The 115,343-nt window shown below is 49.9% G+C and carries 83 protein-coding genes and 1 pseudogene (1 of these 84 only partly in view); 38 read left to right on the top strand and 46 right to left on the bottom strand.

What is annotated here, in order from left to right; translation table 11 throughout:
* The first annotated feature begins 309 nt into the window (after positions 1 to 309).
* Positions 310 to 1,668 (top strand): exodeoxyribonuclease VII large subunit, encoded by a 1,359-nt coding sequence (gene xseA, locus KOI40_RS10395; RefSeq protein ID WP_216097444.1) that lies wholly within the window; start codon positions 310 to 312, stop codon positions 1,666 to 1,668.
* Between the two features lie 33 nt (positions 1,669 to 1,701).
* Here xseA and KOI40_RS10390 read toward each other — a convergent pair whose 3' ends face one another.
* The 11 genes from KOI40_RS10390 to tilS form a co-directional block, all read right to left on the bottom strand.
* A complete protein-coding gene (locus KOI40_RS10390) occupies positions 1,702 to 2,397 on the bottom strand; it encodes an MBL fold metallo-hydrolase (RefSeq protein ID WP_216097443.1) in 696 nt (231 codons plus the stop codon).
* A 39-nt stretch (positions 2,398 to 2,436) separates the two neighbouring features.
* A complete protein-coding gene (locus KOI40_RS10385) occupies positions 2,437 to 2,976 on the bottom strand; it encodes a rhodanese-like domain-containing protein (RefSeq protein ID WP_216097442.1) in 540 nt (179 codons plus the stop codon).
* A gap of 5 nt (positions 2,977 to 2,981) precedes the next feature.
* Positions 2,982 to 3,281, bottom strand: a complete 300-nt coding sequence (locus KOI40_RS10380) for an ArsR/SmtB family transcription factor (protein ID WP_216097441.1) — start codon at positions 3,279 to 3,281, stop codon at positions 2,982 to 2,984.
* 221 nt (positions 3,282 to 3,502) lie between these two features.
* Positions 3,503 to 5,377 (bottom strand): methyl-accepting chemotaxis protein, encoded by a 1,875-nt coding sequence (locus KOI40_RS10375; RefSeq protein WP_216097440.1) that lies wholly within the window; start codon positions 5,375 to 5,377, stop codon positions 3,503 to 3,505.
* A 261-nt stretch (positions 5,378 to 5,638) separates the two neighbouring features.
* Positions 5,639 to 6,112, bottom strand: coding sequence for a 2-C-methyl-D-erythritol 2,4-cyclodiphosphate synthase (gene ispF, locus KOI40_RS10370; protein WP_216097439.1), 474 nt, complete (start codon positions 6,110 to 6,112; stop codon positions 5,639 to 5,641).
* Positions 6,113 to 6,174: 62 nt separating this feature from the next.
* Positions 6,175 to 6,909 carry a 2-C-methyl-D-erythritol 4-phosphate cytidylyltransferase gene (gene ispD / locus KOI40_RS10365; protein ID WP_216097438.1) on the bottom strand — a complete coding sequence of 245 codons (735 nt, stop codon included), beginning with the start codon at positions 6,907 to 6,909 and terminating at the stop codon, positions 6,175 to 6,177.
* Between the two features lie 17 nt (positions 6,910 to 6,926).
* On the bottom strand, positions 6,927 to 7,211 hold the full coding sequence (gene ftsB, locus KOI40_RS10360) for a cell division protein FtsB (protein WP_216097437.1): 285 nt from the start codon (positions 7,209 to 7,211) through the stop codon (positions 6,927 to 6,929).
* A 160-nt stretch (positions 7,212 to 7,371) separates the two neighbouring features.
* Positions 7,372 to 8,658 (bottom strand): phosphopyruvate hydratase, encoded by a 1,287-nt coding sequence (gene eno / locus KOI40_RS10355; RefSeq protein WP_216097436.1) that lies wholly within the window; start codon positions 8,656 to 8,658, stop codon positions 7,372 to 7,374.
* Positions 8,659 to 8,832: 174 nt separating this feature from the next.
* Entirely contained in the window at positions 8,833 to 9,684 is an 852-nt protein-coding gene (gene kdsA / locus KOI40_RS10350) for a 3-deoxy-8-phosphooctulonate synthase (protein WP_216097435.1), read from the bottom strand.
* Positions 9,685 to 9,692: 8 nt separating this feature from the next.
* Positions 9,693 to 11,318, bottom strand: coding sequence for a CTP synthase (gene pyrG, locus KOI40_RS10345; protein ID WP_216097434.1), 1,626 nt, complete (start codon positions 11,316 to 11,318; stop codon positions 9,693 to 9,695).
* Between the two features lie 276 nt (positions 11,319 to 11,594).
* Positions 11,595 to 12,920, bottom strand: a complete 1,326-nt coding sequence (gene tilS, locus KOI40_RS10340) for a tRNA lysidine(34) synthetase TilS (protein ID WP_216097433.1) — start codon at positions 12,918 to 12,920, stop codon at positions 11,595 to 11,597.
* A gap of 182 nt (positions 12,921 to 13,102) precedes the next feature.
* Here tilS and KOI40_RS10335 point away from each other — a divergent pair, with 182 nt between their 5' ends.
* A complete protein-coding gene (locus tag KOI40_RS10335; protein WP_216097432.1) occupies positions 13,103 to 15,112 on the top strand; it encodes a S9 family peptidase in 2,010 nt (669 codons plus the stop codon).
* Positions 15,112 to 15,279 (top strand): annotated as a pseudogene (locus tag KOI40_RS10330) (transcription elongation factor GreB); the annotation flags it as partial. The gene KOI40_RS10335 and the pseudogene KOI40_RS10330, both read left to right, overlap by 1 nt.
* A gap of 235 nt (positions 15,280 to 15,514) precedes the next feature.
* Here KOI40_RS10330 and KOI40_RS10325 read toward each other — a convergent pair.
* Genes KOI40_RS10325 through KOI40_RS10315 form a run of 3 tightly spaced genes read right to left on the bottom strand, consistent with a single transcriptional unit; the run spans position 15,515 to position 22,818 of the window.
* Positions 15,515 to 16,969, bottom strand: coding sequence for a hypothetical protein (locus KOI40_RS10325; protein ID WP_216097430.1), 1,455 nt, complete (start codon positions 16,967 to 16,969; stop codon positions 15,515 to 15,517).
* Positions 16,969 to 21,966, bottom strand: coding sequence for an AAA domain-containing protein (locus KOI40_RS10320; protein WP_216097429.1), 4,998 nt, complete (start codon positions 21,964 to 21,966; stop codon positions 16,969 to 16,971). Before KOI40_RS10320 ends, KOI40_RS10325 begins: the two co-directional genes overlap by 1 nt.
* Before the next feature lie 6 nt (positions 21,967 to 21,972).
* Entirely contained in the window at positions 21,973 to 22,818 is an 846-nt protein-coding gene (locus tag KOI40_RS10315; RefSeq protein WP_216097428.1) for a WYL domain-containing protein, read from the bottom strand.
* Positions 22,819 to 22,925: 107 nt separating this feature from the next.
* Between KOI40_RS10315 and KOI40_RS10310 the strand changes: the two genes are divergently transcribed.
* The 4 genes from KOI40_RS10310 to KOI40_RS10295 are packed head-to-tail and all read left to right on the top strand — an operon-like array spanning position 22,926 to position 29,707.
* Positions 22,926 to 24,383, top strand: a complete 1,458-nt coding sequence (locus tag KOI40_RS10310; RefSeq protein ID WP_216097427.1) for a Wadjet anti-phage system protein JetA family protein — start codon at positions 22,926 to 22,928, stop codon at positions 24,381 to 24,383.
* Complete coding sequence (locus KOI40_RS10305) at positions 24,384 to 25,043, top strand: DUF4194 domain-containing protein (RefSeq protein WP_216097426.1); 660 nt, start codon at positions 24,384 to 24,386, stop codon at positions 25,041 to 25,043.
* Complete coding sequence (locus KOI40_RS10300; RefSeq protein ID WP_216097425.1) at positions 25,027 to 28,506, top strand: SbcC/MukB-like Walker B domain-containing protein; 3,480 nt, start codon at positions 25,027 to 25,029, stop codon at positions 28,504 to 28,506. The genes KOI40_RS10305 and KOI40_RS10300 overlap by 17 nt, the downstream gene beginning before the upstream one ends.
* Positions 28,493 to 29,707, top strand: coding sequence for a Wadjet anti-phage system protein JetD domain-containing protein (locus tag KOI40_RS10295; RefSeq protein WP_216097424.1), 1,215 nt, complete (start codon positions 28,493 to 28,495; stop codon positions 29,705 to 29,707). Before KOI40_RS10300 ends, KOI40_RS10295 begins: the two co-directional genes overlap by 14 nt.
* A gap of 185 nt (positions 29,708 to 29,892) precedes the next feature.
* Here the strand turns inward: KOI40_RS10295 and KOI40_RS10290 are convergent, their stop codons facing one another.
* From KOI40_RS10290 to gmtY, 9 genes are all read right to left on the bottom strand, one after another.
* Positions 29,893 to 31,002: a UvrD-helicase domain-containing protein gene (locus tag KOI40_RS10290; RefSeq protein WP_216097423.1), complete on the bottom strand. Its 1,110-nt coding sequence runs from the start codon at positions 31,000 to 31,002 to the stop codon at positions 29,893 to 29,895.
* A complete protein-coding gene (locus KOI40_RS10285; protein WP_216097422.1) occupies positions 30,999 to 32,639 on the bottom strand; it encodes an ATP-dependent nuclease in 1,641 nt (546 codons plus the stop codon). Before KOI40_RS10285 ends, KOI40_RS10290 begins: the two co-directional genes overlap by 4 nt.
* Before the next feature lie 96 nt (positions 32,640 to 32,735).
* Entirely contained in the window at positions 32,736 to 34,238 is a 1,503-nt protein-coding gene (locus tag KOI40_RS10280; protein ID WP_216097421.1) for a hypothetical protein, read from the bottom strand.
* Positions 34,239 to 34,739: 501 nt separating this feature from the next.
* Positions 34,740 to 35,060 (bottom strand): MbcA/ParS/Xre antitoxin family protein, encoded by a 321-nt coding sequence (locus tag KOI40_RS10275; protein WP_216097420.1) that lies wholly within the window; start codon positions 35,058 to 35,060, stop codon positions 34,740 to 34,742.
* Between the two features lie 9 nt (positions 35,061 to 35,069).
* Positions 35,070 to 35,561: a 3'-5' exonuclease family protein gene (locus KOI40_RS10270; RefSeq protein WP_216097419.1), complete on the bottom strand. Its 492-nt coding sequence runs from the start codon at positions 35,559 to 35,561 to the stop codon at positions 35,070 to 35,072.
* A 273-nt stretch (positions 35,562 to 35,834) separates the two neighbouring features.
* On the bottom strand, positions 35,835 to 36,311 hold the full coding sequence (gene greB, locus KOI40_RS10265) for a transcription elongation factor GreB (RefSeq protein WP_216097418.1): 477 nt from the start codon (positions 36,309 to 36,311) through the stop codon (positions 35,835 to 35,837).
* 72 nt (positions 36,312 to 36,383) lie between these two features.
* Positions 36,384 to 36,983 carry a gamma-mobile-trio protein GmtX gene (gmtX, locus tag KOI40_RS10260; protein WP_216097417.1) on the bottom strand — a complete coding sequence of 200 codons (600 nt, stop codon included), beginning with the start codon at positions 36,981 to 36,983 and terminating at the stop codon, positions 36,384 to 36,386.
* A complete protein-coding gene (gene gmtZ, locus KOI40_RS10255; RefSeq protein WP_216097416.1) occupies positions 36,980 to 40,771 on the bottom strand; it encodes a gamma-mobile-trio integrase GmtZ in 3,792 nt (1,263 codons plus the stop codon). The genes gmtX and gmtZ overlap by 4 nt, the downstream gene beginning before the upstream one ends.
* Positions 40,764 to 42,128 (bottom strand): gamma-mobile-trio recombinase GmtY, encoded by a 1,365-nt coding sequence (gene gmtY / locus KOI40_RS18655; RefSeq protein ID WP_216097415.1) that lies wholly within the window; start codon positions 42,126 to 42,128, stop codon positions 40,764 to 40,766. The genes gmtZ and gmtY overlap by 8 nt, the downstream gene beginning before the upstream one ends.
* A 291-nt stretch (positions 42,129 to 42,419) precedes the next feature.
* On the opposite strand from gmtY, the gene KOI40_RS18420 reads away from it, so the two are divergent.
* The 7 genes from KOI40_RS18420 (at position 42,420) to KOI40_RS10215 (ending at position 55,239) form a co-directional block, all read left to right on the top strand.
* Positions 42,420 to 42,713 (top strand): GreA/GreB family elongation factor, encoded by a 294-nt coding sequence (locus tag KOI40_RS18420; RefSeq protein WP_439653240.1) that lies wholly within the window; start codon positions 42,420 to 42,422, stop codon positions 42,711 to 42,713.
* Between the two features lie 293 nt (positions 42,714 to 43,006).
* Positions 43,007 to 44,062 (top strand): efflux RND transporter periplasmic adaptor subunit, encoded by a 1,056-nt coding sequence (locus tag KOI40_RS10240; RefSeq protein ID WP_216097414.1) that lies wholly within the window; start codon positions 43,007 to 43,009, stop codon positions 44,060 to 44,062.
* An 81-nt stretch (positions 44,063 to 44,143) separates the two neighbouring features.
* Positions 44,144 to 47,257 (top strand): efflux RND transporter permease subunit, encoded by a 3,114-nt coding sequence (locus tag KOI40_RS10235; protein ID WP_216097413.1) that lies wholly within the window; start codon positions 44,144 to 44,146, stop codon positions 47,255 to 47,257.
* 244 nt (positions 47,258 to 47,501) lie between these two features.
* A complete protein-coding gene (locus KOI40_RS10230; RefSeq protein WP_216097412.1) occupies positions 47,502 to 50,060 on the top strand; it encodes a putative bifunctional diguanylate cyclase/phosphodiesterase in 2,559 nt (852 codons plus the stop codon).
* Positions 50,061 to 50,500: 440 nt separating this feature from the next.
* The gene (locus KOI40_RS10225) at positions 50,501 to 52,714 is read left to right on the top strand and encodes a molybdopterin oxidoreductase family protein (RefSeq protein WP_216097411.1); all 2,214 of its coding nucleotides are present in this window, start codon (positions 50,501 to 50,503) and stop codon (positions 52,712 to 52,714) included.
* Between the two features lie 15 nt (positions 52,715 to 52,729).
* Positions 52,730 to 54,739: a DmsC/YnfH family molybdoenzyme membrane anchor subunit gene (locus KOI40_RS10220; RefSeq protein ID WP_304504203.1), complete on the top strand. Its 2,010-nt coding sequence runs from the start codon at positions 52,730 to 52,732 to the stop codon at positions 54,737 to 54,739.
* Positions 54,740 to 54,846: 107 nt separating this feature from the next.
* Positions 54,847 to 55,239, top strand: coding sequence for a hypothetical protein (locus KOI40_RS10215; protein WP_216097410.1), 393 nt, complete (start codon positions 54,847 to 54,849; stop codon positions 55,237 to 55,239).
* Positions 55,240 to 55,350: 111 nt separating this feature from the next.
* On the opposite strand, the gene KOI40_RS10210 is transcribed toward KOI40_RS10215, so the two are convergent.
* Positions 55,351 to 56,526: an amino acid aminotransferase gene (locus KOI40_RS10210; protein WP_216097409.1), complete on the bottom strand. Its 1,176-nt coding sequence runs from the start codon at positions 56,524 to 56,526 to the stop codon at positions 55,351 to 55,353.
* A gap of 188 nt (positions 56,527 to 56,714) precedes the next feature.
* Between KOI40_RS10210 and KOI40_RS10205 the strand changes: the two genes are divergently transcribed.
* A complete protein-coding gene (locus KOI40_RS10205; protein WP_216097408.1) occupies positions 56,715 to 57,200 on the top strand; it encodes an Lrp/AsnC family transcriptional regulator in 486 nt (161 codons plus the stop codon).
* Here the strand turns inward: KOI40_RS10205 and KOI40_RS10200 are convergent.
* On the bottom strand, positions 57,191 to 57,727 hold the full coding sequence (locus tag KOI40_RS10200) for a shikimate kinase (RefSeq protein ID WP_216097407.1): 537 nt from the start codon (positions 57,725 to 57,727) through the stop codon (positions 57,191 to 57,193). The two genes, KOI40_RS10205 and KOI40_RS10200, sit on opposite strands and share 10 nt — an antisense overlap.
* A 449-nt stretch (positions 57,728 to 58,176) precedes the next feature.
* On the opposite strand from KOI40_RS10200, the gene KOI40_RS10195 reads away from it, so the two are divergent.
* Entirely contained in the window at positions 58,177 to 58,386 is a 210-nt protein-coding gene (locus tag KOI40_RS10195; RefSeq protein WP_216097406.1) for a cold-shock protein, read from the top strand.
* Between the two features lie 261 nt (positions 58,387 to 58,647).
* Here the strand turns inward: KOI40_RS10195 and KOI40_RS10190 are convergent, their stop codons facing one another.
* The 4 genes from KOI40_RS10190 to KOI40_RS10175 all read right to left on the bottom strand — a co-directional run bounded on the left by KOI40_RS10190 (position 58,648) and on the right by KOI40_RS10175 (position 63,258).
* On the bottom strand, positions 58,648 to 59,454 hold the full coding sequence (locus KOI40_RS10190) for an enoyl-CoA hydratase-related protein (protein WP_216097405.1): 807 nt from the start codon (positions 59,452 to 59,454) through the stop codon (positions 58,648 to 58,650).
* 145 nt (positions 59,455 to 59,599) lie between these two features.
* A complete protein-coding gene (gene bktB / locus KOI40_RS10185) occupies positions 59,600 to 60,787 on the bottom strand; it encodes a beta-ketothiolase BktB (protein ID WP_216097404.1) in 1,188 nt (395 codons plus the stop codon).
* Positions 60,788 to 61,033: 246 nt separating this feature from the next.
* Positions 61,034 to 62,266, bottom strand: a complete 1,233-nt coding sequence (locus tag KOI40_RS10180) for a CaiB/BaiF CoA transferase family protein (RefSeq protein WP_216097403.1) — start codon at positions 62,264 to 62,266, stop codon at positions 61,034 to 61,036.
* Positions 62,263 to 63,258: an NAD(P)H-quinone oxidoreductase gene (locus KOI40_RS10175; RefSeq protein ID WP_216097402.1), complete on the bottom strand. Its 996-nt coding sequence runs from the start codon at positions 63,256 to 63,258 to the stop codon at positions 62,263 to 62,265. Before KOI40_RS10175 ends, KOI40_RS10180 begins: the two co-directional genes overlap by 4 nt.
* A 286-nt stretch (positions 63,259 to 63,544) precedes the next feature.
* Between KOI40_RS10175 and KOI40_RS10170 the strand changes: the two genes are divergently transcribed.
* A complete protein-coding gene (locus KOI40_RS10170) occupies positions 63,545 to 64,318 on the top strand; it encodes an SDR family NAD(P)-dependent oxidoreductase (RefSeq protein WP_216097401.1) in 774 nt (257 codons plus the stop codon).
* On the opposite strand, the gene pdxH is transcribed toward KOI40_RS10170, so the two are convergent.
* Positions 64,315 to 64,962, bottom strand: a complete 648-nt coding sequence (pdxH, locus tag KOI40_RS10165) for a pyridoxamine 5'-phosphate oxidase (RefSeq protein ID WP_216097567.1) — start codon at positions 64,960 to 64,962, stop codon at positions 64,315 to 64,317. The two genes, KOI40_RS10170 and pdxH, sit on opposite strands and share 4 nt — an antisense overlap.
* 137 nt (positions 64,963 to 65,099) lie before the next feature.
* Here pdxH and mobA point away from each other — a divergent pair, with 137 nt between their 5' ends.
* A complete protein-coding gene (gene mobA, locus KOI40_RS10160) occupies positions 65,100 to 65,714 on the top strand; it encodes a molybdenum cofactor guanylyltransferase MobA (RefSeq protein WP_216097400.1) in 615 nt (204 codons plus the stop codon).
* A 31-nt stretch (positions 65,715 to 65,745) separates the two neighbouring features.
* The gene (locus KOI40_RS10155; RefSeq protein ID WP_216097399.1) at positions 65,746 to 66,501 is read left to right on the top strand and encodes a GGDEF domain-containing protein; all 756 of its coding nucleotides are present in this window, start codon (positions 65,746 to 65,748) and stop codon (positions 66,499 to 66,501) included.
* 12 nt (positions 66,502 to 66,513) lie between these two features.
* On the opposite strand, the gene KOI40_RS10150 is transcribed toward KOI40_RS10155, so the two are convergent.
* The 5 genes from KOI40_RS10150 to cobA all read right to left on the bottom strand — a co-directional run bounded on the left by KOI40_RS10150 (position 66,514) and on the right by cobA (position 74,162).
* On the bottom strand, positions 66,514 to 68,283 hold the full coding sequence (locus KOI40_RS10150) for a bifunctional protein-serine/threonine kinase/phosphatase (protein ID WP_369413177.1): 1,770 nt from the start codon (positions 68,281 to 68,283) through the stop codon (positions 66,514 to 66,516).
* 229 nt (positions 68,284 to 68,512) lie between these two features.
* The gene (locus KOI40_RS10145) at positions 68,513 to 69,988 is read right to left on the bottom strand and encodes a NarK family nitrate/nitrite MFS transporter (protein ID WP_216097398.1); all 1,476 of its coding nucleotides are present in this window, start codon (positions 69,986 to 69,988) and stop codon (positions 68,513 to 68,515) included.
* A gap of 369 nt (positions 69,989 to 70,357) precedes the next feature.
* Positions 70,358 to 70,687 (bottom strand): nitrite reductase small subunit NirD, encoded by a 330-nt coding sequence (nirD, locus tag KOI40_RS10140; RefSeq protein WP_216097397.1) that lies wholly within the window; start codon positions 70,685 to 70,687, stop codon positions 70,358 to 70,360.
* A 22-nt stretch (positions 70,688 to 70,709) separates the two neighbouring features.
* A complete protein-coding gene (nirB, locus tag KOI40_RS10135) occupies positions 70,710 to 73,244 on the bottom strand; it encodes a nitrite reductase large subunit NirB (protein WP_216097396.1) in 2,535 nt (844 codons plus the stop codon).
* Positions 73,245 to 73,259: 15 nt separating this feature from the next.
* Positions 73,260 to 74,162, bottom strand: a complete 903-nt coding sequence (gene cobA, locus KOI40_RS10130) for a uroporphyrinogen-III C-methyltransferase (RefSeq protein ID WP_216097565.1) — start codon at positions 74,160 to 74,162, stop codon at positions 73,260 to 73,262.
* 630 nt (positions 74,163 to 74,792) lie between these two features.
* Here cobA and KOI40_RS10125 point away from each other — a divergent pair.
* The 4 genes from KOI40_RS10125 (at position 74,793) to moaB (ending at position 79,832) form a co-directional block, all read left to right on the top strand.
* The gene (locus KOI40_RS10125) at positions 74,793 to 77,633 is read left to right on the top strand and encodes a molybdopterin-dependent oxidoreductase (RefSeq protein ID WP_369413176.1); all 2,841 of its coding nucleotides are present in this window, start codon (positions 74,793 to 74,795) and stop codon (positions 77,631 to 77,633) included.
* Between the two features lie 80 nt (positions 77,634 to 77,713).
* Entirely contained in the window at positions 77,714 to 78,700 is a 987-nt protein-coding gene (moaA, locus tag KOI40_RS10120) for a GTP 3',8-cyclase MoaA (protein WP_216097395.1), read from the top strand.
* Between the two features lie 69 nt (positions 78,701 to 78,769).
* A complete protein-coding gene (gene mobB, locus KOI40_RS10115) occupies positions 78,770 to 79,309 on the top strand; it encodes a molybdopterin-guanine dinucleotide biosynthesis protein B (protein ID WP_216097394.1) in 540 nt (179 codons plus the stop codon).
* Positions 79,310 to 79,322: 13 nt separating this feature from the next.
* Positions 79,323 to 79,832: a molybdenum cofactor biosynthesis protein B gene (gene moaB, locus KOI40_RS10110; protein WP_216097393.1), complete on the top strand. Its 510-nt coding sequence runs from the start codon at positions 79,323 to 79,325 to the stop codon at positions 79,830 to 79,832.
* A gap of 145 nt (positions 79,833 to 79,977) precedes the next feature.
* On the opposite strand, the gene KOI40_RS10105 is transcribed toward moaB, so the two are convergent.
* The 4 genes from KOI40_RS10105 to KOI40_RS10090 all read right to left on the bottom strand — a co-directional run bounded on the left by KOI40_RS10105 (position 79,978) and on the right by KOI40_RS10090 (position 84,430).
* Positions 79,978 to 80,784, bottom strand: a complete 807-nt coding sequence (locus KOI40_RS10105) for a transporter (protein WP_233710177.1) — start codon at positions 80,782 to 80,784, stop codon at positions 79,978 to 79,980.
* Between the two features lie 284 nt (positions 80,785 to 81,068).
* Positions 81,069 to 82,778: an amidohydrolase gene (locus tag KOI40_RS10100; RefSeq protein ID WP_216097392.1), complete on the bottom strand. Its 1,710-nt coding sequence runs from the start codon at positions 82,776 to 82,778 to the stop codon at positions 81,069 to 81,071.
* A 219-nt stretch (positions 82,779 to 82,997) separates the two neighbouring features.
* The gene (locus KOI40_RS10095; RefSeq protein WP_216097391.1) at positions 82,998 to 83,204 is read right to left on the bottom strand and encodes a hypothetical protein; all 207 of its coding nucleotides are present in this window, start codon (positions 83,202 to 83,204) and stop codon (positions 82,998 to 83,000) included.
* A gap of 197 nt (positions 83,205 to 83,401) precedes the next feature.
* Positions 83,402 to 84,430: an AraC family transcriptional regulator gene (locus KOI40_RS10090; RefSeq protein WP_216097390.1), complete on the bottom strand. Its 1,029-nt coding sequence runs from the start codon at positions 84,428 to 84,430 to the stop codon at positions 83,402 to 83,404.
* A gap of 160 nt (positions 84,431 to 84,590) precedes the next feature.
* Here KOI40_RS10090 and KOI40_RS10085 point away from each other — a divergent pair, with 160 nt between their 5' ends.
* On the top strand, positions 84,591 to 88,406 hold the full coding sequence (locus KOI40_RS10085; protein WP_216097389.1) for a molybdopterin-dependent oxidoreductase: 3,816 nt from the start codon (positions 84,591 to 84,593) through the stop codon (positions 88,404 to 88,406).
* A gap of 41 nt (positions 88,407 to 88,447) precedes the next feature.
* Positions 88,448 to 89,542 (top strand): glutathione S-transferase, encoded by a 1,095-nt coding sequence (locus KOI40_RS10080; protein ID WP_216097388.1) that lies wholly within the window; start codon positions 88,448 to 88,450, stop codon positions 89,540 to 89,542.
* A gap of 28 nt (positions 89,543 to 89,570) precedes the next feature.
* Here KOI40_RS10080 and KOI40_RS10075 read toward each other — a convergent pair whose 3' ends face one another.
* From KOI40_RS10075 to KOI40_RS10055, 5 genes are all read right to left on the bottom strand, one after another.
* The gene (locus tag KOI40_RS10075) at positions 89,571 to 90,536 is read right to left on the bottom strand and encodes an MBL fold metallo-hydrolase (protein WP_216097387.1); all 966 of its coding nucleotides are present in this window, start codon (positions 90,534 to 90,536) and stop codon (positions 89,571 to 89,573) included.
* Between the two features lie 43 nt (positions 90,537 to 90,579).
* Complete coding sequence (locus KOI40_RS10070) at positions 90,580 to 91,482, bottom strand: bile acid:sodium symporter family protein (protein ID WP_216097386.1); 903 nt, start codon at positions 91,480 to 91,482, stop codon at positions 90,580 to 90,582.
* A gap of 186 nt (positions 91,483 to 91,668) precedes the next feature.
* Positions 91,669 to 92,796, bottom strand: coding sequence for an acyl-CoA dehydrogenase family protein (locus KOI40_RS10065; protein WP_216097385.1), 1,128 nt, complete (start codon positions 92,794 to 92,796; stop codon positions 91,669 to 91,671).
* A 14-nt stretch (positions 92,797 to 92,810) separates the two neighbouring features.
* Positions 92,811 to 94,010 (bottom strand): acyl-CoA dehydrogenase family protein, encoded by a 1,200-nt coding sequence (locus KOI40_RS10060; RefSeq protein ID WP_216097384.1) that lies wholly within the window; start codon positions 94,008 to 94,010, stop codon positions 92,811 to 92,813.
* A 53-nt stretch (positions 94,011 to 94,063) separates the two neighbouring features.
* Positions 94,064 to 95,215, bottom strand: a complete 1,152-nt coding sequence (locus KOI40_RS10055) for an acyl-CoA dehydrogenase family protein (protein WP_216097383.1) — start codon at positions 95,213 to 95,215, stop codon at positions 94,064 to 94,066.
* Between the two features lie 408 nt (positions 95,216 to 95,623).
* Here KOI40_RS10055 and KOI40_RS10050 point away from each other — a divergent pair, with 408 nt between their 5' ends.
* From KOI40_RS10050 to KOI40_RS10040, 3 genes are read left to right on the top strand one after another with little or no spacing between them, the layout of a single operon-like run.
* The gene (locus tag KOI40_RS10050; protein ID WP_216097382.1) at positions 95,624 to 97,510 is read left to right on the top strand and encodes an acyl-CoA synthetase; all 1,887 of its coding nucleotides are present in this window, start codon (positions 95,624 to 95,626) and stop codon (positions 97,508 to 97,510) included.
* Positions 97,511 to 97,536: 26 nt separating this feature from the next.
* Positions 97,537 to 98,739 carry a 3-oxoadipyl-CoA thiolase gene (locus KOI40_RS10045; protein WP_216097381.1) on the top strand — a complete coding sequence of 401 codons (1,203 nt, stop codon included), beginning with the start codon at positions 97,537 to 97,539 and terminating at the stop codon, positions 98,737 to 98,739.
* A gap of 58 nt (positions 98,740 to 98,797) precedes the next feature.
* A complete protein-coding gene (locus tag KOI40_RS10040; RefSeq protein WP_216097380.1) occupies positions 98,798 to 100,900 on the top strand; it encodes a 3-hydroxyacyl-CoA dehydrogenase NAD-binding domain-containing protein in 2,103 nt (700 codons plus the stop codon).
* 327 nt (positions 100,901 to 101,227) lie between these two features.
* Here KOI40_RS10040 and KOI40_RS10035 read toward each other — a convergent pair whose 3' ends face one another.
* Positions 101,228 to 101,533, bottom strand: a complete 306-nt coding sequence (locus tag KOI40_RS10035; protein WP_216097379.1) for a hypothetical protein — start codon at positions 101,531 to 101,533, stop codon at positions 101,228 to 101,230.
* Positions 101,534 to 101,589: 56 nt separating this feature from the next.
* On the opposite strand from KOI40_RS10035, the gene KOI40_RS10030 reads away from it, so the two are divergent.
* Positions 101,590 to 102,444, top strand: coding sequence for a DUF4126 family protein (locus tag KOI40_RS10030; RefSeq protein ID WP_216097378.1), 855 nt, complete (start codon positions 101,590 to 101,592; stop codon positions 102,442 to 102,444).
* Positions 102,445 to 102,546: 102 nt separating this feature from the next.
* Here the strand turns inward: KOI40_RS10030 and KOI40_RS10025 are convergent, their stop codons facing one another.
* Complete coding sequence (locus KOI40_RS10025) at positions 102,547 to 103,311, bottom strand: alpha/beta hydrolase (protein ID WP_255568329.1); 765 nt, start codon at positions 103,309 to 103,311, stop codon at positions 102,547 to 102,549.
* Between the two features lie 640 nt (positions 103,312 to 103,951).
* Between KOI40_RS10025 and KOI40_RS10020 the strand changes: the two genes are divergently transcribed.
* The 9 genes from KOI40_RS10020 to KOI40_RS09980 all read left to right on the top strand — a co-directional run.
* The gene (locus tag KOI40_RS10020) at positions 103,952 to 105,391 is read left to right on the top strand and encodes a hypothetical protein (protein ID WP_216097376.1); all 1,440 of its coding nucleotides are present in this window, start codon (positions 103,952 to 103,954) and stop codon (positions 105,389 to 105,391) included.
* 295 nt (positions 105,392 to 105,686) lie between these two features.
* A complete protein-coding gene (locus KOI40_RS10015; RefSeq protein ID WP_216097375.1) occupies positions 105,687 to 106,835 on the top strand; it encodes a hypothetical protein in 1,149 nt (382 codons plus the stop codon).
* Positions 106,836 to 106,843: 8 nt separating this feature from the next.
* Positions 106,844 to 108,043 carry a hypothetical protein gene (locus tag KOI40_RS10010; RefSeq protein WP_216097374.1) on the top strand — a complete coding sequence of 400 codons (1,200 nt, stop codon included), beginning with the start codon at positions 106,844 to 106,846 and terminating at the stop codon, positions 108,041 to 108,043.
* 149 nt (positions 108,044 to 108,192) lie between these two features.
* Positions 108,193 to 109,749, top strand: coding sequence for a tetratricopeptide repeat protein (locus KOI40_RS10005; protein ID WP_216097373.1), 1,557 nt, complete (start codon positions 108,193 to 108,195; stop codon positions 109,747 to 109,749).
* A gap of 91 nt (positions 109,750 to 109,840) precedes the next feature.
* The gene (locus KOI40_RS10000; RefSeq protein WP_216097372.1) at positions 109,841 to 111,946 is read left to right on the top strand and encodes a PEGA domain-containing protein; all 2,106 of its coding nucleotides are present in this window, start codon (positions 109,841 to 109,843) and stop codon (positions 111,944 to 111,946) included.
* Complete coding sequence (locus KOI40_RS09995; RefSeq protein ID WP_216097371.1) at positions 111,943 to 112,200, top strand: hypothetical protein; 258 nt, start codon at positions 111,943 to 111,945, stop codon at positions 112,198 to 112,200. The genes KOI40_RS10000 and KOI40_RS09995 overlap by 4 nt, the downstream gene beginning before the upstream one ends.
* Before the next feature lie 54 nt (positions 112,201 to 112,254).
* On the top strand, positions 112,255 to 113,052 hold the full coding sequence (locus KOI40_RS09990; protein WP_216097370.1) for a MotA/TolQ/ExbB proton channel family protein: 798 nt from the start codon (positions 112,255 to 112,257) through the stop codon (positions 113,050 to 113,052).
* A 74-nt stretch (positions 113,053 to 113,126) separates the two neighbouring features.
* Entirely contained in the window at positions 113,127 to 114,488 is a 1,362-nt protein-coding gene (locus KOI40_RS09985; RefSeq protein ID WP_216097369.1) for a hypothetical protein, read from the top strand.
* Positions 114,489 to 115,343 carry the 5' portion of a vWA domain-containing protein gene (locus tag KOI40_RS09980; protein ID WP_216097368.1) on the top strand. The gene runs 225 nt beyond the window's last position, so 855 of the gene's 1,080 nt are visible here — the first part of the coding sequence; the start codon lies at positions 114,489 to 114,491; its stop codon lies off the right edge, out of view. It abuts the gene before it with no gap.

Here is a 115,343-nt window from a genome sequence, read left to right as displayed (position 1 = left end):
GGTTAACTCATTTCTGAGGCCTCTGAAAGTCATTGCTATAGCGGTTCCGAGATAAACGCGGAATTATAGGCTAAATCTGTTAGAGAAGAAACTGATAAAAGCCTTGCCAAACCGCATTCCGGGTGATTCTAAGCTCACTCCAGTGACAGACCTGTGAACACGGGTCGAAAACACAATCATTGGACTGGCGCCATATACCTTTTGACCCCTTGATACACCTCTTGCCCCCCCCTTATGGCCCCACTCTATCAATTCATAACAGTCAATTGAGAGATTGAGCACACAGCCATTGGATGACACAATGCCGCCATGCAGACACCCAATACTTTTCCGCCACAGCAAGCCCAACGAGACGTCATTAGCGTCTCTCAGCTCAATCGTCGCGCGCGCCAGCTGCTCGAAACCCACATGTCACTGCTGTGGGTTGAGGGTGAAATATCCAACTTCGCCTGCCCCTCGTCAGGCCATTGGTACTTCACCCTGAAGGACGCCAACGCCCAGGTGAAATGCGCCATGTTCCGCAACCGGAACCAGCGGGTAAGAACCATGCCGCAACACGGTCAACAGGTCTTGCTACGAGCCCGAGTCAGCCTTTATGAGGGGCGTGGTGATTATCAGCTGATCGTCGAGCATATGGAGGATGCCGGTGAAGGGGCACTGCAAAGGGCCTTTGAAGCACTCAAGGCGCAACTTCATCAGGAAGGCCTGTTTGATCCGGCTCACAAGAAAGCGCTACCCACCCTGCCAGAACACATCGGGGTAATCACCTCCCCGACAGGCGCGGCAATTCGCGACATCCTGCATGTCATGGCCAGACGCTTCCCCTCCATCCCCATCTCCATCTTTCCGGTGGCCGTTCAGGGGGCAGAAGCCGCGGGCCAGATTGCCAGAGCTCTACACAATGCCAATCAGTACAGTAACTGCGACCTGCTGATTGTCGGACGAGGTGGAGGTTCATTAGAGGATCTCTGGCCATTTAATGAAGAAGCTGTCGCCAGAAGCATCTTTGCCAGCCGCATCCCTGTCATTAGCGCGGTTGGGCACGAAGTGGATATCACCATTTCGGATTATGTGGCTGATATGAGAGCCCCCACCCCCTCCGCTGCGGCTGAAATTTGCACGCCAGACGGACAGGAGATGTTACGGCAGTTTTACGGCTATGAAGTGCTGCTCGAAGAGGCTATGGCGCGACGCTTATCCCGCTCCCACGAGCGATTGGCAGCCCTCTCTTCCAGACTGCAACACCCGCGCCAGAGACTGCAATCCCAGGCTCAACATCTGGACAATCTGGAAATACGCCTGCGCCAGAACATCCAAAGAAAGCTGCAACAACAGGACCACCAGCTGCGCAACCTGATTTTGCGTCATGAGACCCTGAACCCGGTTAAGACATTGACCCAGCATCGCAAACAGCTGGACCATCTGGAGCAGCGCCTCAAAACAGGTATGCAGCACCAATTACAACAGGCCCGGCAAGCGCTCAGCAAAAACTCAGCCCTGCTCAACAGTGTCAGCCCACTGAACATTTTACAGAGGGGGTACAGTGTTACCACCGACAGCAACGGGCAAGTGGTCCGTTCCAGCGAAACACTCCAGCCAGGAGATACCCTTTTGACGCGTCTGGCCAAGGGCAATGTAAAGTCAACAGTCACACACACGGATGCCTGAGCCGGTTTCAGGCATCCGCCCGCTCTACAGTTATTATGTGACCTTGCCACACTGAAGGTTTGCCGGCACCGCCACATCCATCTGCGCAGGATTAGGAAGATTCAAATTTGCCATTAACGACACATACTCATCCACATCGCTGACCTGCAACCGGGGATTAAAACGTTTCTCTTCACCAATGGTGCTGACAGTCCAGCCTTTGTAATCGTGCCCCGGGTAAACCCGGGTCGCATCAGGCAGGGTTAACAAGTGGGCATGCAGACTTTGGTATTGTGCTGCCGCATCGCCATTTTGAAAATCGGTTCGCCCTGTTCCCCTGATCAACAGGGTATCCCCTGTAAACACACGATCGCCTTCCGGAGTTTTAAAATACAGACAGTACGAATCATCGGTATGACCCGGGGTATAAAGCACCGTCAATGACAACTCATCGACGCTAATAACATCCCCATGACGAAAGGTCTCAGAGACACAGGCCGCGCCAGTTTGCTCACCCATCATGGTCACACAACCGGTCTCATCCCGCAGCCCCCCCAGAGCGGTAACATGATCTGCATGCACATGAGTATCGACAGCGATACTGAGCTTCAGATTTAATTCCTCCAGCAACTGAAGGTACAGCGGAATCTGTTCTTTCACCGGATCGATGAGCAGCGCGTTACCTTCTTTGCCGCCTAACAGATAGGTGTAAGTCGAGCTTTCACGATCGAATAATTGTCGAAAAATCATAGGGACCTCCTTATTACACTGGCACTTGTCTCAAAGGCTTCAAGCGGCCTTATTCCAGGGCATACGCGCCAATATCATGGCCATAGCACACGTATCGGTGATTCCCGCAAACATCAGCCCGGCACCGACAAAACCCGATACTGCGTAAGCCCAGGGAGTTACCAGCGCACCGAGCACTACCCCCAGCAACACCAGAGCCCCCGCGGCGATTCTCACCTGACGCTCCAGTGAAATAACACTTTGCTCACCACGCTCCTGAACATCCGCAGGAAGTGCCTGCACCCCACCAGCCACAACACACACCGGATTATCCAACCCGGCAAACGTTTTATCTGCGGCCATTTCGCTGCGCTTACCTGACTGACAAATCAGATAGACGGTGTCATCTGCAGCCAGATTCTGCTGTTCTGCAACCCTTTTAAGCTGATCTGACGTCAAATCCTGCAAAGGCAGATTGACCGTTCCCTGACAACGCAGACCAGCAAACTCACCGCCAGTTCGTACATCAACACACAGGGGGATTTCTCCACTCTGAACACGCTTGGCAAACTCAGCTGCCGATATAGTTTGGTAGCTCATAATCATTACTCTTCTGGACAAAACAATTCTTTCAACAAAGCGACCACACGGACTGCTCGCTCACCTTTGATTCGATAAAAAACCGACTGACCTTCACGGCGGGTTTCCACCAATCCAGCGTTACGCAAATTGGCCAGATGCTGGGACAACGCGGATTGACTCAAGGCCACCCTCTCATTCAACTCGCCAACCGACATCTCGCCCTCAATTAAGGTGCACACAATCATCAGACGATTTTGATTGGCCAATTGCTGTAAGAGCGATGCCGCCTCACCGGCATGGACTTGTAATCTGGAGAGATCCATAAACTGGCACCATCAATATTAGACATCTCTAATATATGCCGATATATTAGAAATATCTAATATTTAAAAGGAGCAAAGAAGGCTTAAAACCGACACTATGAGAATAACCAAACCTTAAAGAGCTTCACATCCCGCAGCGGCAACTTACCGCTACTTGATAAATTACGGCTCCAAAACAAAAAAGAGGCCCGCAGGCCTCTTTTGATGTCGCTTAACAGCTTTTAATGCCTGAACTCATTAACCACTTCGTTGAGAGAATTGCCCATCACCAACAGCTCTTTGCCCGCCGCAGATGTATTATCACTCTGCTCAGTTAAAGTGTGAGAGATTTCTGCTACACGGTTAACGTTACGATTGATTTCCTCTGCCGCATGACTTTGCTCTTCTGCTGCAGTAGCTATCTGGGTATTCATGTCGTTGATCTGGTGCATCATGTTATGAATATTGCCCAGAATTTCAGCTGATCGGCTCACTAGGCTAATGCCTGTTTCTGCCCTCTCGTTGGAGCGAGTTACTTTTCCGACCACCTCATGGGTGCCGGTCTGGAATTCTGCAATGGTTTCACGAATGGTCACTGTGGATTCCTGAGTTCGCTGAGCCAGTGTACGAACTTCATCTGCGACCACCGCAAAGCCGCGCCCTTGCTCACCAGCACGAGCGGCCTCAATAGCTGCATTCAGTGCTAGCAAGTTGGTTTGCTCGGCAATCCCCTGGATGGTATCGAGAACAGTCTCGATGTTTTTACTGTTTTCCTCCAGAGTCAGCATGGCTGCCGCTGCGGCCTGCACCTCTTCGGTTAACAGCTGAATTTCTCCTCTGGCCTCTTCTCCTGCCCGGGTGCCACTCATGACCTCATCAAGAGTTTGAGTAACCGTACCTGCCGCCTCAGAGGCATTTCTGGCAATTTCCTGGATGGTGCTGTTCATTTCATTCACAGCGACAGAGGCCTGCTCAACTTCACGATTTTGGGATGCGGAAAGGTCCTGAAGCTCGACACTTGAACCCGACATTTGATGCGCTGCTGCACCAACCTGAGTGGCGGTATCCTGGATTTGCTTCATCAGCTCTTGCAGTACATCCAGCATACGATCGAAGGCAGCCCCCATTTGACCCAGCTCATCGTTCTGAGTGTGATTTAAACGCACACTCAGATTTTTGGTTTCGACAATATTCACCATATTGTCTTTAAATCGACCGATGGGCACAAAGATAGAACGGGCCACCCAGTAGCTGAACGTCGCAACAACAAGTATTACCAGCACAATCCCCATTAACAGCTTGTTTTCACCTGATTCCAGCTCATCCAAAATGCTGCTGTCCAGCTCATCCTGCATGGTTTCAAACTGTTCTTCCATGGCGTGAATGGCCGAGCGCATGTTACCTCTGACACCATCATTCTTGGTAAGACCAATTTCTTTTTCAGCGTCAACCAGACGCTCGAAATCATCTGAGTAACGACTCATCAAGGTCTGAACCTTACTCGCAATATCCGACCCTATACGAGACTCCGCAACTGTTTTTTCCAGCTCAGATATAAACGATTGAACACCCTCTTCAAAACGAGTCACGTATTTCACATCCCGACGCAACATGAAGTCTTTCTCATGACGGCGCAGCATTAACATTGCGACTTTAAGCTCAGGGTTATCGGACAAGTTTTGCTCTACTTCGTGTACAGCCTTCCTTAACTGGCCGTACAAGCCACTTTGACTATCCAGACCGATACGTTGCTGGATATCGACCAACTGATTAAAAGTATCGGCGTATTTGGTGATGTAATTCTCCATTACCGTCAAACTTGACGTATCCACACCGGAGCCTTGCAATAGCTGTTCAACGGTTTTGAGCTGCCGACCAGCCTGGGCGAAGTCCTGCTGAAAGACTTCAACATAGGACAATTCCCTTCGAGCTATAAAGTCCTTTTCCGATCGGCGCAGTTTCAACATGGTGATTTGAGCATTTAGCAGAACCTGCTCCGAAGCTTCCAGCTTCTTCTGTGAAGTGGCATTGATTGCAACCAATCCCCAAACAAGCAAGAGGCCAAGCACAGCGATCGCTGCCACCATCAGCAGTTTACGTTTAATCGTTAAGGTCATTCCAAATGTGTCCTGTGAGTCTTCGGAGTAATCAATACTCATATATCGACTGCACAGAGGCTAAACTTTAGTCAGACTGAGATTTAACGTACAAAATTGATTTTTTTGCAAAGAATCATTTGAAAGAAAGGATATGGCGCAAGCCACGCACTACAAAACCGGGCTTTAGCCCGCTTTGTATTTTCATGAGCGAGAGAGGAAAAAGAAATTTGATATCGCCATCTGAGCAGCATGTAGAATGAGGCGACAGAGACACAAAAGTTAGAAGGACTCGAGCAACACAACCGCGTGGGCTTCGATGCCCTCTTTTCGACCGGTAAACCCCAGCTTTTCTGTGGTAGTGGCTTTCACATTGACCTGGTCGGCATCAGCCTCCAGATCCCGGGCAATATTGTGGACCATTGATTCAATGTGCGGCGACATTTTAGGCGCCTGGGCAACCACAGTCATATCGGCATTGGCCAAGCGATACCCCTTGGATTTCACCTTGGCAAACACCATCCGCAATAAAGCCCGGCTGTCGGCATTTTTATAATTCGCGTCCGTATCGGGAAAATGCTTTCCAATATCGCCCAGGGCAACCGCCCCCAGCAAAGCATCACAAAGAGCGTGCAACAGCACATCACCGTCCGAATGGGCAATGAGTCCTCTTTCATAGGGGATCACCACACCACCAATGACAATCTTGTCGCCCTCACCGAAAGCGTGAACGTCATAACCGTGACCTATTCTCATAGAGCTACCTTTGTTTTACTGCCTGCAAACTAAATGATGCCCATCCATGGAGGGACGATACACTAGCTGTCCTGCAATTTCAGAATCAGCTCGGCCATGGGAATATCTTCCGGGCGAGTAACTTTGATATTGTCCCGGCGTCCTTCCACCATCAATGGAACATAGCCAGCACTTTCCACCGCTGATGCCTCGTCAGTAATGGTAATATCCTGCTGGAGAGCAGACCGCAGCGACCGGGACAAAATACCATAACGGAACATTTGCGGAGTTTGCGCCTGCCAAAGCACACGACGATCTACGGTTTCTTCAATACCGTAATTATCATTCAGGCGTTTGACGGTATCACTGACCGGCACCCCAAGAATACCGCCGACCAGGTGCTCCTCGAGCTTCTCCACCAACTCTTCGACATCTCTGAGATCCACACACGGACGGGCCGCGTCGTGCACCATCACCCAATCCAGAGGCTGCATGTACTCGTCCAAAGTGTCCAAGCCGTTGAGCACTGAGTCGCAACGCTCCTTGCCACCTTCAATTACCCGAATTTTTTCATGATTGAATACAGGAAGTGTCGACCAGTAGGAGTCCAGCGGATGCACGACAACCACAATGCCTTTCAATTGGGGCAATTGCAGTAACCGCTCCAGAGTATGCTCAAGAATGGTTTTGCCATTCAAGGTGAGGTATTGCTTGGGCTTATCAGCCCCCATCCGGGAGCCTACACCCGCGGCTGGGACAATCACCCAGTAGCCTTGACCGGACTGCCAGTAACTTTCTTCAGTTAGAGTTTGTGACATGCTGACGCTGTGGCCTTTTATTTTTTCTCTGAGGGATCGACAACCATAAAGAAGGTTTCGTCAGGCTTGATCATTCCCAAATCTTCCCGGGCTCTCTCTTCAACCGCATCGATACCCGACTTAAGGCCTTTGACTTCCGTTGCCAACACCCGATTTCTTTCACGCAAACGGTCATTTTCCAATGATTGGGTCTTGATCTCTTCATTCAGGCGAACCACATCCGCCAAACTGCCCTCACCTACCCACAGGCGATATTGCAGGCCTGCAAGCAGTATCAGCAATATTGGAATAAGCCACTTCATAGTGAAACCAGACGTTCAAGGGAAGATATTGAAGAATAAGATACCACAAACACCAGAGACGAACAGTGAGAGACAACCAGAATCACGATTTTGTAGCCCATACAAAACAGGCCGGGGTTACCGGCCTGTTTTGATGTACACCTGATCTCACCGGCTGGGCTTATTTGAACTCAGCACGACCACGGTAAGGTGCTTTTTCACCCAGTTCGGCTTCAATGCGCAGCAGACGGTTATACTTGGCTACGCGGTCTGAACGACACAGTGAACCGGTCTTGATTTGACCCGCTGCCGTAGCAACCGCCAGATCAGCAATGGTAGTGTCTTCAGTCTCACCGGAACGGTGAGAAATCACCACGGTGTAACCTGCATCTTTGGCCATTTTGATAGCGTCCAGAGTTTCGGACAGGCTGCCAATCTGGTTGAATTTGATCAGGATTGAGTTGGCAACGCCCTTCTCGATACCTTCTTTCAGGATTTTGGTGTTGGTTACGAACAGGTCATCACCCACCAGCTGGATTTTGTCGCCCAGTTTTTCAGTCTGGTATTTCCAGCCGTCCCAATCGGACTCATCCAAACCATCTTCGATGGAAATAATCGGGTATTGCTCGCACAGTTCGGCGAGAAAATCACTGAAGCCTTCTGAGCTGTACACTTTACCTTCACCGGACAGGTCGTATTGACCGTCTTTGTAGAACTCGGAAGCTGCACAATCCAGAGCCAGGGTCACATTATCCCCCAGCTTGTAACCGGCATTCTCTGTGGCTTCTTTAATAACAGCCAGAGCGTCGGCGTTGGAAGCCAGGTCTGGAGCAAAACCACCTTCATCACCAACAGCCGTATTCAAACCTTTACCGCTGAGAACTTTCTTCAGAGAGTGGAAGATTTCAGCACCGGCCTGCAGGGCTTCTGCAAAAGTCTTGGCGCCAACGGGCTGAACCATAAATTCCTGAATATCAACGTTGTTGTCCGCGTGCTCACCGCCATTGATGATGTTCATCATGGGCACTGGCATGGTATATTGACCCGGAGTGCCGTTGATGTCGGCGATGTGCTGGTACAGAGGGATGTTCTTGTCCGCCGCTGCGGCTTTGGCTGCTGCCAGAGAGACAGCCAGAATGGCATTGGCACCAAAGTTTGCTTTGTTCTCAGTGCCATCGGCGTCGATCATGGCTTTATCAAGCGCACGCTGATCAGCCGCATCCATACCGACCAACAGATCCTTGATGGAGGTGTTTACATTAGCAACGGCCTTCAAAACGCCTTTGCCCAGGTAGCGACCTTTATCACCGTCACGTAATTCCAGGGCTTCGCGAGAACCGGTTGATGCTCCGGAAGGTGCACAGGCAGAACCAACTACACCTGATTCCAGAATCACATCAGCATTGACAGTTGGGTTGCCACGAGAATCCAGCACCTCGTAGGCTTTGACATCAACAATCTTACTCATTTCAGCAAACTCTCCGTTTGTATAATGATGAGATGTTTAACGAAGGTTAAAAACGTATGCCTCTAGCCCGCGTACCACTTCTCGTTGTATTAAATTCTTTCAACCTGTGAAAGGTCTCACCAACCCGTCATTGCCACTGCAACAACCTTCACAGGCTTGTGCCAGAAGTCTCGACTATCGAATATCCAGCACCGGCAAATTCTTGATCACGTCATCCACAGCTTTCATTTCTGCCAGGAATGGCTCCAGCTTGTCCAGAGGTAAAGCGCTTGGGCCATCGCACTTGGCCTGATCCGGATCGGGATGAGCCTCCAGGAACAAACCGGCCAGACCGGTTGCCAGACCAGCACGTCCCAACTCAGCCACCTGATGACGGCGACCACCGGAAGCAGCCCCCATTGGATCACGACACTGCAACGCGTGGGTGACATCAAAAATCAAGGGCGCGCCGCCGCTGACTTCTTTCATGGTACGGAAGCCCAGCATATCCACGACCAGGTTGTCGTAACCAAAGCAGCTGCCACGTTCACACAGCATGATCTGTTCGTTACCGCATTCGGCAAACTTTTCAACGATATTTTTCATTTGCCCGGCACTGAGAAACTGGGGCTTCTTCACATTGATAACCGCACCGGTTTTCGCCATGGCTTCAACCAGGTCGGTCTGACGAGCCAAAAACGCTGGCAACTGGATCACATCACAGACTTCTGCAACCGGCTGGCACTGATAAATTTCGTGCACATCAGTAATCACCGGGACATTAAAAGTCTGTTTGATCTCGGCAAAAATTTTCAAGCCTTCTTCCATCCCCGGACCTCGGTAAGAGTGCACAGAAGAACGGTTTGCCTTGTCAAAGGAAGCTTTAAAAACGTAGGGAATCCCCAGTTTTTCAGTGACTTTGACGTAGTGTTCAGCCACTTGCATGGCCATATCACGAGATTCCAATACATTCATGCCGCCAAACAAGGTAAACGGCTTGTCATTGGCAACTTCGATGCCCTGAACAGCGATAGTTTTGTTTTTCATGATTTTCCTTAAGATCGCTTGTTATCGAGCGCCGCCTGGATGTAGCTGGTAAACAGCTTGTGCCCATCACGAGGGGTCGATGTGAATTCAGGGTGGAACTGGCAGGCCACGAACCAGGGATGATCTTCAATTTCGACCATTTCTACCAGGTTGTCATCCGCAGACCAGCCACCGATTTTCAGACCGGCTTTTTGCAGCTGGTCTACATAGTTGTTGTTCACTTCGTAGCGATGACGGTGACGCTCAACAATCACATCTGCCTCATAGACTTCACGGGCTTTGCTACCCGGGACCAGTCGACATTCCTGAGCGCCCAGACGCATGGTGCCACCAAGATCCGATGCTTCATCACGTTTTTCCACATCGCCATCAGCGGTAATCCACTCGGTGATCAGACCAATCACCGGATTCTTCGTATCTTTGGAAAACTCGGTGCTGTTGGCGTCTTTCAAACCCAGTACATTACGGGCAAATTCGATAACAACAGATTGCATGCCCAGGCAGATGCCGAGATAAGGGACCTTGTTTTCACGGGCGTATTGAACCGCTTGCAACTTACCTTCCAGACCACGCTCACCAAATCCACCCGGAACCAGAATTGCGTCGACACCCTCAATCAGGGAAGTGCCCTGTGCTTCCACGTCTTCTGCATTGATGTACTTCACATTCACTTTGGTGCGCGTGTGAATACCGGCATGGGTCAGTGACTCATTCAGAGATTTGTAGGCATCCAGCAGCTCCATGTACTTACCCACCATGGCAATGGTGACTTCATGCTCTGGATTCAGTTTGCCATCAACCACACGATCCCACTCGGACAAATCAGCTTCTGGAGCTTCCAGACCGAAGTTTTCCAGAACAATTTCGTCCAGCTTGTAGTCTTTCAACAGCTGAGGGATCGAGTAGATGGTTTTCGCATCAGGCAGTGGCACAACCGCACGCTCAGCCACGTTGGTAAACAGGGCAATCTTGCGGCGGGAATCTTCATCCACTTCGCGCTCGGAACGGCACAACAGGATCTCCGGCTGCACCCCGATAGAACGCAACTCTTTTACCGAGTGCTGGGTTGGCTTGGTTTTGGTCTCACCGGCGGTGGCGATATAAGGAACCAGAGTCAGGTGAATCCACTGGGCTCGCTCACGACCCAGCTCAACTTTCAGTTGACGGGCGGCTTCGAGAAACGGCTGGGATTCGATATCACCAACGGTGCCGCCGATTTCCACCAGCGCGATATCAGCATCGCGGCCACCTTCCAGCACACGGCGCTTGATTTCATCGGTAATGTGAGGGATCACCTGTACGGTACCCCCGAGGTAGTCGCCACGACGCTCTTTGCGCAACACGGTCTCGTAAACACGACCGGTGGTGAAGTTATTGCGGCGGCTCATTTTGGTGCGGATAAAACGCTCGTAGTGTCCGAGATCCAGGTCGGTTTCGGCGCCATCTTCAGTGACATAAACCTCACCGTGCTGGAAAGGACTCATGGTGCCGGGGTCGACGTTGATGTACGGATCGAGCTTGAGGACCGTTACTTTCAGGCCCCTGGACTCCAGAATTGCGCCCAGAGAAGCGGAGGCGATGCCCTTACCCAAAGAAGAAACAACACCACCAGTTACGAAGATATATCGCGTCATAAGAACCTTGCTGAATTAACGATCAAATATTGGGGTAAGGCCGCTTGAAATCATCGTTGAGTTTCCGTTATGAAAGACCGTCTTCGTCACGTTCAGATGACCGTCTTAACAGGAACTACAGCAAGCCCTTAAGATGGGACGCCAGTCTACCGGAAACCCCTCTTTGCCTCAATCGGAAATAGGGCCGCCCGGGAAGGAAATCGGGCTTAAACGGACAATTCGCTGACTTTTGGGACAAGCGACATGCAGTGGCGGATAAATTAGCGACAACGGACCCTAGTTCTGGCCTGCCACAGCCTCACACCGAAGTCGATAACCCGGCTCTGAAACAGCCTCCCAGCCCTTGCAGTACCAGAGGTCTGCCACCACGGCTATCTCATCCCCCACCACTAACAGGGGCAGCTGATAGCGCAGCCAGGGCTCCAGGTCGGACTCCTGAAGCAGTTTTTTCAATGTCTGGGAGCGATCCCGCCAACTGGGATGACAACGCTCGCCGCCCTGTCGCGCCCTTACCTTGAAGCCCCCTGCCGGCAACCGGAAACCGCCCTGCTCCACCTCTTCCAAAGTGAGCTGCCAGCGGCCCCACTGCAATGGCTCAAGATCATTCCAGCACAGAGTGGCATCTGTCGTCTGCTTCGTTAATTCAGCCGGCAGGAGGAATAACCGCTGACGAAAGCGTCTCAGCCGAACTGTTCCCCATAGCACTTCTGCCCCGCTGTCTTCCCGGCCCCCGATCAGCTGGGTCTCTACCTCTTGCAAATGAACCCGCTCAGGAGGATTCAGGTTCTGTCGCTCCAGCCAATAACGAATGAGATTGCCCCGCCGAAACGATGACAGCGTCTGAAGAGCTGCCAGACTGATACTGCTGCCCAATCTTTCCTGCCGCCAATCCATTTGCTGCCAATCCTGGCCAGCGACTTCCTGCGCCAACTGATCCGACTGACGGCACAGTTCGGCACTCTGCTGCCATTGACCGGTAAAATCCGGCCAGCGTTGCTGCACCGCAGGTAACACCTGATGACGCAGGTAATTGCGATCAAAGTCGAGCGAGCTGTTGCTGTCATCTTCTACCCAGGACAGCTTCCACTGGCATGCCTGCTCCTCCAGGGCGGAACGTCTCAGACCCAGCAGCGGTCGATACAGGACTCCCGCTCCAACAGAACGCTGGTCAACCATCGCCGACAACCCCTTCGGCCCACTCCCCCGCAACAACCTGAGCATCAGGGTTTCCGCCTGATCATCCTGATGATGGGCCAGCAAGAGGCCATCCCCCGGCAAAAGAGTTTGCTCAAAGACCTGATAGCGGGCTTGTCGGGCCGCGTCCTCAATGCCTCGCCCGCCGGATTCCACCGAGACGCGCTCAACAACCAACTCCACACCGAGAGCATCACACTGACGCTGGCAATGGGTTTGCCATTCATCCGCGTAATCGGATAAACCATGATGTATATGCAATGCCATAACAGGCTGCGAGGGATTTATGCAAACCAGCCCCTTTAACAACACGGTCGAATCCAGACCGCCACTGTATGCCACCCACCAGCGCTTAACCGCAGGATGAGCTGTGACAAACTTCTGTAGGGTTTCTAAAATGACTGACATGGATTCCACTGTTTACACGTTCATAGCTTTTACAGACCCAAGACCCGGCACCATCAATGCTATTCAATGGTGAACTCGTGATTTGGCTCAATTCTATCAGCTGCCATACAATGCTCCCATTCAGTCTTGGTCAACTATCGTTATAAATATTCATTTAAAACCCTACAGCGGCAATCAACTTCATGAGTACAGAAGCAAGCGCATCCCCAAACACGCCTAAAACCCTGCCTTTTGGCAGCTGGCCGTCTCCCATCACCAGCAACTTACTGACTCAACAAAGTGTGCGTCTGGGAGAGCCTCAAATCTCAGCCGACGGCAGCTACTGGATAGAATCCAGACCGCAGGAGCAGGGGCGCAGCGTTTTGATGTTTCAGCGTTTTGGCGAACAATCCCCTGCCGAAGAAGTCTTGCCCCGTGAAATTGGCGTGCGCACCAAGGCCCACGAATACGGTGGTGCCAGCTACCTGGTAACCGATCAGGGATTATTCTATGTCGACGCAAACGATCAAAGGGTCTATCAATGGACAGGCACCGAATCGGTCGCCCTCACCCCTGAGGGCCATTTCCGCTATGCAGACTTTTGCCTCGACCCACACCGACGTCGCTTGATCTGTGTGCGTGAAGATCATCGACAACCAGGACAGGAAGAAATCAACGAACTCGTCGCCATTGATATTGAGCAACCAATGAGCAGAGACGTTGAAGTACTGGTCAGTGGTCACGACTTTTTTTCCAATCCAGGCCTGTCACCGGATGGCGCTCACCTGAGCTGGCTGTGCTGGGATCACCCCCACATGCCCTGGGACACGACCGAGTGCTGGCTGAGCCCACTGGACTCTGAAGGCGTGCCCGACAATCCTTTACTGGTCGCCGGAGGTCATGGCGAGTCTGTGTTTCAACCCCAGTGGAGTCCTTCCGGGCAACTGTTTCTGGTGTCCGATCGCACCAACTGGTGGAATCTCTATCGACTGGACGAAGAAGGCTTAACCGCCATCACCAACCTGGAAGCCGAATTTGCCACACCGCAATGGGTATTTGGCATGTCGACTTACAGTTTTTTGAGTGGACACGAAATTCTGGCCTGCTTCACCCAGAACGGTCAGTGGCAACTGGCGTATATCGACGCTTACCAATACACCTGCCAGCCACTGGAGACCGACTTTACCGACATCAGCCAGATTCAAAGCCTGAATCAGCGCAGCGTCTTTCTGGCAGCCAACCCCTGTCAGGCCAGCCAGTTAATGCAACTGTCCGGCACTCTGGTGGACTCCATGCAGTGCCTGGCCCAGTCCAATAGCACCCCTCTGGATACTGCCTTTATCAGCCAGCCACAAGCGGTTACCTTTTCGACAGGTTCCGACAAGGACACTGAAAACCCTCCGGTTGCTCACGCGTTTTATTACCCCCCATGCAACCCGAATGTCACGGCACCTGAACACGACGCGCCACCTCTGGTGGTGCTCTGTCATGGCGGCCCCACCGGCGCGACCGAGACAGGTCTGAATCTGAAAATTCAGTACTGGACCAGCCGGGGTTTTGCCGTGATTGATGTCAATTACCGCGGCAGCACCGGTTACGGTCGTCAATACCGTGAGCAACTCAACCGCGCATGGGGGATCCACGACGTCGAGGATGTGTGTGCGGCGGCCAATTATCTGGTTGCCAAAGGATTGGCGAACCCTGAACAGATCGCAATCAAAGGCAGCAGCGCGGGCGGCTACACGGTTCTGGCTGCCCTCACGTTCAGCAACACCTTTAAAGCCGGCGCCAGCCTTTACGGCATTGGCGATCTGGAAACGCTGGCGACGGACACCCACAAGTTTGAATCCCGCTATCTGGACACACTGGTTGGCGACTATCCGCAAGAGCAAGACCTGTATCGTCAGCGCTCCCCCATTCATCATGCAGAGCAACTGAACTGCCCGGTGATTTTCTTTCAGGGACTGGACGACAAGGTTGTGCCGCCCAATCAAGCACAGGCCATGGTCGATGCACTGGATCAAAAACAGGTGCCGGTGGCTTATGTCCCGTTCGCCGGAGAAGGCCACGGTTTTCGAATGGCCAGTAGCATCCAGCGCTGCCTGGAAGCCGAATGGAGTTTTTACGGACAGGTATTCGGTTTTGATGTCCCCGACACCATAGAACCCGTTCAGGTCAAAAATCTCAATCATTCCCGTGGGGAGGACGCCTGATGGGACGCTGGAGACCACCCCGCGGACGGGGCTCTGCCTACATCACCCCCCAGGGAGCCAAGCGACTGCAGGATGAACTGACACAACTGTGGAAAGTTGAGCGCCCCCAGGTGACGGATGTCGTCCACGAGGCAGCCAAGAATGGCGACCGCTCAGAAAACGGGGACTCCGGGTTACAACCCCAGTTTTCATACTAATTTAAAAAATACCCAAGCTATTCAATGAGTTAAAAATAGTATAGATAATAAATTAAAGTACTATTTTTGACCTTCCGCGTTCTAAAAGGCCAATAAGCAAATCTGACGACCTCGATGAATGAAGCCTTGCATAAAAATCGAAGTCAACTTCAGAGGCTGCAGACACACCCACAATACTTTTGGCCGTACGACCTGAAAAATCAATTTACCTACCATCGCTTTGACGACGCAAGCCCTGCATTCCAGATAAAGGACCGCAATCATTAGGCGTCTTATACGATGAGATCCCCTTCAGGTAGCCATTAACAACCTCGCCAATAGTATTAACACTACTGCTATCGGTAGTCACAAACCCTAATGGCATGGTGACTGGTAACTCGCTCTTAACGCAATGATATATCACTACTGCCAGCTCCCCCTCCCATAACATCACCTCGACACTTCCATCCAGAAAGCCTTCAAGAAGGCCATTTGCAAACTTGCTATAATCGCCTAGCTCGCTCCGCCACTGCTTCACAGCAAAGAAATCATCCGTGCTTGATACGGGTAGGTAGAGCCTTGGAATATAGAGCTTTCTATCACCAACCTCCGCCTTCATTAAGAAATCGCTGATACACGCCCTTAAACGCCCGCTTTTACCCCAGAACGGATCACTTGGCACAATCCATGAAAATGCCTTCGGAGCAGTGTGCGACTTTTTCTTTTGCCGTAGCGTCTTTAGACGAGATTCCAAGGCCTTGAGCACCTTGCCCCAGCTATCTCTCATATAAACGGGACCTAAAAAGCTCATACGGCTTTCGCCTTGATTTTCTTCCAGCCTGTGTAGGTCGTCTAAGTATTCAGGTGTTAGTAAGTTAGTTTTGGAGTCAAAAACTTGCAATGACTGAGAGTCACCAACAGTTTGCATCGCCCGTAGAATCGCAACAGTGTTTTCGGTTCTAGAGAGATCAGCCATCTCATTTGTCATCAATGAGTGCACGATCTCCGAATTATTAAGTTGTTCAAAATCTTCCCGAACAACAGATTGCCCCTGCCAATCTAGCTTAAATACAGTCTCTAGTCTTAAAGGGATGTCGCGAAGCTTATCAACAGCATTAACTGTATAAACAGAGGGGCGTTCCTGGCCTTCAGAATAGACACTCTTCGGCAGAAAGCCTTGATCGAGAATTTTATTAAACTGACGCTGGAAATGAACTTCAACTCTCTTAGCGCTTGATGCACGGTTGCTGTTCTCAACTTCCAGGCGGACAGCATTGTGCCAACTGCCACTATGCTTCTCATTACCGAGACAGCTAAAGCTGGCTAGTTCAAACGCTAGTGTTGCCCCACTGTCTTGAACCATAGATAACTGAGGGACATCACCTATACCGACAAAATAATCTTGAGCTTTAGAGGTTAGGCAGAGACGTCCATTGGCATTTAGCGTTAACTCTTCGCGCTGTACAAGATCTTTCACTGCCTCATCTATCTCTAGCGGACTTAGACCAAAAAAATTCGCCAGCTGAGTTTTGTTCATTGGTGCTAGATGCACCAATCGCAAGATAAATTCTCTAATGAACGGCAGCGCCTTCTGCGAGACATACGAAAATTGGATTTTGAAACGCTGAGCTGGAACTAGAAAATCAATCTCATGGTAAGTCAGCTGAATTTCCTTACTCATTACTGTACGCCCCCATGCTTCGCATTCACGAACTGGAATCCTGCCTTAGGACCTTGTTCTTCCATATAATTAATCACGGCACCCAATGGCAGTTCTTTATTATTTCCACTCCTCCACATGGCGCTATTTCCAACAATCAACAAGCGATCCATCGCTCGGGACATAGCGACGTTAATTCTGTTAGGGGTTCTCAAAAAGCCGGGGGTATAGTCACCATCAGAACGCGTTAACGTGAGAATTATAATCCGGTTTTCTTTCCCCTGGTAACTATCAACGGTGTCAATCTTAACTAGGGATTTAAATGATTCAGCCCACACTTCTTGACTGAATTTCTGTCGCACATGACGTTTCTGCTCGCCGTACATACAGATAACCCCAATTGCCGCTTCGTTCTCCCCTACAACAGACGAAAGCCTGTTAACAAGTTCCTCGTCGGCCGCTATTTTTTTCAAAATAGAAATAATTTGATCTGCCTCACAAGGGTTAAGGATACTTTTCCCTTTGCCTTCTATATGATTGGCCCGTCCACCCAGTGGCGAAGTGTCTAGCCAGGTAACTGTGCTATTTAAGACCTCAGGCACACCCCAATATATATCCGGAACCTCTCGGTCACCGTTTTCTAGCTTTCCATCATAAAAAGTCGCAGATACTAGATTGCCAATAGGATCAGCCATACGGTACTGGGTTAATAAAGCTGCACTAGCTTGTCGACCGTAGTCAGAATTAAACGCTCGAGCAAAATCACTTTGCAAAATTTCATCAAGGTCAGACCTATCGGCCGACAAGCCCAACTTTTTCGCCAACGCCTGCTTATGGGTTTCAGAATATAGAGGCGGAAGCTGTAGATGATCACCAACCAAAAGCACTCTCTTAGCTGACTGCATAGCGATTGCTAGCTCGCTGGAAATTGAACGCGCAGCCTCATCAATAATCACCCAATCATAAACATTGTTATGTATACCTATATGCCCCTGACCAATACCTACACAGGTACCGGTAACCAGCTGGCGCGATCGTGCATAAAACTCGTCATAGTTCACACGTTCGCCACGTAAAGCGCTTTGCATATCACAAGAAATTTTTGCAAGTGCACGAACTTTTCGGGCTTCTGATGGTGTCACGGCATAGTCAAGGCATAGCTTATGAACCAGCTGATCCTTCGCATCACGAGGCGCCATATCTTGTTTAAGTTCAACCTCATAGTCATTTATTAAACTATCGCTAATGGTTAGGCGTAACTCTTGTATAAGCTTGTCTAAGTCCTCTTTATCATCACCCTCTGTTTCACTGGAAAATTGATGCATAAGTTTTTCTAAATGATCAATCTTTTGAAATAGATCAAGCTCAGCAAGGACTATGCTAGATATAAACTCAGGCTCCAAACCCAAAGCATCGCTTAGGTTTTCTACACGATATTTTCGCTCTGCATTAAACAATTCACGTTTTTGAGATGTTATAGCTTGCGAATAAACATCTTTGAGGCCAGTTGACACTGCCGCCTCTCGGTTACTAAAACGAACAACTTCAAGCTCAGTTTTCAAACGCTTGCAGTGTTTTCTAATCCTTTCCGCTGCAGTATTAACCGCCTCATGAGATTGGCTCACCAATAAAATTCTGCGCGCTCCCTGCGCCTCAATCAAATGATGAACGAAGGCAGCAATAAATTCTGTCTTACCTGTACCAGGAGGCCCCTGCAATAACGATAAAGGACCATGGTTCAACAATTTAGAAAAAGCACTGCGCTGCTGCACGTTAAGGCTAATTTTATTGCCCTGCGCATCCATGCGGTCATAACGGGAAAAGTCGTCCTTGGTCAAGGGCAATCCATACTGAGTCGCTGCCCGAGTGCAATCTGAATCAAATAACTGCATTAATTCAGGCATAACACCCTCGCAATCAAGCAGTTTTTGAAGCGCAGCTTTACGCTTCCGATAAGAAGCGCGATCTTGCTTGCTACGAAAATAAACTGTGTCACCTTCACTTAATCTTCGAGCAGTAGGGCGAAGATCGGTCAATCGAACCTCTCCTAACGCAGACTTTTTGAGCAAAACTTTCCCTAAAAAGCGCTCCCCCCCCTCGTCATCCACTAATAAAGCTTCAACCTCATCAGATTGGGAGAAGGCCCCCAAAGGATCTGCATCACCAGCATAGGGAAGCCTCAATTCACCTTTTCGCCCTGGCACTTCAACAGAGTCGCCATCAAGATAAACATTGGGGTGGGACTGTGTTTCAGTCTCTAAAATAGCGCGCCAGAGCTTTGCCGTAGGAAGCTGTTGAAGCTTACGAGCTTGCTGTTTTTCTATCGGTGAAAGGGTCTTCTCAAAGGCCAGCCTAAGCTCTTCTGTCAGCGCAGCATCGGAAGCCTCTTCTTTCTGAGCAATAGTCTCATCTGGCGCTATCGTCTCTTCAACAAGCCCGTGAAATAGCTCCTCATAGCTCATTAACTTACTAAGTGAACCCAGATCGTTATATGCACCAGGGGTGATACGAATTGCAGTTGAAATTTCGAACTGGCTTTTCTCTGCATCACGAAAATCTACTGAGGCACGGACTCTTGGTTTCAGAGCGTGCACGAATGCCTTACTCTCAGCTTGATAAAAGGCAGCAACACTGCCTCCGATGCCATGAAAAGTAACCAATGCGTCACTAGGGTTTTTCTTGCTACGTTCGATCTGAAGGTAAATGCGACCATTATCTGGAAGGATGGTTATCTGAGAATCCGCGCTTGACGCTGTAATATCTATCGACTCTTGCTCGTTGGCGTTGCCCTTAACCATGATCGCTTGTTTGAAGCGCCCCAAGTCTTTAAACCCAAACTGCTGATCTTTCAATTCAACTTCGATTGCATTGGTCAGATTAATAAATTCATCTGACCCTTCACCCCACTCAATTCCTAGAAGCTCTGCGGCCATTCGCATTACAGCAAAGTTATCACGATCGAATGCCGTACTATTGTCGATATTTTCTGGACTGTAACGATGGTTCTTCGGCTCATCTGATGACAGGCTAAAATCAGGCATGTCAATTAGAAATAGCGCCGAAGTGTCCTCCTCGATCATGACATTAGCGGGATGCAGATCACCATGGGCTATACCCAACTCATGTAAATGTTCAACCGCAGCGATCAACTGTCCAATTAAAGTTAATTTGGCTTCCTTGTCACCTTCGATTTCACCCCATGTCGAACCCTGAATATAATCGGTTACTAAGTAGAGGCTGGACGACTTTGAGGCAATCCCATATTCACGGATGGCAGGCAAATAATTAGGCTGGACACTTCGTAACTTATCGAGCCGCTGGAGAAAGCTGTACACTTGAAAATTTACAGTCGGATTTCCACCGGAATAACCGCAATTCAGCCAAGCTTTTACCAAGCAACCATTGGATAGATAGACCTCCTTCTCTGCGGTTTCCTTAATAAAGTCATCATCTTCTCGATACTGGCGTTGATGACTAATACTCTGCCGATATTGTTCTAGCTCTCCATCATCAAAAGTAGGTATCTCATCAACGACAGGCTCTGCTCTTTTGAATGCATCAAAAAACTCTCTGGCCGTTCTAAACTTGGCATTTGCCGCAGATAGCAAGACTTCACCATACCATTCACTGCAGCTTTCTAGGTCGTTCTGTAGGTTCTTACAGCTTTTGGGCGACATACGCTGCGCTGAGAGCAGATGCCATGCAACTAAAGCAAGTGAATGGACATCTTGCTCAAAAGGGCTAAGCACTCGACCATCAAGCATATCTTCAGCTTCAATAGCACCAACCGAAAGCTTTTGTCTGTAGTCACCTACCGTTCCAATTGGCTGATGGTAGGCAGAAATAAAGTTGGAAAGTGAAATCTCATTTGTCGGAGAAATCCAAAGACTATGATCGGCAATATCCCTATGTGCGACTTTTATGTCGTGGAGGTCTCCAAACTTGGCAACAAGTAGCTTCACCAAGCTCAAGCGGTCCCGCTGATCTAAGGCCTCCCCGAACTTACCAATAAATTGGTTAAATCGTTCATGGCTAGGCGGCAACTCATATACTTCAGAATAGTGAGTCGTCAGCTCATCTTTTTGAAAGCTGGTCAGCGAACGCAAGCAATGATTGTAAAGATCATGATTTTGATGACGAATATGCTCAAGAACCTGACGCTCTCGCGAAACAACGTCAGCACGTCCACTGGGAGTCTGCCCTTTTCCCTCAACTTTATTAAAGTCCCATACACGGAGAAGAGCTTCGCTATCTGGGGATATCTCTGAGCCAGCTAAGTATTCTCGATATACACTCTTAGGATGCACAAAGATTTCTTCTTTAGCCTCATAGCCACCGATGCGTAACTTTTTAGCCTCTGTCGCCCGCCCTATAAAGAGCTCATCAAACAGGTGAAAGTCTTCATTCAACTGATTAGCTTTAGGGTGACGATTAGGACGCAGGTGTTGCTCATATACATCTTTGTTAGCGAACTGAAGAAACTGGTCTAGCGACAAAGTATGCTTTCGATCGACTTCTGGAAGCTGACTGAAATCAGCATCTCCAGTCATCACCACAAAGAACTCAATAAAAGGCACAAAGTTCTTATTGGTAAAGCGGTGCTTAATCTTTTCTAACTTACCCTTAAGGGTAAAGACCTTATTTTGAGTAACGCTGACCGGCGATCGCCCCATATCCTTACCGCCTTTATACCAGCGTCCATTTTCAGCAGTAACAGGGGCGTGATTCCAGTCTTTAAGCTCAATAATCAATACATTACTGTGTGTGACGATGATGAGATCGAACTCCCCCTCCTGACCTTTCGAGCTAACAAAACGAAAGCCAGCATAGCCTTTCCAGGGAAACATCCTGTTGTCGCTACAACCTATAGCTTGTAGTGCGTCTTTAAACGAACCAGCTTTACTTTTTTTCGCAGGTAACTGAGCAATATTTTGAACGTTTGAAAACGCCGTTTTAATCTTCTCGATAGCAGAAATTTCCTGCTCTTGCAGGCCACCATCCCAAACTTCAACATCCATACTTTCCTATGCCTTAAAGAGATATTTTTTTACATCATTTTCAAGTTCAACGACAACCGGATAACTCCAAGGAGCTTCCACTGACTTTTTCATACTTGCCTCATCCGCAGGAAGATTATTCTCTTGAAGAAAATAGTGCAGGAGGGAAGCTCTAATCCTTAAAGGCTCTGAAATAACTGAAGAAAACTCTCTCCTAATGAGAGCCTGAGCATCTTCTGAAAGATTCGGATTTACTATGACCTTCACTGTTAGAGTCCGATCCCAGTAATCATCTATAGGAAACTCTTTGTCTGTTCTTGATGGCCTTGGGGTTGTTAGAAATCGCGACAACGCAAAGTCTCGGTACTCGCCTTTCTCGTGGCAATAAGCACGAATGTGAAGTCGCCCACTAGCGAAAATAACTTTAGTAGGTGAAAGAATACGCTTCGAGCCCACAGGAGTACTAGCGGAGGCGTAAATAGCTTCAAAGGACGTTTTTTTCTCAATATGTTTTAGAACTGCCAATACAACTTTGTCATCCAACTCGCGCCTGAGACTCGTGCATATTTCAACAGGAGGGTGATCATAAGCATCAACCAATCCATGGTTTAACGGGTAGTCAGGGTCTACACCCGCCAACTCCGGCATGAAACTATCGCTAGGTTCGTAATGTTTTACTAAGGGGTTATAAGGTTTCACATTGCCCGGGAAAAGCTCTATGTAATTCTTGATATCCATACCAGCTTGGTGCCGAGATACCCCAAAGGTGTCCATCAACATCCTTGCTTTGAAGCATCTGCCCCAAAGTAATTGCTGCTCAATATAGATCAGACGCTGCTTATGACCCCAGCTGATTTTTCGATCACTACTCATAGATGGCTTCCAGATTGAATAGCAATATATTGCCTTAGCTTTTCCCATGGAGCAAGAAACAAATAGTAAAAGAAACTTGCACCACTAGATGTAACTAGCTAACATGGATGCACAATCTTGATATGGAGCGTCATGTGTTATTTGATGGCATAGATTCGAGCTTATTCCGCCCCCTAGCATCACCCAATGCCTCCCTGTACGGACTGGGACTATGGGCTCTGTACAAGCGTCTCATTAAGAACCAACTAGATGGAGACGAGTGCACGCCTCGTGAAGCTAGAACAGTCATCTCAAAAGAGCTGCTTTACCAAGCGCAGCTAGGCAAGACCCACTGGGAGTCAGAAGGAGATGATGTAGAGAGCGAGTTTGGCGATCAAGATGATGCCTCACGTATCTATGGCCGGTTACGCGACTGTGGCTGGCTCAGAGAGATGGACGACGCTGGATACCGCAGGATCGTTTACATCCCCCGCCTGCCGTCAGAGATACTCACTGCCTTCAGCCGCATTGGCGAACGAGAATCCATTGAAATAGGGGCAGTGTGCCAGGGTGTTCTCAACCATTTGGTGAGCATTCGAACAGACCCAGAAAACAATGCTGCTCTACTCAGTATTGCAGCCAAAAGCTCCAGAGACTTCCACCGCGAACTGACCAGCATTGCAGCCAGTGTTCGGGACATTCATTGCATGATGAATGAGGACGCCGACAACCGACGCAGGTTCAGCCTGTTCTTTAATAAGTTTCTCAACGAAGTCATGCTCCAGGACTTCCACACTATCAACACCTCTGACAACCCTTATCGGTATCGCACCAAAATCACAAAGTGTGTTGACGACATTCTCTTTGAAAACCGTCTGATTGATCAGCTCTCTGAAGCCACAGCCAGCCGTAGGCGCATTGAACTGGAGGTGGCGAGTAGAGATGTCAAAGCTGATTTATCAGATATTAAACAGGTATTCACTGGTATCGACGACCTGATGAACCGCATTCAAGAATATAACAGCGTTATGAGCCGCCGAACGGCTGACAGCATCCGCTACTCGCTGAACGTCTCAAATGATATTGGCGAAAAGCTGATGAGCTCCATTGAATCTGTCGCGAAATCCAAGGCAAGCACATTACCATCGCCTTCTCAGATCAAACGCCACGTCGGTCCAGACAATACCTACAAGCCAATCGTGAAACGCCCACCTCCAGAGCCCACCCGTCAGAAAAGAGCGGCCAAGCCGCTAGCACAGATTGCGTTTAGCCGAGCCTACGATGATTATCTGACTCGCAGGAGGATCAACCCGGAGCGCATCTATCGTTACCTCAAACAGCAGATGGCCGGGAGGCCGCTGATTACGACCGATGACATGACGATCGGCGGTCTTGAAGATTTAATTACCTTCACACAAATGCGCGACCTCATTAACGATGCCCCCTCCACCGATTCAGAACTCTATATCCTGACCAAGTACTTTGAAGTCAGACCAATAAGCGATCGCTACACTAGCAACGAATATATTGAAGCGCCCACCCTGCAGATCAGGCGCCGTATTGCTGAATTACCTGAGGCACTATAGATGCTGAAAGAACTAGATAAAATTGTTAGAGAGAACGAGACATTAGAAAAGAAAGGCTATGAGCAAGCCGACTTGGAACGCGCAGCTGCAATGCTTCGTCGCTACCAGTTCATCTGGAAAGACGGTCACGGTCATAAGAAAACCTACGATATTCTCGTGAAATACCGCGAGTACTATAGTGACCTCTTCGCGGCATTTGGCGATCAGTTTTTTGTAGACGATATCTACGGCTATTGTGGGTTTATTCCCAAGGCTAACATCCCACATAACAGCCTGCGCAAGCTAGAAACCATTCTATTGTTAATCCTGGCGAAACTGCACGATGAAGAAAGCCGCAAGGCCTGTACTGAAAAGGGGCGCTCATTCCCTAGCGAGGTATTGCTAATCGACGAGTACATGCGCCTGACCAATGAGATAAAGCTAGGTAAGGTCGAATTAAATGCGGCGTTAAAAACACTTAAAGGCATAGGAGTGATTGAGTTAGGAATTATTAATCCCCACTCAGAAATGCACCGCATTACTGTATTACCGTCAATTATGCGAGTTGTGACAGAAGAGTATATGGAGGAATTGTTCAACTTCACCGAAAAAAGCATGGAGAGCGAAGAGACAGATATAGAAGCTGTTTTAGAGGGAGTAGAAGATGAAAACGATGCATAAACTACGCAGAGTAACTCTGATTAATTGGTATCTATTCCCCGAACAAGACATTGAGATCGATGTCGATAGTCTTATGTTTCGTGGATTTAATGGCGCTGGTAAAAGTTCTGTGCTTGATGCAATTCAGACAGTAATGGCTGGAGGTGACGAGAATATGCTGTCACTCAATCCAGCGACTAGCCAAGATGGCAAGCGCTCAGAGCGTACTATTCGCGACTACGTATTGGGAGAAGTCAACAGTGCCGAAGGATTTAAAAACTACAACCCGCGCAGTGAAAGTAACTCCTACATTGCTTTAAGTTTCGAAGATCGCCGGGGAAGAGAGTACGCTTTTGGCTTATCTCTGTACTCCCGCAAGAGTGATCCTAAGGTCATCAAAAATTACTTCATTATCAAAGGTGCATCCCTGTCCAAACTTGATTTCATGATGTCTGACGACGTTGTACTTAACTGGGTTGGATTCGAGCAACGACTAGCCAGTATGAAAGGCGTGCTCTACACACCATCAAATACAGCATCAGAATTCCGTCGCAATTACTGCGATCTGATTTCCCCAACAGCAGTTAGCAGCGCTGAAGACACCATCAGCGACAAAGTGCTATTCCGCGCGCTAAGTAACGGTCTTAAATTTAAAGAAACGTCAGACATTTCTGAATTCGCCCGCGACCAGATTCTGCCTGAAGTAAACATCAAAACCGATCGTATCAAAAATGACTACGACACTTACAGCCGATTAGCCGAAGACATCCGTATGGCTGAAGAACGTTTAGGCGTTCTGGCTTCAATCAATACTGCGCTCAAGTCATTGATCGACGCCAAAACCCGTGCCGAGTGCTATCGCTGGGTTGAGGCGGAAGCCTTGTTCAATCAGATCGACATGCAGATCAACAATATTGACGACCGTCTTGAAAGCCTCTCTGAGCAGAAACAAGCGCTTGAAGAGCAGATATTGGCCCAGCGCATTACAGTTAAAGAATTAGAAACGAAGAGTGATACAGCTCTAAAGGCCCTTGGTGCGTCATCCAGCCAGCAGAGAATTAGAGAACTTGGGACTGAGAAAGGGGAGAAAGACTTAAAACGACAGAAAGCAAAGCAGGTGATTGACACTCTAAGAAATACAGTCTCAACTCTAGGTACCCTGCGCATGCCAGGCAACGTAGTCTCTGACCTGGCACAAAGATTTAACTGCACCAATGAAGAATTGGAAGCCAATACCGGTCCGGCGCGACAAGATCTACTTGGCAGCTGGCCATCCACAGCCAAAGACTTAGCCGTTGCACAACGCTATCTCGATCAAGCTACCTCATTGCAGGACGGGCTAGCAGAAGAAGCCAATCGTGCAGGTCAAGACTTCAATGATATCGGACAGCGCTTAGAAGACCTGAAAAAGACGTTTGAAACACTGGAAAAAGGCGAGGCGAGCCTCCGTCCAGTCACCATGAGCGCTATCAATCTCTTTGCTGAAGCGGGCATCAATGTAGCCCCCATCTGTGAACTTGTCAGTATCAGCGAGCCCGACTGGCAGGAGGCCATTGAGTCTTTCCTTAGCAACAATCGTGAATCCCTGGTAATCACAAGCCACAATCTGGCAAACGACGATGCCGCCTACGAGGCCGCTATGCGGATTTATCGAGAGGCCAAGAGAAGACGCGGAAAATATCTAGACACTCCCCCTATCGATGGAACTAAAGTGGTAAAACCTAGCAGCGCTCAATTCGCAGACGATGCTAGGCCGGGTACCGCCGATGAACTGATTGTCAGTGACAATCCTGTGGCGCAAGGCTATCTGATTAAGATGTTGTCGGGATTGAAGCTGGTGGATACCGAGCAGGAACTGAGAACCGAGCGTCGCGCCATTACAAAGGACTGCATGGTAACCGCCAATTTAGCGGGCGGCGGCATCCGTAAGGTCAGCTACAAATTGTTTGGCGCGGACACCCGAGCACAAGAAGCGAAGAGACTCCACAGTGAGTACATGGCTCTAGCCCCTGAATTCAACCGTCTTCAATCTTACTCAAACCAACTTTCACGCATCAACAATGAGTTCAGTAATAACCTGCAAAGTTTAGGCGATAAGTTGCCATCGGCATCCAAAAAGCTCGCTATCGTGGATAGTTTAAGTAGTGAAATTAAAAGTATTGACGAACAGATTTCACACTTACAAAACTCCGGAGACGATGGTCTTGCAAAGGCCAGTGAAGACGCAAAGGCCGCCCACAAAAAGGCTGACGATAAACTCACGGAGTTAGAAACCCAGCTTCGCGATAATAATAATGAAAGAGCTCAACTCAATGAAAAGCTCCCTCAACTAAAAACGGCACTACAGGCTCACACAGAGGCCCGCACAAAAATAGAGAATGGCTATTTCGATAGGGAAAAGGCCAGCAAGCAACTTGAGGATTTAGAGAACGAGCATGGTGACGATTACCAGAATATAGCCGCGGTTGCCCGACAACGATGCGAGTCAAACACCGCAACCATTGTAAGCAAGACAAAAGATAGCAGCAAATTAGTGCAAAGCTACTGTGAACGCTACGAGCCTGAAGATCGTAAAGAGCTCATTGAGATGGAACCACGGGACGCCCTGACTCGGTGCGAGAAAGAAGCGATACAGATTGAAGACTCTGAAATCGTTATTTACAAAAGTGATGCCGAGCAGGCTAAAGAAGAAATGCTCAATGGCTTTAGGGCTGAGGTGGCTAACAAGCTAAAAGACTGCTTTTCCAACATGGAGACCACATTCAAAAATCTGAATTACACGCTTGAAGAGCTAAGATTTAACGACAATACCTATAAGTTTAAGAGCCAAGTGGTTGAATCTGAAGGACTGAAGAGCGTTTACGATTACATTGAAGCACTGGATGGCCCCGAATCAGTGGGCGACCTTCTTGATGTAAACCAAGATAACGATGCCATCGACATAATTAAAGATATGATTGTTGAAGACCGCCTCAACGAAATATCAGATTATCGAAACTTCTTTAGTTACGAGTTAGTTCAGAAAAACACGATCACTAAGGTCGAAACCAATTACAGCACAGTTCAAAGTAAAGGCTCTGGTGGCGAGCAAAACTCGCCGCTTTATATTGTTTTGGGCGCAGCTTTTATGTCGGCTTACAAGATTCGTGTTGCTGGAAGTGTACCATTCGGTGGAGCTGCCTTTGCACTATTTGATGAAGCCTTTATGCGCACAGATGGCAACAACACTAAGGCTATCATGAAGTTCTTCAAAGGTATTGGCCTACAAGTGATTATTGCGGGACCACCGGAAACCGAAGCGAAGATGGGGCATGAAGTAGAGCGTGTTATGACCATTATTCGTCACGGCGGTAGCCTGCATATGGACGAGCGCCGCTACAAAGAGGCCGCGACTGCTCTTCTCGATTCTGATGAACCGAACATAAACCCTGATGTGGTGAAACCATACTTGGAAGAAGTGGAGAAGGAATTTGGCGAAACTTGAATTTAGATCTGTGATGACTGCTATTGCCAGCCGTTTCAACAAGGCATCGGGCCTCCCGGAGAAATACAGTCACCCCGCCACCATCAATCGTTTTGCCGAGTACCATTCCGCGACGACTCAGGAACGATTCGATTTTCATGAGTCGTTAGACGCTTTGGCGAAGCTGGTGAGAGGCCTGAAACCCATCTACAAACGCAAGGGCTTTGACGAAAACAGAGTGCTGGAACGGATCAACGTCAACGACTGTTCCGCCTACTTGGCTCATTTTCAGATCCAGCCCGAAAGTGAGATTGTAGCAACTGCGATCAGCCAAGTTAAAGAGCTCGAACCCATGATGCCAGAATGGCTAAAGATGGATGCTATCAATCTTTATGAAAAGTGGTCTGAAGGCAAACCATATAAGCATGTAGGCACCAACGATTGGAGTAAAGCGGTCGACGCAGCAAGGTTTATTATCTGGAATGCTCGGCGCGACCAACGTCAGGAAACTGACCTCAGAACAGCCAGTGTCGCTGCTCTCGGAAACAGTAAGCGTTTAGAGAAACTGTTGGGAGTTATTGCTCGATTTTACGATGCGTGCCCTGATTTAGACTGCACTGACCTGGATTCTGAGCAAGTTCTGTCTTACTACGGTGTTAGCAAATTTCCTTCTGAATTGACTGTAAGAGGCGGCATTAAATTCAGGACCCCTTCTGGCACGATCGATGCTGGGTCTGTTTGGCCATACTTAGCCTTATCGCCAGAAGGTATCGAAGAGTCAACAGTGGCTACCCAGCCCAAGTACATACTGTTCATTGAGAATAAGACAACCTTTAGACGTTATTGCCGGGAAATCAATGATGGCAGTATCGTCATATATACCAATGGTTTTCCTTCTCGATCCTGGCTGCCGATCTTTCGACGGATAGTGAAACAAACTAACTGCCCGGTATATCATTGGGGGGACATTGACGTTGGCGGTTATAGAATTTTAGCTTTCATGTCAGCACAGCTGCCACGGCCCGTCATCCCATATAACATGATCCCAGTGGACAGCAGTGGAGATGACGGTTTAAGTCCATCTAAGCTACTAAGAGCTATTGATACTTCAACTAGTCCCAATTTGCTATTCATACGAGAAACACTTGCGTCGTTATCCGAAAGCAACTCAATGGTTCAATCCATTGAGCAAGAGCTACTTGAGGTACGAGCTCCACAGTAAAGTATTCCATCCCATACTAGCTAAACTCACCATATTTGACTCGCTCAATAAGACCTAGCCTCTTGTGTTCGTTTTTCGGCTGTAAGGCAAAGGGGATTCCCCACTTAATGTCGGTAGTGGATAGCTATACGAAATAACTCCCACCAACGCTCATCGAAGTCATCGTGCTAAAAACCGGAAAATGGTCACTTGTATTCTGCCAAGTCTGGAATTTTCTTGATATCACTGGCTTTGAGCACGATAGCCACACTGTGTTTAGCTCGCGTCAATGCCACATAGAATTTTGATCGCGCGGCTTGAGTCAGGTCTTCGTTCTGGTTCTTGAGCCATTTGATCATAGGGCCAGAGGGATAAATCAAGACTCGTGGATACGTCAGGCCTTTCGATTTGCCAAAAGTTAATACAGGGTAATCTTCGTTAATACGCTTTTTGGCACTATCTCTAAGTTGTATAGGTTTATAATACTCCAAATAATGATCTACCTCCTTCTCATCCAGTGCGAATAACCCATCGTGACCAGAGGCTTCATCTTCACTAGGCTGTGCCGGAACCCAGTCTGGGTAGAGGCGATTGGAAAAGTCGCAAATGGCACTATGACAGCGATGGTTGACCACAAGCGACTCGTCATCTTTCTCTATATTCAGACTAGTGTCTTCAAAGAAATTGACGATATTCGCTTTGGCATACTTTTTATTCTTCCGTGTGTTTACCGTTGAGTAGGTGGCTTGCCTAGGATCACCAACTAGGGTGATATCCGCTTTGGATTGAAAAAGCTCCTCCAGCACCTCCAAGTCGTACCCTGCAAGGTCTTGAACCTCATCAATGTAAATATGATTGAAACACCTGGCTATGCGATCAAATACTCTGCCTTCCGACTTTTCATTACAACGTAGCGCCAGCAATGCCAACTTGTCTGAATAAACCTTTTGGTCAGACGTGAAGAAATATCGCGTAAAGTCATCCTCTCCCCAATAAATGGGTTGCCCCCGCCGGTTCTTAAACCGAAATCCAGATTTTCCATTGACCAAGATCATTCCCCGGGTATCGAACTCGAACAAGCGACCCTGAAATGGTTTGACACCATGATTCAGCAAGAAAGAAAACCAGGTAATAATGCTGATCGGTTCAGGGATACAACCACAGATGCTAACAATCTTGTCCCGGATTTCCTGTTCACAGGCTACTGTAAAGGTGGTTATGAGGACGCGGGTGCCTTGGCGGGCCTTTTCTATCGCATCATTGACAATGAAGGTCGTTTTTCCGGAACCAGCCGAGGCAATGATGAGCTTATTCATGCTAGGGCATCCAGAATATACTGAGGGTATGTGATCGGTTCGTCTGACTCAAAAATTTTCAGGGCACACTCTGTTTTATTGCCTTTCATGTGCGTATACAGCTCTTCAAGTGTTTGGTAATCCTTGCCAAGCAGTGTGTTCATCACCTGAAGATTATTCACTTTGACCAGCTTAGGCTCTAACGTGTTGTAGTTGTAGGGTTTTCCACCAATGGCATGATCACCCTCATCCACATCTGGGTCATAACAAATTTTGATATGCACTTTCGCGTTAGCACCGAGGTAGTCAGCATATTTATTTTCCAGGGCTGCCACATCGCCATCGTTGTCCGTCACAACACAGGTGGGCTTACCGAGCTTGTCTGCGATCTCCAAGAAACGCAGGAATGATACCCCGACAGAGATCACTTCCACCGAGTCTTCTATCGGCAGTCGACCCTCGTTCTGCATTTGGTAGGCCTTTTGGACAATCAGTTCATCGGAGTCCCCTTCAACCAAAACAGCCTTATGGCAAAGAATGAGCCGCAGAGTGTCATAACCCGCTATCTTCTCAAAAAACGCCTTAGTGCCACTGGATAGCTCATTAAGCTTCAGCGTCTTCCTATTGCTTAACAGAATCAGATCGTCCAAACCCAGCTTGTTAGCGACAAAACTGCTATGGGTCGTGATGATAATCTGACGGTTGGCACTATTATCCCTGATGGTACGCACGAGCTGGTTCAGCTTGGCGTGAGAGAGGTGGTTCTCCGGCTCCTCCAGCAACAGGACATTGGCTTCTTTCGCTTTATTGTGTGACAAGGCCAGGTTAGTTTTGACAATGCTTTGTTCACCCTTACCAATAAAATGGAAGGGAATATTATCCAAATAAGTGGTAAGGCCACTTTCCCACGCATTGCGCGAGGAAAGCTCGACGGCAATTTTGACTTCTTTATCTGTGATTTTACCCGCTTCCGTGATTTTCTGATTAATCGCTTTGATGGATTCTTCATCCATAAAGTGTTCTTTCATTTTACGGTGCGATTGAGAAACGCTAACAACCTCTTCTGGCGAAAGTAGTTCTTTGACGATACGTCCGATATAGATATCAGAGCCGTTTTGATGACGAGCGGCGGCTGAGTCGATCAAGGCTGACTTTATGGGAATACTGCGCGTGGTGATTACTTCCCGAGCAAAGCTCTTCCAGACCGCATGGTAGTACTCTATAGGCAAAGTCTTGACGCCGCCTGAGCTGATGAGCGCTTCGTATTCTGTTTTGTAGTCTTCATTAAATGCAACTCGTAGGGAGATACCACTGCAATAACTACCATCACTATTGAGGTCCCCTTCGAGGAAGGCCACCTCATCTCCCCCGTCGATATAGAGCTCAATCAGGATTTCGGGCGGTGGTAGCGGATCATCGGTGACTAAACTGCCCAGATAGTCTCTAACAGCCGATTCGTTAAAGAGATACTGGGACAATTCATTCCTCAAGTACCTGCCACTGTAGAGCCCAGTCAACGCGAGGTTAATGGCTTCGATTATCGTCGACTTACCCGCCTCATTATCGCCAACGATGATATTCAAGCCAGAGTTGAGATTAACGGTGAAGTGTTCTTTGAAGCCTTTAAAATTTTGTATGACTAACTTGTCGATCTGCATAGCTCTGGCTTTCCCTGATAGTGGCTAGGATAGTAGGATACAACAGCCACATGACACGCCAATAACAAGGTGCACTGCCAACTGACTCTGATACGATTAAGGGGCAATGGATGTCTTGGGGTTTTTGAAGTAGTGCTCCTTTAACATATTTTTTGTATGCTGGCTGACACTGTCGTTTTGTGAGTATGCCTTGATGTAGGCACCATCACGCCATGCCACTGAGTATTGATCAAACTCCGTCTGCTGTTGCCCTAACCATTCAAGCGCGGCTGGATGAAACGTGCCATTGGTCCAGATTTCGAACTCTATCTTCCGATTCACATAGCCCGTGTCATACCGCCGGATGATTTCGTTAATCAACGGCACACGGTTGCTGTACCAGCGTTCGACGTCCTTCTTACTGACCTTCGCACCGGGAAGCTTTGCCTTACATTCAACAATCAGAGCCTTATTATCATCGAAGAATTCTATAACTACATCCAACTCGGCTTCACGACCTATTTGATATCCTACAGTGAGATACCCTCCTGTGACTGATGCCAGCAAGTTACCAATCACCAATTCGAAAAAGCTGCCCCTTAGGTTCGCACTTGTCCCCTCGATTCGGGTCAGTTTTTTCATGACATTCTCAAGATGCTCAGGATTAACGGCTGCTGTTTTCCCGGTATCACTGAGGAGCTTAATGAGATCCTCTAACGCCTTGGATATTTCCGCGCCAAATAGCTTGGTGACTGTCGTTGCGACAATGCCCGCCGCTCTGGCTTTTTCGTAGGCCGATTGTTTAAAGCCATCCGCAACGAAGAACCCCATGATGGGGGCAACATTTTGAGGGGCGGCAGCCATGTCATACTTACGAATAAATAAGTCTATTTCATCATCCGTAATTTGATGACCAAGGCTGACATCACACACAAAGAAACCTGGCTTAACCGCACCGTTTTGCACACTCACTAAGGGTCTGATATAGGAAGGCGCTGTAATATCCCAGGTCAATCCAGACACCGTCGGGCGCTCTTCATCATCTCGCAGGGCAAACTTACCGTAACTACCAAACCCCAACTTCCTGGCCCAATCAGCAACAGCGTTTATCACTATGCTCTCTGCGATGATGATCGCTCGGTATTCTGGCGAAGGCGCAAGCACGGGATAACAATGGGGATTGAATGCAATCCAGGGCTCCCCAAGTTTGTCATCATGGACTTCTTTGAATAGATGGATGCTTGTCAGGCGCTGCAGGAGGCTGTCAGGCGAGAGTTGTTTGCGCCTTTTGGTGGGTGCGCCGCACACACGCGGAAATAGCGACTTGGGGCAAGCACCGCCCCTGACTTTCAAACCCACCATCGCGCCCCAGTAAGACTTTCCGCTTGTTTTGAAGGCTAATTCCAGCGCCCGCCAAAACTTGTCATCGCCATACTGATCTTCGTAATAAATAAATTTCGCGTTCTTCTCGAACCCAACACCAGCTAGACGCTTGACGCCCTTGGCCCGCTCAATACGCTTTCGAGCAGCTTCTGCCGATACCCCCTGATCAACCATCACCTGGAGCAGTTGAGAAGTGAGACATGGTCCTAATTTATATAGCAGCTGCTTAACATCCAAGGGCAGTAAATCTCCATACGACATATAGTGTCACACTGCTCTATTTATAAAATATATTTATCATTCCAGCAACATTTTAAGAATTTAAAAAACCATTAACTTTATTCTTTAAAATCAACAAGTTAGGATGACTCAAATTATGAGCATCAGGCCTGATGTCCAGCTAATAATGTCTAAACTGGCACCTCACCGATCTCTAGCACGATTCTCTGAGCGTTAATCCTCCACCTTTAAAGCTGTTTGAAATGGGTGATTACAGCAGGATGTGAGTATGAGTACACTTTGATCAGAACGAGCTCATTAGATGTGTTGAAAAGTTAATTTTATTGAGTGGTAGCATGTGAAGTTTCGAGATATTAATCATCGAGAGCTTCAAAGCCGAGGCAGTATTGTATATTTTTTGTCCAGCCAGAGGACTAAGCTGTATAAGAAACGTTCACTCTCTCGTCCTGGAGGCTACGTCTCAGGCTTGAAACTAGGTACTTCCAGCTTGCTAAGTTGCTAGCTAAACTCACCATATTTGATACTTTCAATGAGATTGAGCACCTTTTGTTCGTTTTCTCGGCTATAGGATAAAGGGGATTCCCCATTTAACGCCGGAAGTGGAGAACTGAGCCAATCAAAGGTTTGGTCTTGAGTCTCAAAAACCTCTTTCGCTGCTCGTACCACAGTGTCAGGAATACCTGCCAAATTCACTAGTTTTATTACTCCTGTGTTAGCCACATAAGCAATAAGCTCATCCCCACATTGAATACCAGCTTGACTTAGCAGTTCGCCGGATAGCACCACCCTTCCATCGGTATCTATGACTGTTTTTAGCATGGCGTTTTCCTATTCAATCTGTCGGTTAGCTAACGCGAGAGTTATCGATTCGTGAATGACTCTGGCGTCATCTAGTGCTCTATGAAGAACGAAATTTCCTGAAGACTCGAGTTTTCTTTTGTGATCTAAGAAAGCCTCTAAAACACTGTCGGAGTTTAAAACAAGCTCTTGGATGTCTAGCAGCTTAAAAGATCGGCTCATCCCGCAATCACTAAATAGTGCATTACACCAAAAGTTATCCCAGTAGACTGAATCACAATAAACGGTTTGATCAACTAGCAAGTTGTTCAACTCGAAAGCAATATGATCAGGGTCAAGCCCTTCAGACAGCAGAGAATCACGAGATATATGATGCGTTGCCTCTGCTTCTTCTGACCAATGAGTCCAGTGCTCATATGGCCGAATAAGAGCTTGGTATTCTAAACTGCCGTTGGTTACCCCAACTTCAATAGGATAACTACTCTTAGTGAGCCCACTTGCTTCAAAGTCGATAATCCACATCAATATTCCACCTGCAAGAGCGAGACAGGGCTTCATCCGAGGCCTCATTTACTTTCTTAATCGCCCCTAGATCGATCATTTAACAAACAATTAAGGAGCAACAAGGCACTTCCGACCCAACTCGCTTTTATCTCGATATTTACAGCCACAACATGAGCATAAAACAAACAGAATGACGACAACTAAGAATGTTGTAAGGAAACTCAAAGTAAATAACGATTACATCAAATCCCTTATCGACTAAATCGCTCTGCCACCACAGAGCACCACTCGCTAATCTTGACTGTATAAAATATCAACAATATACCAAAGCGCATTTCCAGTAGGAGTTGGAACAGTAACCTCATCATCCACCTCCTTCTTAAGAAGAGCTCTGGCCATAGGAGAATCTATCGATATATAGTCTTTCCTACCATAGATTTCATCAACTCCCACAATACGAAATTTCAAACTCTCGCCAGAGTCATTCTCTATCTCAACCCAAGCCCCGAAGAATACCTTACCTTCCTGCTGGGGTGAGTAGTCTACAATTTGAGCATTCTCAATGCGCTTTCTTAGATACCGAACTCGTCGATCTATTTCTCTCAGCCTTTTTTTATTATATTGATAGTCTGCATTTTCACTTCGATCACCAAGAGAGGCAGCCCAAGAAACCTTTTTTGTGACTTCCGGTCTTTCTTCTCTCCACAGGTAATCAAGCTCTTTTTTTAGGGCCTCATAACCCTCTCTTGTGGTCAAATTAGTTTTCAAAAGAATCAACACCTTTCGGTTAAAAAACACACAAAGCAGCCGGTCTTAGTTATCCACTATATTTTGAATATGTTAAAGATACTCAAGCGCCTTTTTGATTGCATCTATTGTACCTGGCTTAAAAAGCCGGTTACCTTGGTTGTCCACAACCTCACCTCGATCACCTGCTACATAACCCCACTCTTTAAGGAACTCATCAGAAGCCAAGAACTCAAGGGCTCTGCGCTCAACATCTGACAGGCGATGCCGGGATAGGCCACCTCTTCGGTCATCGACCACTATGGTAGTACCTGGAGGCACAATTTCTCTCACTAGGCGCTTCGCCTCATTCAACTCAGCTTGCTGCTTAGAAACAAGTAACCGGGTTTTAGGATCTGTAATTTCATCAATCCAAGCATCTTCTGACTTCCGTTTCCGAGGTTTATGAGATAATTCGGATATTTCTGCAAAGCCTTTTATTAAGGCTTGATAAGCCTCTCCGCTTCTATTGCGTATAGATTGTGCTTTAGGAACTCCCCGACCAGCACCTATGCGAGATATAGTGGCGTAAGCAAAGTCACTTGCTCCTCGATCAATTTGCTCTTGGCAGACCAAGAAGATAGCATCCAAGGTTTTAGACTGTTTAGCGGAAGCACCCACCTTCAACCTATTTAATAGCTCTTGTGGATTCACAACAGTTCTCCACTAGCTTTTTCTACGTAATTCAAATCAGCATCTGGATTTTTCAATCGCAGAAAGTCTTGTTTAGTAATTCGTTCATCAGGGGCTAAATCTGACAGACATATTCGGCCATCAACTAGAGCATCTACCTTTCTCCAGCTCTTCAAACGATCAAGCATAAGTCGTGTTATCTGATTACCCACCACAAGCTGTTGCTTCTTATCCAACGTAAACATATGTACCGGAAGCTTATTCCTAAGCGCCATCTTGTCGATCATCTGGGATCGAGGTGCCAACGCCATCTCAGAAGAAGCTGATTGGTAAATTTCAGCATTCTCACAAACCTCTGATAATTGCTTAAATCGAGACGTATCTTCATAATTGACTTGCAGCTCATGGTCCTTTTGAAGAATTAGCTTTGTTCGTGAATCGACATCAGCTTCGTCTGACAGCTCGACATCCTGATTGACAAGGGCCTGACACTGTTTGATCAGCCTTGATACTTTATTCATGTCACACAGAAGCGAATCTAGTTTCTTTGCAGCAGCTTCAATTTCAGAGAGAGTTTTACGCTTTTGAAGCTCTAAATTATTTCTAAGTCCTAGGTTTTGATCTTCCCCTCTAAGCTCTGCATCATATGCAGCATCATCATGATCGTTTATTTGTTCGTTGAGCTGCTTCAGCTGCTGTTCAAGATCATCATATTGCTCATACTGCAAATGAGACGCCAGTGAAACTTCATTCCCCAAGGATAAAAGTCCTCCAATAAATGCAGGCCCTGAAATAAAGTGACGGCATGCGATACAGTTCTGACTACCTAAATAGCCAACCGGAACTGCTGATCTGATTTTAGAGCTCTGAATAATATCTCCGCCATCCGAGCACCTATCACCGCCATATGGGCAAATACCATAATCTCTAAACAAATACGTACCTACGGGGGTTTCATTTGAGATTAAATTAAGCGCATCACTTGAAGTAGCGATTAATTCATTTTTAATCTCATCAATCCGGCCCTGCTCTATCATTTGCTGCGCCGCATACGATTTGTTCTGCATCGCTCGCTTTTCACCCTCTGAAAAGCGTCTTCGCAGGTATTCTGAACCGGTCTTCAAATAGTAAATAGTCATTACAATAGAAGAATGCCCTGCTACTTTCATGATGACAGGTAATGGCAAGCCAAACTGCTCAACATATGCAGTAATCAAACTAACTCTCATGCTATGAGGGGTATAGTCACTCGAATAATGACTTAAGACCGTTTCATCTTTTAATAAAGATGCCAGCTCCAAATCAGAAGGTTGCGTATGATAAAGCGATGCAGATAAACGTGACGCAAGACGTCCTGAAAAGTGACCAGGCTCTTCCATATCAAAATCACGAAATAAAAAACAGTTTGACCCTTTGTAAATTCTCTGATTTTCATTTAGAGACGTTCGTTTACATTCTAACCATGGCATAGGTCTAGAAATTGGATTGTATTTACTTTGCCAATTTCGTAGCTGTATTACCCAATATGCCAACTCTTCAGGAATCCAGGCAACATCGTAGCCTCTACCACTGGAACTGGTTTTGTTCGAGGTGAAGTACATCCCTAGGGCACCATCATCATAGCACCTAACAAATCCTTGACACTTAGTTAGTCCAGCTAATTTTGATTGGTTAGCTTCCCATTCAATAGAATCAGATTCAGATATGACCGGGACTATATCATCGGCCTCGCCTGAGTCGCAGTAGGCAAGCTGCATCCCCCGTGCGGGAACTGACATGAGCGCATATGTATGTATCCAAAACACTGGAAACCAAATCTGTGTTTTTCCATTACTTTTTCGAGTCACACAATTAGGGTCATTAACATCAATTCTTTCTATATCAATATCAAACCAATCAGCATTAAATTTTTGAAGATGAGTTAAGTCAGAGAAACTTCTAGCTTTTTCAGGAACGATCCATTTCTTTGCAGCATTGACATATTGATAGGCTAAAGAACACTTTGTTGTCTCACTTGGCTGACGTTCTTTTTCACATGAATAATCTACAACGATATTGGAAAAAGGGTTATGAGTATTCGGAACCAATACAAGTTCACCAGTCTCTTTATCTTCATCAGTCAAATATTCTTGAATAATGAAATCCAAAAACTCGTTCACTGATGTAAGAATTTTATGAGCGACAAGCTTAGCTTCATTATTTGTCAACCACTCCTTAAATGGCCTGATGTCTTTCTTTTTCTTTGTAAGAAAATCTAGGGGGCATTCACCCATTTCGTAAGCCTGAATATAGTGGCGCACAAATCGACATAAATGAGATTCTTTACTTTTACCTCCTCTAGCTCCTTTAAGAAAATTTTGAATAAACATAGCCCATTGAGTATATGGTGCGCGTATGTTTTTTGTCTTATAGGGCTCTCTTCTGCCTAGATAAACATACCAATTAACCCACCGGCTTTTATAAACCTGATCCGGTGTTCTTGGTAACCTTCGATCGCTTGATCGAACTATGTAATCTATATACTCACGCTTACTCGTTAGTCTTTCCAGAGCTATAAGAGCAACAGCTTCATCGTAAGTATATGGCTTAGGAATATCACAAAGATCATACCAATCTACCCAATCAGTTTTGAACTGCCTATCGGGGTGAGAAGGTAGAACAGAATATAGTTTCAGTTTTTTCCTATATTCACGACTATCTTTAATATCAAGAACCTTTACAGCCTGTTTAACATCTGCCAAAGACTTATATCGCTTTGGTAAGAGAAACAATGGCCATGCCTGCCAATCCTCTTTGTACATCTTGCTTGGATCAGCGGATAATTGTCTATCTCTGTGTCTCTTCGCCTGATATTCACCAGAAGTCGTAATCCCAAGTGCTATGGCCGCCACTGAAGCCTCTGCTAACGTGGGATAAAATTGCTGAGGCTCCCTACCCAGAAATAACGGCCAACCTTGCCACTCCTCTTTGTACGTCAGGTTTGGACTTGCAGGCAATTGTCTATCTCCGAGTCTCATTACCTTATATTCAGCAAGCGTCGTAATTCCGAGCGCTATAGCCGCCGATGAAGCCTCTGCTAACGTTGGATACAATTGCTTTGTCTCCCGACCCAGAAAGGATGGCAATCCTTGCCACTCCTCTTTATACATCTGGTCTGGATTTGCAGGCAATTGTCTATCCCGGTGTCTATTTACCTGATATTCACCAGAAGTCGTAATCCCAAGTGCTATGGCCGCCGCAGAAGCCTCTGCTAACGTGGAATAAAATTGCTTTGATTCCTTTCCCAGAAAGGATGGCCAACCTTGCCACTCCTCTTTGTACTTCCGTTCTGGATCGGAGGGCAATTGTCTATCCCGGCGTTTCTTAGCCTGATATTCAACAGAAGTCCTAATCCCAAGCGCTATGGCCGCCGATGAAGCCTCTGCTAACGTTGGATAAAATTGCTTTGGTTGCCGGCCCAAAAATAATGGCCAACCTTGCCACTCCTCTTTGTACACCAGGCCTGGATTTACAGGCAATTGCCTATCCCGGTGTCTCTTTGCCTGATATTCACCAGAAGTCGCAATCCCGAGCGCTATGGCTGCCGCTGACGCCTCTGCTAACGTGGGATACAATTGCTTTGGCTCCTTCCCCAGAAAGGATGGCCAACCTTGCCACTCCTCTTTGTAGATTTGGTCTGGACTTGCGGGCAATTGTCTATCCCGATGTCTTTTTGACCGATATTCAATAGAAGTCGTAATACCGAGTGCTACGGCCGCTACTGAAGCCTCTGCTAACGTAGAATAGAAATCCTTGACTACCTTACCCACGACATGCTCCCTCAGCATTCTGCATAATTAATCTCAACTCTTCATCTGTCGGCTGCAAATAAACCAAGCAAGAATCTGGGCTTTTGTGATGCATAGCCTTCTGAATCTCAACCTGAGAGAAATCATGATCAGCCAAACGATAGCCATAAGCATGTCGATGGCCGTGTTCCGTTGTTCCTAATGCCTTGGAGTGTTCTAGCCCAATTCGCCTAACGGCATCTGCATGCATTCTCTGATAATTTTTCAGAGTTTCAGGCTGACCTTTACTGTTCGTGAATGCATAGGGATGTCCCTCAAAACGACTAGGCTCCACTCTTTGGTGTAGCAAATAATTCTGCCAAACTAAAAGGAACTCTGAGGCCCTTTCAGGAGGAAAGAATTGCACTTGAAAGAACTTACGCTTGTCCGTGAGTAAAGGCCCTTTCCAACCTGAATGAAGCCGCTCTGACTTTGCATAATCGGTACGAGGCTTTAACCCAAATTCTTTGGCCAAATATTCTCGTCGATTTTTATGACGTACATCTGGAGAACTTCCTTCACTTGGGTGGTAAATCCTGACAACCGCTTCCAAACGCTGTCTATCAACGTGAACATCAGTTAAATACAAGTGAAATATTTCGCTCTTTCTAACTCCCCCATAATGCATTAGTAGGGTAATCGCCTGATTTTTGTAATCGGGTATAGGACGGCCAGCCCCATCAACACCAGCCCTAGGTCTAATCATTCCCTCCTCAATTAACCGCTTAATCTCCGAAGAGGGAAATCGTTTTGTGGTACTAGTTTGAGTAACAGTCCTCTGATGAATTTGGATCTGCCGAGCATATCCCATTGACTGAGGATATTTATTTGGCGTTGAAAGATGATTAAGGAACACCCGTGCATGCTTGTGATAATAAGCGCACCAGTTTAAACGCTGCTCTACAGAGGTAGCCTTACGAAATTTATTGATTCTTTGTTGGTTATATTCTGGTCGTTCAGAAAGCCAATCAGTATAAGTCGTGATATGCCCCAATAATGTATGGGCATCCTCATTAGACCTAGAGGACCAGTAGAGCTGGCTATCATCTTCAAGTGTTGAAGGATTGATCGTTCCAAGAGTTAAACATTGTGCAAATGACCGTAATAAGCTGGTGGCATCCTCAAAAGCTGACTGATTCGCATTTATGTATCGAATCAACAACATAACTGCAAACACAGAGCGATCCTGCCAAGACCCACTCTTGTATGAATTTTCAGCCAGATACCGCAAATGCGAAATCAGCAAACCACTTTCAGTATAAATGGCAGGTAAGACTAGCTCTTTACTGGTCTGATCATTTTTATATCGGGATTTTATTTTAATAGCGTATTTCGGCACAGATTACTTTTCACTAGTTTTAAAAATTTGGCCGACTATACATCAGTAAAGAAAAGCACCTAAAGCTTATTTAATCGTTTACTATCAATACCTTACAGAAAAATCCTATTTACAAAAACTTCCCTTACAACCTCATTTTGTTTACAGAAATACGTCCTTACAGCCTCAGAAATGATCAGAAAACAACCAGAGATGAGGGTGGTGCAGCATAAGAAACTCATATTTAGTATGGTCTTTATGAGGTTCTAATACATCTACGGCAAGCGCCGCCTGCGGGAAATCGACAGCCGCGTGCGTTTTCTTACCAAGCGGCTGGATGAACTTACGGTGGTCGATCGTATACCGGACGATCGGGAAAAAGTCTTCTTTGGAGCCTATGTCACACTGGCAGATGACGCGGGTGAAGAGGTGACCTACCAGATTGTTGGACCCGATGAGTTCGACGTAAAGGAAGGCAAGCTCAGCATGGACTCGCCTCTTGCGCGCCAACTGTTGGGCAAGCGGCTGGACGATGAGATTGTCCTGCGGCTGCCGGAGGGTACAAAGCGCTACGATCTGGTTGAAATTGACTATCGGGGGTATTGATTCACTTCTCACTACTGTCATGACTCTGACACAGATCCATATCGGTAAACTGTAAAGTTTGGTTTTGGATGCAAATGAGAGTCGTTACCCTCTAACCAATCGTTTTATCTTTATATACACTTACACAATTATTCATTGACCGGCGGTCGTCCGGTCACTATTCGCCTGCAGATTTATCGCTGGCAAAAGGAAAAGGTTTCGGTTTGATGGAATGGTGCCGCACGAGTTCTCAACGTTTTCTACAACTTCATATTAAAGACTGTCTTTTTGGAGTTTTATCAACCGCTTTATTGTTGACTCAAAACGCCCTGGCACAACAACCAACGCCGGTAACCATTACCCTCCCCAAAGCCGCAATCCCCACCTACCAGTTAAGTCTGGCCGGCGATCTGGTATCCGCTCAACACGCCAACCTGTCGCCCCGTATTGAAGGTCTGGTTTCTCAGGTTAATGTCGATGTGGGTGACCGCGTTACTGCCGGCGATGTACTGCTGACTCTGGACCCGACGTTAGCCGAACATGTTCTGCAGCAATATGCAGCTGCCACCGCTGCCGCACGGGCAACGTATCAGGAAGACATCCGGCTGGTAGAAGAGGCAGAAAGACTGACCAAACAAAACCACCTGCCTCAAAATGAGTTGACGTTACGTCGGGCTGCGCTTGCCATTTCCCGCGCTCATCTGGATGCCGCCAAGGCGGAACAGCAAGCTCAGGCCGCTCGCCTCGCATGGCACCAACTGAAGGCGCCCTTTGATGGAGTCATCAGCCGCAAGTTGACCGAGTCCGGTGAATGGATCACACCCGGAACCTCAGCGTTCGAACTGGTTTCTACCGACAAAGTGTATCTGGATGTGCAGGTACCTCAGGAACGTTTTGCACAACTCAAGCCCAACACACCGGTGAACGTACGCCCCGACACCCAGACTGGTACTCAAACCGAAGGGCGTATTGCCGCCATTGTGCCGGTCAGCAATAGCGGTTCACGAACCATCCAGGTCCGTCTGGTCATGGAAAACCCACAACAAAAACTCTTGCCCGGCACATCGGCTACCGCAATCTTTGAGTTTTCTCCCAGCGACAAAAAATCCCTGCTGATCCCTCGCGACGCCCTGTTGCGCAGCCCAGATGGCAGCTTCAGTGCCTTTGTCGTGAGCGAGCAAGGCGATCAGTTGCTGGCTGAGCGTCGCAAGTTGCAACTGGGCCTGCAAAGCAATGGCTCTGTAGAAATTCTTGACGGACTGAAAGCCAATGACAAGGTGGTTGTTCGCGGCAATGAAATACTGCGCCACAACCAACCCGTAAGTATTCAGTCCACCACCGAGAGTGTTCAATTGCACACAGCACCTTAAGCCTTGATTGCGCTTTATTGTCATTACTGCAACCCACACTGAGCCATCAAATCGTCACATCAGAAGTACCGGGAAGGATCTATGTTTCAAGCCAGCATTCGCCACGGAATTATTTTAGCGGTCACCGTCCTGATCGTCTGCGTGCTGGGCGTGGTGGCCGCCTTTCGCATTCCGATTCAGATGATTCCCGATCTCGAAGTGCGTACCATCAGCGTGGTTACCGGCTGGCCCGGAGCCACACCTCAGGATATCGAAAAAGAAATTCTGATCGAACAGGAACGCTATCTGCGAACGGTACCCAACCTCAGCCGCATGACCTCTCTTGGGGAAACCGGCGAAGCCTCCATCGAAATGGAATTTCCGTTTGGGGTGGATATCAATGAAACGCTGATCGAAGTCAGCAATGCTCTGAGCCAAGTACCCTCCTACCCGGAAAACGTCGATCAACCCCGCTTGTTCAGTAGTTCTTTCTCGCAGAACGCGTTCATGTACTTCAGTGTCATGCCTCTGCCGGGCAACCCCCTGCAGCTGGATATGGACATGATGTACGACTTTATTGACGACCATGTGCGTCCCCGCATGGAACGAGTCACGGGCATTTCCGAAGTTCAGGTTCGCGGTGGCTCACAGAGACAGATGCAAGTCCTGCTCGACCCCACCAAGCTCGCACAGAGAGGCCTGACCCTGAGCGAGGTCCGCAACGCAATCCGCGGTCGCAATAAAGACACCTCAGCCGGCGATATCGACAGCGGCAAGCGTCGCTACCTGATGCGAACCGTTGGCCGCTTTGAAAGCGTAGCGGATCTGGAAAACCTGATTCTCACCCGACAGGGCAGTGCCAATGTACGTCTCAAGGATGTGGCCACGGTATCGCTGGATCACTTTGAGGTCAGAAACATCGCCTACACCGGTAGCGAACGCACGATTCGCCTGGCCGTCAATCGCGAATCCGGTTCCAACGTGATTCAGATCAAGCAAGACCTTCTGCCGATCATTGAAGCCATGCAGGAAGATCTGCTGGCACCCAACGGGCTGCAAATGCAGTTGATTGGCGATGATGTCCGCTATGTCCAGGATTCCATCAAGAACGTCTGGACCAATCTGGGACTGGGTGCCGCTCTGGCGACACTGGTGCTGTATCTGTTCTTGCGATCCGGTCGAGCCACTCTGGTCGGCGTGATGAGCATTCCAATCTGTACCATTGCCGCATTCATCGGCTTGTTAATGTTTGGCCGCACGATTAATGTGATTTCCCTCGCGGGGGTCGCGTTTGCCATCGGCATGACCGTGGATAACACCATCGTGGTACTCGAGAGTATTGAGCAGGCCCGACGCAGAGGCTTGAATCTGATTGACTCCGCCTTGACCGGCGTGCGGGATGTTTGGCCTGCGGTATTGGCATCCTCACTGACCACGGTACTGGTGTTCGCACCGGTTCTATTTGTTCAGGAAGAAGCCGGACAACTCTACTCCGATATTGCCATTGCCATTTCGGCGGCGATTATGGTGTCCATGCTGGTCGCAGTTACCGTAGTTCCGTCTGCCAGCTCCCGTTTGGGTTTCAGTAGCTCGGTCGGTGCAGGTGATACCCCACAAGCCAGTCAACGCGGAAAAATTCTCCACTGGATTCATCATCTACTGCAGACTCCGCTGCGTCGCTCACTGTGTCTTGTCATCACCTTGCTGATGACTGTGGGGATTGCCGCTGTTTTTATGCCTCCGGCCGAGTATCTGCCTGAGGGCGAAGAGCCCAAAGCCTTTTCCCGAATGATTGCGCCACCGGGTTATAACCTGGTCGAAATGACTAAAATAGGCGATGAAGTTCGTGAAATCCTTGAGCCCACCGTCGATGCTGACCCCACAGCTTTTGACAGAGGCGAACTTCCGGTTCCGGCCCTGAAGTATTATTCTCTCAGTATTTCTTCTTCCATGATCTGGCTTATGAGTGAACCCATACGCGAAGAAGACATCAATCCAATGATGGACTCTCTCACCAAGCTTTTCCGCAGCTATCCTGGCATGCGCGCCTTTTCTTCACGCGGCTCCATTATTTCCAGCAATAACGGTGGCACCCGCGCTGTAAATCTGGACATCTCCGGACCGGATCTGGCCCTGTTATACGCCACCGCCGAACACGCCTATCAACGTGCAGAGGCACTGTTTAAAAACCCACAGATTCAATCAGAACCCTCTTCCCTGTCACTGGATCAGCCTCTGGTTGAAGTACGCCCTAACTGGGAGCGACTGAAAGAATATCAGTACAGCGCTGAAGACTTCGGTTACGCCGTTGCCGCCCTGAGTGACGGCGTTTTTGCCGATGAGTTTTTTATGGATGACGACAAGATCGACATCTTCCTGTTCAGCAGCTCTGGACAGGGGCAACAACTGGAAAGGCTCGGCCAACTTCCTGTCATGACGCCTTCTGGCGCGGTCGTGCCCCTGGACGCACTGGCCACCCTGCAGGAAACCGTAGACAGCACCTCCGTTCGGCGTGTGGATGGCAATCGAACCGTTACCTTGAGGATCATCCCCCCTCGCTCCGTAGCTCTGGAAACGGCGGTGGCGAAAGTGCAAAACGAGCTGATCCCTACCATGCGCGCCGAAGGTGAAATCAACAACGGCGTCTCTATCGACATCTCCGGCGCTGCAGACCAATTGGACGCCACACGTCTCGCACTGACAGAAAACTTTGTGGTCGCCCTGCTGATTATTTACCTGCTGTTGGTGGCTATTTTCCAGCACTGGGGTTACCCGCTGATCATTCTCACCACCATACCACTTGGTCTCGCCGGCGGCCTCGTGGGGTTGATTCTGTTAAACGGTCTCGGCTTCCGGCAACCTTTTGACATGATCACCATGCTGGGCTTTTTGATCTTGCTGGGCACCGTGGTCAATAACCCTATCCTGATTGTCGATCAGACCCGTAAAAATCTGGAGGCAGCTGCGGTATCCGTAAAAGACGCGGTCAGTTCGGCACTGGCCACACGGCTGCGTCCAATCTTGATGTCCAGCATGACCACCATCTTTGGGCTCGCGCCGCTGGTTCTGATCCCGGGTGCGGGTACCGAACTGTACCGGGGAGTGGGCATTGTTGTTCTGACTGGCATACTGTTTTCGACAGTCATTACCCTGACCTTCTTACCCTGCCTGTTAATGCTGGTGCTTAAAGAGAAACAACCCGAAGCCGTAAGTTAATTACAGCGCCTGTTATTAATAGCCTGTAAAAAGCCCCGTAAAACCGTGGCTTGGCTCACACCCAAGCCCTATATCTTGCACAAACTTCATCCAGATCTTGTAGACAACACTATGATGAGCTATGAAGTTGGCAGAAAGTACGTTTAAATTAAGCCTCGCAAATCGACCATTTGCGGTGATCACCCTCCAGAGAGGAACCACCGCGCATTATTTGGATCAGTGCAGGGATTAATGTAAGGACACTATGAACAAACCGGCCCCAATACCGAGCCTGTCTTCCTCACCGGAGGATAAGGCCGTCCATACCCGCGGTTCCCTGTGGCCCTTCAAAGCCTCCCTGTTTACTTTTATCCTGCTTTGTCTGGTCTTTAGTGCCATCCTCTGGCTTCAACACAAATCTCAGGAATCCAGCCTTCGACAGCTGAATATTCAAACACTGCAGCACCAACAACATCAGTTTGATCACTTTACAGAACAGTTTCGTCAGGCCACACAAACGGCCATTCAGAAATTTGTCGACTACCGCGGCAGGGCATCCTCTGTCCCGGCAGCGACATTGCAAGACTGGTGGCAAGAACATGCCAACCTGAGACTGCTCGCTGCCATATGGAGATCAGACACTCCTGCTGAAGGGATTCACACCAGTAACGCCGGCGATATTGACATACTCCAACGACACCAGGCCTGGTTCGATCAAACGCCTGATACTGAAGGCTTACACAGTGGTATTCACTGTCATGCCGACGAATGCATCGAATTGTCGAAAATCGATGTCATCATTCAAGGCAAACCTATCGGACAACTTCGCATTGCCCGTGACATTCATGCCCAACTCACTTTCACCAGCGACTCAGAATTTCCCGGGATCACTGACATCCCTGGCACTCAAGCAGTTGGTTTGCTGCGTGTCCAAAAGCGCTCAGAACAAAGCTGGCAATTTCAGTACATCAAGTTCCCTCAAGGCGCAGAGACAACAGCTGACAGCGAGCCAGACACCAATTCTTCTCTCCCACTGCCTCTGGATACCAATCTGGCTCTTTGGAAACGCATCCAGCAACATCCTGTCAGCACTCAAGAAGCGAGCGTGCTTGCCCCCACCCGAGGAATCATCTGGTCAATGCTGACTTTTCCCGAAGGGTATGCCGACAACCACTATCTATTACAACGCAGTGATGCATCCCCTCTCGCCTGGCAACAACACCAACACCTGATGCTACTGGCGATAATCTATATCGCCCTGACTTTGCTCATAAGCCTGATTATCTTTCTCACCTTTCAGCGCTTCAGCCAGCGGCTTCACGATTACGCCTCTCTGCTGCCCCTGCTGGGACAAAAGCAATATCAACTATTGCGCGAAAAACTGCGAAAGCTTCAGGGAAATCACTGGAGCGGAGAACTGAATGAAGCTGAAGCGTCTCTTTCGACCCTGTCATACCAGCTGGAAGCCCAGGAAAAGACAGTCGACATTCGCACTCAGGAGGTTGAAAGATTATCCCTTTTCGACCCCCTGACCGGTTTGGCCAACCGACACTTGTTGCAGTACGAAATTCAGAGCGATCTGGAACACTTGTCGCAAAGTCCGCGCGACAACCTTGTGGCCATCCTGCTTCTGGATCTGGACAACTTTAAGCGCATCAATGATTCGCTGGGACATCAATATGGTGATGTCATCCTGCAGAAGATGGCCAAACGCCTGAAAGGAGCCATTCACTCGCTGGGGCTGGTCGCACGACTGGGAGGCGATGAATTTGCCATCTTGCTGCGTTCAGCACGACGCCCTGAGCAACTACAAATACTGTGTCAAAAGATTCTGGGTCTGGTACAGAAACCTCTGGTGATTGACCAAACCTCGCTGGTCATCAGCTGCAGTATAGGCATATCCACAGCCTCACTCGAAGATACCCCCGAGGATCTGTTGAAACATGCCGAAATCGCCATGTACAAAGCGAAGCAAAGCGGCGGCAATTCCCATCGTCTCTTTAATGCCAAGATGGCCGCTGAAGCCCACGACAACCTGTCTCTGGAAAGCGAGTTGCGTCGCGGATTTGAAGAGAGTGAGTTCACCCTGTATCTACAACCCAAAGTCAGTATGGACGGTATTATCAAGGGGTTTGAGTCACTTGTTCGCTGGGACCACCCGGACCGTGGCATCCTGCCACCCAGCGAGTTTATCCCCGCCATGGAGAACATGGGTTTTATCAGCATGCTGGACAACTGGGTGCTCGAAGCCAGTTTTCGTCAGCTCAAAGTTCTGGAACCCCACTACCCAGACATCATTCTGGCAGTCAACATATCCTCCACCCACTTCACCAAAGAAAGTTTTTTGGTCTTTCTGCATGAATGTTTGCAAAAGTACCCCATTAACCCCAGCCGCCTGGAACTGGAAATTACCGAAACCCTGCTCATGAAAAATATGAGCGCCGGCCTGGAAGTGATTAGAAAAATCAAGGAAATGGGAGTGCGAATCGCCATTGATGATTTCGGTACCGGGTACTCATCCCTCAGCTACCTGAAAAACCTGCCGGTAGATACCCTGAAAATTGATCAGGAATTTATCAAGGACATCCCGGACAGTGAAAGCGACATGCAGATTTCGTCTGTCATTATCTTTCTCGCCAAACAACTGCACTTCTCCGTTGTCGCTGAAGGTGTAGAGACCGCACAGCAATTGTCATTCCTGAAATCCAACCATTGCGATCTGGCACAGGGGTATTTCTTCAGCAAGCCTATACCCGCCCACAAAGCCATCCTGATGCTGGAGAGTGAGCGGATCGACCTGGCCAATTCACGAACCTCCTTTTAAACGGCTAGCCCACACCGAGCGCCCCCCCTTGGCAGCAATGCCACTGGCTCGAATAAAGACCCAATGACTGTAATTTTTCAAAAATTCACACGCCATGCCACTCCCTGTTAGCAACTTGCCACCCCAAATACGCACCACTACAGAGCCATAAAACTCATTTATGGTGCATTACCCAAACAAACAATTGACTAGACACATAAAACTAACAGCCAACCAATCCAGTAATTGCACCACTTAAGACCATATTTCGTCAATTTGGCACATAAAGCAACAAAAACACAAAAAGCCGATAGATGGAACATTACTTGCAAAGCCATTGCCGTCGCAAGCACTCCCGGAGATGCACTGACTTGTGACACCGTGATTCAGCGGGCGCCTCAGAGAGCAGCCCATGCAATAAGAGATGTGTTCATAACATCAACAAGACTGCAGGTAGATTTATGTTATTTGGCCGCAAAAACCGCAAGCCGATTACCATCCCTCAAAAGAAGGTTGCCGAGTGGAAATACACCACATGCAACTATTGCTCTACAGGCTGTGCCATTGAAATCGGGCTGAGCGACGAAGGCAAGGTTGTCACCAGCCGTGGCCACGCCGGTGCAGATGTAAACCGTGGCAAACTGTGTATTAAAGGGCTACTGGAACATGAGCTGTTTGAATCTCCCGGACGTGGGACTCAGCCGCTGACGCGGGAAAAATTTCACCAGCCTTTTAAACCGGCAGAATGGGATCAGGCGCTGGATTATACCGCCGCCAAGATTAAAGAAATTCAAACCAAATACGGGCGGGATTCTTTCGCGGTCATTTCTACCGGCCAGCTACTCACCGAAGAGTTCTACACCTTGGGTAAACTGGTTCGCGGTTGCATTGGCACCAACAACTATGACGGCAACACCACTCTGTGCATGGCATCGGCTGTTTCCGGCTACAAACGCTCTTTCGGTTCCGACGGCCCTCCCGGCTGCTACGGCGATTTTGAACACACGGAATGCCTGATGGCTTTCGGCTCCAACTTGCCGGAACAACACCCGATCATCTACTGGCGCTTAAAAGAAGCCAAAGAGAAACGTAACTTCCCTTTAATTGTGGTCGACCCACGGGTGACCATGCTGGCTCAGTTTGCTGATATTCACCTGCCCATTACACCGGGAACTGACTGCGTACTGATCAACTCCATGCTGCACGTGATCTTTAAAGAGGGGCTGGAAGATCGCGCTTACCTCGAAGCACACACCAACAACCTCGCAGAATTAGAGGCTCTGGTGCTCGACAAGCGCTACGATCCGATTCACGCACAGCATGAATGCGGCATTGATGAAGATCGTATCCGTACCGTGGCTCGACTCTACGCCAAAGCCAAGTCGGCCATGTCCATCTGGACCATGGGCATTAACCAAAGTACCCACGGCTCCGATGGTGTAGCCAACATCAACAACCTGAACCTGTGCACTGGCAATATCGGCATTCCGGGCGGCACCAGTCTGTCCATCACCGGGCAATGTAATGCCATGGGCACACGCGAATGGTCTTCCTGCTCGGGACTGCCCGGCTACCGGGTACTGGAAAAAGAAGAGCACCGCCAGGAAATCGCCGACTTCTGGGGCATTGATCCTGAGTTCTTCCCCAAACAGCGCGGCCTGACCGAAACTGATATTTTCCCAGCCATTGAAACCGGTGAAATCAAAGGTCTGTGGCTGGTGGCAACCAACCCCATGACGTCCATGCCCAACACCCCGCGCATCCGCAAGGCGATGGAGAAGCTCGAATTCCTGGTGGTTCAGGACTGCTACGAAGACGTGGAAACCAATCAGTACTCACACGTTTACTTTCCTGCGTCTGTCTGGGCAGAAAAAGAAGGCTGCCACACCAATACCGAACGCCGCGTAAATCTGGTGCGCAATGCACTGCCAGCCTACGCCAATTCCAAGCCTGACTTCTGGATATTCAACCAAATGGCCAAGCGGTTTGATAACGGCCACATCATCCATTTCCCGGACACTCCGGAAGGGGCTTTTGAAGAAATGAAAACCCTGTCAGTGGGAACAGATCGCACACTGGATATTTCCGGCATGAGCTACGACAAGATTGAGCAAGCCCGCGGTATTCAATGGCCCTATCGCGCCAGCGAAGAAGGTCGCAAAGGTCAGAATGGCCTGAAGGGTGACCCTCGCCTCTACACCGATGGCAAATTCCAGACTCCCAACGGCAAGGCCAACCTGATCTGCGTAGATTTCGTTAACAACAACGAGCAGCCTTGCGATGAATACCCTTTCTGGCTCAACAGTGGACGCGTGGTGGAGCATTTTCACACTCGCACCCGTACTGGCAAGATCGGTAACTGTAATAAATTCAGCCCGACCCCCTACATGGAAATGAACCCCGACGCCGCCGAAGAGCTGGGCATCAAACACCAGGAATACGTGCGCCTGACCTCTCGTCGTGGCGATGCCGTCGTGATGGTACAACTGACTCACCGGGTGGCTCGCAACGCAGTGTTTATTCCATTCCACTTCCACGACTGCGTCAACCGACTCACTCTTGGGCTGCTTGATCCCTACTCTCGCCAACCTGCCTTTAAGCAGTGTTCTGCACGCATTGAAAAGGTAGATCAACAAGAAGCCGCACGCCTGAACGCCGAACGTCGCGCGTTTTAATTCGGGGGATAACAGATGAACGATCAACTGAAAGAAAGCACCTTGAAACCGGCCAACACAGTAGACGTGGTGGAGGTTTTTGATCCCCGCGAAATGAAGCCGGTTGTACAACCTGAAGTGGCGGCCACTGCCAGTCACTGGGAAGTCCGTACACAGGAACAGCCCTACGCCTTTCTGAGCGACAAAAAAGTCGACGACACCAATCGTTACGGACAGAAAATTGATCTGGTGGATCTGACCGGATTGCCGGCCAACCGCTCCATGTACATCAATGAAAACCCGGATGTGGGCGTCAATCCGAACCGTAACAAACAGCACGGCTTCTTTTTCACCGCTGACAATTGTATCGGTTGCCACGCCTGCGAAGCCGCCTGCAGTGAGAAAAACGAGAACCCAGCGCACCTGGCCTTCCGCTCAGTAGGTTACGTAGAAGGTGGCAGCTATCCGGATTACAAGCGCATGAACATTTCCATGGCCTGTAACCACTGTGACAATCCGGTTTGCCTGAAAGGCTGTCCAACCCGAGCCTACACCAAGCATGCGGAGTACGGCGCCGTGTTGCAGGACCCAGAGACCTGTTTTGGTTGTGGCTACTGTACCTGGGTCTGCCCTTACAACGCTCCACAGCTCGATCCGATCAAAGGCCAGGTCTCCAAATGCAACATGTGTGTAGATCGCCTGGAAGTCGGCTTAAAGCCCGCCTGCGTATCGGCCTGTGTCGGTAACGCGCTGGATTTCGGCGTCGTTGAGAACATTCCGGAAAACCGTGAGCAGGCCAAAACCTCCATTCCCGGGTTCCCGACCCCGGATATCACTCATCCGAACATTCGCTTCCAACAAACCCGCTCCATGCCGGACGAAATGAAACGTACCGATTCCATGCCTCTCAAGTACCACAAAGAAGATGACGGCACTTACACACCGATGGTGGACCAGAAGAAAGGGAGAGAGAAATTCTGGAACTTTGGCCGTTTGAGCTCACGGGAAAATCCGCTGGTTCTGTTTACGCTGGCCATGCAGGCGGTCATGGGCGCCTTTGCCCTGACGTTTGTAGGCGATCAGCTGAACATCGCGGTTCTGAGCCAGTTTAAAGCCAGCAGCATGTACGTCCCACTGCTGATTACTTGTCTGGCTATCGGCGCTGCCGGTAATTTCATGTCAGCCATGCATCTGGGTAAACCACATCGTTTTTATCGCGGCTTTAACAACCTCCGTCACTCTCCCATGTCCCGTGAGATTCTTGGCGTAGCCGGATTTATGAGTACTTTAGGCCTGCACATTCTGTTTTCACTGCCTGCCAATGAGGTTTTTCAATCCCTCTACAGCGCAGTGGTGGGCAGCAACATCAACGACCTGATTGCAGTGAGTACAGCCAACCGTATCGCCACCGTGTTTGGGTATGTGTGTATTGCTTTCACCCTGTTTGCACTTTACTACATGACTCGCTGCTACCGCATTGAGGCACGCCCCTTCTGGAATCATTACCAGGTAAGCACCTCATTCGTCGGCAGCCTGCTGTCGCTGGGTGCCCTGCTCGGTGGCGGGGTATTGGTTGGCACAATGGCGTTTAATGGTCTCGATTACCAGTCAGCACTGGCAACCGGTGGTGCACTGGTCACTCTGGGCATCGCACTGGAAGGGCTGGGCCTGATTGGTCATCACCGCGATATGTCCAAAGCCAGCCACGAAGGAGCGGCTTCCCATTACATTCAGTGCACCACCTTCGGCAAAACCTATATTCTCCGGAACGCACTGTTGAGCATTAACCTGCTGATCGCACTGGCTCTGACAGCAAGCGCCTTCACCGGTGCCTTTGGCGGAGCGCTGGCGCTGGTCGTCTGGGGGCTCGTAGGCATGACACTGGTCTTCACCAGCCTGATTGGTCGCGCACTGTTCTATGTTTTGGTGGTTCCCACCACGATGCCGGGCGCCTTCTTCTGGAAGAACAAAGGCTTCGAAGAGCACGCCCGTGATATAGGCCTGGCGAACATGCCTCAGGTAGGTGTCGTTCCTGACTTGCACTGACAGCGGCTAGTCGCGTTAACTGTCTGCCTCACCGACAGTTAACGCTTTATGCTTTCCTCTGGCGTTTCATTGAATTCCGCTGACCACTCTTCCAACAACAGTTTAATATGTCTTTTATGAATCTCGACGATCTGATCAACAAAACCTGCCTTATTGGGCTCAGCTATTTCGATCTGGAAGGCGAACTGCTCAAGCAGTCGCAATTGTGCGGCACTATTATCAGCAGTGATCAGGAGGAAGGGATTTCAGTGAAGCTGCAAGGCAAAACCGTGTCAGAGGAAGAGAAAGAACCTGTCTTTATCCTGCCACCGACTCTAACCCCATGGTTTACCGCACCTGCCGGGCACTATAAAAACCCCGAGAGTGGTGTCGATATAGAAAATCCGGATTATCTGGTGACCTGGGATATCTATAAAACCAAAAAAGATACACCGGAAGGCGAGCACGAATGGTGGGAATGGGTACCACGCACTGCGCCTCCCCAAGTGGGGAAGCAATAACCCCAGTCACTGGCGAGCATAAAAACGATTTGGGCTTCAATCTGCTTACAACCTGACCCAAGCGTCTTTCACTCAACTGTCTTCATATGCAGATAAGGCGCACCTGGCTTGTTAAAGCACCTTGCCAATGGACTCCGCCAGATACGGCAAGTTTTGCTGATTGATTCCCGCCAGATTGATCCGGCTGGAACCCACCATATACACACTGAACTCGTTCTTGAGACGTTCAACCTGAGCTTCGCTCAGCCCCAAAAACGAAAACATTCCCCGCTGTTGTGGGATAAAACCAAAGTCTCCGAAAGGAGCCAGAGCGGCAGACAGGTCTTCACGCAACTGCTTAATACGCACTCGCATTTCAGCCACCTCTCCCTCCCACTGCTGTCGCAGTGCCGTATCGGTCAGGATTGTTGCAACCAGTGCAGCGCCGTGAGAAGGAGGCATGGAGTAGATGCCTCGCGCCACGCTCTGCATTTGACCGAAGGTATTGGCCGCTGCAACTGGAGAATTACCCATGATGGACAAGGCTCCAACACGCTCGCGGTAGAGTCCGAAGTTTTTCGAACAGGAGCTCGCCACGACCAACTCGGGAACCGCTCCAGCCAGAAGACGCAGTCCCTGCGCGTCCTCTTCCAAGCCATCACCAAACCCCTGATAAGCCAGATCCACAAACGGGGTGAAGCCATTCTTATTGGCCAGATCGGCGATCTGCTGCCAGTCATCCAGAGACAGATCCGTACCGCAGGGGTTGTGACAACAACCGTGCAACAAGACCAGATCACCCGCCGGAACTTTCGCCAGACAGTCCAGCATGCCTTGTCGGTCTATGCTCTGACTTGCCGCATCATAGTAGGGGTATTCTTTAATTTTAAGACCGGCACTGCTCAACAGAGGAATGTGGTTAGCCCAGGTAGGCCGACTTACCCAAATAGTAGCGCCTGGGGTAGCCCGATTAATCAATTCAGCCGCCACTCTCAATGCACCGCAACCACCTGGAGTTTGCAGCGTTTTAACCCGCTCAAGCTGTGCAGAATCTGCACCGAAAATCAGCTGGGTAATTTCGCTATTAAAGCTGTCATTGCCCGCAGGTCCTTCATAGGCCTTGGTTGTCTCTAATTCATGGCAGCGACTCTGAGCCGCGGTCACACTCGCCAGAACTGGCGTATTACCCGCTTCATCTTTATAAACACCTACACCCAGATCGACTTTTTGGGGGTTAGTATCCTGTTTATAGGCCAGTGACAGCCCCAGAATTGGATCAGTTGGTAATGGCTCGAACCGCTCAAACATGGATTATCCTCTGTAACGCTGCAGTATTGCTGGCGACGTATTATATAGCCCGTCAGACCTGAAAGAACGGCCATTATAAAGAAAACTGCTGCTCAGATTGAAGGACTGAAATTGAAACCTATAATGTCTTAATAGCCGACCAGATTCGAATCCTAACAACGCCCTGGGCTATAACAAGAGATATGACTATGTCAGATGCACATCAGCTCGACGATTTCGACATGAAAATCCTCAAAGCCCTGCAGGAAAATGCGGATTATTCCATGAATGAACTGGGTGATCTCGTTGGGCTGTCCCACACGCCCTGCTGGAGAAGAATCAAGCGACTGGAAGCTGAAGGATTCATCAAGGGGAAAGTAACGCTATTGGACGCTTCCAGATTGAACCTCAGTGTCACCGTACACGCCTCTGTAACGGTAAAAGATCACGACAGTGACGCCCTCGATGCCTTTGAAGCGTCCGTGCATACCGTTAAAGAGATCGTTGAATGTTATTCGACCAGCGGCGACAAGGATTACCAGTTAAGAGTCATCGTCAACAGCGTGGAGCATTATGAACAACTGTTGAAACACACCCTCGTCCACTTGCCGAATGTTGCCTCAGTGAATTCAACATTTGCCCTTAAACAAGTCAAATACACAACAGCACTGCCTTTGGATGCCTCTCAGCGCTGATGCTGTGCAGTTCGCTCTGACAACTTCTGAATAACTGACGCCAGAGTATCTTCCAGAGTCAATCCCGTACAAGCCACCGTGATATCAGCGTATTGCTTGTACAATTCACACCGCTCCTCAAACAGAGATTCAAAGCTCTGATCCGGGCGCTTGGCAATTCCCCGTGAATCATAATCCTTGATACGTCTCCGCAACTCCTCAAGGGACACATCCAGATATACAACCGGCCCATAGGTTTTCAGGTGCGCCATGCCCTTTTCGCTGTACACCGCACTGCCGCCGGTTGCGACAATATGATTTTCAAAATCACAGTCCAGTAGCGTCTCTTCTTCCAATTGCCGCAGCGCCAGGTATCCCTCTGCATCCAGAACCTCCTGTAACGTAGCATGTGCTTTCAGTTGTATCAGCAAGTCGGTATCGACAAAATCTTTCGCGAGGGCTTTGGCCAGCATCACCCCCAATGTGCTTTTCCCTGCTCCAGGCATTCCAACCAGAATGACACTCTCACACACTTCTAAATCTGACATAAAAAATACACTCTAATTCTATGACAACAATTATAACGAAAACAAAGGGTTATGGATAAGTCAGAAAGACGAACGGCCAATCAAACGAGATTCCCCTCAAAAAGTGGACAGAAATACTTTGCAAGGGAAAAATCTGCTGCTAGTCTCGTAAGTGAGAGATTCAGGTTTTTACCTGTGCACCTGATACGTGATCCTGTTTCTCCTGAAAGGTTATAACCTTCGCCCCGCTCAATGTGGTGCGGTGAAGGAAGTAGCTTTCAGAAAGATTAGTTGGTCAGTTAGAAGACGCTCAAGTATTTATGTTTCCGGTTTTTATGATAGACCCGTCAAATTGCCGTTCGGCACTCATCAGTTCCGCGCATCCTTGCCTTGCCCGTCATAAACCCACCTGGATTTCTTTGCTCAATCCCTTTCGGGGGCCCCTTCAAAACAGTTCGAGAATTTAAGTTATGTCAACAACGCACACTGGACAGGTGAAATGGTTTAATGAATCCAAAGGATTTGGCTTTATTGAACAGGAATCCGGTCCCGACGTATTTGTTCACTTTAGTGCCATCCAGGGCTCTGGCTTTAAGACCCTTGCTGAAGGCCAAAAAGTTTCTTTCAACGTTACTGATGGTCAAAAAGGCCCCCAAGCCGAGAACGTCATTCCAGAGTAATCTTTCGGAATAATGAGTCGTTAACAAGCCTTCCTGACGGTTTGCTTGCAATAACGCTCTGACGTAAAGCTCTGGCCAGACGTTCTCATTTTAGGATGTCTGGTTCAGAGCTTGCTTTCAGCCGACTGCTATTGCCCCAGTCGCCAGTCCTTTACGCGTGGTGCTTCCCTACACCAAAGGCTTTTTTACGTTTTTAACAATTGCCTGTATCTGAGAAGCCATCAACACCGCGTGATGACTCGCAACTTTTTGCAGGTCAATTTAAGACTGCTTGCTGTTTATTGCTGCCAGCATTTTCTCCACGGCCCCCATATGCTCTGGGTTGTTGTGGCAAACTCCCTGAAACACTGCGCACAAATCCAAAAAGTCCGGCAACTGCTGACGCTGCGCCATCTGCATTAAGCGCTTGGTCATACGAACTGCGTGCGCAGGCTTGGACGCCATCTCCTGCGCTAATTCGTTCGCACGAGGCATTAGCGCTTCCGGCTCCAACACTTCCAGGACAACACCATACTCCAGAGCTTCCTCAGCAGAAATCACTCGACCGGTAAACGTTAACTCGGCTGCGCGTTGATAGCCTATCAGTCGCTGCATAAACCAGGCACCACCATCACCAGGAATAATCCCCAGATTAATAAAAGTCTCACCAAACCTGGCTTTGGAAGATGCCAGACGTATATCGCACATATTTGCCAAATCAAAACCGGCACCGATGGCCGCACCGTTAACCGCTGCAATCACTGGCACCTCAACCTTGTGCATCGCCAAAGGAATGCGCTGGATACCCTGGCGATAGAGTTCGGCCTGAGTTTCCACATCACCAGAAAAATCACCCTCTCGGTTGGCCATATCTTTAATATTTCCGCCTGCGGAAAAAGCACTTCCTTCACCAGTAATAACCAATGCCGAGATTGCCTTGTTGCGATTCACCCAATCAGTCACTGCCACAATATCGTCTGCCAACTGAGTGCCGGTCAGAGCATTGCGTACATCGTGACGCTGCATGGTAAACGTTGCCACCGCCCCATCTACAGTGAGTGTGGCATCTTTTAATTCAGGTTTTTGCATGGCCTTTCTCCCGACTTAAGCCGTTGTTCTTGTTGACGGTAACTGTAAAACGCTCTTCGATCCCATTAGAACAATTTGGATTGTCTTAAAACAAAAAGCCACTCAAAAGAGTGGCTTTTTAATGGGCTGTTCATGCTGAAACGTGTTATTCACAACGCTCAAACAATGCAGCAATACCCTGGCCACCACCAATACACATGGTGACTACAGCGTATTTACCACCGATACGCTCCAGCTCATAAAGAGCTTTAACGGTGATGATTGCGCCTGTGGCACCAATAGGGTGACCCAGAGAAATACCGGAACCGTTCGGGTTCACTTTTTCCATTGGCAATCCAAGATCCTTTGCCACAGCAAGAGCCTGAGCAGCAAAGGCTTCATTCACTTCCCAGGTATCGATATCTTCAACAGACAGACCTGCCTTGTCCAGCACTTGACGTACCGCAGGTACAGGGCCAATCCCCATATACTTTGGCTCAACACCGGCAAAAGCATAGGCCTTCAGCTTGGCCATAGGCTTCAGGCCACGTGCAGCAGCAGCCTCAGCATCCATCATCACCATTGCGGCAGCGGCATCGTTCAAACCGGAAGCATTTCCAGCAGTCACGGAGCCATCTTTCTTGAAGACCGGACGCAGCTTGCCCATGTCTTCAGCTTTTGCATCAAAACGCACGTGCTCATCTTCAGCAAACTGGACAGGTCCCTTACGGGTTTTCAGTTCAACCGGCAGAATCTGACTTTCAAAATATTTGTTCTCAGTGGCATTCTGCGCACGGTTGTGACTCAAGGCCGCCAGCTCATCCTGCTGATCACGGCTGATGCCCCACTTTTCGGCAACATTTTCTGCGGTGATACCCATGTGATAGTTTTCCATTGGGCAGGTCAGGGCGCCAGTCATTGCATCGACCATTTCGGCATCTCCCATACGGGCACCCCAACGGGCTTTGGGCAACCAGTAAGGTACGCGGCTCATGGATTCAGCCCCACCGGCCACAACCGCTTCCGCATCACCCAACAGCACCAGTTGTGCTGCAGAAATAACGGCTTGCAGACCCGAGCCACACAAACGGTTAACTGTCAGGGCAGGAGTCGATTCCGGCAGGCCACCTTTCAGGCCTGATACACGACTCATGTACATGTCACGACGGTCAGAGTGAGTCACGTTACCCATAGTGATATGGCCAATGTCTTCAGGCTTCAGGCCAGAACGCTCAACCGCCTCTTTAACAACCATGCCACCCAAATCTGTGGGAGCAATATCCTTCAGGCTTCCGCCGAAGGTACCAATTGCAGTGCGCACACCGCTTAAAATAACGACTTCACGTTGACTCATCTCTTACACCTCTCGCTAAATGTATATGGCTTACCTGATGCCATTGCTACCCATGTGCTTTCTCAGGCCCCAAAAGCCTTAAAAGCGCCTATCTAGATGTTCTGGCAGTCTGGATTTTCTGGCCGTAGTATACCGCATAATTCAAACAGTTGTTTTATTTGTGACGGCAGAGTCACATATTACCGAAAAAATGGCGGGTAATGTGTTTTTTGCAGCCAGTCAGGTTTGATTTTCACCATCAAACACTCAATTTGGCGAGGAAACTACCCCGCTCTCTGCCAATCTCGTTAATTCCTCGTCCTCTAGTCCAAGAATATCCTGCAACACCTCCTGATTGTGGCTGCCTACTGCCCCGCCAGGCCACTGGGTTCGTCCGGGAGTCTGACTCAACTTGGGCACAATCGCGGGTATATCCAAAGGTTTACCGTCTATTTCAACCCGCTCGAACATCCCCCGAGCCTGATAGTGAGGGTCATTAAACATATCCTCGACGCTGTAAATCGGACCTGCAGGCACACGCTGCTGCTCCATGACGGCCAGTATCTCCGACAGTTCATGGGCCATGCACCACTGTGCCAGCACTTCATCAATTTCAGCTTCGTGTTCCACCCGGCCGGCATTGGAGGACAATCGGGGATCCACACTCAAATCTTCACGGCCGATACCAATCATCAGTCGCTGAAAGATGGAATCCCCGTTTCCGCCAATGACCACGTATTTACCACCTTTGCAGCGGTAGGTGTTGGTGGGAACAATGCCAGTTAACGTCGTACCGGAAGGCTCACGAATTACGCCTGCCCCCGAGAACTCAGGCACGACGGCCTCCATCAGGTTGAACATCGATTCGTACAGCGCCACATCGACGACCTGTCCGGCACTGTTGCCCTTTTCTTTACTCAGCAACGCCATCACGATTCCCAATACAGCGTGAATACCCGAAATCGTATCGCCAATACTGAGGTTGGGACGCACCGGAGCCTGTCCCGGAAACCCGTTTACATAACGAAAGCCGCTGATGCCCTCACAGACAGAAGCGAACCCCGGCCGAGATGCATAAGGACCATCCTGTCCATACCCTGAAATGCGGGCAAAGACCAAATCCGGATTGGAGGCTTTCAACTCTTCGGGTCCCAGCCCCCACTTTTCCATCACTCCGGGGCGGAAGTTCTCAACGACCACATCCGCACTGTCCATCAATTTACGGGCAAGCTCGCGCCCCTGCTCCTGTTTCAGATCCAGAGTGACAGACTTTTTATTGCGCCCCAGACTACGCCACCACAAGGAAGTGCCATTCTCCAGTACTCGCCAACCCCGAATGGGATCACCTCCTTTGGGCGGTTCGATTTTAATCACTTCAGCACCGAAATAGGCCAACATGGAACCGGCAAAAGGACCGGCCAACAACTGCCCCAGCTCGATCACCCGGACACCCGCCAGCGGACCGTTAACAGAGGGCTGTGAAATAGTCTGATCTGTCATTCTGGTGATTCCGCCTTCATATCCAAAACGATTTTGCCAACCACCTCATTACGCTCCATCATTTGATGAGCGGCCGGTGCGTCATATAGAGAAAATATTTTTGCCAATTGTGGTTTCATTTTTCCAGAAGCGATCCAGGGCCAAACGGTTTCTTTGAGATCTGCAGCAATCTGGGCTTTCACTTCCGGAGGCTGTGGTCGCAAGGTAGAGCCTGTGAGGGTCAATCGTTTGAGCATCACCGGCATAAAGTTGACCTCGGCTTGCGGACCGCGCAGGAAGGCAATGTTGACGATACGGCCATCCATCGCCGCCACCTTGATGTTGCGGTCAATATAATCACCTCCCACCATATCCAAAATCACGTCGACACCCCGTTTTTTGGTAAACGTCTGGATCACCTCGACAAAATCTTCCTCACGGTAGTTGATCGCCAGGTCAGCGCCCAGATCCAGACACGCCTGACACTTGTCGTCCGAGCTGGCTGTCACAATGACCGTCGCCCCGAGACATTTGGCCATCTGTATCGCGGTAGTACCGATACCACTGGCACCGCCGTGAATCAGCAGAGTTTCATTGGCCTTTAGTGCACCGCGATCAAAAACATTGCTCCAGACAGTAAAACAGGTTTCCGGCAGTGCGGCAGCCTCTGCCAACGAGAGCCCCTCGGGGGAAGGCAAACACTGGCCGGCGTTAACAGCCACCTGCTCAGCATAGGCACCGCCATTAGTCAGGGCACACACAGGATCACCCACCGAGAATGCAGTTACCCCACTTCCCACCTGAGCAACAGTACCCGACACTTCCAACCCCAGGATCGGCGAGGCTCCCGGCGGTGGTGGATAAGCGCCCATACGCTGAAATACATCCGGACGATTCACTCCCGCACACGCCACATCGATCAAAATTTCTCCGGCCTGGGGTTGTGGTGCCTCGGTCGTTTCTACCGATAGCACATTAGCATCACCGGCTTCTTTCATGGCGATATAGCGCATGGGACTCTCCTTTTATACGAGCTGTACAGGATTTGATGTTATGGATTTGTTCAACGATAACTTATCAATTTTGTCACAACCGGACATGGCATGACTTGGACACAGGAATAAAGCGTCACTAACCTGCTTCACATCAAACCCCTATGTCAATTGCCACGATGCCAGGTCGCATGACTCCGCTGACAAATCCCCATTCTAGCAGCAGAGTCTTTAATTAAACGAACCCGGTGTTTGGCAAATGGGCGAATAACAACGATATATCTCAGAAAACACGAAGGAGAGCACCATGAAAAATCTGTTCAATCTGCAAGGCAAAGTCGCTGTAGTCACAGGAGGTTCCCGGGGAATAGGCGCCATGATTGCCCGCGGATTCGTCGAGAACGGCGTCAAAACTTATATTACTGCCCGCAAACTGGAAGAGCTGGAAGCCACAGCCCGTGAACTGAGCGAATATGGCGAGTGTATCGCCGTTGCTTCTGACCTCTCGAGCCTGGAAGGCGTGACCGCATTCGCCAAAGCCATCCAGGAAAAGGAAGACAAGGTGGATATTCTGGTCAATAACGCTGGCGCCACCTGGGGTGCACCTATTGATGAGTTCCCCGAAGCCGGCTGGGACAAGGTCATGGATTTGAATGTGAAATCCCTGTTCTTCCTGACTCAGCAGCTTCTTCCCGCCCTGCGTAACGCCGGCAATCAGGAAGACCCGGCCCGAGTGATCAACATCGGCTCCATTAATGGTTTGTTTAACCCCAACATGACCAATTACTCGTACTCTGCCAGTAAAGCTGCGGTTATCCACCTCACCAAACATTTGGCCGCCGATCTGGTAAAAGACTGCATTAACGTCAACGGCATTGCGCCGGGGCTATTCCCCAGCAAGATGACGGCCTATGCTCTCGAAGGTCACGAAGAAGAAGCTGGGAAAACTATTCCCCGTGGCCGTATTGGCTCTGCCGAAGATGCCGCTGGGACAGCTATTTACCTGAGTGCCCGCGCCTCCGCCTGGGTGACCGGCCATACCATTGTTCTGGATGGCGGCCACTGCGCATCAGCCCACTAAGGGGCCAATCTCTCTATTAGCCAATCGCTTTGGCCATCGGTTTCAGTACGTGTGTACTGGAACCGGTCGTGCAGACGATTTGCCCCACCCTGCCAAAACTCGATCGAACTGGGTACTACACGATAACCGCCCCAAAAATCCGGCAGCGGAATCTTGCCCTGCTTGAATTTTTCCTTCATGGCATTGAATTGCTGCATCAGTAACTGACGGGACGATACCGGACGACTTTGAGCCGATGCCCAGGCGGCCAACTGGCTTTCTTCAGGTCGGGAAGAAAAGTACTTCAGTGATTCAGCTGCGCTGACTTTCTCAGCACGTCCACAGATCTTGACCTGTCGTTCAAGGGCGTGCCAGGGAAAGTGCAGACTCACCAGTGGGTTAAGGGCAATGTCCTGCGCCTTATGGCTTTCGTAGTTCGTATAAAAGACGAAACCTTTGGCATCGACCTGCTTCAACAGAACAATACGCTGACTCGGCTGTCCCTCTGCATTCACGGTCGCGACCGTCATGGCAGTAGGATCTTGCATGCCCGCATCAATCGCCTGCTTGAGCCACAATTCAAACTGCTCTATGGGGTCTGCTGCGAGATCTCCGCGCTGCAAACCACCCTGAAGGTAATCACGACGCACCTGATCAATATCTATCATCGTTGTCTCTCAATTTTTTGCAATGGGCACTGAAGGATCAGTAACTTGCAAAGATTGTAGCGGGATTCCCCCACAAAAGCAGGCGTGTTTAAATAGTCAGCACAAACACCAACAATCCTGCGCAGGCAAACAAATTGAGCAACCTCCCCCGCATCACAGGACTGGTACTGGCCGGAGGCCAATCGCGACGGATGGGCCGCAATAAGGCGTTACTGGAACTGAATGGTGAAACCTTAATCAACCTCTCTATTGAGCGCTTGCGGCCACAAACAGATCAACTTTTGATCAGCACCAACACCCCGCTCCCTATCGAATCAAAGGGTTCAGAGATCCCCCAACTTGCCGACAATCTTAAAGACGTCGGACCTTTGGGGGGTATTGTGACCGGGTTAGACTGGCTACAAAAGCATTCAGACAGCGAGTGGATGCTGACTGTGGCGGTAGACACCCCGTGCTTCCCGGACAATCTGGCTTTGTGTCTTTGGCAGTCCAGACAACCTGAGGATCTTATAGTTGCGGCACGCAGCAGAACCAAAGCGCACCCGACCTTTGCGCTTTGGCACAAGAGTTTGCTGGCACCCCTCTCCAGGTTTATAGCTGAAGATAAAAAACGGCGCTTGATGGGGTTTATAGACCAGCAACCACATCGCTATATAGATTTTGACGACAACGAAGTCGATCACTTTAATAACATTAACACTCCAGAGGATCTCATCAGATTGACTCAGGAGAAGAACACCCTAGAATGAAATAGAGGACACTTCGCAGAAAGGAGCGCCAGTGCCAAAAACTCCAGGCAATAAACACAATCAACCAATCTCCGCTGGGGAGTGCCTGTGTCTGGACAATCAGTGCCCGCATTGCAACAAGCCAGTGCCGGCGGTTGATGAACTGTGCTCCCGCATCGATGCCCTGCAGGCTAAGATCAACAAGCTTGATAAGCTGGTCGTAACCGATGCGCTTACGGAGCTGTTCAATTTTCGCTATATCCATCAGGCGCTGGATCAGGAATTCGAACGCACTCTGCGAACGGGTCAGGATACCTCCCTGATATTGCTGGATCTGGATCACTTTAAACAGGTTAATGACCAATGGGGCCATGACGCCGGCAACCAGGCTCTGCAACAAACCGCAGCCTTAATCAACAACACCACTCGCAAGCTGGATATCCCCTGCCGTTACGGCGGAGAAGAATTTCTGATTATCTTACCTTCCACCGACCTCAGAACAGGAACACTGGTGGCCGAGCGGCTGCGCATTCAGATAGAAACCACGCCACTGATGATTGGCAAGGAAAAGCTACACCTGACCGCAAGCGCCGGAGTGGACTCTTTTACACCAACTTCTGATTTTACCCCGGAAATGCTGATCAAACGTGCAGACAACTGGTTGTATAAGGCGAAAACAGATGGGCGAAACCGGGTTTGCAGCGGCTCACTACTTCAACAACCCACAACAAACGTCAGCAGCGAAGAAAAAGCAGCCCTGTTCGGCGGCTTTGGTAATCAAACGCCTGACGAAGACCACAACCCGTAGCACCCGCCTACGTCATTGACTTAAAAACCAGGCTTCTACTAACACAATCACCAGCAAAACTGCAGACATCCACTGCCAAAAAAGTAACGGATTTCGCTGTAGAAAAGGAGCATTCTGACGCTCGCTCACCAACTGGCTATTTGGCGTCGACATATCAGCCAAAAACTCTGAAAGCACGCTGTAACGCTGCGCCGGAGATTCGGCACAGGCTTTTTCCAAAGCCAGATCCAACCAGAGAGGAATCTCTTTACGATGATCACGGGCGGAAAAGTAATGCCAGTCCTGATAACGTTGTGGATTGCGCTGCTGGGCGGTTGAGGTTTTGTAGGGAAGCTTTCCGGTCAACATCTCATAGACAATGACGCCCAGAGAAAAAATATCCGATTGATGCAAGCCTTTCTCACCACGCAAATACTCCGGTGCAATATAATCCACAGAACCCACCGGTGTTTCATCATCAATGGGTGAAACTATTTCATCAAGACTATCAACCCTCACCGTCCCAAAGTCGATAATGACTGCTTTTTTCTGAGGAGTAACGATAATATTCTCTGGTTTGAGATCCCGGTGCACCATTCCCATACGCTGAAAAACACGAATCCCGCGGATAATGGATTCGGTAATTGAGCGTACCTCATCAAACTCCGGATGAGGATTATCATGCATCCATTGTCGTAGTGTCTGTCCCTCTACGTATTCACAGAGATGATACAAAAACGGCGATTCATGTGGTCGCTCATAAATTTTCATCACCCAGGGGCTGTTCAGTCGCCGGCCCACCCACTGCTCGCGGATAAATCCTTCCAGATATTGAGGATCTTCCGAGAAATTTTCCGAAGGTGCTTTTAGCACCAACTTGCGTCCGGCCTCCTTATCTTCGACTAAATACAAGTGACTGCGGGTCCCGCTGTGCATCACTTGCAGCACTTCGAACCGGTCAATCTTGTTGCCCACATCCATAACCGGCGGTATCACCAATTCTGTCAGCTGGCGATGAACTTCATCCACATCCGCCTGCGGCAGAGCTGTAATACGAACCAGAAGACAACTGAGGTTATCATCACTGCCATTGGCCAGCGCCTTTTCAACAGAGGCCCTGGCCGCAGCCTCAAGATCTTCACCTGCATCCGTAAGCAGCTGGATGGAATCCGCTAAAGACAGGTATTCGTGGACGCCATCCGAAGTTAATACCAATAGGTCCCCAACCTGTAAGGACACCTGACGATAATCCACCTCCAGATGACTGTCCATCCCCAGCGCTCGGGTTAGAAAGCTTTTGCGACCGTATTGATTATGGCTGTGATCACGAGTCAATTGTTTTAATCGGCCATCGCGAAAACGGAATATTCGACTATCACCAACATGCAACAAATGGGCGGTATTGGATTTGAGCACTACACCGGAAAAAGTGGTCACCAAACCATTATGACGAAGGTCACTCTGCTGACCGTGATGGAAAAGCCAGGAATTTAACGAGGTCAAAACCCGTGCGGCAGACTTTTTTACACTCCAGCTGTCCGGTGTGCTGTAATAATCCTCAATAAACTGGGTCACGCTGGTGATACTGGCTTGTTGAGCGTTATCACTGCAGCTCACTCCGTCCGCAATACAGGCAACAATGCCTTTGTAGTTAACCACTCCGGCACTGGAAGGTAACTTTACCGCAAAGGCATCTTCATTCCGTTCCTTGGTACCTGCCGTGGTATAACCACCGACCTTCACCGTCAGGACATCTGCCGCCGGTTCTTGCCGTTGCTCTGAATCGACTTGTTGCGTTTTCACGTAGTGTAACCTGCCTGTTGCCTGCGCTATCAATCATTCCCGGTTTTCACGTCTCACCACAGACTGATAACCCGAAATCTCTTATTCAGTGTTAATCCTGAGCTGGACTCTTAACGAGCTGATAGTTCAATAGTGCCACAAAAAACGGCCATCGTTGATGGCCGTAAATCAATAACACAGTCTTTTTCAAAAGGATGGAGCCTGTATGGAGCAGGCGCGCCCCTTAGACTCAGGCCTTGGCGACATCAATCAACTCAACGCTACCATCTTCGTTTACCTCAGCAATCTTTCCGGAAGGCTCTTCCATCATCAACAGAGTAACGAAGCCCAATACCGCAGTCGCAGAAATCACCAGGAAGAAAGTGCTGTATTCCACCATCGACAGGACAGTCAGGTAAACCACTGCACCCACATTCCCATAGGCACCGGTCATACCCGCGATCTGGCCAGTCATACGACGCTTGATCAACGGCACTGCGGCAAACACTGCGCCCTCACCTGACTGGACAAAGAAAGAACAGGCCATTGCTGCAACTACAGCCAACCATACAGGCCAGGCTCCATCAATGTGCCCCATAACAAAGTAACCAACTGCGAGACCAGCCGTTAGAATCAACAGTGTAGGCTTACGACCAAACTTATCTGACAACCAACCACCACCAGGACGTGACATCAGATTCATAAAGGCATAGGCAGAAGCAACCATACCTGCAACGACTGGAGACAACTCAAAGGTCTCGGAGAAGAACAGCGGCAGCATGGAAATAACAGCCAACTCAGAACCAAAGGTCGCAAAGTACAGAACATTCAGTACAGCAACCTGCTTGAATTTATACTGATGAATCTCGGGCACCGGCTCTTTGAAAATATGCTTATTAACTTTCCAGACGTGAGAAGCATCGTATAGATAGAGAGCCACAAGACCTGCGTAGATCAAGTTGACAACGGTTTCTGACAACATGCTGACACCGGATGGTGACAGTTTCCATGCCAACAGCGCCAGAGCCGCGTACATGGGTACTTTCATAATCAGTAAAAAATAGAAATCGCCTGTTGAAGTGACTTCCATTGCGCCCAGGTTTTTAGGGCGGAAGTAAGTTGAGCCTTTAGGGGTATCTGTTACATTCGCATAAAAAACAAACGCGAACATCAAGCTCATCAAGCCTGTGATTCCCATCGCATAACGCCAGCCATCATCACCGCCAAACATGACCGCAACGGTAGGCAAAGTGAAGGCCGCTGCGGCAGAACCGAAGTTACCCCAGCCACCGTAGATACCTTCTGCCGTCCCCAACTCATTATGGGGGAACCACTCAGACACCAGGCGAATACCCACAACAAAGCCGGCACCAATACACCCTAATGCAAAACGGGCAATGGCCGCCTGGGTAAAGGTATCTGCCAAGGCAAACATAAAACAGGGAATAGAGCAGACTGCCAACAGACCTGAGTAAACCGCTCTGGGACCGTATTTATCTGTCAGCATACCAATCACAACACGAGCCGGAATGGTAAAAGCAACGTTCAGGATCAACAGGGTTTTAATTTCTTCTGTTGTTAACCCCAGGGATTCTTTCAGTGCCTGAAGCAAAGGTGCGAAGTTGTACCACACCATGAATGTAATAAAGAAAGCCATCCAGCTCAGGTGGAGGATTTTCATCTTTCCCGTAAACGAGAAAAGGTTGAATTTATCAGCGGAACTCATAGCGGCACATCCCCTAAGGAAAAGTTAAAACTTGCCATTCTCAATGCACGCACTATGCCACCTGAGAAATATCATTAAAAATCAGTAGGTTATGAAAAAACCCCGAAATCAAGCGCCAAACAAAGCCCCACAAACATGCATTTATGTGCATTAACGCACCACCAGAAACCAGTATTTTTAAATAGGGATAGCCGGACCACCCACAACAAGAAGCAGAACGCCTTATTTGCGCACCAAATTTGAACTCAGCCTGACAGGAGATTCTCTTCTTTCGAAACAGTAAATTTCCAAACACAAAATAGGCAGACAAAAAAATGGGGCGCATATGCGCCCCCAGTGCAGAGAACAACTAAAATTGCTCGAGGAAGGTCAAGCGGCCTGCAACTGAATCTCACCCGCCTCATTACGAATTGGGTAAGTCTTCAGTGTATGCTCGGGTTCCTCCAGACACTCACCGGTCTGAAGATTAAAATGTTGCTTGTACAGGGGTGATGCCACAACCGGCACATCGCCCAACGATCCCATGATACCTCGACTCAGAACGTAAGCCTTGCCGATGGGATCATAGTTAGAAACAGCAAAAAGAGATTTGGTCTTGCCGCAGTAAAATACGGCGACCTGCTCACCATCCACCAAAGCGCATACGCCGGTATTTGGAGTTAAATCACTTTCGCTACAAATAGTTTTCCACTGACTCATTGTAAATTCTCCTCTACCTGACTTAGTCAACCAGCTCAACGGATTGAATACGCTCTTCCTGTGTTGCCGGACGACGCTGTCCGCGCTCGGCAACATAAGCAAGACTGCTGTCAGTCTCGTCTGAGTTGATAAAGTGCTTGAAGCGCTTCAGCCTTTCAGGGTTTTCAATGGTGGTTTTCCACTCACACTGGTAGTTGCCAATATTGGCCTCCATCTCAGCTTCCAACTCAGCACCCAGCCCCAGCTTGTCATTGATCACGACGTCTTTCAGGTAGTCCAGACCACCTTCCAGGTTTTCCAGCCACACAGAGGTACGCTGCAAGCGATCAGCGGTGCGGATGTAGAACATCAGGAAACGATCCACATACTTGATCAGGGTGTCATCATCCAGATCCGTTGCAAACAAGTCTGCGTGACGCGGACGCATGCCGCCATTACCGCACACATACAGATTCCAACCGTTTTCCGTGGCAATCACACCCACATCTTTACACTGGGCTTCGGCACACTCGCGGGTACAACCTGAAACAGCAAACTTCAACTTGTGAGGTGAACGCAGGCCTTTGTATCGGTCCTCAAGATTGATGGCAAAACCCACACTGTCGTTAACACCATAGCGACACCATGTGCTACCCACACAGGACTTCACAGTACGGACTGATTTACCGTAAGCGTGTCCGGTTTCAAAACCGGCATCGACCAGTTTTTTCCAGATCAGCGGCAGCTCGTGGAGTTGAGCACCAAACAGGTCAATACGCTGTCCACCAGTCACCTTGGTATACAAATTGAATTCTTTGGCCACCTCACCGAGTACAATCAATTTTTCCGGGGTAATTTCACCACCGGCCACTCGAGGCACAACCGAGTAGGTACCGTCTTTTTGCATGTTCCCCAGGAAAATATCGTTGGTGTCCTGCAGGCCAATGTGCTCATCTTTCAGCACATAATCATTCCAGAATGAGGCCAGAATCGAGCCAACGGTTGGCTTACAAATATCACAACCCAACCCGTGACCATGACTTTCCAGCAGTTCATCAAAGGTTTTGATTTGTTTGACACGAACAATATCAGCCAGCTCTTTACGGGAATACGCAAAGTGCTCGCAAATATCATTTTTAACTTCGTAACCCAGATTGGCCAGCTCGGCATCCAGCACCTGCTTGGTCAACGCGGCACAACCACCACACCCAGTAGAAGCCTTGGTCGCTCCTTTGATACCACCCATATCAACGCAGCCATTGGCCACAGCTTCTTTGATCTGGCCTTTGGTGACATCGTAACAGGAACAAATCTGGGCGGTATCCGGCAGAGCGTCGACCCCCAAACCCACTGATGCTTCACCGCTGCCTGCAGGCAGAATCAAACCTGCCGGATTTTCCGGAAGCTCCATATCATTGAGCATTAACTGCAGCAGATTCCCGTAAGCTTCTACATCGCCAACCAATACAGCACCGAGAACTTTCTTGCCGTCTTCAGATACGATCAGGCGCTTGTAGACCTGCTCGATTTCATCGTTATAGGTGTATGACTGAGCCCCCGGAGTATTACCGTGCGCATCGCCAATACTGGCTACATCCACACCCAGTAATTTAAGTTTGGTGCTCATATCAGCACCCTGAAAGGTCTCACTGCCACCGGTGATATGAGAAACGGCAACCTTCGCCATGGTGTAACCAGGGGCAACCAGACCGAAGATACGACCACCCCACAGAGCACATTCACCAATAGCGTAAACATTGTCCACACTGGTCTGACAGTTATCGTTAACCACGATACCGCCACGCTCACCAACCTCCAGATCAAACTGGCGTGCCAGCTCATCCTGCGGACGAATACCTGCAGAAAACAGGATCATATCGGTTTCAAGGTGACTGCCATCCGCAAAGTTCATGCGGTAACGGCAGGTTTCGCCTTCGACAATTTCAGAGGTTGCCTTTTCGGTATGGACTGTTACACCCAGGTCTTCGATTTTTCGACGCAACAAACTACCGCCACCTTCATCCAGCTGAACAGCCATAAGACGTGGCGCAAATTCCACAACATGCGTTTCGAGACCCGCCGCTTTCAGTGCATTGGCGGCCTCAAGACCCAACAGGCCTCCACCGACAACCACACCCACCTTGCTCTGTGAAGCTGAAGCAGTAATGGCTTCAAGATCTTCAATCGTGCGATAAACCAGGCAGTGTTCCTGATCGTTGCCGGGAATCGGCGGCACAAACGGGAAAGAACCGGTAGCCAACACCAGCTTGTCATAAGACTCTTTGCGACCACTGGCTGTTACCACGTAGTTTTCTTTGGTATTTAGCTCAACGACCTTGTCATTCAGGACAAAGTTAACGCCGTTCTCGTTGTAATAACCTTCATCTGTAAGCGCAAGATCCGCAGCGGTAGCACCACTGAAGTAGCTGCTCAGTTGCACACGGTCGTATGCCAGCCGTGGCTCCTCAGAGAAAGTAATGATTTCGAAATTATCGGCTTGGGAATCCTGCAACAAGTTATCAATAAACTTGTGGCCAACCATACCGTTTCCGACGACCAATACACGTTGCTTACTCATGACATTTCCTCAATATCAGGCTGACAATTTTTGAAGTTGTTTGCTGGCGGTATTCTCTTCTGACGAGAGACTTGTAAACCAATCTAATTGTTCGGCCAGATTAACCACCTGACCAACGACGATTAACGCCGGTGATTGAACAGCTTCACGCTCGACCATCTCGGCCAGATCCTGCAACTGCCCACGAACTACGCGCTGTTGCGGACAACAGCCATTTTCAATCAGTGCTGCGGGGGTCTCGGCGTGCAAACCTTCCGCCATCAAACGTTCGCTGATCATCCCCGCCTTGCTTAATCCCATATAGAAAACCAGGGTGTGATCCATACAGGCCAAAGACGCCCAGTTGATTCCCAATTCTTTTTCTGCGTGAGCGGTCACCAGAGTGCAGCCCTGGGATACGCCGCGATGGGTCAGCGGAATTCCGGCATAACTGGTACAACCTGCCGCAGCAGTCACACCGGGAACCAGTTCAACCTGAATGCCCGACTGCTTAAGGCGCAGCATTTCTTCACCACCACGACCGAAAACGAAAGGATCTCCACCTTTGATACGACAGACATTCAATCCAGCCAGCGCTTTCTCAACCAGCAACTCATTGAGCTCTTCTTGCGGAATGGAATGAGCATCCTTGATTTTACCCACATAAAAAGCGGGGGTGGACGACGGAAACAGGTCGCGAATTTCCTGACTCACCAGATTGTCAAACAGAATCAAATCTGCCTGCTGTATAACGCGCAATGCCTTGACGGTTAGCAGATCCGGATCTCCGGGGCCGGCACCAACAAGCCACACCTTGCCTGGAGCAACGCCGGCAGCGGGCTTGGAAACCTGAATCTTTACAACCTCGGTGGCAACTGAACCTGTAAAGTCGGCTTTCTCTGTCGCTTTGTTCGCTTTCACTACGTCTGTCACTGGCATGTTCATGGCCCTGCACCGTTAAATCTTGAAATGACTAGAGCAAAGACAGTGCCAGCACCCCTCGAAAAAATTAAAAAAAATAAATTCCTATATTTATCAACAAGTTATAATTTTTAATCCTTTCTTATGTTGTGATGCGCAATAACGACAAATAAACAAACAACCCCCAAAAACACACTTTAACGCACCACAATAACGCCAATACGCACCACTTTAGACCCACAAACCAGCCAATCCATTAATTGTCCAGTCTATTATTTCAATAGCACCAATATATTAAGGCACCAAAATGGCTCATAAATAGAGCGCAAAATACGCCACCGCTCATTTTTTGATCCCGCAGCCCTACAAAGGGGGCAATGCACGCCTCCTCTAATCGCGCTGCCGGATCGCGATCATTGCTACATACAGCGCTCCTAGAGGAATTCAGCAGGCAATCTCTGTGTCGCCCTTGCTGCATTCAGCACCTTTCTTATAGCTGGCCTGATTATTGCTGACTTAGAAAATAATCGCTGTATGCGGATTAAGTAACCGGCTTTAAATCTCGACACCATTAATGCCGATTTCCAACCGTTCTCTAAATAACAGCCACACTTTTTATTTTTTTGTTGTATTGCCCGGAGCATTATTGTGACCTCAGCCATTTCTAACATTGCACCATGGACCAAAAGCACTTGTGCGTACTGCGGAGTCGGCTGCGGAATCGAAGCCCGCCCGAAGCCCAATGGTCAGCTGGAAATTCGCGGAGACAAAGATCATCCTGCAAACTTTGGTCGTCTCTGCTCCAAGGGAATGGCTTTGGGTGAAACGGTAATTCCCGACGGACGCTTGCTGCATCCTTCTATTAATGGAATGCGTACCGACTGGAATAGCGCACTGGATCACGTGGCCAAAAGCTTTCAAAAAACCATTGAGGAGCACGGGCCTGATTCTGTCGCCTTCTATGTATCCGGTCAGCTGCTGACTGAAGACTATTACGTTGCCAACAAGTTAATGAAGGGCTTTATTGGCTCTGGCAATATCGACACCAACTCCCGATTGTGCATGTCTTCCAGCGTAGCGGGACATAAACGCGCTTTTGGCAGTGATACGGTCCCCGGCTGTTATGAAGACCTCGAACTGGCAGATTTGATTGTGATTACGGGCTCCAATCTGGCCTGGTGTCACCCTGTCCTGTACCAACGCATCAAAGCCGTCAAACAGCAGCGTCCGGAAGTGAAAGTGGTTTCTATTGACCCCCGCGTCACCGATACCTGTGAAATTGCTGACCTGCACATTGCCCTGCAACCTGGCAGCGATGTGGCGCTGTTTAACGGCCTGCTCAGCCATCTGGCCAGTTGCCAGAAAGTGGATGAACACTATGTTCAGCAACACACTGAAGGCTACAATCGCGCCCTGCTTCACGCTCTTGAAGATGGCTGTGATCCTGCCGCTCTGGCGGACACCCTGGGAGTCGAACTCGAAGACCTGAAACAGTTTTTCGACTGGTTTGCTCACACCGATAAAGTGGTCACCCTCTACTCGCAGGGAGTGAATCAATCCTCACGAGGTGCAGACAAGGTCAACAGCATTCTGAACTGCCACCTGGCCACCGGCCGAATCGGCAAGCCCGGCTCTGGTCCGTTTTCCCTGACAGGCCAACCCAACGCTATGGGCGGCCGTGAAGTGGGCGGGCTGGCAAATACCCTGGCAGCTCACATGGAGCTCAACAGCCCACTGCATCACCAGTTGGTCAGCGATTTCTGGCAGACAGACAAGCTGACCACCAGAGCCGGCTACAAGGCTATTGATCTGTTCGACGCCATTGACCGAGGCAAAATTAAAGCCGTCTGGATAATGGCGACCAATCCGGTCGTCAGCCTGCCCGACGCAGACAAAATCAAACGCGCCCTGACTCATTGCCCGCTGGTGGTGGTTTCCGATTGTATTGCCGACACAGATACCACTCGCTGTGCCGACGTACTGTTGCCCGCCCAGGGCTGGAGTGAAAAATCCGGAACAGTGACCAATTCCGAGCGCCGGATTTCCCGACAGCGCCGTCTGCTGCCAACACCCGGCGAAGGTAAACCGGATTGGTGGATCATGAGCGAAGTGGCTAAACGCATGGGCTTTGGCGACGCGTTTAACTACCTCCATGAAGGTGAAGTCTTTGACGAGTATGCCCGAATGACAGAACTGGATTACGCTGACCACCACCAACAGGTGAAACGGGATCTCGATCTCACAGGACTGATCAATTTAACCCCAAAAGAATACTCACAAATGCCTCCGCAACAGTGGCCTTTGGCCAAAAAGGATGAGCAGATTGAAAATAAACGCCTGTTTTCAGACGGTCGTTTTTTCACTCCCAGCGGTAAGGCTCAGTTTGTAGCTGTGCGATACAAGGCTCCGGCATCCAAACTCAGTAACAAATACCCTCTGAGCCTGAACAGTGGTCGTATTCGCGACCAGTGGCACACCATGACCCGCACTGGGCTTTCGACACGTCTGGGGGCTCACCTGCCTGAACCGTACATCTCGGTCAATCAGAAAGACGCCGACCTCTACGGACTGGAAAACGGCAAGATTGCCTCACTGACCAATGAATGGGGCTATGCACGCATCAGGGTGGATATCTCTTCCAAAGTTGCCCCCGGGCAACTGTTCATGCCCATCCACTGGACAGGCGTTATGGCCAGTGCCGGACGTGTCTGCAGTCTGGTCAGCCCGGATACCGATGCCGTATCCGGTCAGCCTGAATTCAAGTTCACCCCGGTAGCGATCAAACCCTGGCACTACCAGAGCGAGGCCCTGCTACTGAGCCCAACCGTGATTGACACGCAACAGCTGGATTATTGGGTGCGGCAGAAAGTAGATGGCGGCTATCTGTATCGGGTGGCCAGTAATGACACGCCCAAAGAGCTGGAGAACAAACTCAAGCCTTACTGCACGGAAAATCATGCCGAGGCAACCGCTACAGATCCTTTACAGTTCAAGCCCCGTGATCTCAATGCCCGCCACCTGAATTTCAGCAGTCCGAGCCGCGGCCAATACCGTTTTGCCCTGATTCATGGACAACAACTGCGTGGCTGTTATCTGGTGGCTCCGAGCCTTCAGGATCAGGATTTCGACTGGGTGCAATCCCTGCTCGACGAGCCTGTGGACGACAATGTCGAGCGATCCATTCTGACAGGTGTCGCCTCTGGCAAGCTGGCTCAGGGCAAGACCATCTGTGCCTGCAAGCAAGTGGGCAAGACGACCCTCTGCAACGCCATTCGCGAGGAGAGTTTGACTACCGTCAAGCAGCTGGGCGAATGCACCGGTGCCGGCACCGGCTGTGGCACCTGTGTGCCGGAGCTTGAACAGATTCTTGTTGAAGAGCTTGAGCAGGCTGAGGGAGAAAAACCTGTAATCTCCCCCGCAGCTAACAGTGACGCCGGCTCCTATAAACAGGCTTCTGGTGACGGTCTAATCGTAAGAGTCGGCCATTAAGTGCTTATTTACACTAGCGACTGCCGAACGGTTAGGCCACAATATAGCTGTTTTATGCCGAGACTGATCAAATATTAGCCATGAAGTTAACCGATGCCTTTGGCCGTGACATTACCTATCTGCGCCTGTCTGTGACAGATCGCTGCGATTACCGCTGCGTCTACTGCATGGCAGAAGATATGGTTTTCCTGCCCCGAGCCCAGGTACTGACTCTGGAAGAGAGCATTGAGATTTGTGAGGCTTTTGCGGAATTAGGCGTCAACAAGATCCGAATTACCGGCGGTGAGCCCCTGGTTCGCCGAGGGATAACCACCCTGTTTGAGCAAGTGGGCCAGATTGACTCCCTCAACGAATTAACGCTCACGACCAACGGTTCACAGCTATCGAAATATGCCCAGGAGCTGGCTCAATCTGGCGTCAAACGAATCAACGTCAGCCTCGACACCCTTGATCCCGAGCAGTTTACGGATCTTACTCGTTTCGGCAAACTTCAAGATGTTCTTGAAGGTATAGAGGCCGCCAGGGACGCCGGCATTGAACGCGTCAAACTGAATGCTGTCATCCTGAGAAACCGCAATCTCGATCAGGTTTTGCCGCTGGTGGAGTACGCTCTTGCTCACGAGCTGGATATCAGTTTTATTGAAGAAATGCCTTTGGGTCAGGTCACTGAACATGGACGCCAAAGTGAATTCTGTTCCAGCTCCGAGTTGCGGGAACTGATTGGACAGCAGTACAACCTAAGCCCCAGCGATCATGAAACCGGTGGACCATCCCGCTATTGGAGTATTGCTGGCTCGGGCTCTAAAATCGGTTTTATCTCACCCCATAGCGAGAATTTTTGCAGCAGTTGTAATCGTGTTCGCGTTACCGCTGAAGGCAAATTGCTGCTTTGCCTCGGCAACGAGAACGCTGTGGATCTCAAGGCAGTGATCCGACGCTATCCCGGCGAAAGAGAAAAACTCAAACAAGTTATTGTTGATGCCATGACCGTAAAACCGGAAAAGCATCATTTTTATGAAGACGATGCACCACAAATCATACGCTTCATGAATGCAACTGGCGGCTAAGCGATTTGTTTTTCTATCGTTGTTCAGAGACTCCTTCATTAACAAACCTCAGTCACGCGTAATCATTCAGTGCAAACATCATCCCCAAAAGTTTTCGGTATCACCGGCTGGAAGAACAGCGGTAAGACTACCCTTGTCAGCGAACTGGTACGCTGGTTTTGTGCTCGCGGCATCAAAGTATCAACCATAAAACACGCGCATTGCGATTTTGACATTGATCGCCCCGGCACCGACAGTTTCAAGCATCGCGAAGCCGGCGCTCAGCAAGTGCTGCTGGCATCCAGCCACCGCTGGGCATTAATGAACGAACTGCGTGATCAGCAGGAACAGGAACTCGAAGACTTGTTGCAAAAACTGGATCCAGTAGACCTGGTGTTGGTAGAGGGCTTTAAAATGGGCGATCAACCAAAAATTCAGGTGGTGCGCCCCAGCAATAATACCGAGCGCTTAAGCGAAGAAGCCCAGCCCATTGTCGCCATCGCCAGTGACCAAAATGTTTTACCGGCAGACTACGGTTGTTCTGGTCCTCTGCTCGCTCTCGATAATATCAACAGTATTGGTCTGTTTATCAGCGAATACTGTCAGCTTACCTTACAACCTGAACAATAATACGGATCGCCTTATGAGCTCAGAACTGATTCCTTTAAATTTGGCAGTACTTACCGTTTCCGACACCCGCACAGAAGAAACCGATACGTCCGGTCACTTGCTGCGCGACGCCCTTCAGGAAGCCGGCCATGTGTATTTCGATCACAAGATCGTGATCGACGACATCTACCAAATTCGTGCAGTGACGTCTCAATGGATCGCCGATGACAATATTCACGGCATTCTCATCACCGGCGGCACCGGCTTTCATGGTCGTGACAGCACACCGGAAGCCATGATTCCTTTGTTTGATAAGACCATTGATGGCTTCGGAGAATTGTTCAGACAGGTGTCTTTTGATCAGATCGGCAGCTCGACCATTCAGTCTCGCTGTGTCGGTGGACTGGCAAACCGCACCGTCATTTTCTGCCTCCCAGGGTCCAATAATGCCTGCAAAACCGGCTGGGACAATATCATCAAACCCCAATTGGACAGCCGCCAGAAGCCCTGTAATTTTGTAGGGCTGATCACCCAGCGGGATTGATGATCCCTACTGCGCAGCAACATTAGAAAAGATAAAAAAAACCGAGTCTCAATCCTCGGTTTTTTTATCTTTCTCAAAAAGAATTTATACAGCAGCGAATACATGCAGCTAAGCTAACACCAGCACAGGCGCTAAAGACATTCACTCATTTTGGAAACAAGAACGTCATAATCAAACGCACCCCGAAGCCTTCGGGGCCATTATCTGGCGTATCCACCCAATAACGCAGCCCAGCTCCCAGACTCACGGTTTGATCACCAAACTTCATCACTTTCGATGCGACAAAATTAACGGGGATTGACGCCTCATCGGCCTCCCAATCGTAAGTGGTCTCTGTATTGAACGAAAAAGTGACGGCCTGCTTGGTGGTATAGGTAATAAACGGTTGAAAAAACGTACTGTTTACATCCGCACGATCATTGTCGCCAGCATAGGACCAGATATGATTGACCAGTACGCCATTGGTCCAGGGGCCATGCTGCTGAAGCATGACCGCGGTGGGACCTGCCCCCCACTGCTCAGTTCCGAGCAGTTCATCACTGGCGGTTGGTAACAAAAAGACTGGCCCTACCCCCCAAATCCAGCCCCCCGAAGTGGGCTCTTTGGGCGAGAGAAATACGCTTTGTACCACATCGCCGATACCGGACTGGCTGCCTTCATTCGGCACGACATCATCCTGATACATTACCGGTAAAATAGTACGCGAAATCAGGTTCCAGTCATCCCCGACTGAAAAAGGTACCACTGGCTGGATATTCAATGTGTAACGCTCACCCTCGTCATCCGGACCAAGATTGTGATCGTAATTCAGCTGAAAAGGCACACTAACCAGTGATGCGACAGGATTAGCCAGTTGCTTGGCCAGAGCTTCACTGTCCGCCGCCAGCAGATCCGTTGCTAAAGTGCCACAACATACAAACAACGCCATTCGGGCCCAAACAGATTGAATCATTCAACCTCTCCTTAAGTATAACCAACATTCACATAGCTCAGCCGGATCAATTCCTGCCCCAGAGTCCCTCAATTGATCAAATCTTTTCAATGTTTCTAAAGAGATTGAAGTTAATTGAGGCAAAGTCCCACTAAAGATAGTCCATGAATGCAAACAGAGGGAGTTTTAAACATCTCTAATCAAAAATGCGCCATTATTCAAATTTAAGACATAAAAAAACCGAGCCAATGAGATGTCTTACAACACTCTCAAACAGCTCGGCTTTTTAACAGATTACTCTTTGCTTACAGCTTAAAAATGGTTTTTCCGCGAGCAATGGTTTCCAGAACAGGAATGTCTTTCAGCTCGTGAGGGTCTATATCTAAAGGATTTGTTCCTAAAATAACCAGATCCGCTTGCTTGCCTTCCGTCAGAGAACCTTTGGTATCCTCTTCAAAATACTGATAGGCGGCGCCCAATGTAACTGCGTGCAAGGCGTCTTTGGCAGAAATCCGCTCATCCGGCCCCAGCACCACGCCTTTGCGGGTTTCACGATTTACGGTGGACCACAACAGACGCATCATATCCGGTGGTACCACTGGAGTATCGTTGTGAACGGTAAACGGAATCCCTTTTTTCAAAGCCGTTCCCGTAGGGCTGATGCCAAACGCGCGCTCGTCACCAAAACTCAGGCGGTGCCAGTCACCCCAGAAGAATGGGTGCGCAGAATAAAAGGAAGGAATCATTTTCAGCTGCTTGGCACGATCCAACTGGTCTTCACGCATCAGCTGGGAATGGATAATCACCGAGCGATGATCAGGAATCTCCTGACCGGCAAAAGCTTCCTCGACACTGTCCAGTGCCAGATCGATGGCGGCATCACCATTCGCGTGAACCAGAATTGGAATACCCGCCTGCAGTACTGCTTTTGCCTCCGCTTTATAAGCTACGGGATCAACAGTCGGATAAGCGGTGTAACCCTCTTCGGCACCATCCGGCAGCTCATGGTAGTGATGAGTCATCCACGCAGTACGGCCTTGCGGAGAACCGTCGAGGCTGAACTTGATCCCGGATACCCGCAAGCCGTTGGTATACTCAGTTTCAAACAGGGTTTTCGGATCTGCACCATTGAGCATGGTGGCATGGGGAAATGCGGTAATGTCAGCGGTCAACAAGCCCTGCTGGCCCATAGCCTTCAACATTTTTACGTCGTGTATTGCTGTTGCGCCATCCTGGATGGTGGTAACCCCATAGCTGGCGAAATAAGTCACCGCCTTGGCAATTTGCTGGGCCAGTTTCGCCGGATCTTTTGCACTGGACTCAAAATACGGCATCATGAAAGGATAGATGGCTTTTTCTTCCAGAACACCATTGGGCACATTACTGTCGGCAAACCGGCGAATAACACCACCATCCGGGTTAGGCGTATCCGCGTTCATACCCACTGCCGCCAGTGCCGCCGAGTTTACTGCAGCCAAGTGACCGGAGACGTGCATCAAGAAAATCGGATAGTCAGTCGAAATCGCATCCAGATCCTCACGCGTGGGATGGCGATTTTCCGCCAACAGGGAATCGTCATAACCATACCCCATAACCCACTCACCCTTAGCGGGCTTGGTATTGGCAATGTGGGCTTTCATCAGTTCGACAATATCACCGATGTTTTCTGCGGGACCTACCGGAGGTGAAGAAGCATTGGCAAAGTTAATCATACGAGCTGCCATGGTAAAGTGACCATGGGCATCGATCATGCCGGGGATCAGGGCTTTATCACCCAACTCAACCACATTCGTTTGCTCGCCAATGTAGGCTTTCGCCTCTTTTTCATCGCCAACGAAAACAATTTTGTCACCACGAATTGCCACCGCATCCGCATCGTCTATGGCAGGATCCATCGTAATGATGTGCTCCCCCAGAAAGACTTTGTCCGCAGGCTCAATAACCGCTGCCAGCGTGCTGATCGATGGCAATGTCAATGACAGAGCCATCGCCAATTTGGCAAAACTTCGCTTCATGATATTTTCCTATTACCGATTAAAAATACGCGTTCCAGTCCAGGCTGGAGCCATACCTCAATAACAATACGTCTGACCCGTTTGATAAAGAACCAGTTCGCCAGAAAACAACTAACCAGTCTTTAATCGCTCAAAAAACCATCAGCTTTAAAATTCCAATAGTCCAATACAGAAAAACCGAGCATAAAGCTCGGTTTCTCAGCGAGGAATGAGATCCTATTAACGTTTATAAATTGTCTTGCCGTGTGAAATAGTTTCCAGCACAGGTATGTCTTTAATTGTTTTTGGATCTATTGTCAGAGGGTTCACTCCAAGAATAGTGCCTTTGCGAGTTTCACGATTAACCGCTACCCAGAGCAAACGCATCATATCCGGCGGTACAACAGGCGTATCGTTATGGATGGTAAAGGGAACTCCTTTTTCCAATGCAGTTGCAGCAGGGCTGTGACCACGTCACTTTCTTTATCACGGGTCTCGCCAATGTGATGGATGTGGTGTGAAGCAGGAAAAGCTAAGATATCGGCAGACCGCTTACCCTCTCCCTCCATATTCTGCTCTTTTGAGAAAGGTACCAGTTTGACTCTTAGAGCTGACCAGCAATATGAAATGTAAAAGCAGCGGCTTTAATCCCCTCTCAAGTTCCGACGAAATTCCCCTGGCGTCACCCCCATCCAATCCTTAAATGCGCGAATAAACGCACTCTGCTCAGAATACCCCAACAACATGGCTATATCAGAATAGGACAAAGACGGATCGGCCAAATACTTTTTGGCAAGACGTCTTCGCAGCCCCGCCAAGATCGAACGATAGCTGTAACCCTCATCAGCCAATTTGCGATAAAAAGTACGCAGGGAATACCCCATTTCGCTGGCCAGGCGGCTGGCCTGGGTATCGCCGTCTTTCATTGCCATCAATAATTGCTGTTGCAGCTGTTCCAAAAAATCCTCTTGGTCGCCGGGTGGGGCTTTATCTCGCGAAAATCGACTGTGCTCACGGGTTAACAATAGAGCTTCCGCCTGTCTGTCGAAAATCTTGCGAAGATAAGGGTCACTGCTGGAAATAGTCATCCACATCAAATTTGATGGAATATCGACCATCAGACAGGAAGTATTAAAGACGACCGGACACCCCAACAACGCTTCGTAGAGAGCTTTATCTTCAGGTTCGGAAAAAGGCAAACCAACCTTAACCGGCGGAATGCTTTTGCCAATCAGCGACTGGTACAACGTGATAAACAGGGCCACTCCAAACTCACAGGCAATGGGCGTATCGGCATCCTGTAAATCCCATCGGTGACTGATCACACCGCTGCTGACTTCCACCTGAGTACTGAGGTCCGTCAGCACCAGAGTCTGAAATCGGCCATAACGGGTCAATGCCTGCCCCAGAGTGCTACAGGCAGTCAGCAGATACCCCACCAGTCCAAAGTCCCTGGGTTGGACCATGCGTCCCAATTGCACCCCAAACGCCGGGACCGGAGAGATCTCATAAACTTCAGCCAGAAGTTCAGAGAAACGGAGATTGGCAATATGCGGCTGCTCAGCCAGAGCACCCAGAGTTTGCCGTAATTCTGGTGCCACAAGACTTCTCTCATCCAGATAGCGGATCAGAACGGCAATAAAGCTGGTAGGGATAACGGCTGAGTTTTTCATAGCGAGAGTATTGAGATGATGGCACAAAATGTCAACGACACAATAATCGTCAATACTTACCTCTCGTGCTTTTCTACCATACGCCACAACCGTGATCCCAGTAGCAGTACGGACCATCCCGCAACGACTGAATACAACAAAAACTCGAGGAAAGCCGCCCATGGCCTACGTGGTAACTGAAGCCTGTATCAATCACAAACATACCAATTGTGTCGATGTCTGCCCTGTAGAGGCCTTTCGCCAGGATAGCGAAATGCTCTATATCGACCCGAAGGCCTGTATTGAGTGCAACGCCTGCTTAACAGAGTGTCCAGAGCGAGCCATCTTCCCCGAAACTGCGGTACCAGAAGATCAAAAACACTATATCGCCATCAACGCTGAGAAATCCCAAGAGCTGCCAGTCATTCGTGAGAGCGTTTTTCAACAAGCGGCTACCAGCGCACAGGCTGCACTGGCCGGTCGATTTGCGGTCGTGGGTTCAGGACCATCGGGATTCTATGCCGCCGAAGCCCTGCTGAAGAACATGCCCTCAGCCAAAGTGGATATATTTGAGAAGCTGCCCACGCCTTTCGGGCTGGTCCGTTATGGGGTTGCCCCGGATCACCCGCGTATCAAGTCAGTCACCGCCAGCTTTGAGCGAATTGCAGAAAGCGATCAGGTGCGCTTCTTTGGCAACGTCAACATAGGCACGGATATCTCTACCAGTGAGTTGAAATCACTCTATCATTCCGTTGTCTACGCCACCGGAGGATCCAAAAGCCGCCCGTTAACCATACCCGGTGCCGAACTGAACAACATATTTGGGTCGTCTGATTTTGTCGGTTGGTACAATGGCCATCCTGACCATCAAGATCTGGCCCCTGACCTATCAAGCGAAAGGGCTGCCATCATTGGTATTGGCAACGTAGCACTGGATATTGCCCGCATATTGATCCTGCCTCACGATGAGCTGGCCAAAACCGATATCGCTGATCCATCTTTGCTGGCGCTAAAACACAGCCAAATCAACGAAGTCTGTCTATTGGCCCGTCGTGGCCCAGTGCAATCAGCCTTTACCCCCAAAGAACTGGAACAGTTGATCGCACTGGAAGGGCTGGATCTGATCATTAACCCGGCCGACTTGCAACTGGACGCCGAATCTGAAGCCGAGCTTGCTTTACCGGAGTTCAGTGAAGCCCGCCAAAACATGGAATTGTTACGTCTTATCGCCCAGCGGCCTTTGAGCAAGCATCCGGATACCAAGCGTATTCGCTTCATGTTTTTATCCAGCCCCGAATCCATCACGGAGCACAAGGGTGAAAAACAAATACGCATCGTACGCAACCAACTGCAACGACGTGACAACCGGGTTACCGCCGTAGCCAGTGATGAGACAAACTCACTGCAAGTCGGGTTGATTATTAACGCCACCGGTTATCAGGGCGAAGCCATTTCTGGGCTCCCATACGATGATCGTCGCGGTGTGATCACCAATGACAACGCCAGCGTGAATTCCGGAGACGCGAAAGAGTATGTCGCAGGCTGGATCAAACGAGGCGCCAGTGGTGTGATCGGCTCTAATAAGCACTGTGCCTCGGACACTGTTAATCAGCTGATGTCAGCACTGCCAGAGTCACTGGAGCCTATCGAGCAAGATGTAGAGACTCTGTTCGCAGAGCGCGGCATTGAATTCATCAGTTTCCCGGACTGGCAGTTACTGGATCAGCACGAACAACAGCAAGGTAAAATCGAAGGACGTCCCCGCCGCAAGGAGACCAACGTCGACAACATGCTGGGCGTGATTCGCAATGCCAGAGCAGCGGCGCTCGCCGAATCTGAAGCTCAAGCCAGGCTGCCGGTAGAGACCCATTACCGCAGTTGTACCCTGTGTGAAGCCATGTGCGGTGTGGAGATTCAATACCAGGGCACTAAAATCATTGCAATTTCAGGCGACGATAAGGACCAGCACAGTTGGGGGCACATTTGTCCCAAAGGCTATTCCCTGCAAGATCTCCATAACGACCCCGACCGACTGAAGAAACCTTTACGTAAAGTCGATGGGCAATGGCTGGAAGTTGAGTGGGAAGAAGCGCTCGATTACGCTGCTGAAGGACTGGCGAACGTTCAACAACAACACGGTGAAGACGCTGTAGCCGCTTACTGGGGCAACCCCACCTCTCACAACCTCGGCCTGTTGATGACAGCCAACAAGCTCCGTAAAGAGCTGAATTCCAAAAACTTGTTTACTGCAGCATCCCTTGACCAGATGCCTCACCAATTATGCTCTTATTTGATGTTCGGACACGGTCAGATTTTTACCATTCCCGATGTTGATCACACCGATTACATGCTCATGCTCGGAGCCAACCCCGCCGCCTCCAATGGCAGCCTGATGTCCGGCGGAGATATCCTGAAACGCCTGGAAGGTATTCACGAACGTGGTGGCAAGCTGGTCTTGATTGATCCGCGCAAAAACGAAACCGCCATTTACGCTCAAGAACATCACTTTATCCGCCCGACAACCGATGCCATCTTCCTGGTAGGGTTGATTCAGCACATCATACAAAAAGAGCTGTATAAGCCGGGACGACTGAAAAACATGATGTCTCACTGGGGGGAACTGCTGGATTTATTCAATATCTTCCCCATGTCCAAAGTGGCTGAAATAACCGGAATCCCGCAAGCCGACATTGAGCGCATTGCCGAAGAGTACGCCGCCGCAGACAAAGCGATTTGTTATGGGCGTATGGGCATTTCCGCCCAGGAGTTCGGTGCTTTGAATCACTATTTGATCAACACCCTGAACATCATCACAGGCAATCTGGACAACCGTGGCGGCATGATGTTTACAAAACCCGCTGTGGATTCAGGGATACAACCAAGCCAGGCTGGCAGTTTTAATACCTACCAAAGTCGTGTTCGTGGACTGCCCGAATTTAATCGCGAACTGCCCTCCTCGGCCATGGTTGATGAAATGACGACTCCCGGCGAAGGTCAGGTAAAAGGCTTCATCTGTATTGCCGGGAATCCAGGGCTGTCGACGCCCAATGGCCGCTTACTGGACAAGGGGTTGAGCGAGCTCGATTTTATGGTTTCACTGGACTTTTACCTCAACGAAACGTCCCGACATGCCGATATTATCCTGCCACCAACCGGCCCGCTGGAGCATGAACAATACGACATCGTCTTCAACCTGTTATCCGTACACAACGTCGCCAAGTTTTCTGAAGCACTATTCCCTCACTCGGAGGATACACTGTCAGATTATGAAATCATGACCGGTTTAATAGACCGATTGGCTAAACTCAAGCGCGGGGCTGAGCCCAAGAAACCCATGCCACTGAAGACCATGCTGGATTACGCGTTGCGCGCCGGCCCCTACGCTGAAAGCTTTGATGAATACAATGGCAATGAGGTGACTCATCATACTGAGGGGCTGACACTGGAGAAACTGAAAGAATTCCCACACGGCTTGAATCTTGGACCACTGCAACCTGGTTTCCCTGATCTCTTGTTTACGGAAGACAAGAAGATCAACATGATGCCGGAACCGTTTCTTCAGGACCTCGAGCGGCTCAAGGCTTTTGCGGATTCAATCCAGAATGAGACCAAGCTGAAGCTTATTGGCCGACGGGATCTTCGCACCAATAATTCCTGGATGCACAACAGCCAACGTTTGGTAAAAGGTAAAGACCGTTGTGGCTTGTTTATAAACCCTGTTGATGCTCTGTCATTAGGTTTGGATAACGGCTGCAAGGCGAAAATCAGCTCCCGCGTAGGAGAACTTACCGTGGTTATTGAAGTAACCGACACCGTGATGCCCGGTTCAGTTTGCCTGCCTCACGGTTGGGGTCACGATCTCGAAGGTGTACAGTTGCGGGTAGCTCAGACAAATCCTGGCATCAATTCCAACGATCTCAGCGACGAGCAGTTAGTGGATCAACTGTCCGGCAATGCTGTTCTGAACGGTATCCCTGTAGAGGTCAAGGCGCTGTAAATCACGCCTTGCAAAAGACAAACACAACCAGCAAGAAACTTATGACTCAACATCAATTGATTGGCGCCGAAGTCTCCCTTTATACCGGGAAGCTTCGCTGCTATTTAAAATATAAAAACATTCCATTTGAAGAAGTCATTGCCTCTAAAGACGTCTATCGCGATGTCATTCTTCCCCGGACGGGCGTCAGCTACATACCGGTCTTCATTACCGAGGATGATGTTGCACTGCAGGACACCACAGAGATTATCGACTTTCTGGAGCAACGTTACCTGGAACACAGCATTTATCCCGACGGTGCCTGTCAGAAGCTGATCGCCCTGTTGCTGGAAACCTACGGTGACGAGTGGCTGGTCATTCCTGCCATGCACTACCGCTGGAATCTTGAAGAAAATCGTGAATTTGCCATTACGGAATTTGGCCGCACCTCTGCGCCGCAGGCTTCGGAAAAAGAACAACAGGCTATAGGTCAAGCCAACTCCAGGCCTTTTGCCGGCGCCCTGCCCCGTCTTGGTGTAATGCCCGAGAATATCCCGGCCATAGAAAGCAGCTATCTGGCATTACTGGCTGATCTGGACAAGCACTTCGAGCTATATCCGTTTTTGCTTGGCAGCCGGCCTTCGATTGGTGATTTTGGCTTGATTGGCCCGTTGTACGCACACCTTTATCGGGATCCATACTCGGGCCGTTTAATGGAACAACACGCACCGAATGTCGTTGCCTGGGTGAAGCGAATGATTGATCCCGAACCGCAGAGCGGAGATTTTCTGCCCGACGATCAGATTCCTGAAACCCTGCTGCCGATTTTGAGCAGGATGTTCTCAGAACAAGGGCCGGTGTTACAGGACACCATATCGCAGATCGCTAACTGGGCTGCGGCCCACGAAGAGAAATCACTGCCGCGAGCCATCGGTGAAAGCCCGTTTGTGATTGAGGGCATAAAGGGTACTCGTCTGACATTCCCCTATATGCAATGGATGTGGCAACGGTGTGTGGATGCGTACCAGCACCTTGATGAGAGCGAAAAAGTCCGGGCCGAACAGTTCCTGAACCCAGTTCCCGAAGCGATAAGGTTACTGAGCACGTCCATTGAACATCGGGTAAGCCGAGTGAACAACAAACTGACTTTGCTATAAGCAAAATACAGAGTCGTATGTAATCGTGTTATTGGTTTGCAGCGCTTCGGCGCTGTGACCAGACCACCAATCCCTGAGCATTGAGCCCCATATCAAAAGCGATGGTTTCCGCAGCCAATTCGCGCTCACACCCGTGAGCAATAGCCCGCTCCAGAGTGTATTCGGTCAGGCGGGTCTGTATAGACTCGAACAAGCCTTCCGCATCACTCATGTCCTTTTCGATCTCCATCACCAGCGCCACATAGTCATCAATCTGTTCCAGCAACTGGGGAGCAAGCTGCTCTGGCTTTTCCACCATACCGTAATGGGTGAGAAACATTCTTTCGGGCTTCATGGATATCAATTTGCCAATGGAGGCCTTCAATGCCTCCGGATCAAATTGAACGGGTGTTGTGGTAGGAAAGATAAAGGGCTGACCTTCAAGGACCAGCTCCCGATAGGCGATTCCAAAGGTGTCACCGGTAAAAAATCCCCTGCTGACCTCATCCCAGACACAGAAGTGATGATTGGCATGTCCAGGTGTATCCAGGAATTTGAGCGGTTTGCCTCCCAGCAATATTTCGTCACCATCTTCAGCAATTCGAATACGGGATTCGTCCACAGGGATCAGATCGCCATACATTTCCTGAAATGCAGCCTCGCCATAAACAGCCGTCGTCCCTGCCTGCAATTTCGTCGGATCGATCATATGGCGAGCACCCTTGGGATGTATGATCAGCTGTGCATCCGGTAGTTCCTGCATCAGCAATCCCACGCCGCCGGCATGATCCAGATGCACATGGGTAGCGATGACGTAGTCCACCTGCTCCGCCCGAATCTCCAGCTGGGACAGTACTGACATAATGGCCGGAACGCTGTGTCGAGTCCCCGTTTCGATAATGGCAGTAAGATCTCCGCGACGGACCAGATAACAGGCCGCCAATCCAATACGAACCATACCACTGTCGATCAGGAACACCCCGTCAACCAACTCTGTCGCCATGCCTTTATCCATGGTTCAACCCTGCTCCTACGGACTTATTGAATGTGTACTTCCATTATTCTGGCTGTAACTGCGGGGTACTTTTTCTTCGCCATACCACCAATGCCAATCCCAGGAAGGTCTGCAATGCACCATATAATAGCAAAGAGAAAAGAACAAAATTACCTACCGGATCTGCAACACCGTTCACTGTTGGAAATAATGACACTTTAATCAGCAACCCGAGATTGATATTCCGAACAACCACTTCCATTTCAATGGCTGTAGCATCTTCGCGAACGAGTCCAAACAGGCGTGGAAGAACCGCACCGATCGCCGCCAATACCAGAAAGAACAGGCAGACCAACGCCACATTCTCCAGCCCAAAGGCTTCGACATTGAGCCTTCCTGCGCCCGCAGAACCCACCACAATACACAGAATGGCAAACAGCGACCCGCGAATACCCCAGCGGGAAACCCACTCGGCAATGCCCGGTATAAATCTAAGAATCAGCATCCCCAGAACCAGAGGGATCAGAAGACAGAGGGTGATTTCAGTGGCAATCTGTCCAGCTGGCATGGTGAAGTCCGGTGGCATATAGGCGTTAATCAGAAAGCCCAAAATCAACGGAGTGGTAACCAGACACGCTACCGTCGTAAATGCGGTAACTGAGATCGACAATGGCACGCTGCCTTTAGCCAGATAAGTGAAAATATTGGAGACAGAACCACCCGGGATAGCTGCGATCAAGGCCAGACCGACCAATACCCCTCCGGTCAATCCCAGAGAAGCCATCACTGCAAAAGTCACTAAAGGCACTGCCATCAGTTGTATCAGGCAGCCCAGAGTGACCGCTTTAGGCGTTTTTAAAACCGTTTTAAAGTCCTGAACTTTCAGGGTCGCTCCCATACCCAGCATTGCCAAAAACAGCTGGACAGCCGCAAACCAGTACTCATTCTCGACATACCATTCAAACATCGTTTTCCCCGAGCAAAAGAAAGCATACTAGGAGACAGCATCTGCAGAGACTGTCTTAAAGGTGACATACTTTAACTGGCAGTTAAGGCAGGCATAAACAAAGATCAGAAAACCAACAAAAAAGGGGCAGTTGAATCTACAACTGCCCCTTTCTCGGTACTGAAAAAGCTTATATAAAATAAGGTCTTACAGTGCGGCGAAACGCTGGGTGTGGAAATCACCGGTACCGAACAACAGCTCGATCATGGTCAGACGCTTAAAGTAGTGGCCTATATCCAGTTCTTCAGTCACGCCAATACCACCGTGGATCTGAACAGATTCCTGCCCAATCTTGCGGCCGGCCTTGCCAATACGAGACTTCATCGCAGACACAGCCTTATCCGCTTCTGCCCCGCCTTGATCCAGTTTCATCGCTGCCATCAAAACAATGGACTTGGCCTGCTGGTGCTCAATAAACATGTCTGCCATACGGTGCTGCAGTGCCTGGAATTTGGCAATAGGCACACCAAATTGAACACGGGTTTTGCTGTATTCAACCGTTTTCTTGTAAGACATTTCCATGGCGCCCACAGCTTCAGCGCAGATGGACAAGATGGCACGGTTGATCACCTGATTCATAACCGGCAAAGCCTTACCTTCTTCACCCAACAGCTTGGCAGCTGGTACAGACACATTCTCCAGATGAACTTCGGCCGCACGGCCTCCATCCTGAGTCCGGTAGCTTTTGATGCGTACGCCGTCTGATTTGGCATCCACCAGGAACAGTGAGATACCCTCTTCGTCCGATTGATCACCAGAAGTTCTCGCGGATACAACAATGACATCTGCCGCACCACCGTTCAGCACAACCGCCTTATGTCCGGACAGAACGTAATTATCACCGTCTTTCCTGGCTGTAGTTGCGACATCAGCCAGATTGTAACGGCTCTGAGGCTCAGCATAGGCAAATGCCATTTGCAGACCGCCTTCCATAATTCCGCCAATCAGCTCAGCCTTTTGCTCATCACTGCCCGCCGCAGCAACCAGACCACCACCCATTACTGCGGTAGCCAGGAAAGGCTCAATCACAATCCCTTTACCAAATTCTTCCATCACAACCATCAGGTCGGTGGCACTGCCACCCAAACCGCCATCGGCTTCAGAGAAAGGCACCATCAACCAACCCAGCTCGGCGAACAACTTCCAGTTTTCTTCACTGTAACCGGTTTCGCTTTTCACCAGTTTCATGCGGGTGTCAAAGTCGTAATCGTTCTGAACAAACTTGGCGATGCTGTCCTGCAGCATTTGCTGCTCTTCGCTGTATGAAAAATCCATGATTAATCCTCCTCTTACAGGCCGAGAACGGCTTTGCAGATAATGTTTTTCTGTACTTCGTTACTGCCACCATAGATGGAGGTCTTACGATTATTGAAGTAAGTCGGAGCAGTATTCGCTGCGGAACCCGGGCCAACCCACTCGCCATCGAAGTCAATATCGAACTGCTCATCAAGGAACGGCACTGCATAGTAACCGGCAACTTCCATCTTCAATTCGTCAATGCCCTGAGCAATCTCGGTGCCTTTGATTTTCAGAATAGAAGATTCGGGGCCAGGGGCTTTGCCCGTACTGACAGCTGCCAGTGTGCGAAGCTCGGTGTACTCCAGAGCCAGAAGGTCAATCTCCAGCTCTGCAACTTTCTGAGCAAAAGCAGGGTTTTCCATCAGAGGACGACCAAAGTCATTGGTCTCACTGGCGGTTTTCTTCACACCTTGCAAGGCAACTTTACTCTGGGCAACCCGGGCAATACCGGTACGTTCATGGGTGAGCAGGACTTTGGCGTAAGTCCAGCCTTTACCCTCTTCACCAATGCGGTTTTCCACAGGGACACGCACATTATCGAAGTGAACTTCGTTAACTTCGCGGCGCTCATCCAGCATGTAAATTGGAGAAACCGTAATACCTGGAGTTTTCATGTCGATCAACAGGAAGCTGATGGCCTCCTGATTTTTTGCCTCACTACCACCGGTGCGCACCAGACAGAAAATCCAGTCTGCGTATTGACCGAGGGTCGTCCAGGTTTTGGTCCCGTTCACGACATACTCATCGCCGTCACGAGTAGCTGTGGTTTTCAGGGATGCAAGGTCAGAACCAGCATTGGGCTCGGAATACCCCTGACACCACCAGACGTTACTGTTGAGAATGTCTGGCAAAAAGCGTTTCTTTTGCTCTTCGTTACCAAAACCGTAGATAACCGGAGCAACCATGCTCATACCAAATGGAATCACACCCGGGGCACCTACTTTCGCACACTCATTGCTCCAAATGTATTTCTGGGTTGAAGTCCAGCCGGTACCACCGTATTCAACTGGCCAGTTCACTGCTGCCCAGCCTTTTTCAGCGAGGATCTTTTGCCAGGTTACAAAGTCTTCTTTTTCAAAATGCAGGTTTTTTTTCGCTTTTTCTGCAATGTTTGCAGGCAGCTTTTCTTTCAGAAACTGGCGTACTTCCTCTTGGAAGGCCAGTTCCTCTGCAGAGAAATCTACGTTCATTTTCTCTCTCCTTTCTGGTTTATAGTAAACGTGTGTCGGTTGGTAGTTTTCAGTTACTGCTTTTCTTTCACCATATTGCGGGCTATCACAATTTGTTGAATTTGGGAGGTTCCTTCGTATAAACGGAACAGGCGAACATCGCGATAAAAACGCTCCACAGCGTATTCCGAGATATAGCCAGCGCCACCATGAATCTGAACCGCACGATCAGCGACCCGGCCAACCATTTCGGTGCAAAACAACTTGCTGCAGGCGGCTTCAGTACTGACAGGCTCACCACGGTCGCGCTTGCGGGCAGCCTCCATCACCATGGATTTACCGGCGTAGGTTTCCGCCTGAGAATCCGCCAGCATCGCCTGAATTAACTGATGCTCACAAATTGGCTGACCAAATTGGGTGCGCTCCATTGAAAAACGCAAAGCATCATCAATCAACCGTTCGGCAACACCGACACTGACCGCAGAAATGTGCAAACGTCCGCGATCCAATACCTTCATCGCCGTGTAAAAACCTTTGCCTTCAACACCACCAATCAGACTGTCTGCCGGTACACGAACGTTATCGAAGATAACATCACAGGTATGAGAGCCTGCCTGTCCCATTTTTTTGTCTTTTGCGCCCAGGCTAATACCTTCGAGACCGGCTTCCACAATAAAAGCCGAGACACCTTTAGCCCCTTTAACACTGCTATCGGTACGGGCCATCACGGTAAAGGTACCCGCACGCGGCGCATTGGTGATAAAACGCTTGGTACCGTTGATAATATAGTGGTCGCCATCACGTACAGCAGTGGTTTTAACGGAAGCGGAGTCAGAACCCACATCCGGTTCAGTCAGGCAAAACGAGCCGATCAGCTCACCTGAGGCGTACTTCGGCAAGTATTTCTGCTTTTGCTCCTCAGTCCCATCGAACACAATGCCTGCGGAGCCAATGCCATTATTGGTGCCAATCAGGGAGCGAAACGCCGGGGAGGTTTTCCCCAGTTCCATGGCAACCAAAACTTCCTCTTCCATGGTGAGACCCAATCCGCCGTATTCCTCGGGAATGGTCAGGCCAAACAACCCCATTTCACGCATTTCTTCCACGACGGCATCGGGAATGGCGTCTTCTTCAGCGACTTGCGACTCAAGTGGCACCAGGCGATCTCGAACATAACGCGACAGAGTGTCTATTAGCTGATTAAGCGTTTCGTGGTCTCGAATCATTGCGGCTCTCTCTAGATTTTTTGGATATGTACTGTGCTTGGCCAAATTGCCTGCTTGCTACCGGCTTTATTGAAAACCTTGAGCGATGAATCTTTATTTGGGCAGTTTTTATGGCTTTCTTTCGCCTCAACGGTTAAATTTCAGACTAAAGTAAGGGCAAATACTAACAAGTAATTCCGCAGAGTGGAATTATCATCTCAATATTGTTTAGAATAAGCCACCTGTCCTATGGCGGGCAAAGCATCAAGCAACGCCAAAACGATAGACCTAAAGATTTTTAGAACAGAAAGACATAAGCAATCTACAGCACCCAATAATAAATCAGAGGCCAGTCCTCTTAGATTCAGCCCGGGGGCGGTTCAAAACCGGCCGGGCCAGGAATCCGCCCTTAAATTTGGAGAGAAACTGATGAATGCAGCACTGTCGCAAGGCCCCAGAGCCTCAGAAATGCATACCCTGAAGGTCATTGAGCAATTTGAGAAAAGCCCTCTTTCACAGCGCTACCCCTGGACCAACACCTACGATCTGATCACCAAAGCCTGTGAAAAGTGGGGAGACGACACCAGCATCGAGTTCTTGCCCACCGGAGTGGCTGGAGAAGCCGCAGAGTCCACCAGTTTCCGCCAGCTTGCCCGTCGCATTAATCAGACGGCAAACCTCCTGCACAGTATAGGTGTCAAGGAGAGAGATGCAGTTTCAATCATGATGCCTACCCTGCCAGAGACTTACTTTGCCATCTGGGGCTCTCAGGCAGCAGGGATTACCAGCCCTCTCAATCCGCTGCTGGATGCCCATCACCTGGCCGAAATCATGGGAGTAACCCAATCCAGGGTACTCATCACCACCGCCCCGATTCTGGGCAACAGCGAAATGTGGGACAAAGCGGTAGAAGTCGTGAAACAGGTACCGGCAATCACGCACATGATCATTGTTCAACGCCCGGGCATGACTGAAGCACTGCCGGAGGCTCCCAGAGCTGACGTGGAAATGATCGACTACAACGCAGTGATTGAAGAATACAACGACAGCAAACTGGATTCCGAGCGCCGCTTCCACGGCGACGATCCGGCGGCTTACATGCACACCGGTGGCACAACCGGACGCCCCAAGGTTGCTCAACTCAATCACAGCAACTTCGCCTTTGTCGGTCAGTTAACCACCGACATGGGTTCTGATGAGCCACGCTATACCAGTCCCTGTGCTCTGCCGCTCTTCCATATTTTTGGTCTGGTTGTCACGGGAGTCTCTGCATTTGCTGCCGGAATCAGACTCGTGATAATGACGCCAGCTGGTTTCCGCAACCCCAACGTCGTGGCAAACTTCTGGAATCATGTTGAACGCTTTCGCTTTAAGGGAGTGGCAGCCGTTCCAACTATTTTGTCGATTTTGTATGAAATTCCTGTTGGCGATCATGACGTTTCTTCTCTGGAAGAAGTGATTAGTGGTGCCGCACCGCTACCCGACCACTTAAAGGTCAATTTTGAGAAACGTTACGATTGTCGCGTTCGCAATGGTTATGGCATGACAGAAACCAGCGCTGTGTTGTCTTTGAGCCAAAAGGCGACGGAAGTACCACTGGGCAGCTGTGGCTTACGCCTGCCCTACGCTGAGAGAATCATTGGTCACATAGATGGTAATAAGCTCACCAAAATATGTGGCCCCAATGAAGCCGGAATTGTTCTGACTCGCGGTCCCAATGTGTTTGCCGGCTACCTCGAAAAAAGCGACAACGACAAAGCGTGGGTGGATGGTTGGTTCAACACTGGCGATATGGGCTATCAGGATGAAAATGGCTTTCTGTTTCTAACCGGGCGAGCAAAGGATCTGATTATCCGTGGCGGTCACAATATCGACCCCGCACAAATTGAAGAACCCCTGCTCCAGCACCCGGACGTCGCCGACGTGGTAGCCATCGGCCAACCCGATGCCCACGCTGGTGAGCTGCCCATCGCTTACGTAGTAGCAAAACCCGGACACCATGCAGATGTCGAGTCACTACTGGCTTACTGCCAGGAGCATATTTCCGAGCGTGCTGCCATCCCCAAGCGTATCGAAATCATTGATGCCATTCCACTGACCGCTGTCGGCAAGGTATTCAAACCACAGTTGCGTGAAATGGCCGCGGAATACGCACTTACTTCAGCCCTTGAAGAAATTGATGTTGCAGCCAGCGTCCGGATCACCACGGACCAACTGAAAGGATTGATTGCAACAGTCACACTGGAAAATAAAGACAACCTGGATACCGCAGAAAATGCCTTGCAGTCACTGCCATTCCACATTGACTTTGCCTGAATCAACGCTTGTCAGAGAAAATCATTATGTCTGAAGCCTATATCTACGATGGCGGTCGTACCGCCTTTGGCCGCCACAGCGGAGCCCTGTCTTCCGTGCGCCCTGACAACCTGCTGGCTCATGTCATTCGCACCCTGATAGAACGCAATAATTTTGAATCCAGTTTGTATGAGGATGTTATCGCAGGAACCACCAATCAGGCGGGAGAAGACAGCCGCAACGTCGCCCGCTTTGCCGGACTGCTGTCGGGCTTGCCTATTGAGACTGGCGGTCTGACAGTTAACCGCCTTTGTGGCTCCGGACTTGCCGCTGCGCTGGATGCTTCACGCTGCGTGAAAACCGGTGAAGGTGAATTGTTCGTAGCCGGTGGTGTGGAATCCATGAGTCGTGCTCCACTGGTGATATCCAAGGCAACCAGCGCCTTTGATCGCACTCAGGAAATTGCCGACACGACCATGGGAGCGCGTTTCACCAATCCCGAGATTGTGCGCCAGTTTGGCGGCCACAGCATGCCAGAGACAGCCGACAATATTGCCTCCGATCTGAACATCAGCCGTGAAGAAAGTGATATTTTTGCAGCGGCCTCGCAAGCAAAATACGAGTCTGCACGGGCCGAGGGCTTTTTTGTTGACGAAATTCTGCCCATCGAAGTGTCACAAGGCCGTAAAAAGCCTGCACTGACGGTTGATCAGGATGAACATCCTCGTCCGCAAAGCACCCTCGATGCCCTGAGCAACCTGCGTCCACTGTTCGAAGGCGGCGTAGTCACTGCGGGTAATGCATCCGGTATCAACGACGGCGCTTCGGCGGTAATCATCGGCAGCGAAAAAGCCGGCCAGGCCGCTGGCATTGCGCCCCGGGCTCGTATTCTCGCTGGTGCGATCGCAGGAGTAGAACCTCGGGTTATGGGATTGGGTCCGGTACCTGCTACACGCAAAGCCTTGCAACGCGCCGGTCTTACTCTGGATGACATGGACGTGATGGAATTCAATGAAGCATTTGCCACACAAGCTCTGGGTTGCATGAAGCAACTGGGCATCGCTTTTGACGATCCCCGTGTGAATCCCAACGGAGGTGCCATCGCTATCGGACATCCGCTGGGGGCGTCCGGTGCCCGTATTCTCTACACAGCCCTGCGCCAACTGGAACGCTCTAACGGCCGCTATGCCCTCGCCACCATGTGCATAGGTATTGGTCAGGGAATCGCCGTCGTTATCGAAAGACTTTAAAACACACACTTGAAAACATCTCACAAACACTGAACAGAACATCAACAGGAGAGAGTTTATGTCTGTCGTTACTTACACCCTTGAAAATGAAATTGGCGTTATTCGTCTGAATAACCCACCGGTCAATGCCCTGTCCCTCGCTCTGCGCAGCGGGATCCAGGATGCCATTCAAAACGCCCAGGACGATGCCAGTAAAGCACTGGTTATTATTTGTGAAGGTCGGACGTTTATCGCCGGTGCCGATATCACAGAGTTCGGCAAGCCCCCAATGGAGCCTTCCCTGCCTGCCGTCATTGAAACCATCGAGCAGTCCAGCAAACCGGTTGTTGCTGCTATTCATGGGACTGCGCTGGGTGGTGGCTTCGAAGTTGCGCTGGGCTGTCACTATCGTGTGGCGCTGAGCTCAGCCAAAGTTGGCTTGCCAGAAGTAAAACTGGGCCTGCTGCCGGGTGCGGGTGGCACTCAGCGTACCCCCCGTCTGGCAGGTGTTGAAGCCGCTCTGGACCTGATGACTTCCGGCAATCCTATTTCTGTGAAAAAAGCGCAAGCCATCAATCTGGTTGATGAAATTGTCGATGATAATCTGGAATCCGAAGCAATCGCCTTCGCACAAAAACTGATTGCCGAAAACGCACCCTTGAAGCGTATTCGCGATATCTCAATTGACCCCGCAACTGCACCTCAAGAATTGTTCGACGGTTACCGCAAGACTCTGGCCCGTCGCGCCCGCGGACAAATCGCACCTCAAAATATCATTGCCTGTGTGGAAGCCGCCGTTAATCTACCGATGGATGAAGGCCTGGCAACCGAACGCAAACTGTTTACAGAATGTCTGACTTCTCCTCAGTCTGCAGCCATGCGCCACATGTTCTTTGCCGAGCGTGAAGCCGCCAAAGTCAAAGGCCTGCCTAAAGACACTCCTCTGCGCCCGGTCAAGTCCGTGGGCATTATCGGTGGCGGTACCATGGGTGGCGGTATTGCAATGAACTTTGCCAATGTCGGCATCCCCGTCACACTGCTGGAAATCAACGATGAAGCCCTGCAGCGCGGTCTGGGCATTATTGAAAAGAACTACGCCATCAGTGCCAAAAAAGGCAAGCTGAGTGAAGATCAGATGAAACAGTGCCTGTCGCTGGTTAAAGGGACCACTGACTATCAGGATCTGGCCGAGGTCGATCTGGTGATCGAAGCCGTTTTTGAAAATCTGGACATCAAAAAAGAAGTATTCACCAAGCTGGATTCCGTGTGTAAACAAGGCGCAATCCTGGCCACCAACACCTCCTATCAGGATGTTGATCAAATCGCTGCCGCCACCAAGCGCCCTGAAGATGTTATCGGCCTGCACTTTTTCAGCCCCGCCAACGTCATGAAGCTGCTGGAAATTGTTCGCGGAGACAAAACCGCTGACGATGTCATTGCCACCTCCATGCAAATGGCTAAAACCATCAAAAAAGTACCGGTACTGGCTCGGGTTTGCTACGGATTTATTGGCAACCGCATGCTGCAACCTTACTTCCGCGAATCGCAGCTGTGCCTGATTGAAGGCAGCACGCCGGAAAAAGTTGACCAGGTGATGGAAAACTTCGGCATGGCCATGGGCCCTATTGCCGTGAGTGATTTGGCTGGTATCGATATTGGCTACAAAGCTCGTCAGGGCCTGACCGAAGAACAAAAGGGTCCAGCCAAAACGCACTGTGTGTCTGACGCCTTGGTAGAAATGGGTCGTTTGGGACAGAAGTCCGGCGCCGGTTTTTACACTTACGATCCTGAAACCCGCGCTCGTCAAAACGACCCTCTGGTCATGAAGATCGTTGAAGAGCAAGCCAAAGCCCAAGGTATCGAGCGTCGTGAACTGAGTGACGAAGAACAGCTGAATCGCATGACCTTTGGCCTGATCAATGAAGGCGCCAAGATTCTGGAAGAAGGCATTGCCCAGCGTCCTGGCGATATTGATGTCGTTTACATTTACGGCTATGGCTATCCGGTTTCCCGTGGTGGCCCAATGCACTATGCAGACAGCGTAGGCCTGAAAAAGATCTATGACACCATCTGTGAGTATCGCGAGCAGTACGGTGAAGTCTTCTGGCAGCCATCGGCTCTGCTGAAACAACTGGCCGAAGAAGGCAAAACCTTCGCACAGTGGGCTCAGGAAAACGCATAACGATCAATTCGTTGCTTTAGCTCAAGGCCTGTAGGACTTTCTGGTTCTACAGGCCTTTTTTTTGCCTCTTACTCCAGCCCCACCGCTCTGTCAGCACCTTTGGTTATCAAACCCTACCTATATTTTCCTTAGTGATATAAGCGCCTCTCTAAACACCTCATTTTTTTCTGTTCATAACGCCATGCACACTGGATGTTCAGTCACGATTCAGTATTTCGCGGACATACTGAGCCTACCTTTTCGGGAAAGGAGGTATTGAGCATGAAATCCTTAGTGCATTTAACGGGCAAGTCGAAACGGACCGCTGCGTTGGTTGTTTGTCTGGGGTTATTTGCTTTTATGAGTAGCCTTAACGCTAACGCCGATGGCCGTGGCTATGGCTATGGCTATGGCAAGCACCAGAAGCCACCGAAACACCATTACTCGCAGCACCACTATAAAAAATTCAGTCATGACAAACACTGGAAGCACCGCGACCATTATCGATACGATGACAGGAGGTACCGCTCCTCTTATGACGGGCGGGGATTTAGCTTCAATCTTTGGAGCTATCAACCAATCGAACCTCGCTACCGCTCGCATCGCCCTGATTACCATTATCACAACCATGGTGAGCGCTGCTACAGTAGACATACGCAACTGTATATAAACACTCGATAGACTTTAAACATCACATGAGGCTTTAACACATGGAGAGTTACCAGGCACTGCTTGCCACACTGGCCCTGACCATGGGCGCGTCCTGGGCCAGCGGGATTAACCTGTACGCTGTACTCTTGGTTCTGGGTATTGGCGGTTCTACAGGAAACATCGATTTACCACCCGGTCTGGAAGTATTAACCGACCCCATGGTCATCGGCGCTGCCGGTCTGATGTATTTTGTTGAGTTTTTCGTGGATAAAACCCCGGGTGTAGACACCGCCTGGGACAGTTTACACACCTTTATTCGCATTCCCGCCGGAGCCATGCTGGCCGCGGGAGCTGTGGGCGATGTGTCACCAGCTCTGGAAGTTGCCGCAGGCATTATGGGTGGCACTCTCTCAGCCACCAGTCACGCGACCAAAGCCGGCACCCGAGCCCTGATCAACACCTCACCAGAACCCTTCACCAACTGGACCGCTTCCATTACAGAAGACCTCCTGGTGCTTGCAGGTTTATGGACGGCGCTGAACCATCCAATCGTTTTTCTCGGTCTGATGTTGTTGTTTATTATTCTTGCCATCTGGCTGCTCCCCAAAATTTGGCGTCTCATCAAGGCGCTTGCTCAAAAGATTGCCAGTTGGTTCGGCGGAAAACCGGAGCCATCAGCAGCAAGCAGCAGTGGCCCGACCATGCGTTTTGGTGATATCGAAATACCAGACCACGCAATGGCTCTAACCGCCTCTGCGAATGCTAGCGACAGTGCAAGAAGATCTGGCTCTTCGCAACCGAACTATACTGCCGCGCAACAGCAGCAGCTGGATGCGTTAAAAACCCTGAGAGAAGCCGGCACAATCAGTGAAGAAGAGTTTCAAGCCGCTAAAGCCAAGATTCTTGGCCAGTAGAGAGGATAAATTCAGATTGGGTCCAGTGATGAGTCTGTTGTAGTCATTCAAAACGCAACCGCAGAATACACAGAGAAAAGCCCAAGTATTCTGCGGCAGTTATTATTTACCTGTCGCCAGTGAAGCCTGCTGATCTAACCAATCTGCAATGTAGTCTGCACATTTCTCCCAACCCTGCTCTGCAATAACCCAGTGTGTCTGCCCGGCAAAACAATGATAAGCGGCCTGAGGATATTTATTGGCCACTTTCTTTACCACCTGGGCTGGTATCAATTTATCAAGCTCAGCTGATAGTACCAGGGCTGGACATCGGACTTTGGATGAAGTGATGGCAGTCACCGATCGCTTGTCCAGAAACGGAAGTGCAATTTCAAATAACACTCTGCCTGAGTCATGACACAGACGATCGTAATAAGCTCTGCGTTCATTTTCCGGGATCAACTGGAACGAAGACTGCACGGCATTTTCAAAACTGGGTAGTGTCGGTTTTTTCCAGAAGCCTGGCTTCAAGGTCAAAGGAAAGAGGCTTTTCAGGCCTGCCCAACTGATGGCCAAAACGTCATCCGGCGGCGCAGGACAGGCTAATATCAATCGTTCAACAAGATCCAGTTCTGCCAACTTCTGTGCAATCAGCCCACCCATCGAATGGCCAATGACTATCGGCTTTTCTGGCAAGTTTCTAATAAACTCCGCCAGATCGTCCACATAGTCCTGGATGCTCACTGTTCCCAATGCGGGATGAGGCGTGTTACCAGATAACTCACCATGGTAACGCAAATCAGGTGTGTGGCAGATATAGCCCCTCGCTTCAAAAAACGTTTTCATCGGTTGCCAGTACCAGCCACCGCCCCACATCCCATGAATCATGACCAGATGTCTCGTCATCACTTGTCCTTAAAAATTACGTGTCGTAGCCAATTCAGCAACCGAACCCCATATACCTGACGACCGAATCACTGTCTCCAGTGCAGGGGTTGTCACCGGCTTGATTATTATTTACACAACCCCTATGGGTCATTTCACATTTATCCGTGAATTTAAAGCTCCAACATAGAATATTTCGAGATATTGGATTAACTTATTTATTTGGATGATTTATTAATGAAAATTGCCCATTCAAGCTTCAAAGAACTTCAAAGTCCCTTTCATCAGGCGTACGCCAAGGACTTTGACCACCAGAAACACAGAAAACTCAGCTTACAGGGAGAGTGAGGCACATACAAAAATGTATGGCGCTGTCCCTGTTCAGTCCAGCATGGCCTCCCAGGCGCGGCCGCTTGACTATACTTTTTTTGAACAATCATCGAGGAACAGATTGGGCAATAAACTGAGGTAGATCGTGAAGTACATCTTAATGCACAGCGGGAAATTCATTGAGGTGTGTCCCCCTGTTTTTGGAAGAACAGTCACAAACACAGTCACGAACACAGTCACGGCAGTAACGGTCGCACCTCTTTGCACCGGACGCCCCCTTTGACGCTACTGAAGACGTAACAAGATCATGAAAATGTCTCTCACCCGGCTGGTTTTTTTCTCCCTGATCACGGTTCAGGTGTACGCTGCAGAACCGTCTTCCAACCAACCTCTGGTCCATGAAACCGATGCAGGCTTTGAATCCGAACTAAACTCGGAGCTTCCTGACGAGCTGGTACCAGAAACTCCACCTGAGCCGGATACCAATCCTGAAGTACCGCCCACTGAAGCCGCCGTTCCTGCAACACAGGATGAACCTGATTCTGCAGAGACATCTCCCATCGCTTCACAGCCTGCTGAAACCCAAGAAGAGCTATCGGCTCTGGAAGAGTCTCCACAACAGCTCTACAACAGTAAACAGGAAACCAGTTACCTGGATGCTATTGCCGAAATTGAAAACAGCTACGGACCTTACGACAAGAACCTGTCCCAGCATCTGATGGGACTGGGCGTCAACTATCAAAACCGCGGGCGCCACAAAGAAGCCGTGGATATTTTCAGACGCGCGATGCACGTCAGCCGCATCAGCGATGGGCTTTACAGTCTTTCACAAATTCCCATGCTGGAGCACTTGATTGAAAGCGGTGTGGCCAGTGGAGACTGGGAAAGCGCCAATGACAGTCATCAATACCTCTATTGGCTGTACCGTCGCAACTTCGGTGAAGACGACCCCCGCATGCTGCCTGCCATCACCAAATTGAGCAACTGGCATTTGAACGCATACGCTCTCGATTCAGGTACTGGCCTGTTTGAGCACCTGATCAGTGCACACAATCTCTACAATATGGCGATCAGCATCATTACCCGAGCATACGGTGAATATGACCTGCGTCTGGTTGGCGCGCTGAAGGGGCTAACAGTCTCCAACTACTACCTGGCCACTTATCAGGCAAATGCGCCACAGCGAGCCGAATTTGAATCCGGCTTTGCCAGCAGCCGATCTCGTATGGATGAAAAAGCGCGACTTGATCAGTACATTCTCAACAGTTACAGCAGTGGCAAGGCCGCAATTTCTCGTATTCGTGACGTCTATGCGTCGAATCCAGAAGTTCCCGAAGACGCAGAGGTTGTCGCACAAATTCAGCTTGCAGACTGGAACCTGCTGTTCAATCGCTGGCATACCGCTATCGATCTCTATCAGTCCGCGTATGATTCCCTGGTGACATCACCCAACGGCAAAACACTCGCTGATGAGTATTTCAGCAAACCGGTCGCTCTGCCGGATTTACCGCTACTGAAAAGTAATCTGGATACCACCGAAGAGGGCAATGAATATGTTCTGGTCAGTTTTGATGTCACTCGCAACGGACACGCCAGAAACATTGAGATTATTGAATCTTATCCGGAAGACGATGTTCGCAATCGCTCACAGGTACGCAGAACCTTAAAACAGACTAAATTCAGACCCCGGTTTGCGGATGGCGCCCCTGCAGACACGAAGCAATTGATGCATCGTTACGTATTTTCGAACTAATTCCATTGTTCGCAATCTAAAGCTAACAGCTGAAGTCTGCTCAGCCGGTTTAGTGCGGCCCCAGACTGTAATTGGCTGATTGTGCAAGGCACACAGAAATACCAAATCCACTATCCGACACATTCGGCCCGATAAGGATACTGACAATAGAGCTTGAGTCCTGCTACATTGCTTATTAAGGCAATTCAGAAGACAAGGCAACAGATTCTGTGACATCAGGTGCCATCCGAATTTGAGGGCTGATGTAGTATTTGCAGGCTGATTGTTGCACACGGGTCATATACAGGGATTTCTCATGGGTAAAAAAGCTGCATTATTGACCATCGCGATCACTGCGATTGTCCTGACAGGCTGCAAGCAGGAACAGCAAAGCTCCTCTGCACCCTCAACACAGCCGCCAACCCCCTCGAGTAGTGCCCCATCACCCAGTTCTCCCAGCAGCTCGTCCCAACAATCGTCCAGTTCGCAACAATCCCAGAGCCAGCAGCAGTCTTCGCGCTCGCAATCCTCACCGAGTCCGTCATCACCCAGCAGTGCGCAGCAATCCCGGAGTCAATCCTCATCTCAGGATCAATCCTCCCGCGATCAGGCCCAGAACAGCGGTACCGAAACCATGCGAGGCGGCCAACCGCAACCGCCCATGCCCAATCAGTCGTCAGCCTCAGCTGAGTCCGGGGGCGAACCTGACACCATGCAGACCAGCGAATCATCTCCCACAGATGACATCGACTTTTCCGAAGAAGAAGCCTCAAGCAGTGCCTCCCGCTCTTCTTCGGAGTCCAGTTCCTCCTCATCCAGCGCCAGCGCCTCTTCTTCCAGCTCTGGTGGGTCTCCGAGCAGTTCAGCAGCCAGCCAGGCATCATCAGGAGGTTCTCAGGGCAGCTATCAAGAGGCAGGGGCTCAGCAAGCTGGTGGAAGTCGCCAGCAAGGCAGCCCTTCCGACAGCGGCCCGATGACCAGTGCCGAGCGTGTAGCGGCCCTTGAAGGCCAACTGGAAGCTTCCATGGCCAGCTACGATGGCATGATCCTGCGTGAGCGCGAATACGCTCTAAGCCGCTCCAATCAAAAAGGGAGTGAGGATGAACTGGAAGCCGCAGATGCCGCTGGCGGCGGAGGCCTTCCCTATGATGAGGCCGGAGAAGAAGGCGAAGGAGGCAGTGACGGTTATGGTCAGGCCCCTCAACCACCGGGACCGGAAGGTGATGGACTGCCCGGTGACGGCAACGATTCAAGCTCTTCAGGCGGTGGTAACCGCCCTGCCGGAAATCAATCTCGCGAAGGTGATTACCAGAGCGCAGGCGCCTATTCACCTCCTGCTGACATCCCTGACGGCAGCGATGATGACGTGGTTGCCCGCCAGATTCGTGAAGCGGCCATGAATGAGCCTGATCCTGAATTGAGAGAAAAGCTCTGGGAAGAGTATCGCAAATACAAAAACCAATGAGTCAGACCATGAATGCATCTACCTCACCTTTCGCCAAGACTCTGTGGATCGCAGTGGCCCTGCCGCTGCTGATTTTAACCGGGTGTTCCAGCAACACCATCAAGACAACCCAGGTTATCCCGGTTATCCACGAGCAAGCCCAGATTCCGGAGGCAGAATTGCTGGATGTTGGTATTTATATCTTCGATCCGGGTCTCGATAACATTGACGATGACGAAACCCTCACCGTTTTCCCGGAAATTCGCAACGCCGAATCCCGCTATATTCCCTATCATCTGATGCAGACACTTCAAACCAGTGCCGCCTGGGGGGCTGTACGGGTGATTCCTCCGGAGCAAGACACCATTGATGTCAGTGTCAAAGGCAAGATTCTGCAATCGGACGGCGAACAGCTTCGTCTGCAAGTCACGGTCAGCGATGCAACGGGCCGTCAATGGTACGAAAAAGAATACGATGGCCTGGCCAGTAAATACTCCTACACCAAAAGGCGTGGCGGTGCCGTGCCCCAAGAACCCTTCCAGAGCCTCTACAACCAGATTGCCAATGACATGCTGACCTACCGTCGAGAAAACTTCGACGGCACCGCCTTGCGCACCATACGCACGACTGCTGAACTCAGGTTTGCTGAGTCCTTCTCCCCTGCAGCCTTTGGCGGCCACCTGAAAGAAAGCTCCGCAGGCGAATACACCATTACTCGCCTGCCCGCCGAGGGCGACCCAATGCTCTCCCGTATTCGTCAGATTCGTGAACGGGATTATCTGTTTGTAGACACACTGCAGGATTATTATGGCGGTTTTGTCAAAGATATGGATCAACCCTACCGCGAATGGCGCAGCCAAAGTTATAACGAAGTTATCGCTCTGCGCGAACTGAAACGTGATGCCCGCAACCGTACGATCATGGGCATCGCCGCCATACTCGGCGGTATCGCTGCCGCGGGCGGAGACAGCGGTTCCACTCGTGCAGCAGGCACCGTGGCCATTGCCGGCGGCGCCTACATGGTTAAAAGTGGTTTTGACAAACGTGCCGAATCTGAAATGCACGTCGAAGCTCTGCAAGAGCTGGGGGATTCACTGGAAGCCTCTATTGAACCTCAGGTTATCGAGCTGGAAGACCGCACCATCACCCTGTCCGGCACCGTGGAAAATCAATACGAACAATGGCGTGAACTGCTCCATGAAATCTATAAGGCGGATACAGGCCTGTAAGCGTAACCGATCTACGGATTCATCCGAATACACTGCAGGCACGTACACAGTGATATCCCTGACCAAACAGTGAAGTACTCAGGAATCTGCACCCATAAAACCGTATTGTTAAAACAACCCCCAGGCAACAAGATGACAGAAACCAGAGCATGACCGATCCACAAAACACTCAGGAAAACACCGCGACCGACCCGAATAACAAATGGGATGACTCCGAGTTTCATCCAGGGCATCAATCAAACTGGTTTCAGCAACACAAGCTTGAAATGGGCCTGTTTGCAGGTCTGCTCGTCGTATTACTGGCTGTGGTTTTCTGGCTTCCCAAAACCGTTCATCCCCCCGCACCAGACCAGGACACATTTACCCAGGCCAATTCCGACGCATCTGAGACAGAAAACTCTCAAGGCGCAGCCCCGGTAAAGTCTCAAACCGGGCCACTGGAATCTCCCTGGCAAGATGCCCAGATAGCGAAAGCTCGCCGCGAAGCTCAGGAAATTCTCGCCAAACTGCTGGATAAACAAACCACGCTGGACAAGATGCAGGTTGATCTGTGGGCCGCGGAGTCATTCAAAACCGCGTCTGACAATGCCGCCAATGGTGATGAACTCTACCGCGCCAGAGAATTTGGTCCTGCCCTGGAAAGTTATCAAACCGCCCTTCAACAATTTGAAGCACTTATTGAACAAGCTGAGCAGGAATTTCAGCAGGCCATGAGCGATGGTGCACAGGCCATTATCGAACAGCAGGCACAAGACGCCGTGGATGCCTACACCCTGGCAACGGCCATTCGCCCCAATAACGAAGAAGCCAAAGCCGGCCTGGCACGTGCACAGATACAGGATCAGGTCATCGAGCAACTGGAAGCCGCAGAAAATCAAGTGCTGCAGTCTCAGTACCAACAGGCCAAAGTTCACATTGAGAAAGCCCTGGAACTCGACAGCGAATCCCAACTGGCCGCGGCAAAACTGAAAGACATTAACCAGGCCATTACTGAAGATAATTTTGCCAGTGCCATGGGACAGGGCTACAGCTATTTACAACAAAAACAGTACTCGAAAGCCGCCGCCGAGTTCAGAAAAGCGCTGAAGATCAAACCCGGTAATGCCACCGCTCAGGATGCCATCACACAAGCCAGCAATCAGTTGACGCAAAACAGCATTCAGCGGAATCTCAGTCAGGCAGAACAATACGAACGTGAAGAACAATGGCAACAGGCCCTCGCCAGCTACCAGGCGGCGCAACAACTGGACAGCAGCGTGGTCGCCACCAAAATCGGTGTTTTACGGACACGTGCCCGTGCTGACCTGGACAAAAAACTGCAAAATCTGATCGACCAGCCTCTAAGACTGGCCGACCCGGCAGTTTACCGCAGTGCACAGCAGTTGCTTGCCGATGCGGCCTCCGTCAAACCTCGTGGCCCGCGCATTGAACAACAACAGCAGCAACTGCAACAGGCACTGAATAAAGCACTGGATCCTGTGGCAGTCTTACTTCGATCCGACAATGAAACCAACGTGACCTTGTATAAAGTTGGCAAGCTCGGCAACTTCAAGGAACACACACTGGAACTCAAGCCCGGACGCTATACCCTGGTAGGAAGCAGAAACGGCTATCGCGATGTACGGGAAGAATTCACTTTGCAACCGGGTACAAACCGGAAAACTATTGTGATTCAATGCGATGAAAAGATTGCCATGGGAGGATAGGTCGGCATTTCCTCAGTGGTAGCGGTTGTTTAGCGCCCGTAGATGAAAGCTCAATCAAGTTACCGCCAATCCAGTATCAGTTCAGGCATTTATGACTCAACCGGAAGAGATAACCAACATTAACGATCACACTTCATCCAATCAGAACCCGCAAGTGCCGGATGATGACATCATCCAACCACTGGACTTTCAACCTGCACAACCCCAGCAACAAAAGTCTGGCTGGCAGCCGTCCGGGTTATCCATCGTTCTGGCGATCACTACGCTGTTGGCGTGTGTGATACTGGTTTACCTGTTTGCAGCCAAGTCTCTCTATATTCGCACCAATACCGACAACCCCTCGATTACCGTCGATGGGTTGCTGACCTTTGCTGTAGGTAATCGTTTTCTGCTGCTCAAAGGCCAACACAATATTCAGGTGACCGCAGAAGGCTATTACCCCCATGAAGCAACGCTCACCATCAATGGTGATGACAACCAGCACCACGAGGTGGAGCTCAAGCCCTTACCGGGACATCTTACCGTCACCAGTAATGCGCCAGCAGAGATTCTTATTGACGGTAACATAGTCGGCAAAACCGGCGAACGCATAGCAGACATCCCTGCCGGAGAGCACACGCTGAGTGCACAAAATGAGCGTTACCAGCCCCTGGAGCAATCCATTTCCATTGAAGGGCGCAATCAGGAACAAACCCTGAACATTGAGTTACTGCCCAACTGGGCTACGGTCAACATCAGCTCGACACCTGCCGGCGCGACCATTACCGCCGATGGAGAAGAACTGGGAGTCACCCCCATGCAAACTGAGCTGCTGGCCGGCAAGCACAGTTTGGTGGTCAAGCTGGAAGGCTACAAAGCCTGGCAACAGAACCTGCGGGTCAAAGCGCTTCAGGAAAAGACCCTGCCGGATATCCAGCTGGTGAAAGCCGACGGGTTAGTCAAGGTTATCTCCTCCCCTGCTGGCGCCAGCATTACCGTCAACGGTCAGTTTCAGGGTAAGACACCGACCGAAGTTGCCCTGAAGCCCGGCAAAACCTACAACTTCACCTTATTCAAAGACGGTTACCAGCCACAACATCGCAACGTTGATGTTGTCTCGGGTAAAGAAGCTTCGCTTAACGTCAACCTGTCCGCCGATCTGGGCAAAATCACGATTGCCGCAACACCAGCGGATGCGTTGCTCTATGTGGATGGCCGTCTTATGGGACGAGCCAATCAAAGCATCAGCCTGCCCGCTCGCCGACACCGTATCCGCATCAGCAAAGAAGGCTATGCCGATCACAATGAAACCGTACTTCCACGCCCCGAGCTGGATCAAAACCTGTCGATCAAACTGCTGACGGTTGAAGAGCATGAGTGGAAAAATATCAAGCCACGTATCCAGACCGCCGCAAACCAGAGCCTGCTGTTATTCAAGCCCAACGACACCTTCACCATGGGCGCCTCGCGGCGGGAACAGGGTCGCCGCGCCAATGAAGCACAGCGCCGGGTCAAACTGGATCGCGCGTTTTACCTCAGCGACAAGTTGGTAACCAATGCCCAGTTCCGCCGCTTTGAAAAGTTTCACTCCTCGGGCCACGTCAAAGGCAACAGTCTGAACGGTGAACAGCAGCCCGTGGTCAATATCAGCTGGCAACAAGCAGCTCTCTACTGCAACTGGCTGTCTGAGCAGGAGCAGCTGACGCCTTTCTATCAGGTCTCCGGCGGAGTGGTTAGCGGTTTCAATGCAAACAGCACGGGCTACAGACTTCCTACTGAAGCCGAGTGGTCCTGGGCTGCACGCCTTAAACAGGGTCAAATGATGAAGTACCCCTGGGGTGAGACCCTGCCTCCTGCGGCGGGATCCGGAAACTTTGGTGATCGCAACGCAGCGCCTCTGCTGGGTTCGATCCTGACCAGTTATGATGACCGTTACGCAACCACTTCCCCGGTCGGAAAATTCCCCCCCAACCACCGCCAGCTTTACGATATGAGCGGCAACGCTGCGGAGTGGATCAACGACTTTTATGGCATAACCACCGGACTTTCAATGAAAGCAGAGAGCAACCCGCTGGGACCGGAAACAGGGGATTACCACGTAATTCGGGGTTCCAGCTGGGCACACGCCACCATGACCGACCTGCGTTTATCTTTCCGGGATTACGGTTCCAAAGCCCGTAACGATGTGGGATTCCGTATTGCGAGGTACGCCCAGTGAAGATACCACACACCGTTCGACTGAAAGCTTTACTGGTTCTGCTGATGACTCTCACATTGAGCGGTTACAGCGCTTCAGGGTTCAGTCAAACCGACAAGGAAGCTGAGTCAGCACCGAAAACCGCTGATGAGGATTCCCAAAAAACAACAAAAGCACCAGCCAGCAACACCTCTTCAAAATCTTCCGGTGGTGATTTCACTCCGTCGGAAGAAGTTTCAGAGGATTTGTCCGTCGCTTTTCCGGTAGACATCTGACAAGGTACTCCCCTGTCTCCAAGAACAAATAACACAGGCTTTAGGAAACATCATATGAAACGCAACGCTGGATCAGAGTTTATCTACCAACTGTTTGCCTTGTTAATTTCCGTCATCGTTGTCCACTCGATTTATGTGGCCTGGGTGCGCCCCAATGCTGATGCCATCCTGCAGGAACAGTTGGACAAACAAGCAGCTGGCGAACCCTATGTCGTGCAACGCAGTCTGTTTGTCGTCATGCGGGACTACGAGCAGGAAGCCTGTTTTGTACTGATGCTGTGGGCTCTGGCGATTATGGGTCATAAAGCCCAGAGAGCCCTGCAGGAACGCAAACTGCTGTCCATGCCGCTGCTCCGTGTGCGGGAAGGCGCCAGCATTCTCCCGGAAGACACCGTGGAATTCGCCCGTCCGGTTCAGGCGTTACCGGATGAACAGCAAGACATGCTGATTCCCAGAGCCTTGATGACATCACTTCAACGTTTTCAGACCACTCGCAATGTGGCGGATGCCAGCACGGCGGTCAAAGATGTTTGCGAAACCGAATCCGACCGACTGGACAGTGAGTTATCCATGGTCCGCTATATTGCCTGGGCTATCCCATCCATTGGTTTTATCGGGACTGTTCGCGGTATCGGTGAAGCATTAGGTCAGGCACACAAAGCTGTCGAAGGCGATATCGCCGGGGTTACCGTCAGTCTGGGTGTTGCTTTCAACTCAACGTTTATTGCACTGGTTATCAGTATCATCGTGATGTTTTTCAGCCATCAGCTTCAGCTGCTGCAGGAAAAGCAGGTGTTGGACACTCAGAAGTATTGCAATGACAAGCTGCTGCGTTTTTTACACGCATCCTGAGTTTAAAAAGAAACCGTTTTGAATAATGTTCCTGTGAATCAACTGCCCCTTTGCACCGTGTAAGAGTAATACCCATGCCCCTGTTACTGGAATTAAACGATCTCGGAGTACGCTGTTATCAGGACGGCCAATTACTTTGCCAAAGTCCAGGGGTTGCTGTTGTTGACCATCAAGAGCTTCTGTTCGGTTCCAAGGCCTGGCGGGAGAGCCGCAAACAGCCACTGAACACGCACTCGCAATTCTGGTCACAGCTGAATACGGATCCCCTGCAGCTAAACCACCCCAAAGTTCGCCACCACGGCGATTTGGCCTATCTGCATTTGCTTCATATTGAAAAGCAATTACCCGTAGACTTCGCCAATCAGGAAGTGGTGTTTTCACTGCCCGGCTCCATCCCTCGGGAATCTCTGGGATTGTTATTAGGCATCGCCAATCAATGCGGCATGAAGACCATCGGTTTGATTGATCACGGACTGGCGGCAACACTGTCACACGCCTTCCCTCTGCTCGCGGAGCAACAAGCACTGACGCACGTGGAAATGTTTCTTCACCATTGCGTGATCACAGAACTCACGCCAGCCAATAATTCATCAGATGCGGCAATCACAAAGCTCCAGCGCAACCGCCTGGAAGTTTTGAGCGATCAGGGCTGGCTCAGCTTGCACAATCAACTGCTCAACTACTTCAGTGAATTGTTTATCCAGCAAACCCGGTTTAATCCACGGCACGGGGCCAGCTCGGAACAGGCCCTGTTTGATGCCATCCCCGAATGGCTCAGGCAGTGTGCTGTGCTTGAGCAGGAGTCGGTTACCAGTTTGCAATGTGAGCTGGACCGTTACAGCATCCAGGTGGATATTTACCAAATTCGTCAATTTGTACAGCGCTTTTGGAAACCGTTGCAAACAAAGCTGGAAAACGCCGGCAATCTGTTTCTGGGCGATCGTCTGGCCGAATGCATGCCGCTTTTGGACTTGCCGCCCCAAACCACCGTACTCGCCACACAGCGATTGGCAAAGGATCTCACGCAAATTGGCGATAACCTCAGTGAATCCCCCGAGGGTGTGCGATTTATCACCAGCTTGCCCTGTCAAAATGCCCGTCAAAACCAGCCGGAAACCGTTACCTCAACCACGGCACACACTCGCCACTTCCCCGATCAGGAAGCCGCCACCCACCTGCTCTGGCAAAATCACGCCTACCCGCTGCACGGCCATTTCACTTTGACCTCAAATCGGGAAATGCTGAAGGAAGATCAGGACAGCGCCGTATTATCGATCCAACACGGTCGGATTCACACATCACAGGGTCAATTGCGGCTTAACGGTGAAGCGTCGGCCACACCGCTGGACCTCACTACAGAGCCATTAAAAAGCGGCGACCGTCTGGGTATCTCTGATTTTGATATTGAGCTGACACTCATCCGGGTGGAGGATTAAATGGCGCGTAAACGTCGCTTTACCACCTTCAGCCTGTCGTTTCTGGACATCATGTCCTGCGGGTTTGGTGCGGTCGCGCTGATCTTCCTGATCATCAAGCACGATGTCGACAACCAGACCAAAGTCGAAAATCAGGATCTCATGTCAGAGGTCAACCTGTTACAGGAAGACATTGAGGACGGCGAAGAAGGTCTGGTTCGGGCGCGCAACACCCTCTCGGCTCTGGATCAGCGATTGGCCGAGGCCGACGGACTCGCCACCCGCATCAGCAAGGAAATCGAAACCGCGCGCGCCAAGCGAGCCGAACTGATCGACAATCAGGAAGATGATTCTATTGCAGCCCTGGAACAAAAGGTGCGCAACCTGCGAGCCGAAAGGGACGAGCTGGAAAAACAAAATCAGGATCGCGGCAACGAAGTGCGCCAGTATGTTGGTCAGGGCAACCGTCAATACCTGACCGGTATGAAATTCGGAGGTTCACACATACTCATCCTGCTGGACTCCTCCGCCAGTATGCTCGATGAACGCATCGTCAATGTTATTCGCCGCCGCAACATGCCCGATGCCGCCAAACGCACCGCAGCCAAGTGGCAACGTGCCATGTCCACCGTGGACTGGTTGACCACCCAACTGCCCCCCAAAAGCCAATATCAGATCTACACTTTCAATACCGGCGTACAATCTGTACTGAAAGGCACCGAGAACAGCTGGCTTAATGTCAGTGACGGGGCGCAACTGGAACAGGGAATCCTCAACCTGCGCAAAGTGGTCCCTGAAGATGGCACCAGTCTGGAACGGGTTTTCCAGGCCGTCAGCCAGCTGTCGCCACGTCCGGACAATATTTACCTGATCACT

The sequence above is a fragment of the Pseudomaricurvus albidus genome (assembly GCF_018863235.1).
In the GTDB taxonomy this organism is placed as follows: domain Bacteria; phylum Pseudomonadota; class Gammaproteobacteria; order Pseudomonadales; family Cellvibrionaceae; genus Pseudomaricurvus; species Pseudomaricurvus albidus.
This window is presented reverse-complemented; position numbering and strand designations above follow the sequence as displayed.

Coding starts and splice junctions, on each gene's coding strand:
- tilS (WP_216097433.1), bottom strand. CDS start 12,920: ATGTCAGTCATTTTAGAAACCCTACAGAAGTTTGTCACAGCTCATCCT.
- KOI40_RS10090 (WP_216097390.1), bottom strand. CDS start 84,430: ATGAAAAACTCAGCCGTTATCCCTACCAGCTTTATTGCCGTTCTGATC.
- KOI40_RS10385 (WP_216097442.1), bottom strand. CDS start 2,976: ATGAGCTACCAAACTATATCGGCAGCTGAGTTTGCCAAGCGTGTTCAG.
- KOI40_RS10025 (WP_255568329.1), bottom strand. CDS start 103,311: ATGATTCATGGGATGTGGGGCGGTGGCTGGTACTGGCAACCGATGAAA.
- KOI40_RS10335 (WP_216097432.1), top strand. CDS start 13,103: ATGAGTACAGAAGCAAGCGCATCCCCAAACACGCCTAAAACCCTGCCT.
- KOI40_RS10285 (WP_216097422.1), bottom strand. CDS start 32,639: ATGCAGATCGACAAGTTAGTCATACAAAATTTTAAAGGCTTCAAAGAA.
- KOI40_RS09990 (WP_216097370.1), top strand. CDS start 112,255: ATGAAACGCAACGCTGGATCAGAGTTTATCTACCAACTGTTTGCCTTG.
- KOI40_RS10010 (WP_216097374.1), top strand. CDS start 106,844: ATGAATGCATCTACCTCACCTTTCGCCAAGACTCTGTGGATCGCAGTG.
- KOI40_RS10015 (WP_216097375.1), top strand. CDS start 105,687: ATGGGTAAAAAAGCTGCATTATTGACCATCGCGATCACTGCGATTGTC.
- KOI40_RS10000 (WP_216097372.1), top strand. CDS start 109,841: ATGACTCAACCGGAAGAGATAACCAACATTAACGATCACACTTCATCC.
- xseA (WP_216097444.1), top strand. CDS start 310: ATGCAGACACCCAATACTTTTCCGCCACAGCAAGCCCAACGAGACGTC.
- KOI40_RS10070 (WP_216097386.1), bottom strand. CDS start 91,482: ATGTTTGAATGGTATGTCGAGAATGAGTACTGGTTTGCGGCTGTCCAG.
- KOI40_RS10380 (WP_216097441.1), bottom strand. CDS start 3,281: ATGGATCTCTCCAGATTACAAGTCCATGCCGGTGAGGCGGCATCGCTC.
- KOI40_RS10080 (WP_216097388.1), top strand. CDS start 88,448: ATGACTCAACATCAATTGATTGGCGCCGAAGTCTCCCTTTATACCGGG.
- KOI40_RS10315 (WP_216097428.1), bottom strand. CDS start 22,818: ATGAGTAGTGATCGAAAAATCAGCTGGGGTCATAAGCAGCGTCTGATC.
- KOI40_RS10035 (WP_216097379.1), bottom strand. CDS start 101,533: ATGTCTACTGTAGCAGCGCTCACCATGGTTGTGATAATGGTAATCAGG.
- KOI40_RS10325 (WP_216097430.1), bottom strand. CDS start 16,969: ATGAGTAAGGAAATTCAGCTGACTTACCATGAGATTGATTTTCTAGTT.
- KOI40_RS10050 (WP_216097382.1), top strand. CDS start 95,624: ATGAATGCAGCACTGTCGCAAGGCCCCAGAGCCTCAGAAATGCATACC.
- nirB (WP_216097396.1), bottom strand. CDS start 73,244: ATGAGTAAGCAACGTGTATTGGTCGTCGGAAACGGTATGGTTGGCCAC.
- KOI40_RS10040 (WP_216097380.1), top strand. CDS start 98,798: ATGTCTGTCGTTACTTACACCCTTGAAAATGAAATTGGCGTTATTCGT.
- KOI40_RS10200 (WP_216097407.1), bottom strand. CDS start 57,727: ATGTCAGATTTAGAAGTGTGTGAGAGTGTCATTCTGGTTGGAATGCCT.
- KOI40_RS10230 (WP_216097412.1), top strand. CDS start 47,502: ATGAACAAACCGGCCCCAATACCGAGCCTGTCTTCCTCACCGGAGGAT.
- KOI40_RS10170 (WP_216097401.1), top strand. CDS start 63,545: ATGAAAAATCTGTTCAATCTGCAAGGCAAAGTCGCTGTAGTCACAGGA.
- KOI40_RS09985 (WP_216097369.1), top strand. CDS start 113,127: ATGCCCCTGTTACTGGAATTAAACGATCTCGGAGTACGCTGTTATCAG.
- KOI40_RS10225 (WP_216097411.1), top strand. CDS start 50,501: ATGTTATTTGGCCGCAAAAACCGCAAGCCGATTACCATCCCTCAAAAG.
- KOI40_RS10290 (WP_216097423.1), bottom strand. CDS start 31,002: ATGAATAAGCTCATCATTGCCTCGGCTGGTTCCGGAAAAACGACCTTC.
- KOI40_RS10235 (WP_216097413.1), top strand. CDS start 44,144: ATGTTTCAAGCCAGCATTCGCCACGGAATTATTTTAGCGGTCACCGTC.
- KOI40_RS10270 (WP_216097419.1), bottom strand. CDS start 35,561: ATGTGGATTATCGACTTTGAAGCAAGTGGGCTCACTAAGAGTAGTTAT.
- ispF (WP_216097439.1), bottom strand. CDS start 6,112: ATGAGAATAGGTCACGGTTATGACGTTCACGCTTTCGGTGAGGGCGAC.
- KOI40_RS10180 (WP_216097403.1), bottom strand. CDS start 62,266: ATGACAGATCAGACTATTTCACAGCCCTCTGTTAACGGTCCGCTGGCG.
- KOI40_RS10100 (WP_216097392.1), bottom strand. CDS start 82,778: ATGAAGCGAAGTTTTGCCAAATTGGCGATGGCTCTGTCATTGACATTG.
- moaA (WP_216097395.1), top strand. CDS start 77,714: ATGAAGTTAACCGATGCCTTTGGCCGTGACATTACCTATCTGCGCCTG.
- KOI40_RS10175 (WP_216097402.1), bottom strand. CDS start 63,258: ATGCGCTATATCGCCATGAAAGAAGCCGGTGATGCTAATGTGCTATCG.
- moaB (WP_216097393.1), top strand. CDS start 79,323: ATGAGCTCAGAACTGATTCCTTTAAATTTGGCAGTACTTACCGTTTCC.
- kdsA (WP_216097435.1), bottom strand. CDS start 9,684: ATGAAAAACAAAACTATCGCTGTTCAGGGCATCGAAGTTGCCAATGAC.
- KOI40_RS10220 (WP_304504203.1), top strand. CDS start 52,730: ATGAACGATCAACTGAAAGAAAGCACCTTGAAACCGGCCAACACAGTA.
- eno (WP_216097436.1), bottom strand. CDS start 8,658: ATGAGTAAGATTGTTGATGTCAAAGCCTACGAGGTGCTGGATTCTCGT.
- bktB (WP_216097404.1), bottom strand. CDS start 60,787: ATGAGTCAACGTGAAGTCGTTATTTTAAGCGGTGTGCGCACTGCAATT.
- KOI40_RS10300 (WP_216097425.1), top strand. CDS start 25,027: ATGAAAACGATGCATAAACTACGCAGAGTAACTCTGATTAATTGGTAT.
- KOI40_RS10390 (WP_216097443.1), bottom strand. CDS start 2,397: ATGATTTTTCGACAATTATTCGATCGTGAAAGCTCGACTTACACCTAT.
- KOI40_RS10005 (WP_216097373.1), top strand. CDS start 108,193: ATGACCGATCCACAAAACACTCAGGAAAACACCGCGACCGACCCGAAT.
- KOI40_RS10145 (WP_216097398.1), bottom strand. CDS start 69,988: ATGAGTTCCGCTGATAAATTCAACCTTTTCTCGTTTACGGGAAAGATG.
- KOI40_RS10045 (WP_216097381.1), top strand. CDS start 97,537: ATGTCTGAAGCCTATATCTACGATGGCGGTCGTACCGCCTTTGGCCGC.
- ispD (WP_216097438.1), bottom strand. CDS start 6,909: ATGTCACAAACTCTAACTGAAGAAAGTTACTGGCAGTCCGGTCAAGGC.
- KOI40_RS10065 (WP_216097385.1), bottom strand. CDS start 92,796: ATGGATTTTTCATACAGCGAAGAGCAGCAAATGCTGCAGGACAGCATC.
- KOI40_RS10210 (WP_216097409.1), bottom strand. CDS start 56,526: ATGTTTGAGCGGTTCGAGCCATTACCAACTGATCCAATTCTGGGGCTG.
- KOI40_RS10055 (WP_216097383.1), bottom strand. CDS start 95,215: ATGATTCGAGACCACGAAACGCTTAATCAGCTAATAGACACTCTGTCG.
- ftsB (WP_216097437.1), bottom strand. CDS start 7,211: ATGAAGTGGCTTATTCCAATATTGCTGATACTGCTTGCAGGCCTGCAA.
- pyrG (WP_216097434.1), bottom strand. CDS start 11,318: ATGACGCGATATATCTTCGTAACTGGTGGTGTTGTTTCTTCTTTGGGT.
- KOI40_RS10215 (WP_216097410.1), top strand. CDS start 54,847: ATGTCTTTTATGAATCTCGACGATCTGATCAACAAAACCTGCCTTATT.
- KOI40_RS10310 (WP_216097427.1), top strand. CDS start 22,926: ATGCACAATCTTGATATGGAGCGTCATGTGTTATTTGATGGCATAGAT.
- KOI40_RS10060 (WP_216097384.1), bottom strand. CDS start 94,010: ATGAACGTAGATTTCTCTGCAGAGGAACTGGCCTTCCAAGAGGAAGTA.
- cobA (WP_216097565.1), bottom strand. CDS start 74,162: ATGCCAGTGACAGACGTAGTGAAAGCGAACAAAGCGACAGAGAAAGCC.
- KOI40_RS10375 (WP_216097440.1), bottom strand. CDS start 5,377: ATGACCTTAACGATTAAACGTAAACTGCTGATGGTGGCAGCGATCGCT.
- KOI40_RS10085 (WP_216097389.1), top strand. CDS start 84,591: ATGGCCTACGTGGTAACTGAAGCCTGTATCAATCACAAACATACCAAT.
- KOI40_RS10190 (WP_216097405.1), bottom strand. CDS start 59,454: ATGCAAAAACCTGAATTAAAAGATGCCACACTCACTGTAGATGGGGCG.
- nirD (WP_216097397.1), bottom strand. CDS start 70,687: ATGAGTCAGTGGAAAACTATTTGTAGCGAAAGTGATTTAACTCCAAAT.
- KOI40_RS10205 (WP_216097408.1), top strand. CDS start 56,715: ATGTCAGATGCACATCAGCTCGACGATTTCGACATGAAAATCCTCAAA.
- KOI40_RS10195 (WP_216097406.1), top strand. CDS start 58,177: ATGTCAACAACGCACACTGGACAGGTGAAATGGTTTAATGAATCCAAA.
- KOI40_RS10020 (WP_216097376.1), top strand. CDS start 103,952: ATGTCTCTCACCCGGCTGGTTTTTTTCTCCCTGATCACGGTTCAGGTG.
- KOI40_RS10275 (WP_216097420.1), bottom strand. CDS start 35,060: ATGCTAAAAACAGTCATAGATACCGATGGAAGGGTGGTGCTATCCGGC.
- KOI40_RS10320 (WP_216097429.1), bottom strand. CDS start 21,966: ATGGATGTTGAAGTTTGGGATGGTGGCCTGCAAGAGCAGGAAATTTCT.
- KOI40_RS10305 (WP_216097426.1), top strand. CDS start 24,384: ATGCTGAAAGAACTAGATAAAATTGTTAGAGAGAACGAGACATTAGAA.
- KOI40_RS10075 (WP_216097387.1), bottom strand. CDS start 90,536: ATGGATAAAGGCATGGCGACAGAGTTGGTTGACGGGGTGTTCCTGATC.
- KOI40_RS10105 (WP_233710177.1), bottom strand. CDS start 80,784: ATGATTCAATCTGTTTGGGCCCGAATGGCGTTGTTTGTATGTTGTGGC.
- KOI40_RS10030 (WP_216097378.1), top strand. CDS start 101,590: ATGGAGAGTTACCAGGCACTGCTTGCCACACTGGCCCTGACCATGGGC.